Source organism: Streptomyces spongiicola (assembly GCF_003122365.1).
Classification (GTDB): Bacteria; Actinomycetota; Actinomycetes; order Streptomycetales; family Streptomycetaceae; genus Streptomyces; species Streptomyces spongiicola.
Genome location: NZ_CP029254.1, coordinates 57672 through 173014 on the forward strand (window position 1 = coordinate 57672; position 115343 = coordinate 173014).

At 74.2% G+C, this 115343-nt stretch carries 75 protein-coding genes and 4 pseudogenes (1 of these 79 only partly in view); 55 read left to right on the plus strand and 24 right to left on the minus strand.

The window, feature by feature from the left end; genetic code table 11:
- The 3 genes from DDQ41_RS00235 to DDQ41_RS00245 all read left to right on the plus strand — a co-directional run.
- Positions 1-667 carry the 3' portion of a sensor histidine kinase gene (locus DDQ41_RS00235; RefSeq protein ID WP_262508307.1) on the plus strand. 524 nt of this gene lie to the left of the window's left edge, so 667 of the gene's 1191 nt are visible here — the last part of the coding sequence; its start codon lies off the left edge, out of view; it ends in the stop codon at positions 665-667.
- 22 nt (positions 668-689) lie between these two features.
- Positions 690-1349, plus strand: coding sequence for a response regulator (locus DDQ41_RS00240; RefSeq protein WP_109292614.1), 660 nt, complete (start codon positions 690-692; stop codon positions 1347-1349).
- 710 nt (positions 1350-2059) lie between these two features.
- A complete protein-coding gene (locus DDQ41_RS00245; RefSeq protein ID WP_109292615.1) occupies positions 2060-4009 on the plus strand; it encodes an ABC transporter ATP-binding protein in 1950 nt (649 codons plus the stop codon).
- Positions 4010-4135: 126 nt separating this feature from the next.
- On the opposite strand, the gene DDQ41_RS00250 is transcribed toward DDQ41_RS00245, so the two are convergent.
- Together DDQ41_RS00250 and DDQ41_RS00255 are read right to left on the minus strand one after the other, a co-directional pair.
- On the minus strand, positions 4136-4567 hold the full coding sequence (locus tag DDQ41_RS00250; RefSeq protein ID WP_109292616.1) for a hypothetical protein: 432 nt from the start codon (positions 4565-4567) through the stop codon (positions 4136-4138).
- Between the two features lie 236 nt (positions 4568-4803).
- Positions 4804-5967, minus strand: coding sequence for an NAD-dependent formate dehydrogenase (locus DDQ41_RS00255; protein WP_109292617.1), 1164 nt, complete (start codon positions 5965-5967; stop codon positions 4804-4806).
- Positions 5968-6126: 159 nt separating this feature from the next.
- Here DDQ41_RS00255 and DDQ41_RS00260 point away from each other — a divergent pair, with 159 nt between their 5' ends.
- The 5 genes from DDQ41_RS00260 to fmdA all read left to right on the plus strand — a co-directional run bounded on the left by DDQ41_RS00260 (position 6127) and on the right by fmdA (position 9485).
- On the plus strand, positions 6127-6591 hold the full coding sequence (locus tag DDQ41_RS00260) for a fluoride efflux transporter FluC (RefSeq protein WP_245991397.1): 465 nt from the start codon (positions 6127-6129) through the stop codon (positions 6589-6591).
- Complete coding sequence (gene crcB / locus DDQ41_RS00265; protein WP_109292619.1) at positions 6588-6956, plus strand: fluoride efflux transporter CrcB; 369 nt, start codon at positions 6588-6590, stop codon at positions 6954-6956. The genes DDQ41_RS00260 and crcB overlap by 4 nt, the downstream gene beginning before the upstream one ends.
- A 256-nt stretch (positions 6957-7212) precedes the next feature.
- Positions 7213-7491, plus strand: a complete 279-nt coding sequence (locus DDQ41_RS00270) for an FmdB family zinc ribbon protein (RefSeq protein ID WP_109292620.1) — start codon at positions 7213-7215, stop codon at positions 7489-7491.
- Positions 7492-7572: 81 nt separating this feature from the next.
- On the plus strand, positions 7573-8196 hold the full coding sequence (locus DDQ41_RS00275; protein ID WP_109292621.1) for an AmiS/UreI family transporter: 624 nt from the start codon (positions 7573-7575) through the stop codon (positions 8194-8196).
- 38 nt (positions 8197-8234) lie between these two features.
- The gene (fmdA, locus tag DDQ41_RS00280; protein WP_109292622.1) at positions 8235-9485 is read left to right on the plus strand and encodes a formamidase; all 1251 of its coding nucleotides are present in this window, start codon (positions 8235-8237) and stop codon (positions 9483-9485) included.
- 297 nt (positions 9486-9782) lie between these two features.
- Here the strand turns inward: fmdA and DDQ41_RS00285 are convergent, their stop codons facing one another.
- A complete protein-coding gene (locus tag DDQ41_RS00285; RefSeq protein WP_245991396.1) occupies positions 9783-10844 on the minus strand; it encodes an alpha/beta hydrolase family protein in 1062 nt (353 codons plus the stop codon).
- A 117-nt stretch (positions 10845-10961) separates the two neighbouring features.
- Between DDQ41_RS00285 and DDQ41_RS00290 the strand changes: the two genes are divergently transcribed.
- Together DDQ41_RS00290 and DDQ41_RS00295 are read left to right on the plus strand one after the other, a co-directional pair.
- A complete protein-coding gene (locus DDQ41_RS00290) occupies positions 10962-11618 on the plus strand; it encodes a GNAT family N-acetyltransferase (protein ID WP_109292624.1) in 657 nt (218 codons plus the stop codon).
- Entirely contained in the window at positions 11615-12514 is a 900-nt protein-coding gene (locus DDQ41_RS00295; RefSeq protein ID WP_109292625.1) for a PaaX family transcriptional regulator C-terminal domain-containing protein, read from the plus strand. The genes DDQ41_RS00290 and DDQ41_RS00295 overlap by 4 nt, the downstream gene beginning before the upstream one ends.
- A 207-nt stretch (positions 12515-12721) precedes the next feature.
- Here DDQ41_RS00295 and DDQ41_RS00300 read toward each other — a convergent pair.
- The 7 genes and pseudogenes from DDQ41_RS00300 to DDQ41_RS00330 form a co-directional block, all read right to left on the minus strand.
- A pseudogene (locus DDQ41_RS00300) lies at positions 12722-13113 on the minus strand (RbsD/FucU domain-containing protein).
- Positions 13110-14012 (minus strand): ribokinase, encoded by a 903-nt coding sequence (locus DDQ41_RS00305; protein WP_109292626.1) that lies wholly within the window; start codon positions 14010-14012, stop codon positions 13110-13112. Before DDQ41_RS00305 ends, DDQ41_RS00300 begins: the two are co-directional and overlap by 4 nt.
- A gap of 173 nt (positions 14013-14185) precedes the next feature.
- Positions 14186-16171 carry an ABC transporter permease/substrate-binding protein gene (locus DDQ41_RS00310; protein WP_109292627.1) on the minus strand — a complete coding sequence of 662 codons (1986 nt, stop codon included), beginning with the start codon at positions 16169-16171 and terminating at the stop codon, positions 14186-14188.
- The gene (locus DDQ41_RS00315) at positions 16161-17681 is read right to left on the minus strand and encodes a sugar ABC transporter ATP-binding protein (protein WP_109292628.1); all 1521 of its coding nucleotides are present in this window, start codon (positions 17679-17681) and stop codon (positions 16161-16163) included. The genes DDQ41_RS00310 and DDQ41_RS00315 overlap by 11 nt, the downstream gene beginning before the upstream one ends.
- Positions 17678-18715, minus strand: coding sequence for a LacI family DNA-binding transcriptional regulator (locus DDQ41_RS00320; RefSeq protein WP_109292629.1), 1038 nt, complete (start codon positions 18713-18715; stop codon positions 17678-17680). Before DDQ41_RS00320 ends, DDQ41_RS00315 begins: the two co-directional genes overlap by 4 nt.
- Before the next feature lie 683 nt (positions 18716-19398).
- Positions 19399-20634: a cytochrome P450 gene (locus DDQ41_RS00325; RefSeq protein ID WP_109292630.1), complete on the minus strand. Its 1236-nt coding sequence runs from the start codon at positions 20632-20634 to the stop codon at positions 19399-19401.
- 423 nt (positions 20635-21057) lie between these two features.
- Positions 21058-22578, minus strand: coding sequence for a ricin-type beta-trefoil lectin domain protein (locus DDQ41_RS00330; protein ID WP_109292631.1), 1521 nt, complete (start codon positions 22576-22578; stop codon positions 21058-21060).
- Positions 22579-23287: 709 nt separating this feature from the next.
- On the opposite strand from DDQ41_RS00330, the gene DDQ41_RS00335 reads away from it, so the two are divergent.
- Complete coding sequence (locus tag DDQ41_RS00335) at positions 23288-24841, plus strand: MFS transporter (protein WP_109297462.1); 1554 nt, start codon at positions 23288-23290, stop codon at positions 24839-24841.
- A 144-nt stretch (positions 24842-24985) separates the two neighbouring features.
- Here the strand turns inward: DDQ41_RS00335 and DDQ41_RS00340 are convergent, their stop codons facing one another.
- The gene (locus DDQ41_RS00340) at positions 24986-25408 is read right to left on the minus strand and encodes a hypothetical protein (protein WP_109292632.1); all 423 of its coding nucleotides are present in this window, start codon (positions 25406-25408) and stop codon (positions 24986-24988) included.
- 447 nt (positions 25409-25855) lie between these two features.
- Entirely contained in the window at positions 25856-27361 is a 1506-nt protein-coding gene (locus tag DDQ41_RS00345; protein ID WP_109292633.1) for a SulP family inorganic anion transporter, read from the minus strand.
- A gap of 478 nt (positions 27362-27839) precedes the next feature.
- On the opposite strand from DDQ41_RS00345, the gene DDQ41_RS00355 reads away from it, so the two are divergent.
- The 5 genes from DDQ41_RS00355 (at position 27840) to DDQ41_RS00380 (ending at position 36066) form a co-directional block, all read left to right on the plus strand.
- Positions 27840-28232, plus strand: coding sequence for a MerR family transcriptional regulator (locus DDQ41_RS00355; protein WP_109297463.1), 393 nt, complete (start codon positions 27840-27842; stop codon positions 28230-28232).
- Between the two features lie 858 nt (positions 28233-29090).
- The gene (lanKC, locus tag DDQ41_RS00360; protein ID WP_109292634.1) at positions 29091-31685 is read left to right on the plus strand and encodes a class III lanthionine synthetase LanKC; all 2595 of its coding nucleotides are present in this window, start codon (positions 29091-29093) and stop codon (positions 31683-31685) included.
- A gap of 57 nt (positions 31686-31742) precedes the next feature.
- The gene (locus DDQ41_RS00365; protein WP_109292635.1) at positions 31743-31874 is read left to right on the plus strand and encodes a SapB/AmfS family lanthipeptide; all 132 of its coding nucleotides are present in this window, start codon (positions 31743-31745) and stop codon (positions 31872-31874) included.
- Between the two features lie 230 nt (positions 31875-32104).
- The gene (locus tag DDQ41_RS00375; RefSeq protein WP_262508308.1) at positions 32105-34111 is read left to right on the plus strand and encodes an ABC transporter ATP-binding protein; all 2007 of its coding nucleotides are present in this window, start codon (positions 32105-32107) and stop codon (positions 34109-34111) included.
- A 134-nt stretch (positions 34112-34245) separates the two neighbouring features.
- Entirely contained in the window at positions 34246-36066 is a 1821-nt protein-coding gene (locus DDQ41_RS00380; protein WP_262508309.1) for an ATP-binding cassette domain-containing protein, read from the plus strand.
- 841 nt (positions 36067-36907) lie between these two features.
- On the opposite strand, the gene DDQ41_RS00390 is transcribed toward DDQ41_RS00380, so the two are convergent.
- A complete protein-coding gene (locus DDQ41_RS00390) occupies positions 36908-37513 on the minus strand; it encodes a response regulator transcription factor (RefSeq protein WP_109292637.1) in 606 nt (201 codons plus the stop codon).
- Between the two features lie 339 nt (positions 37514-37852).
- Positions 37853-38263 (minus strand): Fur family transcriptional regulator, encoded by a 411-nt coding sequence (locus tag DDQ41_RS00395; RefSeq protein WP_109292638.1) that lies wholly within the window; start codon positions 38261-38263, stop codon positions 37853-37855.
- Positions 38264-38781: 518 nt separating this feature from the next.
- Between DDQ41_RS00395 and katG the strand changes: the two genes are divergently transcribed.
- From katG to DDQ41_RS00505, 18 genes and pseudogenes are all read left to right on the plus strand, one after another.
- Positions 38782-41013, plus strand: coding sequence for a catalase/peroxidase HPI (gene katG, locus DDQ41_RS00400; protein WP_109292639.1), 2232 nt, complete (start codon positions 38782-38784; stop codon positions 41011-41013).
- 811 nt (positions 41014-41824) lie between these two features.
- The gene (locus DDQ41_RS00410; protein ID WP_109297465.1) at positions 41825-45199 is read left to right on the plus strand and encodes a pyruvate carboxylase; all 3375 of its coding nucleotides are present in this window, start codon (positions 41825-41827) and stop codon (positions 45197-45199) included.
- Positions 45200-45766: 567 nt separating this feature from the next.
- Positions 45767-46348: a fasciclin domain-containing protein gene (locus tag DDQ41_RS00415; protein WP_109292641.1), complete on the plus strand. Its 582-nt coding sequence runs from the start codon at positions 45767-45769 to the stop codon at positions 46346-46348.
- A 336-nt stretch (positions 46349-46684) separates the two neighbouring features.
- Positions 46685-47269: a tellurite resistance TerB family protein gene (locus DDQ41_RS00420; protein WP_109292642.1), complete on the plus strand. Its 585-nt coding sequence runs from the start codon at positions 46685-46687 to the stop codon at positions 47267-47269.
- Between the two features lie 1072 nt (positions 47270-48341).
- Positions 48342-50039, plus strand: coding sequence for an IS1634 family transposase (locus DDQ41_RS00430; RefSeq protein WP_109297466.1), 1698 nt, complete (start codon positions 48342-48344; stop codon positions 50037-50039).
- Positions 50040-50239: 200 nt separating this feature from the next.
- Positions 50240-50920 (plus strand): adenosylcobinamide amidohydrolase, encoded by a 681-nt coding sequence (locus DDQ41_RS00435; protein WP_109292643.1) that lies wholly within the window; start codon positions 50240-50242, stop codon positions 50918-50920.
- A 541-nt stretch (positions 50921-51461) separates the two neighbouring features.
- Positions 51462-52465: pseudogene (locus DDQ41_RS00440) on the plus strand (aminoglycoside phosphotransferase family protein).
- Positions 52466-53539: 1074 nt separating this feature from the next.
- Positions 53540-54043, plus strand: a complete 504-nt coding sequence (locus DDQ41_RS00450) for an NUDIX domain-containing protein (RefSeq protein WP_109297467.1) — start codon at positions 53540-53542, stop codon at positions 54041-54043.
- A 150-nt stretch (positions 54044-54193) separates the two neighbouring features.
- The gene (locus tag DDQ41_RS00455; RefSeq protein ID WP_172607780.1) at positions 54194-54430 is read left to right on the plus strand and encodes a chaplin; all 237 of its coding nucleotides are present in this window, start codon (positions 54194-54196) and stop codon (positions 54428-54430) included.
- 393 nt (positions 54431-54823) lie between these two features.
- On the plus strand, positions 54824-55294 hold the full coding sequence (locus DDQ41_RS00460; protein WP_262508310.1) for a GNAT family N-acetyltransferase: 471 nt from the start codon (positions 54824-54826) through the stop codon (positions 55292-55294).
- Positions 55295-56293: 999 nt separating this feature from the next.
- On the plus strand, positions 56294-64213 hold the full coding sequence (locus tag DDQ41_RS00465) for a type I polyketide synthase (protein WP_109292645.1): 7920 nt from the start codon (positions 56294-56296) through the stop codon (positions 64211-64213).
- Between the two features lies 1 nt (position 64214).
- Positions 64215-69518, plus strand: coding sequence for a type I polyketide synthase (locus tag DDQ41_RS00470; protein ID WP_109292646.1), 5304 nt, complete (start codon positions 64215-64217; stop codon positions 69516-69518).
- A complete protein-coding gene (locus DDQ41_RS00475; RefSeq protein ID WP_109292647.1) occupies positions 69515-69838 on the plus strand; it encodes an acyl carrier protein in 324 nt (107 codons plus the stop codon). The genes DDQ41_RS00470 and DDQ41_RS00475 overlap by 4 nt, the downstream gene beginning before the upstream one ends.
- Positions 69839-69841: 3 nt before the next feature.
- Entirely contained in the window at positions 69842-70735 is an 894-nt protein-coding gene (locus DDQ41_RS00480; RefSeq protein WP_109292648.1) for an alpha/beta fold hydrolase, read from the plus strand.
- Positions 70732-72090, plus strand: a complete 1359-nt coding sequence (locus DDQ41_RS00485; RefSeq protein ID WP_262508311.1) for a glycosyltransferase — start codon at positions 70732-70734, stop codon at positions 72088-72090. Before DDQ41_RS00480 ends, DDQ41_RS00485 begins: the two co-directional genes overlap by 4 nt.
- Positions 72087-73169 carry a class I SAM-dependent methyltransferase gene (locus tag DDQ41_RS00490; RefSeq protein WP_394342112.1) on the plus strand — a complete coding sequence of 361 codons (1083 nt, stop codon included), beginning with the start codon at positions 72087-72089 and terminating at the stop codon, positions 73167-73169. Before DDQ41_RS00485 ends, DDQ41_RS00490 begins: the two co-directional genes overlap by 4 nt.
- Before the next feature lie 644 nt (positions 73170-73813).
- A complete protein-coding gene (locus DDQ41_RS00500) occupies positions 73814-74932 on the plus strand; it encodes a PP2C family protein-serine/threonine phosphatase (protein WP_109292651.1) in 1119 nt (372 codons plus the stop codon).
- 53 nt (positions 74933-74985) lie between these two features.
- Positions 74986-75945, plus strand: a complete 960-nt coding sequence (locus DDQ41_RS00505; RefSeq protein ID WP_109292652.1) for a GNAT family N-acetyltransferase — start codon at positions 74986-74988, stop codon at positions 75943-75945.
- Between the two features lie 240 nt (positions 75946-76185).
- On the opposite strand, the gene DDQ41_RS00510 is transcribed toward DDQ41_RS00505, so the two are convergent.
- Both DDQ41_RS00510 and DDQ41_RS00515 read right to left on the minus strand, forming a co-directional pair.
- On the minus strand, positions 76186-76431 hold the full coding sequence (locus DDQ41_RS00510; protein ID WP_109292653.1) for a hypothetical protein: 246 nt from the start codon (positions 76429-76431) through the stop codon (positions 76186-76188).
- A 255-nt stretch (positions 76432-76686) separates the two neighbouring features.
- Positions 76687-77994 (minus strand): RCC1 domain-containing protein, encoded by a 1308-nt coding sequence (locus tag DDQ41_RS00515; protein ID WP_109292654.1) that lies wholly within the window; start codon positions 77992-77994, stop codon positions 76687-76689.
- Positions 77995-78558: 564 nt separating this feature from the next.
- Between DDQ41_RS00515 and DDQ41_RS00520 the strand changes: the two genes are divergently transcribed.
- From DDQ41_RS00520 to DDQ41_RS00540, 5 genes are all read left to right on the plus strand, one after another.
- On the plus strand, positions 78559-78792 hold the full coding sequence (locus tag DDQ41_RS00520) for a hypothetical protein (RefSeq protein ID WP_109292655.1): 234 nt from the start codon (positions 78559-78561) through the stop codon (positions 78790-78792).
- Positions 78793-79072: 280 nt separating this feature from the next.
- Positions 79073-79666 carry a dihydrofolate reductase family protein gene (locus DDQ41_RS00525; RefSeq protein WP_109292656.1) on the plus strand — a complete coding sequence of 198 codons (594 nt, stop codon included), beginning with the start codon at positions 79073-79075 and terminating at the stop codon, positions 79664-79666.
- 294 nt (positions 79667-79960) lie between these two features.
- The gene (locus DDQ41_RS00530) at positions 79961-81514 is read left to right on the plus strand and encodes a hypothetical protein (protein ID WP_109292657.1); all 1554 of its coding nucleotides are present in this window, start codon (positions 79961-79963) and stop codon (positions 81512-81514) included.
- Positions 81515-81872: 358 nt separating this feature from the next.
- A complete protein-coding gene (locus DDQ41_RS00535) occupies positions 81873-82349 on the plus strand; it encodes a hypothetical protein (protein ID WP_262508312.1) in 477 nt (158 codons plus the stop codon).
- A gap of 586 nt (positions 82350-82935) precedes the next feature.
- A complete protein-coding gene (locus DDQ41_RS00540; protein ID WP_109292658.1) occupies positions 82936-83157 on the plus strand; it encodes a hypothetical protein in 222 nt (73 codons plus the stop codon).
- Positions 83158-83660: 503 nt separating this feature from the next.
- Here the strand turns inward: DDQ41_RS00540 and DDQ41_RS00545 are convergent.
- Entirely contained in the window at positions 83661-84251 is a 591-nt protein-coding gene (locus DDQ41_RS00545) for a TetR/AcrR family transcriptional regulator (protein ID WP_109292659.1), read from the minus strand.
- Positions 84252-84350: 99 nt separating this feature from the next.
- Between DDQ41_RS00545 and DDQ41_RS00550 the strand changes: the two genes are divergently transcribed.
- A complete protein-coding gene (locus DDQ41_RS00550) occupies positions 84351-85265 on the plus strand; it encodes an alpha/beta hydrolase family protein (protein WP_109292660.1) in 915 nt (304 codons plus the stop codon).
- A 244-nt stretch (positions 85266-85509) separates the two neighbouring features.
- On the plus strand, positions 85510-86862 hold the full coding sequence (locus DDQ41_RS31150; protein WP_162602605.1) for a DUF2255 family protein: 1353 nt from the start codon (positions 85510-85512) through the stop codon (positions 86860-86862).
- 323 nt (positions 86863-87185) lie between these two features.
- On the opposite strand, the gene DDQ41_RS00560 is transcribed toward DDQ41_RS31150, so the two are convergent.
- On the minus strand, positions 87186-88106 hold the full coding sequence (locus DDQ41_RS00560) for a S1 family peptidase (protein WP_109292661.1): 921 nt from the start codon (positions 88104-88106) through the stop codon (positions 87186-87188).
- A 911-nt stretch (positions 88107-89017) separates the two neighbouring features.
- Positions 89018-89875, minus strand: a complete 858-nt coding sequence (locus DDQ41_RS00565) for a universal stress protein (RefSeq protein ID WP_109292662.1) — start codon at positions 89873-89875, stop codon at positions 89018-89020.
- 700 nt (positions 89876-90575) lie between these two features.
- Here DDQ41_RS00565 and DDQ41_RS00570 point away from each other — a divergent pair.
- From DDQ41_RS00570 to DDQ41_RS00620, 10 genes are all read left to right on the plus strand, one after another.
- Positions 90576-92285 carry an alpha/beta hydrolase gene (locus DDQ41_RS00570; RefSeq protein ID WP_262508313.1) on the plus strand — a complete coding sequence of 570 codons (1710 nt, stop codon included), beginning with the start codon at positions 90576-90578 and terminating at the stop codon, positions 92283-92285.
- Positions 92286-92740: 455 nt separating this feature from the next.
- On the plus strand, positions 92741-94219 hold the full coding sequence (locus DDQ41_RS00575; RefSeq protein WP_109292663.1) for a glutamate-cysteine ligase family protein: 1479 nt from the start codon (positions 92741-92743) through the stop codon (positions 94217-94219).
- Positions 94220-94522: 303 nt separating this feature from the next.
- Positions 94523-95002 (plus strand): (2Fe-2S)-binding protein, encoded by a 480-nt coding sequence (locus tag DDQ41_RS00580; RefSeq protein WP_109292664.1) that lies wholly within the window; start codon positions 94523-94525, stop codon positions 95000-95002.
- Complete coding sequence (locus DDQ41_RS00585) at positions 94999-97524, plus strand: xanthine dehydrogenase family protein molybdopterin-binding subunit (RefSeq protein ID WP_109292665.1); 2526 nt, start codon at positions 94999-95001, stop codon at positions 97522-97524. Before DDQ41_RS00580 ends, DDQ41_RS00585 begins: the two co-directional genes overlap by 4 nt.
- Positions 97521-98375 carry an FAD binding domain-containing protein gene (locus tag DDQ41_RS00590; RefSeq protein ID WP_109292666.1) on the plus strand — a complete coding sequence of 285 codons (855 nt, stop codon included), beginning with the start codon at positions 97521-97523 and terminating at the stop codon, positions 98373-98375. The genes DDQ41_RS00585 and DDQ41_RS00590 overlap by 4 nt, the downstream gene beginning before the upstream one ends.
- 368 nt (positions 98376-98743) lie before the next feature.
- Positions 98744-99607 carry an AAA family ATPase gene (locus DDQ41_RS00600; protein WP_109292668.1) on the plus strand — a complete coding sequence of 288 codons (864 nt, stop codon included), beginning with the start codon at positions 98744-98746 and terminating at the stop codon, positions 99605-99607.
- Between the two features lie 5 nt (positions 99608-99612).
- Complete coding sequence (locus tag DDQ41_RS00605) at positions 99613-100755, plus strand: vWA domain-containing protein (protein ID WP_109292669.1); 1143 nt, start codon at positions 99613-99615, stop codon at positions 100753-100755.
- A complete protein-coding gene (locus DDQ41_RS00610) occupies positions 100748-101968 on the plus strand; it encodes an XdhC family protein (protein ID WP_109292670.1) in 1221 nt (406 codons plus the stop codon). Before DDQ41_RS00605 ends, DDQ41_RS00610 begins: the two co-directional genes overlap by 8 nt.
- 18 nt (positions 101969-101986) lie before the next feature.
- Positions 101987-102859 carry an SRPBCC family protein gene (locus DDQ41_RS00615; RefSeq protein ID WP_109292671.1) on the plus strand — a complete coding sequence of 291 codons (873 nt, stop codon included), beginning with the start codon at positions 101987-101989 and terminating at the stop codon, positions 102857-102859.
- A gap of 227 nt (positions 102860-103086) precedes the next feature.
- Positions 103087-103680, plus strand: coding sequence for a helix-turn-helix domain-containing protein (locus DDQ41_RS00620; RefSeq protein WP_109292672.1), 594 nt, complete (start codon positions 103087-103089; stop codon positions 103678-103680).
- 184 nt (positions 103681-103864) lie between these two features.
- On the opposite strand, the gene DDQ41_RS00625 is transcribed toward DDQ41_RS00620, so the two are convergent.
- Positions 103865-104584 (minus strand): 5-formyltetrahydrofolate cyclo-ligase, encoded by a 720-nt coding sequence (locus DDQ41_RS00625; RefSeq protein WP_217364419.1) that lies wholly within the window; start codon positions 104582-104584, stop codon positions 103865-103867.
- Here DDQ41_RS00625 and DDQ41_RS00630 point away from each other — a divergent pair.
- Positions 104574-105080, plus strand: coding sequence for a hypothetical protein (locus DDQ41_RS00630; protein ID WP_162602606.1), 507 nt, complete (start codon positions 104574-104576; stop codon positions 105078-105080). The two genes, DDQ41_RS00625 and DDQ41_RS00630, sit on opposite strands and share 11 nt — an antisense overlap.
- A 159-nt stretch (positions 105081-105239) precedes the next feature.
- Here the strand turns inward: DDQ41_RS00630 and DDQ41_RS00635 are convergent.
- Positions 105240-105437: pseudogene (locus tag DDQ41_RS00635) on the minus strand (transposase); the annotation flags it as partial.
- A 558-nt stretch (positions 105438-105995) separates the two neighbouring features.
- Positions 105996-107552 (minus strand): ATP-dependent DNA ligase, encoded by a 1557-nt coding sequence (locus tag DDQ41_RS00640; protein WP_109292674.1) that lies wholly within the window; start codon positions 107550-107552, stop codon positions 105996-105998.
- 623 nt (positions 107553-108175) lie between these two features.
- Between DDQ41_RS00640 and DDQ41_RS00650 the strand changes: the two genes are divergently transcribed.
- The gene (locus DDQ41_RS00650; protein ID WP_109292676.1) at positions 108176-109264 is read left to right on the plus strand and encodes a phosphatidylinositol-specific phospholipase C domain-containing protein; all 1089 of its coding nucleotides are present in this window, start codon (positions 108176-108178) and stop codon (positions 109262-109264) included.
- A gap of 430 nt (positions 109265-109694) precedes the next feature.
- Here DDQ41_RS00650 and DDQ41_RS00655 read toward each other — a convergent pair whose 3' ends face one another.
- Together DDQ41_RS00655 and DDQ41_RS00660 are read right to left on the minus strand one after the other, a co-directional pair.
- The gene (locus tag DDQ41_RS00655) at positions 109695-110108 is read right to left on the minus strand and encodes a roadblock/LC7 domain-containing protein (RefSeq protein ID WP_109292677.1); all 414 of its coding nucleotides are present in this window, start codon (positions 110106-110108) and stop codon (positions 109695-109697) included.
- Positions 110109-110531: 423 nt separating this feature from the next.
- Positions 110532-111137, minus strand: a complete 606-nt coding sequence (locus tag DDQ41_RS00660) for a GTP-binding protein (RefSeq protein WP_109292678.1) — start codon at positions 111135-111137, stop codon at positions 110532-110534.
- A gap of 483 nt (positions 111138-111620) precedes the next feature.
- Here DDQ41_RS00660 and DDQ41_RS00665 point away from each other — a divergent pair, with 483 nt between their 5' ends.
- A complete protein-coding gene (locus DDQ41_RS00665) occupies positions 111621-113045 on the plus strand; it encodes an NAD(P)/FAD-dependent oxidoreductase (protein ID WP_109297471.1) in 1425 nt (474 codons plus the stop codon).
- A 76-nt stretch (positions 113046-113121) separates the two neighbouring features.
- Positions 113122-115116, plus strand: a pseudogene (locus DDQ41_RS00670) (transketolase); the annotation flags it as partial.
- Positions 115117-115343 lie beyond the last annotated feature (227 nt).

A 115343-nucleotide genomic window follows, 5' to 3' on the forward strand; every position in this document is an offset into this window, starting at 1 on the left:
GCGGTACCGGGCGTACGCCCGCGCCCGGCAGTTCGAACAGGTCAAGCTGGTCGAGCGCGAGCAGCTGGCCCGCGATCTGCACGACACGGTCGCGCACCACGTGTCGGCCATCGCGATCCGGGCCCAGGCGGGGCTGGCCGTCTCGGCGGCCGACCCCGCGGCCGCCGGGGAGGCGCTGCGGGTGATCGAGACGGAGGCGTCACGCACCCTGGCCGAGATGCGCTCCATGGTCCGCGTCCTGCGCCGCGCCGACGAGCGCGCCGGACTGGCCCCGCTGCCGCTGGCCACCGACCTGGACGACCTCCGGCGCGCCGGCGCGGGCCCCGCGGTCGACGTCGAGATCACCGGTGATGTCGCCGGTCTCGCTCCCGCGCTGTCGACGGCGGTCTACCGGCTCGTCCAGGAGTCGGTCACCAACGCACGCCGGCACGCACGCCACGCCTCACGCATAGCGGTGCGGGTCGCGGCCGACGAGCGCTCGGTGCACCTGCGGGTGAGCGACGACGGCGACGCCGTTCACCCGCGGACGGGCGGGTCGCCCGGCTATGGTCTCCTCGGGATGGCGGAACGGGCGGGCCTGCTGGGCGGTTCGCTCAGCGCCGGCCCGGACCCCGGCCGCGGATGGACCGTGACCGCCGTGCTTCCGAGGAACGGATCGGCATCGTGAGCGTGCGTGTGGTGTCGGCATCGTGAGCGTGCGTGTGGTGGTCGCCGACGATCAGGAGATCGTGCGGACCGGGCTCACCATGATCCTGAACGCGCAGCCCGGCATCACGGTCGTCGGCCAGGCCGCCGACGGCCACCGCGCCGTGGAACTCGCCCGCTCCCTGCGCCCCGACGTCTGCCTCTTCGACATCCGGATGCCCGGGATCGACGGCATCGAGGCGACCCGGCGGCTCACCGGTGCGGGCGCCGCCGACCCGCCCGCGGTCGTGGTGATCACCACCTTCGATCTCGACGAGTACGTGCACGCCGCCCTCAAGGCGGGCGCCCGCGGCTTCCTCCTCAAGGACGCCGGACCCGGCATGCTCGCGCAGGCCGTTCACGCGGCGGCGCGCGGCGATGCGCTGATCGCCCCGAGTGTCACGGCGCGTCTGCTCGCGGCGTTCGCGCACACCGGTGCGGCCCCGGCGGCACCACCGCAGCCGGTCGAGGCGCTGACCCACCGCGAGGAGGCGGTCCTCGCCGCGGTGGCCCGGGGGCGGACCAACGCCGAGATCGCCGCCGAACTGCACATCAGCCTCAGTACGGTCAAGAGCCATGTCGCCCGGCTGATGGACAAGCTCGGCGCACGCAATCGCGTCGAGATCGCGATGTGGGCCTACGAGACCGACCGCGCCGGGAGTTGAGGCGCCACGCGGCGTCCGGACAGTCGGCAGCGGCCGGCAGCGATCGGCAGCGGCCGGCCGTCCGCGGCGGTGGTGCAGGCGCAGGGTGGGTGCCGCGGCAGCGCTCGACGCGGGCGTAGAGCGGTGCGGCGAGTCCGGCGTCCGCCCCCGCCGGGGCGGCCGGCAGCGGCCCGTCCGGCAACACCGGCGCCCGCGGGGCCGCTCCGGTGCCGGGGACGCGCGCCTCGGTGCCGTCGCGGGCAGGGCCGCCCATGACGAGTGACGCTCGGGCGGGACGGGGCGCGGGGGCGTCCGGGAAGGCCGGAGAGGCGGCGAAGGCGGGGGAAGGCGGGACGGCCGGAACGGCGGGAAGGCCGGAACGGCGGGAAGGCCGGACCGCCGGGAAGGCCGGGACGGGAGCCGCCCGAGGCCGGACCGCCGGGAGCGGGCCCGGCCGAAGGGCGACGCCTCCGGTGAGGCCACCGATGAGGCCGCCGGTGAGGCCGCCGCAGCGGGCAGGGAGTCCGCGGGGGAGCCGCGAGGTACGTCGCCTTCCACTCCGCCGGGACGGCGGCCGCAGATGAGCCGGAGCGGCGCCCCCGCACCGCCGATGACAGCCGGTACCGACTTCGATGCGATGTGTCATGCGGCACAAGTCGGGAACGAAAGGCGCAAAACCGGACACGTTACCCTTGAAGGACCGACCCGCTACCAAGGCCCGTGACCGAGCCATGCCCACCGCAGACTCCCTCAGGACCCTGGCCCCCCGTCCACCCGCCGCCCGCACGCCCAGAACCGCCCCGCCCGGCCCCACCGAGCGGCCCCGTGAACTCCGCCGCGTCCTGGGTCTCTTCCGGCCCTACCGAGGGCGTGTCGCCCTCGTCGGCCTCCTGGTCGGAGCCTCCTCGCTGGTGGCCGTCGCCTCCCCCTTCCTGCTGCGGGAGATCCTGGACACCGCGATCCCCCAGGGGCGCACCGGGCTGCTCGGCCTCCTGGCCATGGGCATGATCGTGATCGCCCTGGTGTCGGGCGTCTTCGACGTGCTGCAGACACTGCTGTCCACCACGGTCGGCCAGCGGGTCATGCACGATCTGCGGACTTCCGTCTACGGGCACCTGCAGAAGGTGCCCCTGACCTTCTTCACCCGGACCCGCGGCGGCGAGGTGCAGTCCCGAATCGCCAACGACATCGGGGCGATGCAGGCCACCGTGTCGTCCACAGCCACGTCCCTGGTCTCCAACCTCACCGCGGTGGTGGCCACGGTCGTGGCGATGCTGGCACTCGACTGGCGGCTGACCGCCCTGTCCCTGCTGCTGCTCCCCTTCTTCTCCTGGATCAGCTTCCGGGTGGGCCGGGAACGCAAGAAGATCACCGCCCGCCGCCAGAAGCAGATGGCCTCCATGACGGCTGTCGTCGCGGACTCCCTCTCCATCGGAGGCATCCTGCTGGGCCGGACCATGGGGCGGTCCGCATCGCTGGCCGAAGCCTTCACTGAGGAATCCGGGAAGGTCGCTCGCCTGCAGGTCAGTTCGAGCATGGCGGGACGCTGGCGGATGGCGTCCATCAGCGTCGCCATGGCGGCCATGCCCGCCCTCGTCTACTGGGCCGCGGGACTCGCCCTGCACAGCGGTGTGGCCACCCTGTCGCTCGGCACGCTGGTGGCGTTCGTGACGTTGCAGCAGGGGCTGTTCCGTCCCGTGGTGAAACTGCTGTCGACGGGTGTGAAGATCCAGGCCTCGCTGGCCCTCTTCGCGCGGGTCTTCGAGTATCTGGACCTTCCGGCGACCGTGACCGAGCGGAAGCACCCCGTCCAGCTGGCCCGGCCGCGGGGCGAAGTGCGGTTCGAAGGGGTCGACTTCGCCTACGACCCGGGTGACGGGCCGATTCTCCGGGACATCGACCTCAGCGTCCCGGCCGGGACGTCACTCGCGGTGGTGGGCGCCACGGGCTCGGGCAAGAGCACGCTCGGACACCTGGTGCCCCGCCTCTACGACGTCACCGCGGGCCGGGTGACCCTCGACGGCGTCGACGTACGCGACCTCGGTTTCGAGACCCTGTCCCGGACCGTGGGCGTGGTCTCCCAGGAGACGCACCTCTTCCACGCCTCCGTTGAGGAGAACCTCCGCTTCGCGGCACCGGAGGCGACGCACGAGCAACTCGTCGAGGCCGCGCGAGCCGCCCGGATCCACGACCACATCGCGTCCCTCCCCGACGGCTACGACACGGTCGTCGGAGAACGCGGCCACCGCTTCTCGGGCGGCGAGAAACAGCGGCTGGCCCTGGCACGCACCATGCTGCGCAATCCGCGCGTCCTCATCCTCGACGAGGCCACCAGCGCACTTGACACCCGCACCGAACGCGCGGTGCAGCAGGCCGTCGACGCGCTGTCGGCCGGGCGCACCACCATCACCATCGCGCACAGGCTGTCGACCGTGCGGGACGCCGACCGGATCGTTGTCCTGGACGGCGGACGCATCGTCGAGCAGGGCACCCACGAGGAACTCGTGGAGCGTGGCGACAGGTACGCGGAGCTGGTACGTCGCGACACCGAACCGCTTCCGGCCGCTCGGGACACCGAACGGGTTCCCACCGCTCGCGACACCGAACCGCTTCCGGCCGCTCGGGACACCGGTCGGATTCCCGCCGCTCGCGACACCGAACGGGTTCCCGCCGCGGTGTGAGACGGCGGCGGAACGGCCCGGGCGGGATCCGTGCGGCGACCGCGCCGACCCGCGGCCTTCACCGCGGAGGCGACCCCGCCCCGCGTCCTCGCTCACGGCGACGGCCGGTCCGGGACCGTGAGCGGGTCAGAGCGGCCCGCCGACCTCACAGGCCCGGCACGGCGGCCGGCCGCAGATGCACTGCATGATCGCGTCGAGGACGTCCCGGTCGTGGTAGAGGCACTCGTCCTTGCAGGTGTGGCGCGGAATGAACCCCGCGGGGATCTCGCCGGGCCACGGCTCGTGGCCGTCCCGGCAGCGGGCGAACCGCTCGGGATCGCTGGAGTGCAGTTCGTGCATGCGCGAACGGGCCTGGTCCTCCAGCTCCCGCACCCGCTCCACCAGGGTCCTGAGTTCGGTGGCGAGTCCGGCGTAGTGGTCGGCGCCCGTCCTCACGTGTGCGGCGCGCAGTGCCATCGCCGCATTGCCGAGAAATCTGCCGGCATCCTGGAGATCGGTCACGTGATGCAGCTGAATGCCGTTCACGCCCCGTACCCACACGGCGTCCGTGCTGCTCACTGATCCACCTTCCCGGAGTTCCTTCGCCTTCTTTTCCTGCGAAACGGTATGCGCGGCGCCGGCGCCTGCGCACATAACGGAAAAACACGCTGTTCAAGGACGCTAAATCCCTTTCCCGCACCCGTCCAGTGAATTCGGCGTGAGTCCGCTCACAGCAGGAACAGGGAAATCGCGGCAGGCGTGCGGGGATACCCCGCGGAATCTGCCGCCGATTCTCCGTCCTCGGCTTTTGTTTCCTATCCGGTGACCGTGTAGGAGCGCGCACCGGTCCCGGCCAGACCCCCGCCGTCCACGATCAGGTACTCCGGGCGGATGGGGCGCCCGTCGAACCAGCACTCCAGGATCTCCCGGGTGCCGGCCGCGTAGCGCGCCTGCGCCGAGAGGGTCGAGCCGGACACGTGCGGCGTCATCGCCTCGTGCGGCATGGTGCGCCACGGGTGGTCGGGGGGCGGCGGCTGCGGGTACCACACGTCACCCGCGTAGCCGGCCAGCCGGCCGCTGTCCAGGGCCCGCACCACGGCGTCCCGGTCGACGATCAGCCCGCGTGCCGTGTTGACGATGTACGCGCCGCGCCGCATGGTCCCGAGCAGTTCGTCGTCGAACAGGTTCTGCGTCTTCGGGTGCAGGGGGGTGTGGATCGACAGCACGTCGACCGAGGAGGCCAGCGAGCGGGCGTCGGGGTGGTACGTCAGCCCCAGTTCGTCCTCGACCTCCTCGGGCAGCCGGTGCACATCGCTGTAGTGCAGCCTGACGTCGAACGGCTTGAGGCGGCGCAGCACCGCCTGCCCGATGCGGCCGGAGCCGAGGACGCCGACGTCCATGCCCTCGAGGTCGTAGTTGCGCGACACCGCGTCGGCGATGTTCCAGCCCTTCTTCGCGGTCACCCACTCGTGGGCGGACATGTAGTCGTGCACCAGGGTGAGAATCTGCATCACGGCGTGCTCGGACACACTGATGCTGTTGCTGTAGGTGACCTCCGCCACCGTCATGCCGTGCGAGATGGCGCTCGGCAGGTCGACGTGGTCCGACCCGATCCCCGCCGTGATCGCGAGTCTGAGCCGGGGAGCAGCGGCGATCCGCTCGGGGGTGAGATAGGCCGGCCAGAACGGCTGCGAGACCACCACGTCGGTGTCGGGCAGCTCGCGGTCGAGCGTGGAGTCACCGCCTTCCTTGTCGGAGGTGACGACGAAGGTGTGGCCGCGTTCCTCCAGGAAGCGGCGCAGTCCCAGTTCCCCGGAGACACAGCCGAGGAGCTGCCCCGGGGTGAAGTCGACGGCGTGCGGGGTCGGCGCGGTCTGACCGCCCGGGTAGCCGGTGATGGTGGGGATCCCGTCGCGGGCGTAGTCGGGTGGGTAACCGCCCACGGGATCCGGATAGAGCACCGCAAGGATCTTTGCCATGGCCGTCCTCCATCGGTGTGGCCACTGCCGGTGAACCGGTCGGGGCGCCCGAAACCGGTCTGCACCGATGATCTTGAATTTTAGTCGAGTGGACATCGGCGCTGCAATCCCGTGGATAATGAGGCGCGTGTGGCGGTGGACAGAGATGCGGACGTTTCGTTGACGACTGAACGCGAGCCGTTCCGGTCCCGCGTGCACGGGCGTGTCCTGGCTGCTGTCGCACTGGGCGGACTGCTGGGCGGTACGGCCCGCTACGGCCTCGCGCTGGCGTTTCCCACACCTGCGGGGTCGTTTCCGCTGACGACGTTCGCCGTCAACGTGTCCGGTGCGTTCCTGCTGGCGCTGCTGCTGGTGTACCTGGTGGAGGTCCGGCAGCGGGCCGGGTACGCACGGCCGTTCGCCGCGGTCGGGTTCCTCGGCTCGTACACCACGTACTCGACCTGGATGTTCGACACCGACCGCCTCCTGGGCGGCGGCGACCACACCCTCGCGCTGCTCAACGTGCTGGGCAGTCTGCTCGCCGGCCTGGCCGCCACCGTGCTGGGCCTGGCCGTCGGCCGGAGGGTGACCGCCCGGCCCGGCGGCCCCCACCGGTTCCGGAGCCGGTTCCGGAGGATGCCGTGATCACCCTGCTCGGCGTCGGGGCGGCGGCGGCTCTCGGGGCGGTCGCGCGCTATGTGCTCGACCAGTACGTGCAGTACCTCAGGCCCGGCGCGTTCCCGCGGGGTACCTGGCTGATCAACATCACGGGGTCGTTCGTCCTGGGGCTCGCGGTGGGCCTGGCGGCGCGGCACGGGCTGCCGGAGCAGGTCCTGACGATCGTCGGCGCGGGTTTCTGCGGCGCCTACACGACGTTCTCCACCTTCAGTTACGAGCTGGTCCGCCTGTGTGAGCGGGGCCGGGCGGGAACGTCGCTGCTGTACGGCGCGTCGAGCCTCGCGGCGGGCCTCGCGGCGGTCGTCGCCGGGTTCGCCGTCGGAACACTCTGAGACCGCATCCGGAATCGTCTCCGGATACGCACCCGGACTCGGGTCCGGATGTGCGGCCGGACTCGGGTCGGAATGTGCGCCGGACGGCCCGGAGGACGTCGCCCGTGGGGCGGAGCGGCCGGGACGTCCGGAACTTGACACCGGGTTTCGCGAGTCGTCTCCTTGAAGGTGAGGACACACCGTGGCAGACGCTGATCAGAGCGACAGCCACGCCCCATCTGGTTTGCCAGAGCCCACCGGCACCCGGAGGCCGCTGATGGCAACCTATGAATACCTGTGCGGCCGTTGCGGGCCCTTCGACGTCAGGCTGGCGATCGGGACCGCGCCCGCCGATCACGGCTGCCCCGTCTGCACGGGCCCCGCCCGACGTGTGTACTCCCCGCCCGGCCTCACGCTGACCCCGCACACCGTCGCCTCCCTCCACGAACGGGACGAACGCTCCCGCGAGGCGCCGGCAGTGGTGTCCGAAGTGCCGCCGGGCAAGGGCGTACCGCGGCGCCCGCACCCCGCGCTCCCGCGGTTGCCCCGTTCCTGAGGGCGGTGGTCGACACGGCAGAACCTCTCGGACCGGTCTCGGCAAATCCGTCCCCACGCGGCCTGAGGAGGTGCGTCCCCGGTGGGCAATGTGGGACTGCTCTTCGTCGGTGCGGTGCTCTTCATCAACGGCCTGCTGCTCCTCGGAAAGGTTGACGCCAAGGCAGGAGCGGTGTTCAACCTCTTCATCGGAGCACTGCAGGTACTGACGCCGACCTACCTCATCTTCACCGCCGGCGACGACCCCATGAGGATCCTGGCGGCGTCCGGCATCTACCTGTTCGGCTTCACCTACCTGTACGTAGGCATCGGCCTGCTCACCGGGCTCGACAGCTCCGGTGTCGGCTACTACTCGCTGTTCGTGGCCATCGCGGCCCTGGGATACGCGTTCGTCAACTTCCGGCTCTTCGAGGACCAGGCCTTCGGGGTCATCTGGCTCTACTGGGCCTTCCTGTGGTTCCTGTTCTTCCTGCTGCTCGGTCTCAAGAAGGACGCCCTCAGGGAGTACACGGGCTGGGTCACGGCCATCCAGGGCTGGGTCACCGGAGTGATCCCGGCCGGGCTGCTGCTCTCCGGCTACTGGAAGCACCCCACCGAGATCGCCATCGCCCTGGCGGTGTTCGGCGTCGTGGTGTTCGCGGCGCTGTGGCCGCTCACCCGGAGTTCGCGGCAGCCCGTCCCGGCGCCTCCCGGGCCGGGAACGTGAGCACGGCAACGTGACCTGATCGGAAATAAGGAGTCGTCATGCCCGAAGTGGTATTCAGTGTGGACCAGAGCAAGTCGATGCGCGACCAGGACGTGCCCGGACACAACAGGTGGCACCCGGACGTCCCCACCGTCGCCATGGTGAAGCCGGGAGCGGAGTTCCGCGTGGAGTGCCGCGACTGGACCGACTGCCAGGTCGGCAACAACGACTCCGCCAACGACGTACGCGACATCGACCTGACCATCCCCCATATGCTCAGCGGCCCGATAGGCGTGGAGGGCGCCGAGCCCGGCGACCTGCTCGTCGTCGACATCCTCGACCTCGGCCCCGTGCCGCAGCAGACCGGCGACATGGCGGGCCAGAGCTGGGGCTACACCGGCATCTTCGCCAAGGCCAACGGCGGCGGCTTCCTGACGGACTACTTCCCGGACGCCTACAAGGCGGTATGGGACTTCCACGGGCAGCAGGCCGTGTCCCGTCATCTGCCCGGGGTCCGTTTCACCGGGATCACCCACCCCGGGCTGTTCGGAACGGCGCCCTCGGCCGAGATGCTCGCCCGCTGGAACACCCGTGAGCAGGCGCTGATCGACACGGACCCGAACCGGGTCCCGCCGCTCGCCGTACCGCCGGACAGCACCAACGCCCTCGCCGGCACGGCGAGCGGTGACCTCGCCAAGCGGATCGGGGCGGAGGGCGCGCGCACGGTGCCGGCCCGCGAGAACGGAGGCAACCACGACATCAAGAACTTCACCCGCGGTTCACGGGTCTACTACCCCGTACACGTCAAGGACGCCAAACTCTCCGGCGGCGACCTGCACTTCAGTCAGGGCGACGGAGAGATCACGTTCTGCGGAGCCATCGAGATGGGCGGCTTCATCGACTTCCACGTCGACCTGATCAAGGGCGGCATGGAGACGTACGGCATCTCCACCAACCCCGTGTTCGTCCCGGGCAATGTCGAGCCAAGGTACACGGAGTTCCTCACCTTCATCGGGATCTCCGTCGACCACGACACCGACACGAACTTCTATCTGGACGCGACGCTCGCCTACCGGCGGGCCTGCCTCAACGCCGTCGAGTACCTGAAGAAGTTCGGCTACAGCGGAGAGCAGGCCTATCTGCTCATCGGTTCCGCTCCCATCGAGGGGCGCATCAGCGGCATCGTCGACATCCCCAACGCCTGCTGCTCGCTGTACGTCCCCACCGCCATATTCGACTTCGACGTCCGGCCCACCGCCGAAGGCCCGGCGAAGGCCGACCGCGGCACCTGCGCCATGAGCAGCGCCTGACCGGACCGGACGACCAGACGACCGGACGACCGGACGACCGGACGACCGGACGGCGACACGGTCCCGCAGCCGGAAGGACTGCGGGACCGTTCGGTGCGGGGCCCGGCCTGCCGGGCCCCCGTCACCGGCCGGGCACGGCGGGCCCGGCTCACGTGGCCGCCGCGCCCGCCGCGCCCGCCGCGCCCGCGGAGGAGTTCACGGGGTGGCGCGCACGGGACGGGATCCACGAGGTGGGATTCAAGGGGGGCATTCAGGAGGTGGAATTCACGAGTACGAGGCGGGGTTCACGGACGGGGCTCACGGTGTCCCCGGGCCGACGGGGCGCTGCGAGACGAACCGGGCCTGGTCCGCGAGGAACCCCTCGGTGTACAGCTTCCGGGGCCCGAAGACGGCGGCCAGTGTCAACCGCCACCGCGAGCGCTCCAGATCGCGGTCGACCAGGGAGTGGGTGGCGCCGGGATAGTGCGCGACGGTCAGGGACGCCGCCGGCAGCACCCCGCGGTAGACGGCCTCGGTCTCGGCGACGTCCACGTTGACGTCGTGGCCGGCGGTCACCAGCAGGACGGGGGTGCCGCGCATCGCCCTCAGGTCCGCGGTGGCGTCCGAGCGGTGGTTGCGGACGGCGAACCCCCACCGCGCGCGCGTCATGCGGCCCGGGCCGGCGATCGCTGCCCGGTACTCGGCGAAGGACGCCCCCCGCTCCAGCAGGCGCAGGGTGGCCTCCCGGCGGCGCAGTGCCGCGTCCCTCCGCTCGGCTCCCGCGCCGTCCCGGCGCAGCTCGGCGAGGAGGTTGTAGCGGCCCTGGCGCTTCCAGTTGACGGCCGGGGAGACGGCGATGACGAACTGCAGCCGCCGGTCCTCCGCGGCGGCCGCGGGCAGGACCCAGCCGGCCTGGCTCGCGCCCCACAGCCCGACGCGGCGGCCGTCGATGTCGGGCCGGTCACGGGCCCATCGCACGGCGGCGAGCGCCTCGTCGGCCCGGTCCGCCATGCTCTGGTCCAGCCAGTCGCCCTCCGAGCCGGCGACGCCGGGCTTGCTGAACGACAGCGAGGCGTAACCGGCTCGGGCGAAGGACTCCCACATCGGCCGGTAGAACGTCTCGTGCGTCGCGTCCGTGGGCCCGTCGCCGTGGACGAAGACGACCAGGCCGAACGGCCCCTCCCCTCGTTCGGGCCGGGCCAGCACCCCGTCGAGCAGCCTGCCCCGGTGCCGCAGGGACACCTTCTCCTCGCGCAGCGCGTAGGTGTGCTGCCACGCCACCACTCCCCCGAGCCCCGCGGCCGCCAGCAGCGCGCCCACCAGCGCCCAGACCACCGGGCGCCGTGTGCGCCGCTTCGGCACTCCCCGCGTACGGAACACACCGGCCTCCGAAAAGTTCGCATCCCGAAAAAGTTCACTTCCAAAACGGTCGTACTGATGATGAACGTATTACCATCGAGCGCACAAGAGGGTTCGGTGGACGGACGAGGAGGCGGCATGGAGACGGCGGCGGACGGGGCCCGGGAATCCGAGGGCGGCGGCCCGGTGGTACGCAGAGGCGTCCCCGAGGGCAGCGCAGCCCGGGTGGCGGCGCTGTACTGGGAGGCGTTCGGCCGGAAGCTCGGCCCGGCGCTCAACCCACCGGACACGGGGCGGGCGTTCATCGCGGCCCATCTGCACCACGACCGGGGTGTCGTCGCGCTGTCCGGCGGCCGGGTGGTGGGGGTGGCCGGCTACCGGCTGGGCCGCCGCGCCCTCACCGGCGGCGGTGTGCGGGAGGTCCTGTCCGCCTACGGCATGCTCCGCGGCCTGCCGCGACTGGCGGTCCTGGCCCTGCTCGAACGCACTCCCGACGCGGGGGAACTGGTCATGGACGGCATCGCCGTCGACGCGGCACACCGCGGCAAGGGCACCGGCGGCCTCCTCCTTCGCGAGATCGCCGCCGTCGCCGCCGAGAACCGCTGCCACCGCGTCCGCCTGGACGTCATCGACACCAACCCCCGCGCCAGGGCGCTGTACGAGCGGCACGGATTCACCGCCCACCGCACCGAGCAGACCCCGTACCTGCGCGGGCTGATGGGCTTCGGCGCGGTCACGACCATGCACCGCCCGGTCACCGCAGCGGACGTGACGAGCCGGCGGAAGACACCGTGAGGAGCGGCCCCGCCCGCACCGAGGGCGGCGCGGACAGGCCGGGCATCCCGACCCGGCTGGTCGTGCAGGCACTGGTCCGCGAGGACGGCACCGTGGACGCGGGCGACTTGTACGCCGTCGCCGGCCTGCTCGGCATGAGCGGCCAGCAGATCAGGCTCTGCGTCAGACGCCTGGTCGACGAAGGCCGGTTCACCCAGGAGGGCCGGGGCCGCAAGGCGACCCTGCACGCCGTGGCCGATGCCACCGGATCCCTGGCACCCGACGCCGCCTTCGTGCGCCACGCGTACCGTCAGGACGCCGGACTGGCACCCTGGGACGGCACCTGGCACCTCTTCGCCTTCGCCGTTCCCGAGTCCCGGCGGACCGCCCGCGACACCCTGCGCGAGCACCTCCTCCGGCTCGGGGCCGCATCCGTCCACAGCGGTCTGTACGTCACCGCCAACCCCGTCGCCGAACTCGTCGAAGCCCGGGCGGAGCAGCTCGGCGTCCTCGCCACGCTGACCCGCCTCACCACCACCGACCTGCGGATCGGCGAGCTGACCGACCCCCGTGCACTGGCCGCCGCGCTGTGGCCGCTCGGCGAGATCGCCCGCCGGCACGAAGAGCTCGCCGCCTTCGCCCGCGCCGGCCTGGCCCGCCTCGACGACGGCCCCGAGCCGTCGGACGCCGAGCGCCTCACCGCGGCCGTCGAACTCGCCGCCCGATTCACCGCGGCGATGGAGCCCGACCCGCTCCTGCCGCCGCAGCTCCTGCCCGAGCCCTGGCCCGGGACGGGCGCCCGCCGCCTGGCCGCGGACTGCTGGGCGCGACTGCGCGGAACGCCGCGGGCGGACGGCACCCCCGCCCTCCGCCTGTTCGCGCTCTACGCCGACGCGTTGCGCCCGGCCGGGAGCTGACCGCACCCGCACCCACCCAGGGAAGGCGGCCGCACCCGCCCGCACCCCCGGATCCGGCGGGCCGGCGGGACGGCGGGCCGGCGCAGCCGTCGACCTCCCCGCCCGCGGAGCCCCGCCGGCCGGCGTCCTCGGGCGTCCGGGCCGACGGGGCGGCGGGATCGGCCGCGCCCCTGCCCGAAGGTACGGGCCTCAGAAAAGGCACGGGCCTCAGAAGAAGACCCCGCGGCGCGGCAGCACGTTCGCGTACGGCGGCGCCTCCCCGGTGCCCACGACGAGCCGGGCGGCGCCTCCCGGGAGCCTCTTCAGCCGCTCGCGCGGTACGAGACGGAGCGCGGGGAGGCGACCCCCAGCAGCGCGGCCGCCGCAGGGTCGGCCCGCCGGGTCTCCTTCGCCGCGGTCGCGCCCTCCGCGACCAGTTCGGCCGGCAGCCCGTCGAGCGAATCGGCGAACGACGGCACCCCGGCCCGGAAGGCAGGGTCGACGACGCGGGGCCCGCCCGGGACCGGCATCCCGGCGTCACACACCAGCGCGGGGTCACCCTGCCCCGGCTCCGCCAGTGCCCCGGCGAGACGGCGGTTGAGGATCCCGGCGCTCCTCACAGCGCGGCGACTTCCTCCGGGGTCGGGTACGCCTCCTGCGCCCCCGCCTTCGTCACCGCCGCGGCCCCGACCCTCGACGCGTACGCCGCCGCGTCCGCAAGCGCGTCGCCCTGCCCCAGCCGCCAGGCCAGCGCCGCGGTGAAGGCGTCGCCCGCGCCGGTGGTGTCGACGGCGTCCACCAGCACAGCGGGCACCAGGGCCACGCCCTGCGCCGACGCCACCAGTGCCCCCTGCGCACCGAGCGTCACCACCACCGAACGCGGGCCGCGGGCGAGCAGGATCCGCGCCCAGTCCGCGGGCCCGTCGCCGAGCGGTGCGTCGCCGAGGATCGCCCTCGCCTCGTGCTCGTTCACGATCAGCGGGTCGCAGGCCGCGAGCACCTCCGGCGGCAGGGGACGGGGCGGCGACGGGTTCAGTACGAAGCGGGTGCCCGGCGCCAGGTTCCTCACCGCCTCCACGACCGTCTCGAGCGGAATCTCCAGCTGCGCCGACACCACCCGGGAGGCGTGGAAGAGGCTTCCCGCCGCCCGGACGTCCCCGGGGGTGAGCTTCCCGTTCGCGCCGGGCGACACCACGATGCTGTTGTCGCCGGACGGGTCCACGGTGATCAGCGCGACGCCGGTCGGCGCGCCGCCGACCAGCACGCCCACCGTGTCGACGCCGGCCGCCCGCTGCGCGTCGAGCAGCAGACGTCCGTGCGCGTCGTCGCCGACCCGGGCCAGCAGCGCCGTGCGGGCTCCCAGCCGGGCGGCCGCGACGGCCTGGTTGGCGCCCTTGCCGCCCGGATGGACGGCCAGGTCGGAGCCGAGCACCGTCTCCCCGGGGCCCGGCCGCCGATCGACCCCGATCACCAGGTCGGCGTTGGCCGATCCGATGACCAGGAGGTCGTAGTCGTACATGAATGGTCTCCCCTGATACCCCGTCTACGGCAGGTGGCCGGAGCCGAGGCACCGGCCACCTGATGTCAGGTGACAGTATTCGTCAGATGTCATCTGTCAGATGTCAGTCGTCACCTGTCAGTCGTCACCTGTCGGACGTCGCCTGTCGGACGTCATTCGTCACCTCTCGGACGTCAGCCGCCGAAACCGGCCACGTTCTCCCCGGTGACCACCTTGACCGGTACCTTCACCGTCGCACTCACCTTCTCGCCCGCGGCGGCCCGCAGGGCGTTGCCCACGGCGATCCGGCCGAGTTCCCTCGGCTGCTGGGCCACCGACGCGTACAGTGTCCCGTCCTCGACCGCCTTCAGCCCGTCCGGAGTGCCGTCGAAGCCGACCACCTGGACCGACGTACCGGCCTTCGAGCCCAGTGCCCTGGCCGCGCCGAGCGCCATCTCGTCGTTCTCCGCGAAGACGCCGTCGATGTCGGGGTGCGCCTGGAGGAGGTTCGTCATCACGTCGAGGCCCTTGGTGCGGTCGAAGTCGGCGGGTTGCCGGGCGACCACCCTGATTCCCGGGTAGGCCTTCAGTCCCTCGGCGAAGCCCGCGCCGCGCTCCCGGCTGGCGGAGGTGCCGGCCTGGCCCTGCAGGATGACGATCGTGCCCTCGCCGCCGAGCTTCTCGGCGAGTGCCCGGGCGCCCAGCCTGCCGCCCTCGACGTTGTCGGAGGAGACCAGTGCCGCCGTCTTCGCGTTGCTGACGCCCCGGTCGACGCCGACGACGGGTATGCCTGCCCGGTTGGCGGCCTGGACCGCCGGGCCGGCCGCGTCCGAGTCCACCGGGTTGACGACGATCGACGCCAGTCCCCCGCTGGTGAAGTTCTGGAGCTGGTTGGCCTGCTGCGATGCGTCGTTCTGCGCGTCGGTGACGGTGAGGTCGACTCCGAGCCTCTTCGCCTCGGCCTCCGCGCCCGCCCTGATCTGCACGAAGAAGGGGTTGTTGAGCGTGGACAGCGACAGCCCGATCCGCTGCTGTGCGGCCGTCTGCGGGCCGCCGTGCAGCAGCGAGGTGGCCCCCACGACCGCGGTGGCGACCACGGCGGCGAGGAGGTAGGTGGCCGCCTGCCTGCCCCTGCCCCTGCCCCTGCCGGGGCCGCCGCCGGCACCGGCACCGGCACCGGCGACCACCGGAGTCGCCCCCGCCTTGCGCCGCGCGGTGTCGAGCAGCACGGCCAGCGCGATCACCACACCGATGACCACCTGCTGCCAGAAGGCGGACACGGACAGGAGGTTGAGGCCGTTGCGGAGCACCGCGAGTATCAGCGCACCGATCAGTGTCCCGGACGCCTTGCCGGTACCGCCCGCGAGCGAGGCACCGCCGATGACGACGGCCGCGATGGCGTCGAGTTCGTAGCCCTGGGCGGCCTGCGGTTGCGCGGATGACAGCCGGGAGGCGAGCACGATGCCCGCGGCGGCGGCGAACAGCCCGGACAGGGCGTAGACGGCGATCTTCTGCTTGCCGACCCGCAGCCCCGAGAGCCGGGCCGCCTCCTCGTTGCCGCCGATCGCGTACATGGACCGCCCGAGGTAGGTGCGTCTCAGTACGAACGCCGTGATCAGCCCCAGGGCGACCATCACCAGGACGGGTACCGGCAGCCAGCCGCCGATGGTGTCGCCGAGGCGTGAGACCGGTTCCGGGAAGGCGATGGGCGAGCCCTGGGAGATGACGAGGGAGAGCCCGCGCGCCACGGACAGCATGGCGAGTGTCGCGATGAACGGCGGGAGTCTGCCGTACGAGACGAGGAGGCCGTTGACCAGGCCGCAGGCCGTTCCGGTGGCCACGGCCAGGACCACCGCCAGGGCGACCGGTACGCCCTCGCTGGTGGCGCTCCAGGCGAGGACGGTGGCGGACAGGGCGGCGACCGAGCCGACCGACAGGTCGATGCCCGCCGAGACGATGACGAAGGTGACGCCGAAGGCGAGGATCGCGGTGACGGCCGCCTGGACGCCGATGTTGAGCAGGTTGTCCGCTGTCAGGAAGTCGCCGGACAGTGCCGACAGCGCGACGACGAGGACGATGAGCGCGGTGAGCGCCCCGTTGTCGAGCAGCAGCCGGCGCAGCCCGCCGGGGCCGGCGGAGCCGCCCGTGCCCGCGGGGCTCTTGAGGGTGTCAGTGGCCACGGGAGGCCTCCGTTCCGGTAGTGGGGTTGCTGACGGCGAGCGCCATCACGGCGTCCTGGGTCGCTTCGCCTGCGGGGAGTTCGCCGGCGATCCGCCCGTGCGCCATCACCAGCACCCGGTCGCTCATGCCGAGCACCTCGGGCAGGTCGCTGGAGATCATCAGGACGGCGGCGCCGGCTGCCGTCAGCTCGTTGACGAGCTGGTAGATCTCGACCTTGGCTCCGACGTCGATGCCGCGCGTCGGCTCGTCGAGGATCAGCACCCTGGTGTCGGCGAGCAGCCACTTGCCGATGACGATCTTCTGCTGGTTGCCGCCGGACAGGGTGCGCGCCTGCTGGCCGGGGCCGGCCATCCGTATGCCGAGCCGGTCCGCGATCCGCGCGGCGGCCTCGCGCTGACCGCCGAGGTCGACGAGCCCGGCGCGGGTGGCCCGCCGCAGGGTGACGAGCCCGAGGTTCTCCTCCACGGAGGCGTCGAGGAGGAGCCCCTGGCCTTTTCGGTCCTCGGGTACCAGGCCGATCCCGGCGGCCATGGCGGCGCCGACGTCGTGGCGTCTGACCGCCGTGCCGCCCGCCTTCACGGTGCCTTCGTCGTAGGGGTCGGCGCCGAAGACGGCCCGTACGACCTCCGTACGGCCGGCCCCGACGAGTCCGGCGATGCCCACGACCTCGCCGGCCCGCACCTCGAAGCTCACGTCGTGGAAGGCGCCGTCCCGGGTGAGTCCCTCGACGGTCAGCAGGGCGGCTCCGGCTTCGGCCGGCTGCCGCGGGTACTGCTGCTCGATCGGCCGTCCCACCATGAGGCGGACGAGTTCGTCCTGGCCGGTGGAGGCGGGGACCTGCCCGGCGGTCCTCCCGTCGCGGATGACGGTCACCCGGTCCCCGAGGGCGGCGATCTCCTCCAGGTGGTGCGTGATGAACACGACTCCGACCCCGTCGGCCCGCAGCTGCCGCACGATGGCGAACAGTCTGTCGGTCTCCTCGGTGGTCAGCACGGCGGTCGGCTCGTCCATGACGAGCACGCGCGCGTCGAGGCTGAGTGCCTTGGCGATCTCGACCATCTGCCGCCGGGCGATGCCGAGTTCGCGCACCAGGGCGCTTGGGGACACGTTCACGCCCACGCGGGCGAGCAGTTCCCCGGCGTCGGCCTCCATCCGCTTGCGGTCGACCATCCCGAAGCGCCGGGGCTGGCGTCCGAGGAAGATGTTCTCGGCGACGGACAGATCGGGTACGAGTACGAACTCCTGGTAGATGGTGGCGATTCCGAGGCGTTCGGAGTCCTGGGCTCCCCTGATGCGCACCTCCTCGCCGGCGACCAGGATCCGCCCGGCGTCGGGTGTGGCGGCACCGGAGAGCATTTTGATGAGGGTGCTCTTGCCGGCCCCGTTCTCGCCGAGCAGTACGTGCACCTCGCCGCGGCGGAGATCGAAGTCGACGCCGTCGAGCGCGACCACGCCGGGGTAGGTCTTGCGGATGCCCTCGACACGCAGCAGCTCGTCGGGGTCGCTCACGGCTTGCTCCTTCGTACGGGGGGCGGGGAGGGTGAGGTCGAGGAGGGTTCGCCGCACGAGCGGCGGATGACGAGGCGGGCGGGCAGGGTGAGTGACTCGCCGGGCCGGCCCTCGATCCGGGCGATCAGCGCGCGCACGGCTGCGCGCCCCAGGTCGCCGGTGGGTTGGGCGATGGCGGTGACCGGCGGGTCGGTGTGCACGAACCACGGGACGTCGTCGAAGGCGGCGAGCGCGATGTCGCCGGGGACGCGCATGCCCCGGGCGCGCAGGGCGTCCAGCGCTCCGAGGGCCATCAGGTTGTCGGCCGCGAAGACGACCTCGGGGGGGTCGGGCAGGTCGAGGAAGCGCTCGGTGACCCGGCGGCCGCTCCGCGCCTGGAAGTCGCCCTGGCCGACGTAGGCGTCGGGGAGGTCGAGGCCGTGCGCGCGGAGTGCCTCCCTGAAGACGTCCACGCGCTCCCGGCCGGTGGTGGTCGCGGCGGGTCCTGCGATGATCGCGAGGCGCCGGTGCCCGAGGCGGTGCAGGTGCTCGACCAGGTCCCGTACGGCGGCCCGCCCGTCGGAGCGGACCACGGGCACGTCCACGCCCGGGATCCACCGGTCGACGAACACCATCGGGGTCCCCGCGTGTGCGGCGTCGAGCATCAGCGGCGAGCCGCCGTCGGTGGGGGAGACGAGGAGGCCGTCGATGCGGCGGTCCAGCAGGTTCCTTATGTGGTGGTCCTGGAGGTCGGGCCGTTCGTCGGCGTTCCCGATGATGACGCTGTAGCCGAGCGCTCGGGCCTCCTCCTCGACGGAGCGGGCCAGCTCGGTGAAGTAGGGGTTGAGCACGTCGCTGATGACCAGGCCGAGGGTGTGGGTCTGGTCGGTGCGCAGGGAGCGGGCGACGGCGTTGGGGCGGTAGCCGAGCGTCGCGACGGCGGCCAGTACGCGGGTGCGGGCGTCGGCGCTGACCGACGGATGGTCGTTCAGGACGCGCGAGACCGTGGCGGCGGAGACTCCCGCCTCGGCGGCGACGTCCTTGATGCTCGCCATCGCTGGTCCACCTCCTCGGGGAACACATCGTGGAATCGATTACACAAAGGGGCGCAGGAAGGATTGGAATCGATTACACGCGTGGCCCGCAAGGGGTGGGCTGACTGGTGAGATCCGATCGTGACCTCGGGGCGGGTTCCCGGGTCGGGTCCGGCCCGTGTCCGGCCCGTGTCCGCCACGCCGGGAAGCGCGGCCCGCCGCCGCGGTCCCCCGTACGGTTCCCGCGGGCGGGGTCACCGCGGGAACCGTACGGGGGCGGGTGTCCCTCGCCCGGTGGACGTACGGCCGGGGTCATGCGCCCGCCGGACGTACCCCCGGGGACAAGCGCCCGGTGGACGTACCGCCGGGGTCATGCGCCCGGTGGACGGCCCCGCCTCCCATGTCGATCGGAACCGAACACGGGAGGCGGGCCGTGGAGCGGGAGGGGCGGGCCGCAGCGGGCCGGGGGGCGGGCCCGGGGAGCGGGTCCGGGGACGGGTCCGGGGAGCGGGTCCGGGGAGCGGGTCCGGGGGTCCGTGGGTGGGCCCGGGGAGCGGGTCCGGGGACGGGTCGGACGGGTCCGTGGGTGGGCCCGGGGAGCGGGTCCGGGGACGGGTCGGACGGGTCCGTGGGTGGGCCCGGGGAGCGGGTCCGGGGACGGGTCGGACGGGTCCGTGGGTGGGCCCGGGGAGCGGGTCCGGGGGTCAGGGCCGGATGTCGTCGCAGCCGATGTACAGGTGCCGGGGGCCGCGCAGGACCGCGTTGCGGCGGTAGGGCGGGGGGTCCTCCAGCAGCCGGGGACCGTGCAGCCTGCGCGCCAGATGGCTCAGGGCGAGCTCCGTCTCCTGCCGGGCGAGCGGGGCGCCGAAGCAGATGTGGATTCCGCTGCCGAACCCCAGGTGCTCGATGTCCTCGCGGTCGGGGTCGAACCGCTCGGGGTCGGCGAAGCGCAGCGGGTCCCGGTTGCCGGATCCGGGCACCAGCCAGAGGGCGGCTCCGCTGGGGATGGTGGCGCCGGCGATGTCGATGTCCGCGACGGCGGTCCGGTTGGGGATGAGCTGCACCGGCGGCTCGTAGCGGAGCAGTTCCTCCACGATGCGCGGGGCGGTCCGGGGGTCGTCGCCGAGCCGCTTGAGGACCTCGGGATTGCGCAGCAGGGTGAGCATCCCGTTGGTGATCAGGTTGACGGTGGTCTCGTGGCCGGCGATCAGCAGCAGGGCCGCTGTGGTGATGGCCTCGATCGTCGACAGCTCACCGTTCTCCCCTGTGCCGGCTGCCAGCTCGGAGAGCATGTCGTCACCCGGGTGGGCGCGGCGCTTCTCGATGAGTTCGGCGAGGTATCCGCCGAGTTGCAGCTGGGCGTCGCGGGTGCGCCGGTTGCGCTCGGTCGGGTCCTCCCCGGGCATGGGGTCCAGGCTGGCGGCGAGGGTGTCCGCCCAGGTGTGGAAGCGCGGTTCGTCCTCGCGGGGGACGCCCAGCAGGCGGCAGATCGCGGTCACGGGGAAGGGGTACGAGAACTGCTCGACGAGGTCGATCCGGCCGGAGTCCTCGATGCCGTCGATGAGGCCGGAGACGACCGCTTCGAGTTCGTCGCGCATCCCCAGGACGCGGCGGGGCGAATGGGGCGGCCCGAACGAGCGGTTGGTGACCGTGCGCAGCCTGTCGTGCTCCGGGGGGTCCAGGCGGAGGAAGGGCGGCGGCAGGGCCGAGCCCTCGTCCCCGTCCTGGGTGAGGCCGTAGATGTCCTGCACGGTGCGCTTGCGCCGGTCGGAGCTGACCCGGGGGTCGTGGAGGAGGCTGAGGATCTCCCAGTAGGTGCTGACGACATAGGTGCCGTGACCGTCGTGGAGCACGGGCGTCTCGCGGAGCTCGGCGTACAGGGGGTAGGGGTCCGCGCGGTTGTCGTAGTCGAGGATCTGCCGGATCAGGGGTTGGGTCATGGCGTTTCCTTGGGGGGTCCCTTGTGGCCGGTGCCGGGCGCCGGGCCCTTCCGTCCACCGTACGGAGGGGCCGGTAAGGCGGTCGTAACGGTTCGCGGCCGCGGGGTGTGCGGTGTACCCGCCTGGTGGCTCGCGGCCCGGGGTGCCCCGCGGGCGCCGTGGCTGCTCTGCCGGTTCCGGCTGCTGGCCCGGGGGGCCGCGGTCCGCCCGGCGCGGCGGGGCGGCCGGCCCCCACCCGTGCCGGGCGGTGTTCGACGAGGAGAGCCGGGACGGCCGTCCGCCGGTTCCCTCACCAGCATGGCGCCCCGTGGCCGACTGTGCGAACCGGCACGAGGTGGAACCGGTCGCGGGGGTGGGAGCGGGCCTTCTCCGCCCCCACCCCGCCGGGCCCGCGTGTGGTGCCGGGCGCGGGGTCGCGCGGACTCAGGCGAAGCGCTGCCGTGCCGAGCCGTCGCAGGGAAGCAGGGTCGGCTCGTCCCGGGCGGAGGCGAGCGTCAGGCAGAGGTGCTGTGCCGACACGGGGCTGATGGTCTCGTCCTTGAGGACGAACCGCTGGTTGGCGCCGCCGTGGCAGTTCCACAGGTGCGGGGAAGCTCCGGGCGTGTAGTCGCCGCGGGGCACGTCCAGGCAGCGGTCGTGGGTGAGTGCGCTGTGCAGCGAGCCGCGTTCCTGGTCGTACCACCATTCCTGGTTGCGGCCGCCGTGGCAGTCCCAGCCGCCCACGTCCGAGCCGTTGGCGGTCTTCGAGCCGCCGACGTCGACGCAGGTGCCGGTGGCGCGGTTGCGCAGCGGGCGGAACATGTCGTCCCAGGCGCCCTCGTGGAGCACGGGGCGCGAGGTGCTCGCGGGGTCGGCGCAGCTCGCCTCGCGCCAGTCGACGGCGTGGAGCTGGGTCAGGCAGGACGCGAACGCGGCGTGCCCGCTCTTGTTCGGGTGGAAGGACTGCCGCAGGGAGTTGGAGTCGGGCGGGAAGGGGTTGAACAGGTCGATGTAGAGACCTCGCGCCCACGCGTCGTCCATGCACACCTCGTGCCCGTGGAAGAGGCGGGAGTTGTCGAGGTAGACCGCGCCGGTGTTGCGGGCCGCTTCGCGTATTCCGCGCTCGAAGGCGGGTACGGCGTGGTTGCGGCCCCAGGCGGCGTCCGAGTCGTAGCCGGTGCAGCCGCCCAGCAGTTTGCCCTTGAACCGCGGGTTGTCGTACACGTCGGGGCCGATGGGGCTCGGGTAGCCCATGACGACGAGCTTGTAGTCGGTGTCCGCGTATCCGGCGTCGCGCATCACGGTCCGCAGGTCGCGTGCGGCCTGCTCGACCTTGGGCCGAAGTCCGTCGATCCGTGCCTGCCAGCCGGGGGCGTAGCCGGGCTCGCAGGCGCCCTTGAACAGGAACCAGCGTGTGACGCAGTCGGTCATGACGGACCCGAAGCGGAGGTCGTCGTTGGCTCCGGCGACCAGCAGCACCATTTTCACGTTGGTGTTGCGGGCCTTGATGGCGAGATGGTCGCTCTGTACGAGTTCGTCGGCGTGCTGCTTGGTGCCGCCGATCACGATGTGGCCGGTGCGGGCTCCGGAGCAGGCGAGGTTGTAGGTGGTGTCGGTGCCGATGGCGGTGCGGTGGATCGCCGCGTCGGGTGAGCGGTGGCACCAGTTGTCGGGCCCGTTGGTGCCGGGCTCGTACGTGCCGACGCCCTCTCCGGAGATCTCGCTGTCGCCGAGCGAGACGATGGACGTCTTGCGGTCGGTGAGGGGGCGTTCGGCGGGGCTGCCGTACAGCGCGGTGGCCTGTGCGGCGCGGATCTGCTCCAACTCGGCCGGCAGGGGCGCCGAGACGGTCGCCCTCGGGGCGGCCGCGGCGGCCGGTGCCGTGGCCTGCAGGCCGCCGAGGGCGGCGGCCGAGGCGACGAGGGCCGCGAGGGTGAGTCTGAGCCCGCGTGTGGTGCGGTGCATGGGCGTCCTCCTGTCCGCGGAACTGGTTACCGCCGGTTTCTACTGGCGGGTACAGCGGATGGGAACGCCGTGAACGAGACAAAGGAGGGCCGGTTCCGGTCGCGCGGCGCGGCCGGATCCCACCGGCCCGGTCCGGCCCGGCCGTTCGGCCCCGGACGGTTCACGGGCCCTCGGGTGTCCGGGTGTTCGGGTCCTCGCACGTCCGGGTCCTCGGGCACCTGGTGCGTCCGGAACATCGGATCCTCGCACGTCCGGGTCCTCGGGCAGTGTCCGGGCCCTCGAACGTCCGGGACTTCGGGCTCTCGCGCGTCCGGGTCCTCGGGTACCTGGTGAGCGGACGTAACCGGCGGCGCCTCGGGCGGCCCTGCGGCCGCCGCTTCGCCGGTCGCCCGGGGCGGCTCCGCACCGGGAGGCCGCCGTCCGGCGGGCGCACTCCCCGGTGCACGCCGTACCGTCCGCCCGTACCCGCGGGCCGCCCATGACGAGCCGGAGTCAGAGGTGCGCGACCCGTGGCACGGACGATGGCCCGCGGCGCACCGCGGCCGGCGCGTCCGTGCGCTTGGTCCTCGCGGCACGATGGCGCGGCGGCGCCGGAAACATGTCCCGCTCATCTATGGTGCTGGTGCCGCCGCAGCCGGGGACTCGGTCCGGCATCCGCACCGGTGACAGGCACAGCCGGCGGGTGGGCGCCGGCGGGTGGAGGCAGGGCATGGCAGGTCCGACCGGACTCCCGAGCGGGAGCCACCACGAGCGCCGCTGGCAGGCCCTCACCGGTATCTGCCTCGCCGCCGCCGTGGTGTGGCTGACCTTCGCCGACTTCGCCGTGGTCATTCCGACCGTCGCCGCGGAGTTCCCCGTCACACTTCCGCAGCTCCAGCTGGCCAACAACGCCTTCGGGCTGACGACCGGGGTGCTCGTCCTCGCGGCCGGACGCCTGTGCGACGCGTACGGGCGCCGTCGGCTGCTGGAACTCGGCCTCCTCGGGATGGGGGCCTTCTCCCTGCTCGTGGTGCTGGTACCGGGGTATCCGGGCCTGCTGCTGAGCCGCGCGCTGATGGGTTGCGCCGCGGCCTTCGTGCTCCCCGCCACGCTCGCCCTGATTCCCGCGATGTTCCCTCCGCACGAGCAGGCGCGGGCGTTCGGCGCGTGGATGGGCACCACCTGGATCGGCCAGGCGGCGGGTCCCGCGGTGGGCGGGGTGCTCACCCCCCTCCTCGGCTGGCGCTCCGTCTTCTGGGTGGCGCTGCCCCTGGGGCTCGCGGCGCTGTGGCTGGTCCGCAGGAGTGTGCTCGTCGAATCGCGTGATCCCGACGCCTCCCGGCATGTGGACGTCCCCGGGCTGCTGACCAGCGGAGCGTCCTTCTTCTGCCTGATCTACGGCTGCACGCTGGGGCAGGAGCGCGGGTTCGCCGATCCGGTGACCCTGGGGTTGCTGGGCGCCGCGGTGCTCCTCGGCACGGCCTTCGTGCTCCTTCAGCGGCGCGCGGCCGAACCGCTGCTCGATCTCGTCCTGTTCTCCTATCCGTCCTTCCGCGGGGCCCTCCTGGCCAACACCGTGATGAACGCCGTGTTCGGCGGCGTCGTGTTCCTGCTCGCCGTCTACCTCCAGGACGTGCAGGGGTTCTCCGTCTTCGCCGCCGGAATCCTGCTGCTGCCGGCCAGCCTGACCGTCCTGGCGTTCATTCCGGTCGGCGGGCGGTTCGAGTCCCGCCGGGGTCCGCGGTTGCCCGTGATGACCGGTCTGGCGTTCCTGGGGGTGGGCGCGCTGATCGCCGGTGCGATCGGGCGCGGTGCCGGGTATCCCGTCGTCGTCACGGGCCAGGTGGTGGCCGGGATCGGGCTGGGCCTGATGTCCATCCCGATGTCGCGTGCGCTGGTCGCGGGACCGCCGCTCAGGCTGGCCGGCACCGCGTCGGGGGTGTTCAAGGAGAGCAGCATGCTCGGCGGCGCCTTCGGCGTGGCCGTGTTCTCCGCGGCTCAGCGCTACTTCGAGGACGACATCGCGGTGGACGTCGCCCGGGCGGAAGGCGTGTCGCAGGACGACGCCGGCATGTTGGCCAACGCGGTGACCGACTCCACCCTGACCGACCGGTTGCTGTCGGGTGTGGCGCCCGCGACCAAGGAGGTCATCAAGGCGGTCCTCCGCGACGCGCAGGAAACCGGCACCGGGCAGGCGATCTGGCTGGCGGCTCTGGTGGCGGTGGCGTCCGCCCTGGCCCTGCCGCTGTTCTGGCGCCCGTACCGCGCACGCGCGGCGAGGTGACCGCCGGTCGGCCCGCTCGCCCATCCTCCACCGGTACGGGTGACCACCGGTCCTCCACCGGTACGGGTGACCGCAGGTCGACCGGTGGACTGGTCAACTGGTCGACCCGTGCCGGAATCCCCGGGCTCCGGGCCGGGGAGCACGTCAACCGGCCAGCGGTGACACCGCGATGCAGCCGCCGGCCACCACGGTTCCGGAGTCCTTCGACTCCTTGAGGACCTTGCCCTTGTAGGTGATCGAGCAGCTCACCTCGGCGTCGGCGGCGTCCACCGCGGTGGGCATGACGGCCGGCGGCATGATGCCCTTCAGCGTGACCGTCTTCCTCCACGGGAGAGCGGGCTGCCGCACCGTCTCGATCTCCGGTTCCATCGCCGTGCCGCCGCCGGCGTGGAAGTCGATCGAGTCGACGCCCTTGCCGGTGACCTCGTACGTCACCTCGTAGGTGTCGGTGACGGCCCTGTCGACCTGGTCGACGGCCTTGTCCGCGGCCTCGGTGCAGGCGGTGAGGCCGAGTACGAGGCCGGCGGCGGCGAGTGCGCCGGCGGCGGTACGGACGGTGTGGAGCATGGGGGTCCCCCTGGATCACGGGTGCAACCGGCAGGCAATCCCAGAGGTGAGGCAAAGTCAAATCACGGACCGCGGACGGTGGTTCACGGCAGGGACCGCGCCGACGCCCCGCGTACCCGTGGACCGGGCCGTCCCCGCCCCGCCCCGCCCCCACCTCGACTCGCCTCGCCTCGCCTCGCCTCGCAGGAAGAACGTACGCCGGTGCTCCCGGGCGGGCGGTCGCCGGCGGAGCGGCCCCCGCCCGCGGGAATGACGTGCCGGGCGGCGCCGGGAGAGGAGACCGGCGGGGCGCGGCGGAGCGGCCCGGTGCCGGGCACCGGGCGCCGCCGGGACTACGGCCCTGAAGGGCCCGCCGCGCCGAGCAGGGTGCCGCCGGACGGGTGCCGCCGGACGCCACCGGGGCGGCGGACGGCCGGCGGACGACAGCCGACAGCCGCCCCGCTCGCGTCAGTGGCTGCCGGTCAGCTCGCCGCTGAGCTTCTCGTGGATCCGGGCGCTGGGCAGGTTGAGGCCGACGATCTCGATGCTCTTCCCGCGCTGGGCGTACTTCGTCTCGATGGCGTCGAGCGCGGCGACCGAGGAGGCGTCCCAGATGTGGGCGCCACTCAGGTCGACGACGACCCTGTCCGGATCGGCGGCGTAGTCGAACTGGCCGACGAGGTCGTTGGAGGAGGCGAAGAACAGCTCGCCGGTGACGGAGTACACGACGCTGCTGCCGTCGGGGTCGGTGACCGAGGTGACGTTGGCCAGGTGGGCGACGCGCTTGGCGAAGACGACCATCGCGGTGAGGGTGCCGACGACGACACCGACGGCGAGGTTGTGGGTGGCGACCACGCAGACGACGGTGACCGCCATCACGGTGATCTCCCCGGCGGGCATCCGCCGGAGGGTCCTCGGGGCGACGGAGTGCCAGTCGAAGGTCGCGAAGGACACCATCACCATCACGGCGACGAGCGCGGCCATGGGGATGTCCGAGACCACGGGGCCGAAGGCGATGCACAGCACCATCAGGAAGGCACCGGCGAGGAAGGTCGACAGACGGGTGCGGGCACGGGACACCCGTACGTTGATCATGGTCTGGCCGATCATGGCGCAGCCGCCCATACCGCCGAAGAGGCCGGTGACGATGTTGGCTATGCCCTGGCCGATGGACTCACGGGTCTTGGAGGAGTGGGTGTCGGTGATGTCGTCCACCAGCTTGGCCGTCATGAGGGACTCCATCAGGCCGACCAGCGCCATGGCGAACGCGTACGGCGCGACGGTGGTCAGCGTGTCCAGGGTGAACGGGACCTCGGGCAGGCCGGGCACGGGCAGGGAAGAGGGCAGTTCGCCCTTGTCGCCGACGGTCGGCACGGCGATCCCGGCCGCGACCGTGATGACGGTGAGGACCACGATCGAGACCAGCGGCGCCGGGACCACCCTGGTGACCTTCGGGAAGAACACCATGAGGGCCAGCCCGCCGACGACGAGCGGGTAGACCGCCCAGGGCACCCCTGCCAGCTCGGGCACCTGGGCCATGAAGATCAGGATGGCGAGCGAGTTGACGAAGCCGACCATGACCGAGCGGGGCACGAACCGCATCAGCCTCGCGACGCCGAGCGCGCCGAGGACGATCTGGAAGACACCGGCCAGGATGACCGCGGCGATCAGGTAGCCGAGGCCGTGCTCACGGTTGAGCGGGGCGATGACCAGGGCGATCGCGCCGGTCGCCGCGGAGATCATCGCGCGTCGGCCGCCGACGACGGCGATGGTCACGGCCATCGTGAAGGAGGCGAACAGCCCGATCGCCGGGTCGACCCCCGCGATGATCGAGAAGGAGATCGCCTCGGGGATCAGGGCGAGGGCGACGACCAGGCCGGCCAGGATCTCGGTGCGCCAGACCCGCGGGTCGGACAGCCAGTCGGGCTTCAGGCCGCGCAGCCGCGCGGCAGGGGACAGTGCGGAGGAAGACAACGGAGGCAGGACCTGTCGTGCTCGGGCACGCCCGGCATCCGCCTGGGGCGCGCAGGAGGGGCGCGGGAGGCCGGGCGGCCTTCCGCGGGGTCCGCCGGCGGCGGACTCAAGGGCAGGGGGTGGCGGCGGCCACCGGTCCTGGGGGCCCGGACGCCGCCCAGGGGTGAAGGATCACGGCGGGCAGGCGGCGGCGCTCGGCACCATGGGCATGGGCACGCGCTCTCCCGCGGGCTCGGTATCGACCGGGGGCGTCGTCGGCCCCGGCACGGTGGAGGAGTGCGGGAGGATGTCCCCCGCACCATGGCAGGGGGCCGGCTCGCGGCCGGCCCCGGCACGGCAACTCTACCCTAACGTTACGGTAGGGATGGAAGCCGACCTTCGAGAGGGCGGCCGGGACGAGGAAGGCGGGCGGGTGCGAGGTCACGACCCCATCGGAGAGTGCCGCGGCGAGGACGGTCCTCCCGTCGGCGGCGGGCGCATGCAGATCGGCGAGGTCGCCGCGCGGACCGGGCTGTCGCTGCGCACGATCCGGCACTACGAGGAGACCGGCCTGGTCAGCCCGTCCGCCCGTTCCCAGGGCGGGTTCCGCCTCTACACCGAGACCGATGTCGCCCGCCTGATGGTGATCCGCCGCATGAAGCCGCTGGGCTTCACCCTGGACCAGATGCGCGAACTGCTCGCCGCGACCGACCGCCTCGACTCCCGCGAGGGACTGCCCGCCGCGGAGCGCGCGGAACTGCTCGGGCGGATCCGCTCCTTCGAGCAGGCCGCGCAGCAGGCCGTGGCGGATCTGCGCACCCGGCTCGCCCGGGCCGAGGAGTTCGCCGCCACCCTGCGCGAACGGCTGCCGCAGGACGCGGCCGCCCCCTGACCGTGTGGGTGTGCGGGGGCGCGGGCTCCTGGCGCGGGGCGAAAGATGCGCTCGAGGGGACCGTGTGGGTGTGCGGGGGCGCGGGTGGGCGGCCTTCCCCGGGACCCCGAGCGTCGCCTCCTGCGCGGGGGCACGCGGGCGCGGGCTGGTCAATCAACCGGGACGGCTCGGCGGAACACGCGGGTGCGGGGGCGACCGGACGCGGAGGCGAGTGGTCGGCCAAGTCCTTGAACCGCGGGGAGAAGCACGCGGGCGAGCGGACGCGGAGGCGACCGGACGCGGAGGCGACCGGACGCGGAGGCGAGCGGTCGGCCAAGTCCTTGAACCGCGGGGAGACGCACGCGGGCGAGCGGACGCGGAGGCGAGCTTGATGCGGGCGGTCTGCCGGTCCTGTACGTGTGCGGGGGCGCGGGTGTGCGAGACGGGCGGATCAGCGATCGCCTGCAAGATCGCCTGCAAGATCGAACGCGGGCGGGCCGCCGTTCACCGGACGGGCTGCCGTTCGTCGGGGTGCACCCGGCCCGGCGCCGCGCGGCACCGTCCTCCACGCGGGCGCCCGCGTGGAGGACGGCGGTTCCGCCGCCGGGTGGAGGGTGCCCGCGGCGATCCGCCGCGTGGCCGCGACCGGCCGCGATGCGCTCCACGGGCACCGGCACGGGGTCGGCCCCGCTCGCCCGCCGCGGTGGTGAGCGGGGCCGGCGCACCGCGTGGCGCGGGGCCGCGCATCCATCACGGACAGCGGCCGGACGGTCGCTACTCGTGAGTTCCTCACGGTCCCTTGGTGACGGCTGCGACTGTCGGCGGCCTTCGCGGCCATGACAGCCTCTGGGGCGTCACACCGGCCACAGGGGGGACGAGATGAACAAGGGGTACGCCGTCTTCTGCGACGCCGACCGGCGGTTCTACGACGCTCCCCACCTCCTCGCCGAGGACGGCGACGGGCCGGGGAGGCTGTACGAGGCGGCGCGGCGCGAGGCCCCGGCGGGCTGGCAGCGCCACCGCGCCGGGGACTGGCTCGCCTACCGCCCGCTCGACGGCGGCCTGCCGGCGCAGGGCTGGAAGATCCACGTCGCGGCCCGCCTCGACAACGCCGAGAAGGTGCTCGCCCAGGTGTGGGACTACTGCGTACCGCGCGACATCGCCTTCAAGTTCGTACCGAGCCGCTATCTGCTGCACAACCGCAACGCCAAGTACGCGGACCGGGCGGCGAGCGGCAAGTTCATCACGGTGTATCCCGCCTGCGACGACCAGTGCCGCACCGTGGCCGAGGACCTCGGCGCGCTCCTGGCCGGGGAGGACGGCCCGTACATCCTCAGCGACCTGCGGTGGGGAGCGGGGCCGGTGTTCGTCCGCTACGGCAGCTTCACCGAGCGGCACTGCCGCGACGAGCAGGGGGAGCTGCGGCCCGCGGTCGAGGATCCCTCGGGCCGGCTCGTCCCGGACGTCCGCGGCCCCGCCTTCCACCTGCCGGACTGGGTCGCGCTGCCGGACTTCCTCCGTCCGCACGCGGAGGCCAGGGCGGCCGTCACCACGGACGGCATCCCCTACACCGTCGAGCGCGCCCTGCACTTCTCCAACGGCGGCGGCGTCTACGTCGGCCGGGACGAGCGCACGGGCAGGCGCGTGGTGCTCAAGGAGGGGCGGCCCCATGCCGGGCTGGCCGCCGACGGTGCGGACGCGGTGACCCGGCTGGAGCGGGAGAGAGACGCGCTGCAACGGCTGTCCGGACTCCCGTGCACGCCCGAGGTGCTGGACTGGTTCACGCTGGCGGACCATCGCTTCCTGGTCCTGGAGTACATCGAGGGGCGTCCGCTCAACTCCTTCTTCGCCAGGCGCCATCCGCTGATCGAGGAGGACCCCGGCGAGGAGGCGCTCGCCGCCTACACCCGGTGGGCGCTCCGCGTCCACCGGCTCGTCGAGGAGGCGGTGGCGCAGGTCCATGCGCGGGGAGTGGTCTTCAACGATCTGCACCTGTTCAACATCATGGTGGGCGAGGACGAGTCCTCCGTGGTGCTGCTGGACTTCGAGGCCGCGGCGCCGGCCTCGGAGGGCAGACGGCAGGTCATCGCCAACCCCGGTTTCGTGGCCCCGGCCGACCGGAGGGGCGCCGACGTCGACCGGTACGCCCTCGCCTGCCTGCGTCTGGCCCTGTTCCTCCCGCTGACCAGCCTGTTCGCGGTGGACCGGGCGAAGGCCGCCCATCTGGCGGACATCGTCGCCGAGAACTTCCCCGTGGACCGCGCGTTCCTCGACGAGGCGGTCGCGGAGATCACCCGGGACCTGCCCGCCACGGGGGCCGCCCCCGCGCACCGGCCGCGCTACCTGCCGGTCGAACCGGGCGACTGGCCGCACAGCCGCGACTCGATGGCGGACGCGATCCGGGCCTCGGCCCGGTTCGGCCGGGACGACCGGTGCGTGCCCGGTGACATCGCCCAGTTCGCGACTCCCGTCGGCGGCGCCTGCTTCGCGCACGGGGCCGCCGGTGTCCTGTACGCGCTGGCCGAAACCGGCTGCGGCAGGTGGCCCGAGGCCGAGGAGTGGCTGCTGCGGTCCGTCCGCCGGCCCGCGTCCGGCAGCCCGCTCGGTTTCTACGACGGGCTCGCGGGCACCGCCTGGACGCTGGACCGCCTCGGGCACCGGAAGGCGGCCCTGGACCTGGTGGACGTCGTCCTCGGCGAGGACTGGAGTGGTATGGGCCCGGACCTGTACGGCGGCCTGGCGGGTATCGGCCTCGCCCTGGACTCACTGGCCGAGTCCACCGGGGAGAGCGCCCTGCGGGACGCCGCGGTGCGCTGCGGCCGCCTCGTCGCCGGTGCGGCGGAGCCGGCCGGCGGGCCGGGCCGGCGGGCCGGTCTGCTGCACGGCGCCTCCGGGGCGGCCCTGCTGCATCTGCGCCTGTACGAGAGGACCGGCGACCCGGCCCTGCTCCGCCTCGCCTCCGACGCGCTGCACCGCGATCTGGACCGGTGCGTACGCGGGGCGGGCGGCGCGCTCCAGGTCGACGAGGGCTGGCGCACCATGCCGTACCTCGGTGCGGGAAGCGCCGGTATCGGCATGGTCCTCGACGACTGGCTCGTCCACGGCGACGACGAGCGCTTCGCCCGGGCGAGGCAGGAGATCGTGCGGGCGGCGCAGGCGAAGTTCTACGCGCAGCCCGGCCTCTTCAGGGGTGCGGCGGGCATGGTGCTGCACCTGAGCCGGACGGCGGCGACCGGCCCGGGTACCTCGTCCGCCGATCTCGCCCGGCAGATCGGCGTCCTGTCCTGGCACGCCCTGCCCTACGAGGGCCGGCTCGCCTTCCCCGGCGAGCAGATGATGCGGCTCTCCATGGACCTCGCCACGGGCACGGCGGGCTGTCTGCTGGCGCTCGGCGCCGCACTGCACGGCACCCCGGTGCAGTTGCCGTTCCTGCCGCCCGTCCCTCCCGGCCGTTCTTCCGGCCCCCAGAGCTGACCTCCGGTCACCGGAGGTCATGGCAAGGCACATCCGTCCTCGAGAAAGGAAACGATCATGTCGCTCCTCGACCTGCAGACCATGGAGACCCCGAAGGACGAGCTCACGGACGAGTTCGGCACCGGCGGCAGCCGCGCGAGCCTGCTGCTGTGCGGGGACAGCAGCCTGAGCATCACCACCTGCAACTGACCGGCCCGCCGCGGCGGCACTGCGCGCGGCGGCGGTGACATCGCACCGGCGGTCCCGGGCGTCCCAGGCGCCCGGGACCGCCCGGTCCGTTGCCGCCGGGACGGCCGGCCGCCTGGTACTGCCGGGACCGCCCGGCCTGTCACTTCCAGGACCGCCCGGCCTGTCACTTCCAGGACCGCCCGGCCTGTCACTTCCGGGACCGCCCGGTCCGTCACCTCAAGGAGCGCCCGTTGAGTCCCCATGGTCCGGAGGTCGCGGACGGCGACCGCGGCGCGTCCGCACCGCCGGCGGCCCGCGCCGCCCGGTCGCTGCTGGCCGACGCGGTACGGGCGTCTGCCGGGCGGACCGCCGTCCTCGTCGCGACGGGCCTGCTGTCGGCGGCCGCCGCCTTGGCGCTGCCGGCCCTGCTCGGCCGCTCGCTGGACCTCGTGCTCGCGGGCAGCGCGCACGCCGGACCGTGGTTGGCGCTCTGCGCGGCCCTCGTGGTCGCGGACCTCCTGTGCGACGCGGTCTCCGCCCACCTCACCGGCACACTCACCGCACGATCCGCGGCGCGTACCCGGCGCCGGGCCCTGGGCCGGGTGCTCGCCGCGGGGCCGCGGGCGGCGCAGCGGTTCACCCCCGGCGACCTGGTGACCCGGCTGACGGCCAACGTGACGGAGGCCGCCGCGGCGCCGGCGACCGCCGCCGCGGCCGTACCGGCCATCCTGCTGCCGGTCGGCGGACTTGTCGCGCTCGCCGTGACCGACCTGTGGACGGCCGCGGTCTTCGCGGCCGGAGCGCCGCTGCTGGTGCTGCTCCTCCGCGCGTTCACCCGCGACACCCGATCCGGGGTGGCCGACTACCAGCGCGTCCAGGGGGACATCGCGGCCCGTCTGGTCGAGGCGCTCCAGGGAGCCCGCACCGTCGCCGCGGCCGGCACGGCCGAACGGGAACGCTCCCGGATCCTGGCGCCGCTGCCCGAACTCGCCGCCACCGGGCGGCGCATGTGGCATGTCTACGGCCGCGCCGTCGCCCGGGGGGCGGTGCTGCTGCCGCTGCTGGAGACCGGCGTGCTCGCCGTCGGCGGGCTGCGGGTGGCGGCGGGGCACATGAGCGTCGGTGAACTGCTGGCCGCGGTCCGCTACGCGGCTCTGGCCGCGGGCCTGGGAGCCGTCGTCGCGCAGTTGGCGGGGCTGCTGCGCAGCCGGGCCGCGGCGGGGCGCGCCGCCGAGGCCATGGCCGCGCCGGCCGTGGCGTACGGCAGGCGCAGCCTCCCGGCCGGAGGTCCCGGACGGCTGGAGTTCCGCGGGGTGTCGGTGGTGCGCGACGGCAGGCCCGTGCTCCACGGCATCGACCTGGTCGTGCCCGGCGGCGCCACCCTGGCCCTGGTGGGCCGCTCCGGCTCGGGCAAGACGGTACTGGCGGGGCTGCCCGGGCGGCTGGCCGACGCCGACGCCGGCACCGTCCACCTGGACGGCGTCCCGGTGCCCGAGATCGAACCGGGCGTCCTGCGACGGGAGGTGACGTACGCCTTCGAACGGCCCGCGCTGTTCGGCACGACCGTGGCGGACTCCATCGCCTTCGGGCCGTACGCCCCTCCCCCGGACGAGGTGATCGCCGCCGCCCGGGCCGCGGACGCCGACGGCTTCGTCCGGCGGCTGCCGGAGGGCTACGACACCCGGCTGGACCGCGCGCCGCTGTCCGGCGGGGAGGCGCAGCGGCTGGGCCTGGCACGGGCCTTCGCGCACGCCGGACGGCTGCTCGTGCTGGACGACGCCACATCGAGCCTGGACAGCGTCACCGAACGCCGGGTAGCCCGGGCCCTGCTGAACCAGGTCAGGCCCGGTACCCGTCTCGTCGTCGCCCACCGGATCTCGTCCGCGGCCCGGGCCGACCTCGTGGCGTGGCTCGAGGGGGGACGTGTCCGGGCGGTCGGCCCGCATGCCGCGCTGTGGGCGCTGCCCGGGTACCGTGCCGTGTTCGCCGCGCCGGACGGCGACGAGGGCCGCGAACCGCACGGCTCGCCGGAGAGCCGGCCGGGGGGCGAGGGGTACCGAGGCGATCCGGACGGCGTCGATCCGTGCAGCGTCGATCCGGACCGAGGCGATCCGGACCGAGGCGACGAGCGCACGGCGGGCAGCGCCGCGACAGCGGGCACACACGCAGCCGGCCGCCTCGGCAGCGCGGCGGGGTCCGGCCCCGCGGAGGGAGGCTCCGCGGCCGGGGGCGGTCCGGCGGCGGAGGGCGTACGTTGACGGCCGGGCGGCGTCCGTTGACGGCCGGGGGGCGGATGCCCGCGGCCACGGGTGCGGCCGGGCACGGGGAGAAGGCCCCCGTCCCGCCCGACCGCCGCCCCGCCGCGCCCGATGGGACCGGCCCTGTCCGGGGGTTGCTGCGCCGGACGCTGCCGTACGCGGTCCCGTTCCTCGGCCGGCGGCGGGGCGCGGTCGTGCGCCTCGGCTGCTGGTCGCTGCTGGAGTCCGTGCAGACCTTCCTCGGTGGGTACGGCGTGGCCGCGGCACTGGACCGCGGCTTCCTCGCGGGGCGGCCGTGGGTGGGGCTGGGTTGGCTGGCCGTGGCCGCCGCCGCGGTGGTGGTCGGCGGAGCGGCCACGAACAGGGTGTTCCACCATCTCGCCGGCCTGGTGGAGCCGCTGCGCGACGGCCTGGTCCGCCGGGTCGTGGACTCCGCCCTGTCCGCCGCTGTCGCGGGGCGGGACGCGTCCGGCGGCCGGACGGCGGTCTCCCGGCTGACGCACCAGACGGAGGCGGCGCGGGACGCGTTCGCGGGAGTGGTCATGGTGACCAGATCCTTCGTCTTCACGGTCGCCGGAGTCGTGGCGGGCCTCGCGGCGCTTGCCCCGGAGCTGCTGGTCGTCCTCCTGCCGCCACTGGCCGCCGGGCTCGCGCTCTTCGCCGCCGCGCTGCGGCCCACGGCGGCACGGCAGCGGGACTATCTGCACGCCGACGAGGAACTCGCCGCACGGATCGGCACCGCCGTCTCCGGTCTGCGCGACATCGCCGCCTGCGGCGCGCAGGGCCGCACCGCGGACGCGGCGGGCGAACTGATCGACGCTCAGACGCGGGCGGCACGGGCGCTCGCGCGGTGGGCCGCGGTCCGGACACTCACCCTCCAACTGGCCGGGCAGGCCCCCGTCGTCCTCCTGCTGGCCGCCGCGCCGTGGCTGCTGGAGCGCGGAGTCACCGCGGGAGAACTACTGGGCGCGCTCACCTATCTGACGCAGGCCCTGCTGCCGGCCCTGAACACCCTGATGACCGGCCTGGGCGCGGCCGGAACCCGGCTGCTGGTGATCCTCGACCGCCTCACCAGCCAGGACGACCGGCCGCCTCCCTCCGGCACCGCGCCTCGGGCGGAGGTGGCGGGTGGCGGCGCGGCGGGAGCGGCGCCCCGCCGTACGGCGTCCCCTCCGGCCGCGGCCCGCCCGCGCACGGCACCGCCCGCTGCGCCGCACGGCGGGGTACCGGTCCTGGAGCTGCGGTCCCTGTCCTTCTCCTACGGCCCCGGCGCCGTCCCCGTGATCGACCGCCTGGACCTGCGGGTGGAGCCGGGAGAGCACCTGGCCGTGGTGGGTCCGAGCGGCATCGGCAAGTCCACCCTGTTCGCCCTCGCCGCCGGACTGCTCGCTCCCGCCCACGGCCGGGTGCTGATCGGGGGAGTGCCCGTCCGACCTCCCGACCGGGACCCCTTCGCCGCACGGCGGGCCCTGATCCCCCAGCAGGCCTACGTGTTCGGAGGCACTCTCCGGGACAACCTGCTCTACCTGCGGTCCGGCGGAGCGCCGACCGCCGCCGTCGACGCCGCGGTACGCGCCGTGGGCCTCGAGGAGTTGGCGCACCGGCTGGGCGGACTCGACTCGCCGGTCCGGCCCTCCGCCCTCTCCCAGGGGGAGCGCCAGCTCGTCGCCCTCGCACGGGCCTATCTCGCCCCCGCCCGGCTCACCCTGCTCGACGAAGCGACCTGCCATCTCGATCCGGCAGCGGAGGCCCGCGCCGAGCACGCCTTCGCCGAGCGGCCGGGAACCCTGCTGGTGATCGCCCATCGGCTCTCCTCGGCCCGGCGCGCCGACCGCGTACTGGTGCTGGACGGTACGAGGGCCGTCGCCGGACGGCACGGAGAACTCCTGCGGCGGTCGGAGACCTACCGGGACCTGGTCGGTCACTGGGCGCCCCGGCAGCCGCACGACCGGTGATCGCCCATCGGCCCTCCTCGGCCCGGCACGCCGACCGCGTACCGGTGCTGGACGGCACGAAGGCCGTCGCCCGACGACACGGAGAACTCCTGCGGCGGTCGGAGACCTACCGGAACCTGGTCGGTCACCGGGCACCCCGGCAGCCGCACGACCGGCAGCCGCACGACCGGTGATCGCCCATCGGCCCTCCTCGGCCCGGCACGCCGACCGCGTACCGGTGCTGGACGGCACGAAGGCCGTCGCCCGACGACACGGAGAACTCCTGCGGCGGTCGGAGACCTACCGGAACCTGGTCGGTCACCGGGCACCCCGGCAGCCGCACGACCGGCAGCCGCACGACCGGTGATCGCCCATCGGCCCTCCTCGGCCCGGCACGCCGACCGCGTACCGGTGCTGGACGGCACGAAGGCCGTCGCCCGACGACACGGAGAACTCCTGCGGCGGTCGGAGACCTACCGGAACCTGGTCGGTCACCGGGCACCCCGGCAGCCGCACGACCGGCAGCCGCACGACCGGAGGCGGGGGCGCTCCGGAGGCGGGGGCGACGGCGTCCCGCCGGGCGGTGCAGGCGGCCAAGGCGGCGGAGTCCGCGGGGGCCGGCGGTGAAGCGTCCCGCCGGAGCGGGCCGGACGTCCGGCCCGCTCCGGCGGGACGCCCGGCGGGTCGACGTCTCCACGGAGATCGCCGTGGGCCTCTGTGGGCCTCCGTGGGCCGCCGTTTGCCTCGAACCGGAACGCGGAGCGCTTGATCGCCCGCACCGCTTCGCGGGGCACGACCGCGGGGGCGGCCGGCCGGCGGTCGCCCACCGGCGCGGCAGCCCGCCCGCGGGTGTGCCCGCCGCTCAGACCCACCCCGCATGCTGGGACTTCCGTATCGCGTCGACCCGGTTGCGGGCTCCGGTCTTACGGGTGATCGCGGACATGTAGTTGCGTACGGTCCCGAGCGACAGATGCAGTTGGCGTGCTATCTCGGCGAGCGTCGAGCCTTCCGCGGCCATCCGCAGCACGCTGAGTTCGCGGGGCGTCAGAGGCATCTCCGCGGCCTGGAGGAATCCGAAGGCGAGCGACTCGTCGACGAACCGCTCGCCTTCGGCGACCTGCCTTATGGCCTCCAGTAGTCGCCGGGGTCCCGCGTCCTTGCTGACGTAGCCGAGGGCGCCCGCGTCGAAGGCGCGGCGCAGCGCCCCGGGCCTGGCGGCCGTGGCCAGCGCGAGCAGTGCGGGGGCGGGTCCGGTCACGCCCCGGGCCTGGGCCGTCAGAGCCGCCGGTCTGACCGCGCCCGGGCAGTCGACGTCCACGACGCAGACGTGCGGCCGGACGGAGAGCGCCCGCGTGACGGCCGCCGCCCACGAGGAGCCGCTCACCTGGAGGTCTCTTTCCCTTCCCAGTAACGCCGTCAGCGCCGATCTCATCAGGTAGGCGTCGTGCACCAGTAGCACCCTGATCACGTTTGCTCCCCCTCAACTGCCTCGCAGCCTCATGTGACCGGCCGAATTCGGTGGTGGTACGTACAGCCAGTGCCCGCCGATCGGCCACGTAGTCGACGCCGGGGAGGCACGGGAGCGCTCACCTCCAGGAGAGTGCGCTTCCGGTGCGCCCGGCGCATGGAAGCGCAGCGGGTAGCGCACCGGTGGCGATCCCACGGGTGCCGCGGACGGGGCGGCCTGGCACGGGCGGGTTCGACCCGCCGCCCGCGGCCGCCCCGGGAACCGGGAACCGGGCCGGTGCCCGGGGCGGCAGGTGGTGCGAGGCGGAGGCGGGGGCCGGGTCCCCGCCCGGGCGGGGCTTCAGGCGCAGGACGGGCACAGCCCGCGGTAGACGACCTCCGCCCCGGACACCGTGAATCCGAACCGCTGATCGGCCGGGAGGCGGTCCAGTGGATCGCCGGTCGGGCGGACGTCGCGGATGGCGCCGCAGCCGGAGCACACGAGGTGCTGGTGCGGGTGGTGCGCGTTGGGGTCGTACCGCTTGGCGCGGCCGTCCGTGGAGACCTCCGCGACCTCGCCGAGAGCGACGAGTTCGCCCAGCGTGTTGTAGACGGTCGCCCGGGAGATCTCGGGCAGTCGCCGCGCGGCGCGGGTGTGCACCTCGTCCGCCGTGAGGTGCACGTGGTCGCCGTCGAGGACCTCAGCCACGACGCGCCGCTGGGCGGTCACCCGCCAGCCACGCCCGCGCAGCCGCTCCAGCAGGTCGCTCATGTCGGTTCACCCAATTCGCGCTCGACGGGACGGCCGAAGTCTATCCGTGGATGTCCGGAATCTGATCGGATACGGATCAGGCGAGCTTCTTGACCTGGACTGCGTCCATCGTAGGATCGGTTCCGGTGACAGCCAAGGGCGCAGAGGGCTCCAGCACGGCAGGAGACGAGGACATGACGGGAACACCGCCGCCGATCCGCACCGTGCCGGCCGGCGGATGACGGCCACCGGCGAGATGCCGTCCGGGACCGCGGTGGGCAGGACCCGCCGCCGTGCCGGGGCGGGCGGTTCCCGGGCGCGCGCCCGTCTCGGCGCCCGCCTGTCCGGGCTCCGTGCGGGGCCCTCGGCGCGTGCCCCCGCCGGGCCGTGCCGCCGTCGCACCGGCCGGCGCACCGGCCGCCCGGCCGCGCCGCCGGGAAGGCCGCCCACCGGGGCCCGCGCCGGCAGTTCGACCGCCCGCAGTTCGACCGCCCGCAGTTCCTGAGCACACGCGATCCGCCCAGTCCGGAAGGATTCCCATGTCCGAGAACCATGACGCAATCGTCGCCGACGCCAAGACCGAGGGCTCGGGAGGCTGCCCGGTCGCGCACGGGCGCGCGCCGCACCCGACGCAGGGCGGAGGCAACCGCCAGTGGTGGCCGGAGCGGCTCAATCTGAAGATCCTCGCCAAGAACCCGGCCGTGGCCAACCCGCTCGGCGGCGGGTTCGACTACGCCGCGGCGTTCGGGAGCCTGGACCTGCCGGCCGTGAAGCGGGACATCGCCGAGGTGCTGACGACCTCCCAGGACTGGTGGCCGGCCGACTTCGGCCACTACGGACCGTTCATGATCCGTATGGCGTGGCACAGCGCGGGCACCTACCGCATCAGCGACGGCCGCGGCGGCGCCGGGGCGGGCCAGCAGCGGTTCGCCCCGCTCAACAGCTGGCCGGACAACGGCAACCTCGACAAGGCCCGCCGGCTGCTGTGGCCCGTGAAGAAGAAGTACGGCCAGAGCCTGTCCTGGGCGGACCTCATGATCCTCGCGGGCAACGTCGCCCTCGAGTCGATGGGCTTCGAGACCTTCGGCTTCGCGGGCGGCCGTGAGGACGTCTGGGAGCCCGACGAGGACGTCTACTGGGGTCCGGAGACCACCTGGCTCGGCGACGAGCGCTACACCGGCGACCGCGAGCTGGAGAACCCGCTCGGCGCGGTCCAGATGGGCCTCATCTACGTCAATCCCGAGGGCCCCAACGGCAACCCGGACCCCCTGGCCGCCGCCCGCGACATCCGCGAGACGTTCCGCCGGATGGCGATGAACGACGAGGAGACGGTCGCCCTCATCGCCGGCGGCCACACCTTCGGCAAGACCCACGGCGCCGGCCCGGCGGACGCCGTCGGCCCGGACCCCGAGGCCGCCCCGATCGAGCAGCAGGGCTTCGGCTGGAAGAACAGCCACGGCACGGGCAAGGGCGCCGACGCCATCACCAGCGGTCTCGAGGGCATCTGGACCGACACCCCGATCACCTGGGACAACAGCTTCTTCGAGATCCTGTTCCGCTACGAGTGGGAGCTGTTCGAGAGCCCCGCGGGCGCTCACCAGTGGCGGCCGAAGGACGGTGCCGGCTCGGGTACCGTCCCCGACGCCCACGACGCGTCGAGGACCCACGCCCCGACGATGCTCACCACCGACCTCTCGCTGCGCTTCGACCCGGTGTACGAGCAGATCTCGCGGCGCTTCCTGGAGGACCCCGGCGCCTTCGCGGACGCCTTCGCCCGGGCCTGGTACAAGCTGACGCACCGTGACATGGGCCCGATCCAGCGGTACCTCGGTCCCGAGGTGCCGTCCGAGGTGCTGCTGTGGCAGGACCCGCTGCCCGAGGTGGCGCACCAGCTCGTGGACGCCGGGGACGTCGCCGCGCTGAAGGCGCAGATCCTCGACTCGGGCCTGCCGGTGCCCGAGCTGGTGTCCACGGCATGGGCGTCGGCCTCGTCCTTCCGCGGCAGCGACAAGCGCGGCGGTGCCAACGGTGCCCGTATCCGCCTGCAACCGCAGAGCGGCTGGGAGGTCAACGACCCCGACCGGCTGGCGGGCGTGCTGCGCACCCTCGAGGGGATCCGGCAGTCCTTCAACTCCGCCCAGAGCGGTGGCAAGCGGATCTCGCTCGCCGACCTGATCGTCCTCGCCGGCGGCGCCGCCGTGGAGAAGGCCGCCGCGGACGCCGGCGTCGAGATCGGCGTCCCCTTCGCACCGGGCCGGGTGGACGCGTCGCAGGACCAGACGGACACCGAGTCGTTCGCCGCGCTCGAGCCGGCCGCCGACGGCTTCCGCAACTACCTCGGCAAGGGCAACCGGCTGCCGGCCGAGTACCTGCTGATCGACCGGGCGAACCTGCTGACATTGAGCGCGCCCGAGATGACGGTCCTGGTCGGCGGACTGCGCGTGCTCGGCGCGAACCACGGGCAGTCGCGGCTCGGGGTGCTCACGGCGACCCCGGGCAGGCTGACCAACGACTTCTTCGTCAACCTGCTCGACCTCGGGACGACATGGCAGGCGACGGCCGGGGACGCCAGCACCTTCGAGGGCCGTGACGGCGCCACCGGCGAGGTCAAGTGGACCGGGACCCGGGCCGACCTGGTCTTCGGCTCCAACTCCGAGCTGCGTGCTCTGGCGGAGGTGTACGCGAGCGACGACGCCAACGAGAAGTTCGTCAGGGACTTCGTCGCGGCATGGGACAAGGTCATGAACCTGGACCGGTTCGACCTCGCCTGATTCGTAAATAGAACGCGTCCAAGGTCGAGAAGACCCGTTCGCCTTCGATTTACAGGCCAACAGGGTGGGGCTCGGCCTCCGGACTACTGATCCCGGTGCCCCCACCCGCCGGACCCGCCGGTGTCGGCGGGTCCGGCAGGTCCGGCAGGTCCGGCAGGTCCGGCAGGTCCCGCAGGTCCGGCAGGTCCGGCAGGTCCGGCAGGTCCGGCAGGTCCGGCGGGTCCGGCGGGTCCGGCAGGTCTGGGAGCCCCCGCCGCAGCGGACGGCGCACCCTGCGGGACACGGGGTGCGCCGTCCGTACCGTCCGTGCCGCCGTGCGGTTGCGGAAGCCCGGCCCGCCGCACCCGTGCCGGCCACGGCTCCCGGTGCGGCGGGCCCGTCGCCGTCGTAGTGCCCGGGCGCTGGCGCACGGCCCCGCACGGCTGCCGCGAGGGCCCCGTCCCCGCCCGGCGCGGGCGCGGCCCTCGCGGCCGCCGCGGCCCGCACGGGAACGCCGCTCGCGGTCCCCGACCGCCCGGCCGCATATCCGCCGGGCCGGACAAGCCACCCGTCCACGTGCCACCCGTCCACGTGCCACCCGTCCCCGTGCCGTCCGGTTGCCGGAGACCCGGCCGGTTGCGGGAGACCCTGCCGGGTTCGGCGGACCGGGCGGGTTCGGCGGACCGGGCGGGTTCGGCGGACCGGGCGACGTGACCAACGCAACGCCGCGCGGGTGCGCCGACCACCACGGGACTCTTGACGCTACCGCCGGGTAGGGACTGGGGTGGCTGAGACCATGGGGTATGTCGCCACCAGGCTGAAGGGATCCAGGATGTTCCGCAAGGTGCTGGTCGCCAACCGCGGCGAGATTGCGATTCGCGCATTCCGCGCCGGCTACGAACTGGGGGCGCGCACCGTCGCCGTCTTCCCCTACGAGGACCGCAACTCGCTGCACCGGTTGAAGGCCGACGAAGCCTACGAGATCGGCGAGCAGGGGCACCCGGTGCGGGCCTACCTCTCCGTCGAGGAGGTCGTGGCCGCCGCCCGCCGGGCGGGGGCGGACGCCGTCTACCCGGGTTACGGGTTCCTGTCCGAGAACCCGGAACTGGCCCGCGCCTGCGAGGAGGCGGGCATCACCTTCGTCGGGCCGGACGCGGACACCCTCGAACTCACCGGGAACAAGGCCCGCGCCGTGGCCGCCGCGCGCGCCGCCGGGGTGCCGGTGCTCGGCTCGTCCGAGCCCTCCACCGACGTGGGCGAACTCGTCCGGGCCGCGCAGGACATCGGTTTCCCGGTGTTCGTCAAGGCGGTCGCCGGCGGCGGGGGGCGCGGCATGCGCCGTGTGGAGGACCCGTCCGCGCTGCGGGAGTCGATCGAGGCGGCGTCCCGCGAGGCGGCGTCGGCGTTCGGCGACCCCACGGTCTTCCTGGAGAAGGCGGTCGTCGATCCGCGCCATATCGAGGTGCAGATCCTCGCCGACGGCAGCGGGAACGTCATCCACCTCTTCGAGCGGGACTGCTCGCTCCAGCGCCGGCACCAGAAGGTGATCGAGCTGGCACCCGCGCCGAACCTCGACCCGGCGCTGCGGGACCGGATCTGCGCGGACGCGGTGCGCTTCGCCCGGGAGATCGGCTACCGCAACGCCGGCACGGTGGAGTTCCTGCTCGACCGCGACGGCAACCACGTCTTCATCGAGATGAACCCGCGCATCCAGGTCGAGCACACGGTGACCGAGGAGGTCACCGACGTCGACCTGGTCCAGGCGCAGCTGCGTATCGCCGCCGGTGAGACGCTCGCGGACCTCGGGCTCGCTCAGGAGACCGTCACGCTGCGCGGTGCCGCTCTGCAGTGCCGTATCACCACCGAGGACCCGGCGAACGGGTTCCGCCCGGACACGGGCCGGATCAGCGCCTACCGCTCACCGGGAGGCTCCGGCATCCGCCTCGACGGCGGCACGACCCACGCGGGCACCGAGATCAGCGCCCACTTCGACTCGATGCTGGTCAAGCTCACCTGCCGGGGCCGGGACTTCGGGGCCGCGATCGGCCGGGCCCGGCGTGCGGTGGCCGAGTTCCGCATCCGCGGCGTGGCCACGAACATCCCGTTCCTCCAGGCCGTACTGGACGACCCGGACTTCCAGGCCGGGCGGGTCACCACGTCGTTCATCGAGGAGCGGCCGTATCTGCTCACCGCGCGCCACTCCGCCGACCGCGGCACGAAGCTGCTCACGTACCTGGCGGACGTGACGGTGAACAGACCCCACGGTGAACGGCCGGCCCTGGCCGACCCGGTCGCCAAGCTGCCCCCGCTGCCCGCCGGGGAGCCGCCCGCCGGGTCCCGGCAGCGGCTGGTGGAACTCGGACCGGAGGGCTTCGCCCGGTGGCTGCGGGGATCGCCGACCATCGGCGTCACCGACACCACCTTCCGCGACGCCCACCAGTCGCTGCTCGCCACCCGCGTCCGCACCAGGGACCTGCTCGCCGTCGCCCCGACGGTCGCGCGGACACTGCCGCGGCTGCTGTCGCTGGAGTGCTGGGGCGGTGCCACCTACGACGTGGCCCTGCGCTTCCTCGCCGAGGACCCCTGGGAGCGGCTGGCCGCACTGCGTGAGGCCGTCCCCAACATCTGCCTCCAGATGCTGCTGCGCGGGCGGAACACCGTGGGCTACACGCCGTACCCGACGGAGGTGACCGACTCCTTCGTCCAGGAGGCGGCGGCCACCGGCGTCGACATCTTCCGGATCTTCGACGCGCTCAACGACGTGGGGCAGATGCGGCCCGCGATCGAGGCGGTACGGGAGACCGGTACGGCCGTGGCGGAGGTCGCCCTCTGCTACACCTCCGACCTGTCCGACCCCTCGGAGCGGCTCTACACGCTGGACTACTACCTCCGCCTCGCCGAGGAGATCGTCGCCGCGGGCGCCCATGTCCTGGCCGTGAAGGACATGGCCGGGCTGCTGCGCGCCCCGGCGGCGGCCACACTCGTCTCGGCGCTGCGCCGCGAGTTCGACCTGCCGGTGCACCTGCACACCCACGACACCGCGGGCGGCCAGCTCGCCACCTACCTGGCGGCGATCCAGGCGGGGGCGGACGCGGTGGACGGCGCGGTCGCGTCGATGGCGGGCACGACGTCGCAGCCGTCGCTGTCGGCCATCGTGGCGGCGACCGACCACACCCCGCGCCCCACCGGGCTGGATCTGCAGGCCGTCGGCGACCTGGAGCCCTACTGGGAGGGCGTGCGCCGGATCTACGCGCCGTTCGAGGCCGGACTGGCCTCGCCGACCGGACGCGTCTACCACCACGAGATCCCGGGCGGGCAGCTGTCCAATCTGCGCGCCCAGGCGGTCGCCCTGGGTCTGGGGGACCGCTTCGAGGACATCGAGGCGATGTACGCCGCCGCCGACCGGATCCTCGGCAGGCTGGTGAAGGTCACCCCGTCCTCGAAGGTGGTCGGCGACCTCGCCCTGCATCTGGTCGGAGCCGGGGTGTCGCCTCGGGAGTTCGAGGCCACGCCCGAGAGGTTCGACATCCCGGACTCCGTCGTCGGGTTCCTGCGCGGCGAACTCGGCACCCCGCCGGGAGGCTGGCCGGAGCCCTTCCGCAGCAAGGCGCTGCAGGGCCGGGCCGGCGCCAAGCCGGTGCGGGAGCTGACCGCCGAGGACCGGGCGGGTCTCGAGAAGAGCCGCCGGGCCACGCTCAACCGGCTGCTGTTCCCCGGCCCGACGGGCGAGTTCGACACGCACCGGCAGGCCTACGGCGACACCAGCGTGCTGGACAGCAAGGACTTCTTCTACGGACTGCGGCCGTCGAAGGAGTACGGGGTCGACCTCGAGCCCGGCGTGCGGCTCCTCATCGAGCTGCAGGCCGTCGGTGAGGCCGACGAACGCGGCATGCGGACCGTTATGGCCACGCTGAACGGCCAGCTGCGGCCGATCCAGGTGCGCGACAGGTCGGCGGCCTCGGACGTCCCGGTCACCGAGAAGGCCGACCGTTCGGATCCGGGTCATGTCGCCGCGCCGTTCGCCGGTGTGGTGACGCTCGCCCTGTCCGAGGGGGACGAGGTGGAGGCGGGCGCCACGGTGGCGACCATCGAGGCGATGAAGATGGAAGCCACCATCACCGCCCCGAAGGCGGGCCGGGTCGCGCGGCTGGCCATCAACCGGATCCAGCAGGTGGAAGGCGGCGACCTCCTCATGGAGATCGCGTGACGGGTTGCCGCACTCCGCGGGGGGCCGGCGGTGAGGCGTCCCGCCGGAGCGGGCGGGGCGTCCGGCCCGGTTCGGCGGGACGCTCAGCGGATCGCCGTCTCCACGGAGTGCGGCAGCACCCCGTGACGGGTTGCCGCACCCCGTGACGGGTTGCCGCACCGCGTGACGGACGCTGCGCGCCGCCGGGCGGGCCGTCGGAACCACCACCCCTCGCCGCCCCTCGCCGCCGGCCCGCCACGAGCGGGCGAGGGAGGGGAGGGAGGGGAGGGAGGAGGTGGCCTCCGCGGTCCCGGCGGCCCTGCGGGCGGGGCCGCCGGGACCGGGGTCGCGCGGTGGCGCGCCGGGGTGGGCGCGCGGAGCTGTGGACGCGGGAGGTCGGGAGAGGTCGCGAGAGGTCGCGAGAGGGCAGGGCGCGGGCTGGGCGCGGGCGGGGCCGTGCACCGGCGATCATCCGGACGGTGAAAACGCCCGCCGGTGTCATCCGGAAGGCGGGGTTCCCGCGAAGAGTGAGATGTGGCGGACAGCACGAGGGAGTCCGCCGCACCCCTCCCAGCAAAGGTGAAACTCATGACCACCGATCGCCTCAGGGGCGCCGCTCTCGCCGCAGCCGGTGCGCTCCTCGTACCGCTTCCGCTCCTCGCAGCCGCTCCCACGGCCCAGGCGGGCCCCGCGCTGGAACCCTTCGGACCCGGTTGCTCCGCGCTGCCGACGAGTGGTGCGGGCAGCCCGGCGGCGATGGCCGACCAGCCGGTGGCCACCGCCGCCGCGGAGCAGCCCGACCTGTCCACGCTGGTCAGCGCAGTGAAGAAGGCCGGGCTCGTGGACACGCTGAACAACGCCGACGGGATCACGGTCTTCGCACCCACCAACGACGCCTTCGCGAAGATCCCTGAAGCCCAGCTCAACGAGATCCTGAACGACCAGGAGCAGCTGAAGAAGATCCTGACGTACCACGTCGTCGGGTCGGAGGTCACCGTCGACCAGCTGCCCGACGGCCGGTTCAAGACCCTCGAGGGAGCCGAGCTGACCACGTCCGGGTCGGGTGACTCCTTCAAGGTGAACGACTCGGCGACCATCCTCTGCGGCGACGTGGCCACGAGCAACGCCGTCGTCCACATCATCGACCAGGTACTCCTGCCCCCGTCCTGATCGAGGCGGTGCGCCCATGGGCCGCGCACCCCACGCACTCCACGCGCCCCGGGAGCGCGGCACCGTGGCACCGTGGCGCCGGCATTCCGCCACACGAGTCGGCCCTGCCGTATGTACCGGACATCCGGTATGTACGGCGCGGCCGCCTCCGCCCCGGGCGGCCGCCCTCTCGCGCGGCCGCCTCCTCGCATGCCGCCTCCCCGGCGATCCTCCCCCTCGTTCGCTCCGTCCTGCGGGAACCTGGAGCCGGCCGCCCGGCGTTGACCGGGTACGGCACGCAGTGAAGCGCGGCCGACGACCGGCAGCGGACGGACAGCAGAAGCCGAGGTGGCACCAGTGGCGATGTGGGACCGGCTCAAGGAGCAGGCCAAGAACCTCCAGCAGCCCCGGAACTCCCCGGGAGGCGGCGGGCACGGACAGGGGTACGGCCCCGTGGGGCAGGTACAGCACGGCGGTCGCGGACACGGTTCGTCCGGTGGTTCCAAAGCCCAGTTGATCGGGCTGTTCAAGTCCCAGCTCGCAGCGGTGAAGACCGAACTCAAGAGCGGCGCCTACCGGGACGCCAGCATGGCGATGTGCGCTCTGGTGGCCGCGGCCGACGGGCATGTCGACCCGACGGAGCGTCAGCGCGTCGAGGAACTCATCGTGTCGAACGAGGTCCTGCAGAACTTCCCGGCGGACCAGCTCCGCCAGCGATTCCACCAGCATGTGGACCGGCTCACGGCGAACTTCGAGCAGGGGAGGGCGGAGGCGCTGAAGGAGATCGCCAAGGCCGCCAAGAAGCCGCAGGAGGCCCGCGCGGTCGTCCAGACCGGCATGGTCGTCGCGGGCGCCGACGGCTACGTCGAGCCCTCCGAGCAGCAGGCGGTCCGGGACGCCTGCGCCGCGCTCGGCATCTCACCGGCGGAGTTCGGCGTCTGAGTGGCACCGCGGCCGCCGGCTCCCGCCACACGCGGAACCGGCGGCCGCGGAGGCCGACGCGGCCACGGAGGTACGGGAGCACGCGGCCACGGAGGTACGGGGCCACGGGGGTACGGGGCCACGGGGGTACGGGAGCACGGGAATACCGGCGGGGGCCCATCGCCCTCGGGGCGGTTTCGCGCTCACGCGGTCGACGCCGGCACGCACCACCCGTCGGCTGCGGCTGCGGCGCGCAGTGGCCCTGCGGTAGCCGAAGGGACCGGGAGGTCCACGGAGGTCGCGCGCCGGTCTGTCGACGGGCAACTGCCCTTGACGGCATCGCCCTTGGCGAGCGCGATGGACATGGGCCCGCGGTTGACGTCGAGCCGGACACCGGGGAGGTATCCGGAACCTCTCGCGGAAGGTCTCGGGCACGGTCGCTCCTTTCGCCGCCCGCCCGTCCTCCCCCGGTCGTCGTCCCCCGCCCGTCTTCCCCCCGGTCGCCGTCCCTCCGCGGCGCGGTGTCCGCGGCGCCCGTGCCCTGCCCAACAGCCCTCCCTCCCGCACAGCCCCGATCCCGGCGGCACGGCCCTCACTCCCACACGGCCCTTCCTCCCGCACAGCCCTTCCTCCCGCACAGCCCTGAGCCCGGCGGCACGGAAACCCGCAACGGACCCGTTCACCGGCGGCCCGAGGCGGGCGACTTGGGGCCGGCGGCGGTCGGGCGCCGCGGCCAGGACGGCGGCCTGCGGCAAGCCGGGGCGTGCCCGGGAGCGGGCGGTCCGGGCGGTCGCCCCCGCGCACGGCAGCACGGTCCGGCGGGGCGGTCGCCCGCGCGCACGGCAGCACGGTCCGGCGGGGCGGTCCCGCGACCGCCGTCCCCGATCGGGCAGCCACCGGCACGGCGAGTCCCGGCACCGCTGACGCCGGCACCGTAACCTGAGTTCCGCAGTTCGTAGGCACATACGGGTCTGTCGATCAGTGTCTGCGCAGGTCACGGTGTTTCGGTGCATGCGCGTCGCGTGAATCGCGTGGGCACACGCCTAGTCCATGAGGTATTGATCTTCTTGCTGTGATCGTTGATGCTGTGGGCATGTACTTGCGGACCACCCAGCGGAAGAACAAGAACGGCACGACGGTTCGCTATGTTCAGCTCGCGCACAACCGGCGGGTGGGCGGCACTACGCAGGCCGAGGTGGTGCACAATTTCGGCCGCGAGGACCAGCTCGACACCGACGGCCTGCGCCGTCTGGTCGCCTCGATCAACCGCTACCTGGGCGAGGACGGCGCTGACGCGGCCGCTCCGGCGGCCGGCGGCGGCCTGCAGGTGACCGGCTCGCGCCCGCTCGGGGCGGTCTGGCTTCTGCAGGGCCTGTGGCGGCAGTTGGAGATCGACGCCGCCCTGAAGAAGATCCTCGGCGCGCGCCGGTTCCGCACCGACGTCGAGCGCGTGCTGTTCGCACTGGCCGCCAACCGTGCCATCGCCCCGGCCTCCAAGCTGTCGGCGGCCGAGTGGGCCGGCCGCGACGCGGTGATACCCGGCCTGGAGGCCATGGACGAGAACCAGGCATACCGGGCCATGGACCTGCTGGTGGAGGCCGACGCCCAGGCTGAAGTGCAGGAAGCGGTGTTCTTCGCGGTCGCCAACCTCCTCAACCTCGAAGTCGACCTGCTGTTCTTCGACACCACCAATACCTACTTCGAACGCGACGAACCCGACGAGGGCGAGACCCCGTTCCGCGCCTACGGCAAGAGCAAGGACCACCGCGACGACCTGCCGCAGATCACCATCGGACTGGCTGTCACCAAAGAGGGCGTCCCGGTCCGGTGTTGGTGCTGGCCCGGCGGCACCAGCGACCAGGCGATCCTGCCGCAGGTCAAGGACGACATGCGCGACTGGAAGCTGGGCCGCGTGATCACCGTGGTCGACCGCGGCTTCTCCTCCGCGGACAATCTCGCCTACCTCACCCGCGCCGGCGGCCACTACATCGCCGGGATGCGCATGCGTGACGGAGGCGACCTGGCCGAGGCCGCGCTCGCCCGGCAGGGCCGCTACCAGAGCGTCCGCGACAACCTGCGCGTCAAGGAAGTCAAGCTCGACCAGGCCCCGGGCCGGCGCTTCGTCATCTGCCACAACCCTGCCCAGGAGGAACGCGACCGTCGCCATCGCGAGGAGGCCATCAAGCGGATCGAGGCCGAACTGGAGCGGATCCGGTCCCAGCGTGAACGTGACGCCAAGCGCGCGACCACAGCCAAGGCGCGGGAGCGGGCGGAGGCCGCCCACGTGCGCGCCGAGTGCGCGCTGATCGAACACCCCACCCTGAAGCGGTGGTTGAGAACGTCGAAGAACGGACGGCTGGCCATCGACCGCGCCAAGGTCAAGGCCGAGGAGCGTCTCGACGGCAAGTACCTGCTGACCAGCTCCGATCCGCACCTGAGTGCCGAGGAGATCGCGGTCGGCTACAAGGCTCTCCTGGAAGCCGAGCGCGGATTTCGTGATCTGAAAACGGTGCTGGAACTACGACCGGTCTTTCACCGTCTCGAACACCGCATCCGCGCCCACGTGCTGCTGTGCTGGCTCGCACTGCTGCTGATCCGCGTCGCCGAACGCCGCACCGGACAGACCTGGAACCGGATCAGCACCGAACTCGGCCGCGTGCACGAGGTCACCCTCACCGGCGACGCCGGACAGATCACCCAGACCACCCCGCTCACCAGCCAGCAGGCCGCCCTCTACCGCGCCTGCGGCATCAAACCGCCGCCACGGATCACCGCCGCAGACCCGGCCTGACCAGCCACAACGTGCCCACGTGGGCACACGCCCGCACGGGCGCCATCCCGACGTTTCCGCAGCTCAATCTCTGTTTTCGACTCATCCGCATGCCTACCAACTGCGGAACTCAGGCGTAAGACCGCGTCGCGAACCCCGGCACCGCTGACGCCGGCACCGCGTACGATCGACCGGTCGCCCCCAGCAGGAAGCCGTGCCCGTTGACCGCCCTCGTACCTCCGCCCCGGACCGCCCCGGGTCTGCTGCCCGCCCGGTGCCTCGTCCGCACCGAGGGGGGCGAGCGGCTGCCCGCCCTGCTGTGGGCGGCCGGACCGGGGTGGCGCATGATCAGCAACGCCGTGCTCGGCGGAGGCATCGGCGAACGGGCCTGGGTCCTCAACGCCCAGGTCGCCCACGGCTACCGCCGTCGGGACCCGGACCGCCATCTCGCACGACTGGCCGCCGGCTTCGGCACGGTCGGTCCGGGCGTGGGGCTGATGACCGCCGCCGACGTCTCCCGCAACGGGCAGTCCCGCGACGGCGGCGCGGAGGCCCTCGCGACGGTGGGCCTCACGGTCCGCGGCTGGGCCGCCGCCGCTGACGAGGGCGGCGTCGCGCTCGCGCCACCGGGTACCGTCAACGTCGTCGCGGCACTTCCGGTGGCGCTCACCGACGCCGCGCTGGTGAACGCGGTGGCGACGGCCACCGAGGCAAAGGTCCAGGCCCTGCTCGACGCCGGGTACGACTGCTCGGGCACGCCCACGGACGCCGTGTGCGTTGCCGCGCGCGTCCCGCGTCCCGGCGAGGAGGTGCACCCTTTCGCCGGTCCTCGGTCCCGGTGGGGCGCCCGGCTGGCCCGTGCCGTCCATCGCGCGGTCGCCGCCGCGACACCCGCGCCGTGACCCGGCCACCCGGCCGGTGGGGCATGCGACCCGGTGCACGGGGTCCGGGCGGTGCGGGGCCGTGCCGCCCGGGCGCCGGGGACGTCAGTCGCCGTGCCCGGCCAGGCTGTGGAGGAGTACGAGCAACGCCACTGCCATGACCGTCATGTGCAGCCATGCGGGGGCGGCCGCGGCATCCGCCGCGGCCGTCACGATCGGGGTCATCCTGTCCTCCCGGTGTCGGGGTCGCGGGGAACGGCGCTCCCCGCGTCGGGGCGCCTGACCCGCCGGGCTCGTGGCGGGCGGCGGCGCTGATCGCCGGTGGGCCGCCCCGCCCTGGGGACGGAGCAGTGCGGGGTCGGTCACCCGCGTCTGCCCGGCGTCTGCCCCGTGTCGCCGGATCGACGCACGGCCGCGGCCCGTACCGGCACGGCCTGCTCCCTCCTCGGGTGGGTGTGGTGACCGTCCGCTGCCGGCGGGGCGCGCCCCCGGGTGGCCCGCGCCACGGGCCGGCGGGGAAATCCGGTGGTACCCGCCCCGGTTCCGGTGCTGGGATGGCCCGATGGGCGAGGTGTCGGTGCGCGTGGACCGCGGGCAGTACCCGGACGCGGAGAGTCCGTGGGAGCAGGAGGCGTGGCGGGGCGCTGCCCTGGACTGGGTGGCGCAGGTGCCGGCAGCAGAGGGCCTGCGGGTGGCCGGCCCATGGGCCGTGCGGCTTCGTCCCTGGTCGGTCCTGGTACGGATCCCGGTCGAGGGGCGCGGCTCCGTCTGGTTCAAGGCCAATCCGCCGGCCAGCGCCTTCGAAGGCGCGCTGAGCACGGCGCCGGCCCGGTGGGTGCCGGAGCACGTGCTGGAACCGCCGGCCGTGGACACCGGGCGCGGGTGGTCGCTGCTGCCCGACGGGGTGAACTCTTCAGGAACGCACTCGACCGGGGGGCGGTCCGGCCCGGTGCCTGGGAAGAGGCGCTGCGCCAGTACGCCCGGATGCAGCGGGTGCTTGTCGCGCATGCCGGGGAGATGGAGGAGCTGGGTGTCCCGAGCGCCCGTACCGCCGCGCTGCCGGACGTCTTCGACAGGCTGGTCGCGCAGAACACCGCGCCGCGGTCGCTCGAGCGCCGGTGCCTCAAGGGCCTCCGGCCGATCGTCGCGGACTTGTGTGCCGAACTCGCGGCCGTGGGCGTCTCCGACTCCCTGGACCACTCCGATCTGCAAGACGCCCGGTTGTTCGTCCGGGAGCCGGGCCGGTTCACGTTCTTCGACTGGGGCGACGCGGCCGTCTCCCACCCCTTCTGCAGCCTGCTGGTCCCCGCCCGCAGGGCCGGTGAGCTCCATGGTCACGACGTCCTGCCCCGGCTGCGCGACGCGTACCTGGAGCCGTGGACGGGCGGCGGTCGGACCGCGGCGCAGCTGCGTCGGGCCGTGAGCCTCGCCTGGCGTCTGAACGCTCTCGGCCGTGCCTGTTCGTGGGGTCGGCTGTTTCCGGCCGCGTCCGGTGGGGCGGCCGCCGAAGGAGCCGTTGAGCGCGTGCGGTGGCTGATGGCACTGCGCGACGATCCGCCCCTCTGAGGGCTCTTCCGGACCGTGGTGGCGCGTACTCGAGCTGAAGTGATCGGGTGGCCGCAGAGGATGCACGTGCTCGGAGGTAGCCCGCGCCGATGACGGCCCCCTGCTGCGGCATGTCGGGCATCGGAATGCAGCGGGTGCGGATCGGGCCGCCCGGCACGTTGCGGGCGAGGGTGTGTTCATCAGCGAGCGGGACGGTGGCGACGCCGGGCTGCTCGGCGTCTGCTCCACCCGCGCCAGGGCCGAGGAGCGGTTCCGCCGGGCGCGGCTCCTGCCGGGCTTCGCCGACGAGCCGGAGTGCTTCGTCGGCGACGACTTCGTGCCTCGACGAGGATGCGTGGACGGACGGCTTCGAGTCCGCGTTCCCCTCTGTCCGTGCCGCTCCCCCCGCCGAGTTCAGCTCGCCGGCCGCATGAGGACGCCCGCGATGTGCGGGCCGGCCGCGGCACCGGCCTGTTCGCGCGGCGGCCGGCCGCCGCGGCCCCGCGGGTGCCGCCAGGTCCGGGAGTTCCGCCGACCGGTTCCGGTGGGCGCGAGCCGTGCCACTCGAGGGACACGGGCGCGGCGTTTCGGCCATCCGGCCCCGCGACCTGATCCTCCCCCGGGTGGGAAGGCCGCGGGCGGCGTGCACCGGCACCACCCCGCCCTGCCGGTGGCGGGACGGCGGGGCCGGGCATCCCGCGTCCTCCCCCGCGCCCATGCGCACCCGCGTGGATTCCGTCCGAAACCGGCCGTCCCGGCGGCCGCCGTCCCTCGTTGGTCCCGGCGGGCGGGCCCAGGACCGCGCCAGGTACGTCCGGGGCTCCGGTCGCGCCGGGCGAAGGTCCGGACCAGCCCTTGACGTTCCGTTCGACGACCCGAGTCGGTGTCGCCCCGCCGCCGCCCCGTGGGCCGGCGCCGTGAGAAAGGCCCAACCGTGACCACTCCCCGTGCCACCGCAGGCGTCTGCGGAATCGCCGATCCGGCGGCCGAGGTGCTCCCTTCCGGCCCGTCCCGGTGTACGGCTCCCGTACGCGTGAGCGGCACCGGGCGGATCCCGGCGGCCCGGCGGCCGGGACTCCGCGGTGGCGGGGCGTCGTGAGCACGACGTGGCTGCCACCGGAGCAGTACGCCGAGACGTTGATGAAGGCGACCGCCTTCGCCTGCCTGTTCTTCACCGACGAGGACGACCGGCCGCTGCAGTTGCGGGCGGTGTACTCACGGGAGCACCCGTGGCAGTGGCCGGGCGGGACCATGGATCCGGGCGAGCGTCCGTGGGAGACGGCGGTGCGGGAGTGCCGGGAGGAGACCGGGATGACCGTCGAGGGGCCCACCCGGCTGCTGGCCGCCGTGTACGGCCTGCCGGGCGCGGCGTGGCCGTTCAGCACGATCGGGTTCGTCTTCGACGGCGGCCGGCTCACCGCCGACCGGATCGCCGGTATCACCCTGGATCCGGCAGAGCACGACGAGGCGCGCGTCCTGTCGCCGGAGGAGTGGCGGGCGCACATGCCGGAGCGGGACTTCGCGCGGCTGGGGGCGGTGCTGGAGGCCCGCCGGACGGGTGTGACGGCGTACTTCGACACCTGGGACTGGGATGCCTGAGCCGGGCCGTGCACGAGGTCCGGAGCCGGCCGGGGTGTCGGACGAGGTCTTTCCGACACGCCCCCGAGCCGCCGAATGCCCGGGGGCGGCTGCGCGGGTCCGGTGTGATCGTGCCCGACTCGTTTCGTCGAGACCCCTCTAGGAGAGATCATGCGCATGCGAATCGCGTCCACCGTGGCCGCCCTCGCCGTGACCGGTGTGCTCGCCGGCGCCGGCAGCGCCGTGGCGGACAGTGGGGCGTCGGCCACGGCGTTCGGCAGCCCGGGTGTGCTGTCGGGCAACGTCATCCAGATCCCCGTGCACGTTCCGCTGAACGTGTGCGGCAACTCGATCGGTGTCGTCAGCCTGCTCAACCCGGCCGTCGGCAACGTCTGCATCAACGGCTGAGCGCGCCCCGCCGCCCTCTGCCCGGGTGCGGCCGGGGCCCGGACGGCTCGCCCGTCGGCCGGTCTGCCGGTGCCCGGGGGCCGGATCCTCCTACCGCGGGTCCGGCCCCCGGGCGTCCCCGGACGGGGCCGGGGTGCCGACGGCGCGCCCCCGCCCGAGCCCAGGCCCGCGGCCCGGGCCGCGGGTTCCCGGCGTCAGCGGCGGGCGGTGCCGCCTCCGCCCGGGGACCGCCCGGCGCGGGTATCCTCCGCTCCGGACCGCCGGGCACTCGCCGCGAGTACGTCCGGCCGGCTTCCCGGAGGCCGTCTACACGGCGGTTCTCGCCGCCCGGTGGCGGCTCGTCAGGTCGGTCCGGACGGCTCGGCCGCCGGAGGCAGGAAGGTGTGCGGTGGCATGAAGTCCCCGGGTGTGCAGCTACGGGAGATCACCGACGACAACCGGGACGCCGTTCGCTCCCTTCGGGTCCGGCGGAACCAGAAGCAGTTCGTCGCCTCCGTGTCCAAGTCGCTGAAGGAGGCGGCGAAGACGCCCGGGGCGCACCCGTGGTACCGGGCCGTCTACCGCGGTGACGAGCCGGTCGGGTTCGTGATGCTGGCGTGGAAACCGCCCACCGGTCCCTTCCGGGGACGGCACTTCCTCTGGCGCCTCCTCGTCGACAAGAGGTACCAGCGGCTGGGCATCGGCCGCGAGGTCCTCGCCCAGGTGGCCGCGCTGGTCCGTGCCGACGGCGCCACCGAACTGCTGACCAGCTATGAGCCCGGCGACGGTGAACCGTGGCCGTTCTACCGGAAGTTGGGGTTCCGACCCACCGGCGAGATCGACGACGGGGAGATCGTGCTGCGGCTCACCTTCCCTGCCGGATGAGCCCCCGCGGGTCAGCGCACCGGACCCGCGCTACCGGACCCGCGCCGACGAATGAGCCCCACGGTGTGAGCCCCACCGAGCGAAACCCCGCGGGTCAGCGCACCGGACCAGCGCCACCGTGTGGGCACCACCGTGTGAGCACCACCGAGCGGGACCCTCAGCGTGTGGGCACAAGCGACGGACTCGACGCCGTATCGGGTGGGCCGTACGCCGCCGGTCGCCCACGGGTCGCCGTGCCGACCGCTGGTCGCCGGGCCGGGCCGGGCCGCGGCGGGCCGGTCGGCGGGACCGCGTCCGCCGCCGGTGTGCGGGTGGCAGCGGGCAGCGTCACGCGGTGCCGGAGCACGCCGGGCGGGGCGGCAGCCACGCTCGGCCCCTCGCGTCCGTCCCCGGGTTCTCCGCCGGTCGGACCGCCCCCGCACCCCCGAGCCCCCGAACCGGCGGCATCGGCGCGATTCGGCCGGACGCATTCATTCCGCAATGGGCTCTCCGGGGCGCCCGGGCGTTCGCTCCGGGGAGCATCGCCAGGTGAACGCGCAGAAGGCGCCCGCCCGTTCGGAAGGGCACGGACGGCGGGCGTCGCCAATCAGCCAACGCCGGCCATCGAACGGGCGGAGAATCCCGGCGATCACGTTGACACCGCATGACCGAGACGCCAGGATGACGGGCCGCGCCGCCGGAATCCCCCACCTCTTCCCCCGCGCCTCCCGCTCCTCCCCCTCGCGAAATTCCGTGGCGCCCCCGGGCTGCCGGGCCTCCGGCCCGCTGCCCCATTTCGTCATGCCCGCGCTTTTCCACCCTCTCTTCGCGACTGTCCCGGCAGGCCAGGGACCACCATTGACCGATGGTTGACCCTTGAGTAACTTGCCGCTATCTTTCGAACCGCCGCGCGAATGAACTGAATTGATTTCCGCGAGTATTGCGAGATCCCGCACGCCCCGCACCGCCGATCAGCCGACATTTAACCTCCGGGCAACACCAAAGCCTTTTCGGGGAATGATGAATTCGGTAGAGCGCAATGTGGACCTGGTCATCGGAATCACCCCCTTCGGTGAACCTGACGCCCGCCTCGCCACCGCGGTGAGCCGCGCCGGTGGGCTCGGAGTGCTCGACCTGGGGCAGGGCGACCGGAGGGCGAGAGATGCCCTGGCGGCGGTGCGCCGATGGGCACCCGGGCGCTACGGCGTGCGGATCGGCCCCCGCTGCCGGCCCGGCCCCGGGGAACTCCTCCCGGAACTCGGCTCCCCGGGCGGTCCGGACACGGTGGTGCTCGCGCCGGACTCCTCCTGGGGTCCGTCCGCGGTCCCGCCGGACATCCGGCTCCGCGTACTGGTGGAGGTGACCGGGCCGGAGTCGGCCCGCCGTGCCGTGGACTCCGGGGCCGACGGCCTGATCGCACGCGGCAGCGAGTGCGGGGGCCCCGTCGGCGAGCTGAGCACCTTCGTACTGCTCCAGCAGCTCCTCTCGGCGGACGGGCCGGGGGTTCCGGTGTGGGCCTGCGGCGGGATCGCACCGCGCACCGCGGCGGCCGCCGTGGTGGGCGGGGCCGCCGGGGTGGTGCTGGACACCCAGCTTGCCCTGCTGGCCGAGTCGCAGCTGCCCGGGGAGGCCGCGGCGCTCCTGCGGACGGCCGACGGCTCGCAGACCGTGGTGTCCGGCGGCCGCCGTACGCTGCGCCGGCGCGGCCCCGCCGGGCGGTCCGCGGGCACCGGCGACGCGTCCGACCAGCCCCCCGGCCTGCCCGCGGGGCAGGACGCCGGCCTCGCGGCCCTGTTCGCCGAGCGCTGGGGGGACGCCGGCCGCGCGGTCCGCGCGGTGGCCGGTGCCGTGCGGGACGCCGTGACCGACGGCGCGGGCGACGGCGCCGCGGTCCGGGCCCTGGGGCCGGACTCGCCGATGAGCCGGGCCCTCGGGACCCGGCTGCCGGTCGCCCAGGGCCCGATGACCCGGGTGAGCGACGGCGCCGATTTCGCCGCCGCCGTCGCCGGCGACGGGGCTCTGCCCTTCATCGCCCTCGCGCTCGCGGGTGCGGAGCGCTCGACGGCGATGCTGGAGCAGGCACGGCAGGTCCTGCACGGCAGGCCCTGGGGGGTCGGCATCCTGGGTTTCGCGCCCGAGGAGACGAGGGCCGCCCAGCTGGCCGCGGTCCGGGCGGCCGGTCCCACCCACGCGATCGTGGCGGGCGGCCGGCCGTCCCAGGCCCGGATGCTGGAGGAGGCCGGGATCAAGGCGTTCCTCCACGTGCCCTCGCCGGGCCTGCTGCGGCAGTTCCTCGACGCCGGTGCCCGCCGGTTCGTCTTCGAGGGCGCCGAGTGCGGCGGCCATGTCGGCCCCCGCAACAGCTTCCCCCTCTGGGAGGCCCAGCTGGCGGTGCTGGAGGACTTCCTCGACGGGCTCGCCCGGCAGGGGGACGAGCAGGCGCGGGCCACCGCCGGGCGGATCGAGGTCTTCCTCGCGGGCGGCATCCACGACGAGCGCTCCGCCGCGATGGCGGCCGCGCTCGCCGCCCCGCTGACCGCGCGCGGCTGCGCGGTGGGCACCCTGATGGGCACGGCGTACCTGTTCACCGAGGAGGCGGTCGCCCACGGCGCCGTCCGGCCGCTCTTCCAGCGCCGGGTGCTGGAGGCTGAACGCACCTCGCTCCTGGAGACGGCGCCCGGCCATGCCACCCGCTGTGTGCCGAGCCCGTTCAGCGAGTCGTTCGGCGCCCTGTCGGTCCGCATGCGCGAGGAGGGACTCGCCGAACGGGAGGTCTGGGAGCGGCTGGAGCGGCTGAACGTCGGCAGGCTGCGGATCGCGGCCAAGGGCGTGGAGCGCACCGCCGAAGGCGGCCTCGGGACGGTCGGCGAGGAACGCCAGCTCGCGGAGGGAATGTTCATGGCCGGCGAGGTGGCGGTGCTGAGGTCGGCCACCACCACCCTCGCGGGGCTGCACTCCGCCGTCACCGAGGGCGCGGCGCGCTTCCTCACCGACCGGGCATCCGCACTGGCGTCCGGCACCGGGCTCGGCGGGCGGGCGGAAGCCCGGACCCGACCGGAGCCGCCGCGCCCGTTGGACGTCGCGGTGGTCGGCATGGCCTGCATGTTCCCGGGTGCACCCGACCTGGCGTCGTTCTGGGCCAACGTCCTCGACGGGGTCGACTCGGTCGGGGAAGTGCCCCGCGACCGCTGGGATCCCGATGTGCACGGCGTCGAGGCGGGCGGTGCGGTCATCTCCCGCTGGGGCGGGTTCCTGCCTCCGATCCCCTTCGACGCACTGCGCTACGGCATCCCTCCCGCCTCTCTGGGCAGCATCGAGCCCGTGCAGCTGCTGGCCCTCGAGGCCGCGCGGCGGGCGCTGGACGACGCGGGGCTGGGTGACGGCGGCAGGACCTTCGACCGCACGCGGACGGGTGTGGTGTTCGGCGCCGAGCCGGGCAGCGACCTGTCCCACGCGACCACGCTGCGCGCGGTGCTCCCCTCGTACCTCGGCGAGGTGCCGAAGGGCCTGGAGGAGCAGTTGCCGCCGCTGACCGAGGACTCGTTCCCCGGGATGCTCGCCAATGTGATCTCCGGGCGGATAGCGAACCGGCTCGACCTGGGCGGGCCGAACTTCACCGTCGACGCGGCCTGCGCCTCCTCCCTCGCGGCGGTGGACGTCGCCTGCAAGGAACTGGTCGCGGGCACCAGCGACATCATGCTGTGCGGAGGCGCCGACCTGCACAACGGCATCAACGACTATCTGCTGTTCTCCTCGGTGCACGCCCTCTCCCCCACGGGCCGCTGCCGGGCCTTCGACGGCTCGGCCGACGGGATCACCCTCGGGGAGGGCGTGGCGTGCGTGGTGCTGAAGCGGCTGGCCGACGCGGAGCGGGACGGCGACCGCGTGTACGGGGTGGTCAAGGGCATCGGCAGCTCCAGTGACGGCCGGTCCCTGGGGCTGACGGCGCCGCGCCCCGAGGGGCAGCGCAGGGCCCTGGAGCGGGCGCACCGCAACGCGGGGACATCGCCCGCCGAGGTGGGGCTGGTGGAGGCCCACGGGACGGGCACCGTCGTCGGCGACAGAACCGAACTGGGCGTCCTCACCGAGGTGTTCGAGGAGGCGGGCGCCGCCCCGGGCGGCTGTGTCCTGGGGTCGGTCAAGTCCCAGATCGGGCACACCAAGTGCGCTGCGGGCCTGGCCGGGCTGATCAAGACGGTGATGGCCCTGCACACCGGCGTACGGCCGCCCACCCTGCACCTGGAGCGGCCCAACGCCGCCTGGGAGGAGGACCGCGGCCCGTTCGTCTTCCACCGCGAGGCGCTGCCGTGGGCCGCGCCACCCGAGCGGCGGATGGCGGGCCTGAGCGCGTTCGGCTTCGGAGGCACCAACTTCCATGTGGTGCTCGGCGCTCACGGCGGCGGGGCGCCGCCCCCGCACGGGCGTGCCGCGTGGCCCGCGGAGCTGTTCCTGTTCCGCGGGGCGGACGCGGCGGCCGCCCGCCGGGCCGCGGAGTGGCTGCTGCAGACGGCTTCGCCGGCCGGGGACGGGACCGGCGGGTGGCGGCTGCGGGATCTGGCGCTCGCCGCGTCGCGGCGCGCCGAGACGGACCGGGGCCCGGTGCGGATCGCCGTCGTGGCGGAGGATCCCGAGGGGCTGCGCCTGCGGTTGCGGCGCGCCCTGGACGGTGAACACGATCCGGCTGCCGGTGTCCACCTCGCCGATGACGAGGCGCCGGCCGCGGGCGCCCCCGGCACGGCGGACGCAGTGGGCGCAGTGGGCGCAGTGGGCGCAGTGGGCGCAGTGGGCGCAGTGGGCGCAGTGGGCGCAGTGGGCGCAGTGCGTACGGTTGGCGCGGCGAAAACGGCCGGCACAGCGGAAACGGCGGGAACGGCCGGCGCGGCGGACGATGGGCCCCGGAGCGGGCGCGGCGTGGGCAGGGTCGCCTTCCTCTTCCCCGGGCAGGGCAGCCAGCGTACGGGCATGTTCGCCGGCCTCTTCGGTGCCTTCCCCGAGTTGCAGCACCTGCTGGCGCTCGACGGCGGCACGTCGTCCGCGCTGTATCCCCCGGCCGCCTTCACGGAGGCGGCGAGCGGGCGCCGCACCGCCGCCCTCACCGACACCCGGGCAGCGCAGCCGGCGCTCGGCATGGCGGGCCTCGCCGCTTACACGCTGCTGAACCGGGCCGGGGTCGTCCCCGACATGGCGGCGGGCCACAGCTACGGGGAACTGGTCGCCCTGAGCGCCGCCGGGGTGGTGGATCCCGAGACCCTGCTGACGCTCAGCTCGGAACGGGCCGCCGCGATCCTCGCGGCGGCCGGGGACGACCCGGGGGCCATGGCGGCGGTGGCCGCCTCCCCGGCTGACGTCGAGCGGATCCTGGGCACCACCGGCAGCCGCGGCGAGGGCCGCGGCGGACACGGCGGCGACGGCGCGCCCGGCGGACTCCCGGACGGCGGACTCCCGGACGGCGGACTCCCGGACGGCGGACTCCCGGACGGCGGACTCCCGGACGGCGGGCTCCTGGGCGGCGGGCTCGTCGTGGCCAACCGCAACACACCGCGGCAGACGGTGGTCTCCGGTCCCACCGCCGCGGTCGACACCGCGCTGCGGCTGCTGCGCGACGCCGGACTCGGGGCGAAGCGCCTGCCGGTGGCGTGCGCTTTCCACAGCCCGCTGGTCGCGGCGGCGGGTGAGCGGTTCGCCCGGACGCTGAGTGAACACCCGCTGCGGGCACCGGAGTTCCCGGTGTGGTCGAACCGTACCGCGGCGCCCTACCCGGCCTCCCCCGGCGGGATCCGCGCGGAACTGGCCGCGCAGATCGGTGCGCCCGTGCGGTTCGCCGAGCAGGTCGAGGCGATGTACGCGGCAGGAGCCCGGGTCTTCGTCGAGTGCGGCCCGGGAAGAGCGCTGACCGGGCTGGTGGCCGACATCCTCGGGGACCGGCCGCATCTGACCGTCGCCTGCGCTCCCCGGCCGGGGAGCGGACTGCCGGACCTCCTCGACGCGCTGGCCCGGCTCGCGGTGGCCGGGCTGCCGGTCGCCACCGGATGGATGTTCCGCGGACGCGACGCGGTGGACCCGAGCCGGGCCGGGCGCGAGCGGCCCGCCGGATGGACGGTCGACGGACACCTCGTCCGTGCCGCGTCCGGTGAACTCCTGCCCGGTGCGCTGGCACCGGCCCGACGTGTCGCGGAGGCGACTGTGACGAGTCAACACGGGGGCTGGGCGGGCGAGGACGCCGCGACCGGCCGGGACGCGCTGGTCTCGGAGTTCCTGCGGACGAGCAGGGAGATGGTGGCGGCGCAACGCGACGTCCTGCTGACGTACTTCGGCGGCCGGGCGTCCGGCGACCCGCTTCCCGCCCCGGCGGCCGACCCCTCCGCGTCCGCCACGCCCGCGCGCAGCCCGTATACACGGGACAGCGGCACCACCACCGGGAGGATTCCGGGGCCGCAGCCGGGGACGCCGGGTACTGCGGAGACGGCGGGAACGGCGGAGACGGCGGGAACGGCCGCCTCCGGCGGCGACGCGGAGGCGGCCGTGCCGCGGTCCGGCGCCGACGTGCTGCACATGATCGTGGACATCATCAGTGAGCGCACGGGCTATCCGGCCGACATGGTCGAGCCCGGTCTCGACCTGGAAGCGGATCTGAGCATCGACTCGATCAAGCGGACCGAGATCGTCGGAGAGCTGGCCGGACGGCTGGCCGCGGCCGGGGCGATGCCGGCGGACAGCGGTCCGCTGGACGACACCGCGATGGAGGAGCTGTCCCGGGCGAGGACCGCCGAGACCCTCGCTGCGAGGATCCGCGCCCTGCTGCCGGATGCCGGGGAGGAGGCGTGCGACGGGCCCGCGGCCCCCGTGGCCCTGCGGTCACCGCTGCCTGCCGCAGTGCCTGCCGCCACCGGGGACGTGGACGCCGACGGGCCGGTTCCGGCGGCCGTCCCGTTCCCGTTCCCGGCCCCGGCGGGGCCGGGAGAGCGACCGCATCCCTCGGACCTCTCCCGTGCCGCGGACGCCGCGGACGCCATAAACCCCGCAGACGCCATAAACCCCGCAGACGCCATCAGCCCCGGGAACCCCGGGGACGCCTGGAACGCCGAACAGACCGGGGTGTTCAAGGACGCCCGGAGCACCGGGAACGCAGGAAGCATCGGGAACGCCGGGAACGCCGGGGACACCCCGGACGCAGGGGACTTCAGGGGCCTCTCGGACCCCGCGGGCACCGCCGGCCCCTCGAAGACCGCAGGCACCCCGGGCACCGCCGACCCGTCGGAGACCGCAAGCCCCGCGGGCACCGCCGACCCGTCGGAGACCGCAAGCCCCGCAGGCACCGCCGACCCGTCGGAGACCGCGGGCAGCGGGAACACCGCGGACTCCGTCGGCACCGGGGCGACCGGAGCGGCGCAGGCCCCCCCGGCCGCGGCGGTCCCCCCGGTCGCGGCGCCGAGACGCCTCCGGGCGCGGAAGGTGCCCCTGGCCGGCGGTCCGGGGGCGACGGCGCCCGCGGCCCTGCGGGGAAGGCGGTTCGCACTGCTCGGCGACGGGGACGGCGCGCTCGCCGGGACCGCGGGTGCGCTCGCGGCGGAGCTGGAGCGGCACGGGGCCCTGCCCGTCGTCCTCGGCACCGGGCGGGAGCCGCTGCCGCCGGAGGGCCTCGACCCGTTCGACGGCATCGTCCTCCTCGACCCGCTGGCGGTGTCCGGACCGCCGGTCCTGCCGGCCGCCTTCCAGTCCGTGAAGGCCGCGCTGGCCTGCCGTCCCGCACGGCTGGTGGCCGTACGGCTGGCCGAGGAGGGCCGGGCGGCCGGGCGTTCGGCGGGGCTGCGCGGGCTCTTCCGCACCATCGCCCGGGAGTACCCGGACACCGAGGCGACGGTGCTCGACCTCGACCCGGGCGGCGGGGCCGGTCGGCTGCGCACGCCGGACGGCGCCGCCGCCGCGGTCGTCGAGGAGCTGGGTGCCGCCGGCGGCACGCCGGTCGTCGTGCGTGACGCCGACGGCCGTCACGGGTGGGAGCTGGCCGAGGCACCCTTGGGGCTGACGGCGCTGACCGGCGCGGGACCGGCCGGGGAGGGGGCGGCCGAAGCGGCGGCGCTGGGCCTCGACGAGGACTCCGTCGTCCTGTTCACCGGCGGGGCCCGGGGCATCACGGCGGCCTGCGCCGTCGCGCTGGCACGCGCCTCCCGTTGCCGCGTCGAACTGCTCGGCAGGACTCCCGCTCCCACCGGACCGGAGGACCCGCTGACGGCGGCGGCCCGCGACCGGTCGGCCCTGCGCAGCGTGCTCGCCGCACAGGGCGGCTACGGCTCCCCCGCCGACGTCGACCGGGCGGCCGGACTGCTCCTCGCACAGCGGGAGATATCCGCGACCCTGACCGCGCTCGAGGCCGCCGGGAGCCGGGTCCGCTACCGCGGTGCCGACTGCCGCGACTCCGCGGCCGTACTCCAGGCGGTGAAGGAGATCCACGCCGACCACGGGCGCCTCGACGGGGTCGTCCACGCGGCGGGGGTCATCGAGGACCGGCTCATCGCCGACAAGTCCGCCGAGTCCTTCGAGCGGGTCTACCGCACCAAGGCCGACGGGGCCGCCGCGCTGCTCTCGGCCCTCGACGAACTCCCCGACGGCGGGCCCTCGTTCGTGGTGCTGTTCGGCAGCATCTCCGCGGTGCTCGGCAACCGGGGCCAGGCGGACTACGCGGCGGCCAACGACGCCCTGGAGACCCTCGGCGACCAGTGGGGAGCCCGTACCGGACGGCGGGCGCTGACGGTCCACTGGGGCCCATGGGCCCCCGGCGGCCTCCACACCGGGATGGTCCAGCCGGAACTCGCCCGGGCCTACGCCGAGCGCGGGATCACCCTCATCGACCCCGAGGAGGGGCCACTCGCACTGCTACGGGAACTCGCCTGGGGCGGCCCGGAGACCGGGGCGGTCGTCCACACCGCCTCGGAGTGGTGACATGGCCGAGGGAGGGGCGCGTGCCGGTGCGGACCGGGCCGCGGGCGGCGGGCGCGCCGAGCCGGCCCGCGGCGGCGGCCGCGGTGTCCCCGTCGCCATCACGGGAATGGCCGTTCTGCTGCCGGGAGCCGGCGATCTGACGGCGTACTGGCGCAACCTGGCCGCCGGGGCCGACGCCATCGGCGAGGTGCCCGAGGGCCGCTGGGACGCCGCGTACTACCGTCCCGGAGAGGCGGCCGGGCCTGCCGCGGCGGACCGGGTGTACTGCCGGCGCGGCGGCTTCGTGGACGGGCTGGCGGACGTGGACGTGGCCCGCTTCGGCATCATGCCCAGCTCGGTGTCCGGTACCGAACCCGACCAGCTGATAGCGCTCCAGGTGGCCGCCTCCGCCATCGCCGACGCGGGTGGCGGGGACCGGTTGCCGGCCCGTGAGCGGGTCGGCGTCGTACTGGGCCGGGGCGGCTATCTGACGCCGGGGCTGGTCCGCCTCGACCAGCGGGTGCGCACCGCGGCCCAACTGGTGCGCACGCTCGGGGAACTGCTCCCGGACCTCGCACCCGAGCAGCTCGCCCGGGTGCGGGAGGCGTTCACCGAGCGCCTGGGTCCCGACCGGCCGGAGAACGCCATCGGCCTGGTCCCCAATCTGGCGGCCTCCCGGCTGGCCAACCGGCTCGACCTGCGCGGGCCCGCCTACACGGTGGACGCCGCCTGCGCCTCCTCGCTCGTCGCCGTGGACCAGGCGGTGGGCGAGCTGGCGTCCGGACGGTGCGACGTGGTCCTCGCGGGCGGTGTGCACCACTGCCACGACATCACGCTGTGGAGCGTCTTCTCGCAACTGCGCGCGCTGTCGCCGAGTCAGCGCATCCGCCCCTTCCACCGGGACGCGGACGGCATCCTCATCGGCGAGGGCACGGGCGTGGTCGTGCTGAAGCGGCTGGCGGACGCCGAGCGGGACGGGGACCGGATCTACGCGGTCGTCACGGGCACCGCGGTCGGCAGCGACGGGCGTACGGCCGGTCTGGCCAGCCCCGATCCGCGCGGCCAGGTCCGCGCCGTGCGGCAGGCGTGGGAGGCGGCCGGGCTGGACCCCGCCGCGCCGGGGTCGGTCGGCCTGCTGGAGGCGCACGGCACGGCCACCCCCGCCGGCGACACGGCCGAACTGCACACGCTGAGGGAGGTGTTCGGGCCGCCGGACGGGCGGGACGGCCGCAGCGGCGAGGGCGGCGAAGGCGGCCGGACGGCCGTGATCGGCTCGGTGAAGTCGATGATCGGCCACGCGATGCCGGCCGCGGGGGTCGCCGGCCTGGTCAAGGCGGCTCTCGCCGTGCACCACGCGACACTGCTGCCGACCCTGCACTGCGACGATCCGCATCCCGCGCTCGCCGGCACCCGGTTCCGTCCGCTCGCCGAGGCTGCGCCCTGGGAGCCGGGCCCCGGGGGCACTCCGCGCCGGGCGGCGGTGAACGCCTTCGGGTTCGGCGGGATCAACGCCCATGTCGTCCTCGAACAGGCACCGGAGGTACGGCCGTTCACGGCCGCGCCGGGAGGGCGGGCCGCGTTCCCGGCGGCCGCCGGCGGGGTGCCGGGCGGTCCGGGCCGGGCACCGGCGGTCACCGCCGTGGCGGAGCCGGAGCGCGTGCTGCTGCTGGACGCCGGTACACCGGAAGGCCTCGCCGCGCGGCTGGACGCAGACGACTCCACCGTGCTGGCGTCGGTGCCCGGCCCCGCGGAACGACCCGCAGAACGACCCGCAGAACGGCCAGCAGAACGACCCGCCGGGCGGCCCGTCGGGCGGACGCGACTGGGGATCGTCGACCCGACGCCGAAGCGGCTGGCACTCGCCCGCCGGGTGGCCGCCAAGGGCCGGGCGTGGCACGGCCGCGGTGATGTGTGGTTCTCCCCGTACCCGCTGCTCGGCGGCGAGCGGCCGGGCCGGATCGCCTTCGTCTTCCCCGGACTGGAGGCCGAGTTCGAGCCCCGCGTCGACGATGTCGCCGAGCGCTTCGGGCCCACCGGATCGGGTCCGCGGAGCGGCGCGGCGGCAGCCCGGGTCGGCGACGTCGGCCGGCACGGGCTGGGCGTGGTCGCGGTGGGCAGGCTGCTGGACACGGCGCTGCGCCGGATGGGCGTGGTGCCGGAGGCGGTGGCCGGGCACAGCATCGGCGAGTGGACGGCGATGGCGGCCGCGGGCCTGTACGCCGAGGGCGCCGTCGACGACTTCATGGCCTCGCTCGACCCGGACTCGGTGAAGGTGCCGGACCTCGCCTTCGCCGCGGTGGGCGCCTCGGCCGACCGGGTCCTGGCGGGTCTGGCGGCCCTCGGGCTGCCGGTGACCCTGTCCCACGACAACGCGCCGAGCCAGTCGATGGTCTGCGGACCGCCGGACGCGGTCGGGGAGTTCGTGCGCGCCTTCCGCGCGCAGGGCGTGCTGTGCCGCGTGCTGCCGTTCCGCTCGGGATTCCACACGCCCATGCTGAGGCCCTCGCTGGGGCCGTTCCGCGCCGCGGCCGGGCGCTTCGCACTGCACCCGCCGACCGTGCCGGTCTGGTCGGGTACGACGGCGTCCCCCTTCCCCGGTGACGAGGCCGCGATCCGCGAGCTGTTCGTCCGCCATCTGCTGGAGCCGGTGCGCTTCCGCCAGTTGACGGAGGCGCTGTACGCGGCGGGGTTCCGCGTCTTCGTCCAGGTCGGTACGGGGGCTCTGGCGTCGCTCGTCGGGGACACGCTGGCGGGCCGGGACCATCTCGCCGTCGCCGCCAACTCGCCGCACCGCCCGGGCCTGGCCCAGCTGAGACGTGTCGCGGTGGCCCTTTGGACGGCGGGCGCGCCGGTCGACCCCGGCGTGGTCGACCGGCGCGGCACCGGATCGGCCGGGGCGCCGGAGCGCCGGGCCCGCGGCACCCTCCCCGATGCCGGGTTCACGCCCGCCGGGCCCGCCTCCGCGCCGGCCGGTGGCGCTGGCGCGGCGGGTGCCGCCGCGCCGCGGCTTACGGTACGTCTGGACCTGGGCGGCGGGCTGGTCTCGCTGGATCCGGTGGTGCTCGCCGGGCTGCGGTTGTCGATGCGGGCCGGGCGCGGGGAGGCGGCCGGGGCCGGACCGGCCGTGACCGGTCCCGCCGCTCCGGCGCCGGCCGGCACGGCCGCGCTGGGACCGGTCACGGCCGGCGCAGACACGGCGGGACACTCCGGCGCCGCGGCCGCAGCGCTGTCCGCTGTCGGCGGCGGACAGCGGGCGGAGGGCACCGGAGGCGGGGACGGCACCGGAGGCGGGGCCAGGGCCGGGACCGTGACCGGAAGCGAGGCCGTGACCGGAAGCGAGGCCGTGACCGGGACCAGAGCCGGCAGCAGAACCGGGACCGTGACCGGGAACGGAACCGGACCCGAAACCGAACCCGGAACCGGGAACGGAACCGGGGCCTGGCGCCCGGCGGACCGCTTCCCCGCGCTGGCGGAACTGGACGCGCTGATGCGGGAGACGGCGGCCACCGCCGCCGAGCTCATCGAGGCGGCCGGCCGCCGTCCCGCGCCGGTTCCCCGGCCCGGCGGCCCGGCGCACGCCCGCGCCGCCGTTCCCTCCCCCCGGTCTCCCGGGGCCCGCCCGGTCCGCCCGTCCCCGGGCCCCGGTCCGGCCGCGCCCGCGGACGCGCTCCCGGGCGGGGCGGCCCCAGAGGTGCCCGGAAACCCGTCGGAGTACCCGGTCCGGGTGGGCACCGCGGCGATGCCGTACCTGCTCGACCACTGCTTCTTCCGGCAGCGGGCGGACTGGCCGGAGGTGGCCGACCGATGGCCCGTCGTCCCGGCCACGACGATCGTCCACCATCTGATGGAGGCGGCGGAGCGCGGTGCGCCGGGCAGGCGCGCGGTCGCCGTGCACGAGGCCCGGTTCGACCGGTGGCTGTCCGCCGCCGAGCCCGCGGACGTGGCGGTCCGCACCGCCCCCGCGGGCCCGGGGCGGTTGGCCGTGTCCTTCGGGCCGCACGCCCGCGGTGTCGTGGAGGTCGCCGCGCGGTACCCCGCGCCCCCGCGTCCCTGGGACCCGGCGGGACTCGGCGGCGAACGCGCGCCGGACCACTCGGCCGCCCAGCTGTACGCCGAACGCTGGATGTTCCACGGCCCCGCCTACCAGGGGGTCACCACGCTGCGGGGCATCGGCCGGCGGCACGTCCGTGCGCTGCTGACGACGCCATCGGCGCCGGGCGCGCTGCTGGACAACGTCGGGCAGGTACTCGGCTACTGGATCATGGCGACCGGCACCGAGCGGACGGTGGTGTTCCCGGTGCGGATGAGGCAGATGCGGTTCTTCGGTCCCGCGCCGCGGCCCGGCAGCGCGGTGGAGTGCCTGGTCCGCGTCACCTCGCTCACGGCGGACCTCCTGGAGGCGGATGCGCAGCTGACCTCGGGCGGCCGTGTCTGGGCGGAGCTGACCGGCTGGCAGGACCGCCGGTTCGACAACGACCCGCACACGCGTCCGGTCGAGCGCTTCCCGGAGCGCCACACGCTGTCGGAGGCCCGTCCCGGCGGCTGGGTACTGGTGCACGAGCGCTGGCCGGACCTGGCGTCCCGCGACCTGATCATGCGCAACATGCTCGGGAGCGCCGAACGCGCCGCGTACGAACGGCATTCGCCGCGCGGCCGCCGGCAGTGGCTGCTCGGCCGGATCGCCGCCAAGGACGCCGTACGGCAGTGGCTGTGGCAGCGGGGCGAGGGCCCGGTCTTCCCCGCCGAGCTGAGCGTGGACAACGACGGGCGGGGACGCCCCCGGGTGACCGGGACGCACGGGCGGACCCTGCCGCCGCTGGCCGTCTCCCTCGCGCACCGGGCCGAGGCGGCCGCGGCGATCGTGCGCCCGTACCGGCAGCTCCCGGGCGGGGGCGCGGTCACCGGTCCGGGCATCGACATCGAGGAGGTCGCCGAGCCGTCCGGCGCCACGCTGGCCGCGGCCCTGACGCCCGGTGAGCGCGAGCTGCTGACGGTCTGCCGCACCCGGACCGGCCACGGTGGCGACGAGCGGTTGGGCGCTTCGGCCGCGCTGTGGTTCACCCGCTTCTGGGCGGCGAAGGAGGCGGCGGCGAAGGCGGAGGGGACCGGATTCGACGGCCGTCCCAGGGACTTCGCCGTCGTGGCGGCGTCCGGGGACCGGCTGGCGGTCGAGGTGCGGGGCGCACAGGGCGCACCGGTCCGGGCGTACCGGGTCAGGTGCGAAGAGGTGGCCAACCCTCCGGGGCTTCCCCCGCGCTCGTACGTCGTGGCGTGGACCGAGGGACCGGAACGGCAGCGGAACGGACACGAGGAGGAGGACAGGTGACCACGACTCATCCGGCGGGTCCGCAGGGGGCGGACGAGGACGCGATACTCGCCGACATCACGGTGATGATCGCGGAGGTTCTCGAGGACGACGGCCTCGACGGCACCGAGGTCGGGAAGCACACCCGGTTCGGCAGGGACCTGGAGTTCGAGAGCATCGACCTGGTCACCCTCGCCGGTCATCTGGAGGCCCGGTACGGGCGGGACGTCAACTTCGCCGAGTTCGTGTCCTCGATGGAACTCGACGACATCATCGAGCTGACCGTCGGCCGGCTGGTCGAATACGTGTCGAGCTGCCTGAAGAGCGCGGGAGCGGCCTGACCGATGGCGATCATCGAGACCGCCGGTGTCCGCCTGCACGTCCAGCGGCTCGGCCAGGCCGACGGCCGCGGGGGCGGCCGCGGGGGCGGGGGCGGGGGCGGGGAGACCGTCGTCCTGCTGCACGGGCTGCTCACCGACAGCCTGGCCAGCTACTACTTCACCGTGGCTCCCGCGTTCGCCGCGGCCGGGCTGGACGTCGTCATGTACGACCAGAGGGGACACGGCCGCAGCGGAAGGCCGGCCAGCGGCTACGGCCTCGGCAGGTTCACCGACGATCTCGGCGCACTGCTGGACCTGCTGGAGGTCCCCGGCCGGGTGCATCTCGTCGGCAACTCGTTCGGCGGCACGGTGTCCTTCGGCTACGCCCTGCGCCACCCGGACCGGGTCGCCAGTGTCTCGGTCGTCGAGTCCGAGCCCGCGACGGCCTCCTGGGCCCGCAAGATCGCCGGGCTGCTGGACCGGGTGCGGCACGAGATGACCGTCAACGAGAGCGAGGCGCTCGACTGGATCACCGCGCACCGGGGCCGCCGCACGGCCCGGCTCGCGAGGTCCGCGGGCAGGCTGGTACGGGACACCGCGATCGCCGAGGAACTCACCGTCTGCGACCCGGTCACCGAGGACGCGCTGCGCCTGCTGGACCGCCCGGTGCTCGCCGTGTACGGAGCCGACTCCGATCTGTGCGAACAGGCCCCGTGGCTGGGGTCCCTGCTGCCGCGCAGCAGGACGGTGCTGGTGCCGGGCCATGAGCACTCGGTGCTGGTGGAGGCCCCGGGCCGGGTACGCGACGAGGTCCTCGCGTGGATCGCGGAACACCCCGCGACCGGCGGCCCCGGCAGGCGGCGGCCCGGGGAGGGGCGCCTCGCGGTGGCCGTGCCGGCGGAGGTGAACGCCCCGTGAGCCGCTACCTGTTCGTCGTGCCTCCGCTCGTGGGGCACGTCAATCCCCTGGTGGGGGTCGCCGCGGAGCTGGCAGCCCGCGGCCATCCGGTGGCCTGGGCGGGGGTGCCCGAGCTGGTGCGCCGCCTCGCCGGGCCGGACGCGCGCGTCTTCCCCTCGCCGGCGTCCTGGGCGGAGGCGGACCGCCCCGTCAGGCCGGCGGACATCCGGGGCCCGGAGGCCCTGCGGTTCCTGTGGGAACGGTTCCTGGTGCCGCTCGCGGACGCGATGGCCGACGGCGTAAGGGAGGCGGTGCTGGCGTTCCGGCCCGATGTGGTCGTGGCGGACCAGCAGGCTCCGGCGGGGGCGCTGGTGGCGGAGCGGCTCGGAGTGCCGTGGGCGACGTCGGCGACGACGCCCGCCGAGTTCACGGACGCGCTGGCGGGCATGCCCAAGGCCGCCGCGTGGATCGACGGGCTGCTGAGGGAGCTGCGGTCGCGCATCGGGGACCCGGAGGGCGCGGCGGATCCGCGGTTCTCCCCGCGCCTGGTGCTGGCGTTCACCGTGCAGGAGCTGGCCGGGCCGCCCGCCCGGGGCGGTGACGCGATCCGCTGGGTGGGCCCTTCGCTGGGCGCCCGTCCCCCGCTCGCGGACTTCCCCTGGGAATGGCTGGACGCCGGGCGCGCGACGGTCCTGGTCACCCTCGGCACCGCGAACACCGGTGCCGGAGGGCGCTTCCTGACGGCGTGCGCCGAGGCCCTGCGGGCCCGTGCGGACCGGTTGCAGGCCGTCGTCGTCGACCCGGAGGGAGCCCTCCGGGGCCGTCCCGGCACCGCCGGGGCCTGCGGCAGCTCCCCGGAGGCGGCGGGGGCTCGTGGTGTCCGGCCGGACGGGGATCTGCTCGCCCTCCCCGCCGTGCCGCAGCTCGCGTTGCTGGAGCACGTCGACGCCGTGGTCTGCCATGCCGGTCACAACACGGTGGTCGAGGCCCTGGGGCACGGAGTCCCCCTTGTCGTGGCGCCGATCCGCGACGACCAGCCGGTCGTCGCCGCGCAGGTGTGCGCCGCGGGTGCCGGGGTCCGCGTCCGGTTCGGGCGGGCCACCGCGGCCCGTATCGGGTCCGCCGTGGACGCCGTGCTGTACGACCCCGGCCACCGGGCCGCCGCCCGCGCCGTGGGATCGGCCCTGCACGCGGCGGGCGGAGCCGCGGCCGCGGCCGACCATCTCGAACGAATGCCCGAGAAGCCCCGCACCCCGGAGAAGCACCGCACCCCTGAGGCCCCTGAGCGCCGTGAGCACCGCGAGCCCCCTGAGAACGGTGAGCACCGCGAGGACCGTGAGCACCGCGAGGACCCCAAGGGCCGGGAGGCCGGATGACGTCCCCAGAGCAGCACTCCCGAGGACACCGGGCCAGGCGGGAGACCGTGGCGGCACTGCGTGCGGAGTACGGGGCCGCGCTTTCCGGCGGGCATCGGGCGTTCTTCGAGCCGCTGCGCCACGGCTGCCCGTGGTGCGGCTCGGTCCGGATCGGCGGACACCTGCTGACCCGGGACCTGATCCAGCACAAGCCCGGAAGCTTCCGGGTCGACCGCTGCCGCTCCTGCGGCCATCTCTTCCAGAACCCGCGGCTCAACGCCCGGGGGCTCGACTTCTACTACCGCGACTTCTACGACCGGCTCGGCGAACAGCAGCTGGACGCGATGTTCGGCGGGCGCACCAGGTCCTACCGGCGGCGCGCGGAGGCCGTGCGGCCCCATCTCGACGGGGTGAAGCGGTGGCTCGACGTGGGGACCGGGCACGGGCACTTCTGCGAGACGGCCCGGACGCTCCTGCCCGAGGTGGCGTTCGACGGGCTCGACCGGTCCGAGGGGGTCGAGGTCGCCGAGCGCAGGGGCCGGGTGGTGCGGGGCCTGCGGGGCGGCCTGACGGAGCTGGCACCGGAGTTCGCCGGGGAGTACGACGCGGTGAGCCTGTTCCACTACCTGGAGCACTGCACGGAGCCCCTGCGGGAGCTGGAGGCGGCCCGCACGTCACTGCGCCCGGGCGGGCTTCTGGTCGTGGAGGTGCCGGACCCGGAGAGCCGGTACGCGCACCTGCTCGGCCGCTGGTGGCTGCCCTGGCTCCAGCCCCAGCACCTGCATCTCATGCCGGTGGGCAATCTGCGCGGCGCGCTGTCGGAACTGGGGTTCACGGTGCTGGCGGAACAGCACCGGACGGCGCACGAGCCGGTGGACCTGGTGGCCGCCGTGTGGCTGGCGCTGGAAGGGGCCGTGCCGCGGGACGACCTGCCGTGGCTTGTGCCCACCGGTCCGGCACGGCGTGCGCTGCGGGGCGCCGCGCTGCTGGCGGGCGTTCCGGCGCTGGCGGCCGCGGCCCTGCTGGATCACGCGGTCGCGCCCCTCGCCGGCCGCCTCGGACTGTACAACGCGTACCGCCTGGTGGCGCGGAGGGGCTGACACCGCGGCCGCCGGCGGCCCGGGGACCGGTACCGCGGGCAGCGCGGGCAGCGCGGGCAGCGCGGGCAGCGCGGGCAGCGCGGGCACCGACACCCCGAGCCGGTACGGCGCCCGCCGGTCCGGGCCCGGCGCCTCCAGGCCGAGCGGGTGCCCGGGGCGGGCCGGGCCGCGCGCCACCGAGTTGGCCGCGGGCCCGGAAGGGCCACCGGAGCCGACCACGGCGGGTCACCTCGGCGCGGGCCCGGGCGGGTCGACCGCAGCGGGCACGAGCGGTCGGTGCCCTGGCGCCCACCGGCCGGGGCGTTCCGCTCCGGCCCCGCGGAGCCGCCCCGGCCACGGACGGAATCCGCGCCGCGTCCCGGCCGTTCATCCGCCGCACCCGCCACCCGCCACAGCAACTCGCACTCGCACTCGCACTCGCACCGATCGAGGCGCATCCCGCGGCCCGTGGACCTCACTCCGCGCACCCCGCACCCCGCACCCCGTAAGCCCGCACCCCGTACCGGCCGGAGACGGCCCCCGTAAGCCCGCACCGGCCGGAGGCGGCCCCCGCCCGGTGCCCGGGTGCGGTCGGGATTCGTCGGCCGTCAGCTCAGCCGACAGGGCCCACCCCAACACCCCTTTGCCCGGATATGATGCATTTTGTGATCATGTTCGGTCGGCAGCGGCGCCCTCGTCGCCTCTACGGAGCCAGGTGGCAGGCTGCCCTGCTGTCGCCGGCGATCCTGACCGTCGTCATCACCTCGCTGGCGTTCTCCACACCGAGGGAGATCGCCTTCAGCAGGCTGCTGCCCGCCGCACCCGCGCTCGCCGCGGCCATGTGGCCCGTGCTCCCCACGCTCCTGCTGGGGGCGTTCTGCCTGGTGGTCATGGTCAGCCTGAGCTTCTTCTACACCGACCTGGGCATGCCCTACACCGGTGCGGCGATCATCCTGGTGACCCTGGCCGCGGGGTACGCGAGCCATGTCAGGATCCAGCGGGAGGAGGCTCTCTTCCACGTGCGGCTCGTCGCCGACGCCGCGCAGAAGGTCCTGCTGCGCCCGCTGCCGAGCCGTATCCACGACGTGGAGATCGAGTCGCTGTACCTGGCGGCCCAGGAGCAGGCCCGGATCGGAGGCGACTTCTACGAGGTGGCCGACACCCCCTACGGCGTACGGCTGCTCATCGGCGATGTCCGGGGCAAGGGCCTGTCGGCGGTCGGGGCCGCCTCGGCGGTGATCAACTGCTTCCGGGAGAACGCGTACGACCAGCCCGACCTCAGGGGGATCACCCGGCGGCTGGAGACCAGCATCACCCGCTACACCGCCGCGTTCCCCGCCCAGGACCTCCCCGAGCGCTTCGCCACCGCCCTGCTCGTCGAGATCCCGCGCTACGGCGGAGCCATCCGGATCCTCAACTGCGGCCACCCCCCGCCGATGCTCGTACACCGCGGTGAGATCCGCGTCCTGGAGCCGTCCACCCCGTCTCCGCCGCTGAATCTGGCGGCCCTCATCGGGGACTACTACCACGTCGACACCGTTCCCTTCCATCCGGGCGATCATCTGCTGCTGTACACGGACGGCGTGACGGAGACCCGGGACCGCGCCGGCGCGTTCTTCCCGCTGCCGGAGTGGATGCTGCGCAACGGCCCGGCGGCGCCGCGGGACCTGCTCGACCGGCTCCACCACGACCTGCTCCGCTACAGCGGCGGGCGGCTCGACGACGACATCGCCGCCCTCGCCGTGACCCGCCCCAACAGCCGGGGGCCGGGGAAGACGGCGTAGCCGCCGCGAAACTCCGTTGCGGTGCGGGCCCGGAGCGGCGGACAGTTGGCTCCATGACCACGCTCCCCTCCCCGCCGGCCGGTATCACCGTGCGTCCGGCGACGCTCGACGACGCGGCCGCGGTGTGCGCCCTCCTCAATGAGATCGACCTGCTGGAGATCGGCCGCGCCGACACCTCGCTGACGGAGGTCGAGGCCGATCTGAGGCATCCCGAGGTGGATCTGGGGCGCGACTCGTGGCTGCTCCTCGACGGCGGCCGGCTGGTCGGGTACGGGCTGCTCTGGGACGACTCGGGCCACGAGCGGATCGACATGGACCAGTACACACTCCCCGGCCGGGAGCAGGCCGCCGGCCACCTGTTCGACCTGATGGAGGCCCGGGCCGTGCAGCGGGCTGCGCTGAACGGCGCGCCGCGGGCGGTGGTGCACATGCACCTCAACACCACGCCCACCACGGACGTGGACGCCCTGCGCGGGCGGGGCTGGCACCCGGTCCGCCGCTACAACGTGCTGACCCGCCCGCTGTCACCCGCCGCCGACCCGGTGCCCGCGCCACCGCCCGGCGTGACGCTGCGGCCGTGCTCGGCGGAGGAGGACCGCAGGCGGGCCCACGCGGTGCTGCAGGCGTCGTTCGCCGACCACTTCGACTTCCAGCCGCGTACCTACGAGCAGTGGCTGGACGACGTCGACGCCGACCGGGCCGACTGGTCGCTCGTCTGGATCGCGCACGTCGACGGCATCGGGGACGCGGCCGCGGTGCGCACGCACGACAACCGCGCCTCCTCGGGCTGGATCGGCAACCTCGGCGTCGTCCGGGAGGCGCGGGGCCGGGGACTCGGGGGCCATCTGCTGCGCCACGCCTTCGGGCACTACGCGGCACTGGGGCGGGACCGCATGGGCCTCGGCGTCGACACCGACAACAGCAGCGGAGCCCTCGCCCTGTACGAGAGCCACGGCATGACGCTCGACTTCGCCGTCGACACCTGGGAGTTGACCCGGACCGCCGGCTCCTGAGGTCCGGCTGTACAACGGCCGCCCGGCACACCGGTGGTTCGTCCGTCCGGGGTACGCACACGATGTGCCCGGGCCCGGCGGTACGCCCGTGCCTCCCGGCAGCCGCGACCGGGACACACTCGTCCGGCTTCGGGCGCGGGCCGTCCGCCACGGGGGCGGCCCCGTGGCGGACGGCCCTCCGTACGTCTCCGGGCGCACCGCCTCCGGTGTTGCGGGCCCTCGGCTGCCAAGCCGGGGGTGCTACCGCCGGTGCGGGTAGTCGGGGTCCTCCTCGGCGCTCGGCAGATCCCGGTGCCCGTCGTTCCAGGGGTTCGTCCACCCGCACACCCCGCACGCGTACCGGCCGTTGATGCCGGACAGGCGGGTGCCGCAACGTTCGCAGTCGGTAGCGGTGATCTGGAGCGCTCCGTCGTGGGCGAGATAGGCGGCGGGCGGCAGTTCCTCGACCCTCGGGGGCCATGCACGACGACGGGGGCGGCTGCTCATGCGAGGGAGCGTACCTGCGAGGGGACGGTCGCCGCGGGCGGGGCCCCTGGCCCTGCCCCGGATGCGCCCGCGCCCGCGCCCGCGTCCCGACGAAGCGGGCACTCGGGGGCCGCCGACGGAACCGCCGCGGTCCGTACGTCGGCGACGACGGCGACGGAGGAGGAGGAGGCGACGGAGGCGAGGGGCACGAGAGCGGCGCGAGAAGCGGGCGAGGCGAGAGGGGACGGCGACGGCGAGGGGCACGGCGGCGGGGGCTCAGCCCGCCAGGCTGTGTCCACCGCCTGCCGCGATACGGGTGACCTTCCCGATGGCGGTCGTCACGCCCACGGGGATGCTGCTGTCGGCGGTGGTCGCGTCGCCGAGCTGCCCTTGGCCGTTCTCGCCCCAGGCCTTGACGACGGTGGTCCGGGGACCGGCCGGCCCGCCGCCGGGTAGGGACCGCCCGTTCACGGGGAGCCCGTAGGGCCGGTCGTCGCAGCCGCAGGACGCCGGGCCTTGGCCGCGGCAGTCACAGGAGGACGTCACAGCGAGGTTGTGCCCCTCGTCGCTGGCGACGGCGGTCACCCCGCTGAGGCCGAGCACCCGTACCGGGACGGTGCTGTCGGTCGTGGTGCCGTCGCCGAGCTGCCCCGAGGCGTTCTCGCCCCAGGCCCACACCGTGCCGTCGCCCGCCAGTGCGAGGCTGTGGCCGAGTCCCGCCGCGACGGCCTCGACCCCGGTGAGTGCCTGTACCTCCACCGGAGTCGTGCTGTTGATGTTGGTGCCGTTGCCCAGCTGGCCCGAGAAGTTGTCACCCCAGGCCAGCACCGTGCCGCCCCGCGCGACGGCGAGGCTGTGGTTGCCGCCGGCGGCCACCGCCCGGGCCCGGGTGATGCCCGGCGTCCGGACGGGGATGGCGCTGTCGGCGAGCCTGCCGTTGCCGAGCTGGCCGTGGTCGTTGTCACCCCACGCCCACACGGTGCCGTCCCGCAGCAGAGCGACGGCGTGGTTGTCGCCTCCGGCGACGGACTTCACCCCGGAGAGCCCGTGTACCTGCACGGGCAGCGAACTGTCGGCGCGCGTGCCGTCCCCCAGCTGGCCGTGGTCGTTGTCACCCCACGCCCGCACCGTGCCGTCCCGCAGCAGCGCCAGGCTGAAGTCGTCGCCCGCCGCGACGGCCTTCACACCGGTGAGGCCGAGGACCCGCACGGGGGTGCCGCTGTCGGCGAACCTGCCGTTGCCGAGCTGGCCGTGGTCGTTGCCGCCCCACGCCCACACGGTGCCGTCCCGCAGCAGCGCCAGACTGTGTCCGAGGCCTGCGGCGAGGTCCCTGATCCCGGTCAGGCCCGGCACGACTACGGGCACGGTGCTGCCGGTGCCGTCGCCGGTGCCGAGCTGGCCGTCGTCGTTGCCGCCCCACGCCTGCGCGAACGGCACTGCACCACCGCCGTCGCCGGACGGGCCGGCCGCGTGGGCGCCCGGCACCCAGACCAGCACCGCCGCCAGCACCGCCGCCAACGCGGCGGCCGGCACCCTGCCGGTACGGTCCGCGGCGCGGCGCGGCGACGGTTTCGGCTCACCCATGACACGTTCCCCTCTCGTCCGGTCCCGCCCCGCCGTTTCCCGGCGGTACGGGATCCGCTGAAATCGGTCACAGGCATACCAGTCGGCCCCTTCCAGCCCGGCGCGACACGTGCGGGCTCCTCTCACCGTGCCCGGGCGGGCCCACCGCCGGCGTGGTCGCGGACCCGCCGCGCCGACCGAATCCGGTCGGGGCGCCGGAATCCGGTCGGGGGCGCCGGCGCGGGGCGTTGGGCCCGGGCACCCGGTGCGCAAGCGGAGGCGGCGGGCCCGCACCGGGCACGGATGTGCCAACAGCGTCCGGGCACGGTGGGGGCCGGGCGGACGCGGAGCGGATGGCGGGAGGGTTCCCACCGCCCGCAGTGGGGCCGGGAGGGTGGCGCGTGCAGGCCCGTCGGCCCCGGTGGGGCCGGGAGGGTGGCGCGTGTAGGCCCGTCGGCCCCGGTGGGGCCGGGAGGGTGGCGCGTGTAGGCCCGTCGGCCGTGCGCTCGTCCGTGTCGGCGGGGTCCGCGAGCCGTCACTCGCTACCTTCCGGTCACCAACCCCCGGAGCGCGAAGGGCACAGCCATGGCCAGGTGCGAAGTCTGCGGCAACGACTACGAGATGTCGTTCGAGGTGCACGCCGCCGGGGCGGTTCACACGTTCGACAGTATCGAGTGCGCGGCCCAGCGAATGGCACCGATGTGCGAGAACTGCGGGTGCCGGATCCTGGGGCACGGGCTGCAGGCCGACGGGCAGTTCTTCTGCTGTGCGCACTGCGCCCGCCGGAAGGGCGTCCGGGAACTCGCCGACCACGCCTGACGGTGAGGGTGTGACGCGGTGACGCTCCTGGCGGAGCGCCCCCTCGCCGGACCGGCGTCCTGTCAGAGGCGGCCCCCGGGTCGTTCCGCCCGCGGCGCAGAGATCCGTTCCGCCGCGCCGGCCCGCGCGTCCCCGGTGCTCCGTCTCGGCCCGGGCCGCGCGGCGGGCCGGACCCCCGCACCCGGTTTCGGGGTGTTGGCGGAGGGCACGCGATGAACTTTCGCCCTCCGCGCCGTCTCACCTCACGTAGTCCACCGGAACAGAGCAGAGGAGCACTCCCATGCGCATCGTCATCATCGAGTTCATCAGCCTGGACGGGGTCGTACAGGCCCCCGGTGGTCCCGATGAGGACACCGAGGGCGGCTTCGCACACGGCGGCTGGTCACACCAGTTCTTCGACCCGGAGACGGTGGGCGGTGCGTTCGACGAGGCACTGAAGAAGGCGGAGGGGCTGCTGTTCGGGCGCCGCACCTGGCAGACGATGGCGGCCGCGTGGCCGGAGCGGGCGGGGGACCCCTTCGCCGACAGGATGAACGCGCTCCCGAAGTACGTCGTCTCGCAGACGCTGGGCGAGGACAGGCTGACCTGGCACAACACCAGGCGCATCCCCGGCGACGAGGCCGTCGCCCGGATCCGGGAGCTGCGCGGGACCGAGGGGGGCGACCTGGTCGTCATGGGCAGCCCGACCCTGGCGCGCACCCTCATCGGCGAGGGGCTGGCCGACGAACTCCGGCTGCTGGTCATGCCGGTGCTCCTCGGCGGCGGGAAGAGCGTCTTCCCCGACGACGGCGGCAAGCGCACCCTGGAGCTGGTCTCCGCGGTCACCAGCGGCACCGGTGTGCACGTGTGCGTCTACCGACCCGCCGCGGAGTAGCGGCCGTACGGGTCGGCCACGCCGCCGTCCGTCCCGGGCGGAGCAGGTGCCCCCGTGTCGGAAAGCCGACCGGTCTCGGGCGCACCGGGGCCGGTGCCGTGCGCCGCCCGCGGGAACCCGGGCACGGCGAAGCACGGCGTTCGGGGCCTCCCGGGTGACGAGCCCCACCCGTTCGGACGGGTGCCGTGGGCCGACTGCCCCGCCGGTGTGGTGGCGGCGCCGCGACGGGCGCAGCGTGACAGCACGGGACGGAGACACCAGGAGAGCCGTCCACGTTCTGCGACGGGGACGGGCATGGATCATTCGGGCTTGCTACCCGGCCACCGGGGCGGTGTGCCGGGCGGAGGCGGACCCGCGAGCGGCTGGGCGTCCCACCGGACCGGCCTGCTTCTGGCGCGCGCCCGCCGCTGGCCCTGGCCCCCGCTGGCCGTCTCCGCGGTCTTCGCGCTCACCCAGCTGATCGTCTCGGTACCGGGTGTGGGGCTCGGCTGGGACGAGACGGTGTACGTCAGCCAGGTGAGTCCCGAGGCGCCGGCGGCCTTCTTCAGCGCGCCACGCGCCCGGGGCATCTCGTACCTCGTCGCCCCCTTCACCGCCGTCACACCCTCCGTGGCGGCCCTGCGCGTGTGTCTGGCGCTGCTCTCCGGCTGCGCGCTGTTCGTGGCGCTGCGGGCGTGGCGCGGGCTGCTGCCCACCGTCGTGGTCGCCACCGGCGGAGCCCTGTTCGCCGGACTCTGGGTCACGGTGTTCTACGGGCCCCAGGTGATGCCGAACCTGTGGGTGGCATTCGGTGCGCTCGCCGCCGCGGGCTGCTTCCTGCGTGCTGCCCGGGACCCCGGTGACGGCCGGGCGCTCACCGGCCTCGGCGCCGCGGCGGCCTTCGTGGCGCTGATGCGGCCGGCCGACGCGGTGTGGCTGGTCCTGCCGCTCGCCGCCGCCGCACTGGTGCTGCGGCTACGCCACCGGATCGCCCTGATCGCGGTGCCGGCGGCCGGTGCCGCCCTGGGCGGCGCCGGGTGGATCGTCGAGGCGTACCTGCGGTACGGGGGACTCGGTGCACGGCTGCGGCGCGCGAGTGAGATCCAGGGCCACCTGGGCCTGCACTTCGCCGTCGACGACCATGTGCGCGCCCTGGGCGGCAGGACGCTGTGCCGCCCCTGCCACGTGGCCTGGGAGCACCCGACCGCGTCCCTGTGGTTCCTCGCGCTGCCCGTGGTCGTGGCGGCCGGCCTCCTCGCCGCCCGGCGGACGGCCTACCGCACGGAGATCGCGGTCGCGGCGGCGGTGGGGGTGTCCATGGCCCTGCCGTACCTCTTCACCGTCGACTACGCGGCCCCGCGGTTCCTGCTACCCGCCTACGCGCTGCTGGCCCTTCCGGCGGCCGTGGCGCTGACGGCGGCGTTCCGCGCGAGGGCGCACGGTCGGAACGTCCTCGTCGGTGTGCTGGCCGCGGCCCTCGCGGGCCACCTCTGGGTCCAGTACCGGCTGCTCGACGGGGTCGCGGACCGGGTGCGCACGGACACGGTGGCCTTCGGCCGCGTCGCCGCGGAGCTGCGGGCCCAGGGGATGCGGCCACCGTGCGTCGTCTCCGGCGAGGAGGCCGTGCGCGTCGCGTTCCGCACCGGATGCGCCTCCCGCCAGCCCTCCGGCCACGACGCGAGCATCACGCCCGCCGCTCTCGGCCGGGCGGCGATGGAGCGGCCGGTCGCGGTGCTCGTCTCCGGGGGGAAACCGCCTCCGGCGTTCGCCCGCGGCTGGCGCGAGCACCGCCTCCCCGACCTGCGTTCGCGGACCGGCCACCGGGCCTATCTCTCCCCCGCCGTGGTCCCGGGACGGCCCGCGCCGTGATCTGCGCGGGAACCGGCGCGGGAAGCATCATGGGAACCAGCGCGGGCGGGACGGCGGCGCGGGCGGGACGGCGGCGCGGGCGGGACGGCGGCGCCGCGGCCCGGAACGGCGAAGACGGAGGGCGCCGCCGGGTACCGCCGGAACCGGGACGGAGGGCGCCGTCGGGGAACCGCCGGAACCGGAGCCGGTGCCGCGGCGTCGGGATCGGCCGGCGCCCTCCCGGAAGCGGCATACGGCACGGGGAAACCGGTCAACCCCGCGTACAGCCTGCGGACATGACGGGATGACATAAACTCGGCCGGGGAGACCGAGGACGGGCGGCACTGAGCCCGAGAAGGCGGGGAAGGGCACGGTGGCCATGTCGACATCCTGGCCGCAATGGCGCCAGGACTCACCGGAGCTGTCCTCCGAGGGGCACCCCTTCCTGCTGGTCACGCTGCGCATGACCGTCCCCAGTGGCAGGAAGTGGCAGCAGTACCGCTTCGTCGAGAACCACGACCTGCGCTCCCGGCTCGTCCCCCTGCTCGGCACCCTGCCCCTGAGCCACTCGCTGCTGCAGGAGCCGCACGGCGGCCAGCCCTGCCGGTTCAGCGATCCGGCCGTGCGGCTCTGGCGGGACGACGACTCCGACCGCTGGCCCAACACCCTGTACCGGTCCTTCGCCGAAGCGGACGGGCCACGCCGCGGGCTCGGCGAGGTGACGGTGACGCTGCGGCTGCACAGCCGGAACGGCTTCGTACGCGAGGTCTCCCGCACCGTCAGCGAGTGCAACGTCCGGGCGGACGGGCAGTTGCTGCGCACCCAGGTGCCGAACGTCGTGCAGCCCGACGGCTGACGCGGCGGCGCTGCGGCGCGGGCCGGGCCGGACGGGCCGGGCCGGACGGGACCGGAACGGAACGCCGGACAGGGGTCCGGCCCCGGCGCACGGTCCACGGTGCGCGGCACCCGGCAGACGCCCGCCCACGGGTCCGGGCGAGGGCCGTCACACTCCTCACCCGGACACCTTCGAGCGTACGGCGCACTGCATACGGGACACGGGACACGGCGTAGGGGGCGGCCGGGGGCGGGCGCTACCCCGTGGTCCTTCGCCCCCTCGCCCCTTCTGCCCTACTGCCCTACTGCCCTTCTTTCCCTCCGTGCGGTGGGCAGCGGACCCCTGCGGGAACGCCTCTGCGGACTGCGGGGGCGGTGCGATGCGGTGCGGTGCGATGCGGGCAGGCGAGGGTCTCGTCGATGAGCCGCTCCACCCAGAGCCGCGCGCCGTCGGCCTCGACGTGCCCGCCCGTGACCGGCACCGCCTCCCCCGTGGTCGGGGCAGCGGGTGCCCGGTGCCAGGGCGTCGGCTGCTCCCGGCCACCGGGGCGATACCCGTCCGGGCGTGTCCGGATGCGTTCCGACCGGTCCGGACGGACCCTGGGATCATGGGCACGAATCCGCCTGTGATCGTTCATCCGATCGAGCCGAACGGGGGCAGACCGGTGACGATCCGAGGAGAGCCGGTCGGCACCGCGCACGACCTGTTCGACGTGCTGGAGTTCCTCCGCCGCGCGAATCTGCCGGAGACCGACACCGCGGTCGACGACCCGGCGCTGATCGAGTGGCGGGGCGGCGGCCCGCAGTCGTGGGCCGAGTCCCCTCCGTGACGGTGTGGATGGCCGTCCGGCGCCGCTTGCCCCGCCTCCGAGATCGGCCCCGTCCGGGATCAGCCCTGCCTCGGGGATCAGCCCCGCCTCCGGGATCAGCCCCGCCTCCGGGATCAGCGACGCCTCCGGGCCTGTTCGGCGATGGGAGTGCCGGTGACTCCTGATCGGGCTCCTTACTGCGCACCGGGCACCGCAGCCTTCGCAGGTCACATCGCGCACGATCCATGAGTCGCAGCATGAACGGACTGGGCGGCCTCCGGCCGGGCACGGGCGGCACGTCTACCGTGACCGATCTCCGCGACTCAGTCCGAAGGCCTGCCGGCCGTCACTCCAGCGGCCACGACCGACGCCGTGGTGGTCGGCCTGGGCTGCGGAGGTGTTTCGCCGTTTGTCGGCCGACGGCCGATCGGACGGGAAACCCGCAGGCGGGACGTGGTTCCGGCGAACTCGGCCGCTGTCGACCTGTTCGCCCGGGAGCGTGGGGGCGAGGCGGGTCTTCGTCGTCAGGCCGCCACGGGACCGTCCGGGGGCATGGTCGTCCGGCAGCCGGCAAGGAGCCGGGCGACCATGGCCCGCGCGTGCTCACGGTCGTATCCCGGGCCCAGGATGCACAGGTTGCCGACCGCTCGCATCAGTGTGTACGCGGTGACGTCCGGGTCGAACTCGCCCCGGGCCGTCCCGGCGTCGAGGAGCGAGGCGCAGGCCGGGACCAGTGTGTCGAGCATCAAGGAGTGCAGACTCTGCAGGCCGGGGTCCTCGGACTGGAGTGCCGCCCCCAGTCCGTGCTTCGTGACGAGGAACTCCACGAACGCGTCCATCCATCGCGACAGGGCCTCGCCCGGCCTCGGCGACCCGGCGAGATCGGCGGCGAGTCGCGCGCACTCGTCCACCTGGTGCCGGTAGACGGCTACGACCAGCTCCGCCCGGGTGGGGAAGTGGCGGTACACGGTGCCCAGGCCCACGCCGGCCCGGCCGGCGATGTCGCGGATGGGCGCCTGGACCCCCTGCTCGACGAACACCTGCGCCGCGGCCGCGAGCAGGGACTGGCGAGTGCGCTCGGCGCCCGCTGCTCTGGAGCCGGCTGATCGGGACAAGATCTCACCTCTGGTTCGCGGAACATTGTTCCGCTGCTGTGGGCGGAACGTCGTTCCGCCAAGTATGCGGCACGCGCCTTTCTCACAGGAAGTCCGCACATGTTCACTCCTGCGCAATCCCGGACGAAGACCGTCGCGATCAAGCCCATCACCGTTCCCACCGGTGACCGGGCGGTGCCCCCGCAGGTCAAGGTGACCGCACCGGCCGAGGGCCGCGGCCTTCCGGTCATCGTGTTCTCCCATGGCAACGCGTGGTCGATGGACGGCTACGGGCCGCTGGTCGACCGTTGGGCCGCCGCCGGCTTCGTCGTCGTGCAGCCGACCCACCTGGACTCGCGCCGCAACGCCATAGGGTTCGACGATCCGCGCTTCGGCACCATCTGGCGCGTGCGCATCGATGACCTCCGCGCGGTGCTGGACCACCTCGACGCCATCCTGGCCGAGGCAGGCGACCTGATCGACCGCGCCGACCGGACGAGCGTCGCCGTCGTCGGACACTCCTGGGGAGCCCAGACCGTCGGCACCCTGCTGGGCGCCCGCGTGTTCGACGCCCAGGGCACCGCGGGCGAGGACTTCTCCCACGGCGGAGCGAAGGCGGGCGTGCTCATCGCGGCGACCGGCTCGGGCGACTCGCTCACGCCGTTCGCCGTCGAGCACCTGCCCTTCATGAGGCCGGACTACTCCACCATGACCACGCCGGCGCTCGTCATCGCGGGCGACAAGGACCAATCGAAGATGTCCACGCGGGGACCGGACTGGTTCCTCGACGCCTTCGAACTCAGCCCCGCCCCCAAGCACCTCCTCGTCGTCCCCGGCGGAGAGCACACCCTGGGCGGCATCGCCGGTGAGGCCGTGAGCGAGACCACCGACACGGACGCCGACCGGGTCGCCCTCGTCGCCGACGCCGTCACCGCGTATCTCCTCGACGCCCTCGACCGCGACCCCGATGCGTGGTCCCGCTTCCGCGCCGACACCGAAGCCGTCGAGAAGGCGTCCTTCCAGCACAAGGACTGACCCGGCCCGGTACCGCCCCTTGACGGCCCGGTACCGCCCCTCCCGCCCCCTCCCGGCCCGTCGCGCGCCGCACGGCAGCGGCGGGCCGGGAGGCCTCTCGCACCCACCGCGCCGGTGACGCACCGAAGCCCGGCGGCCAAAGCCTGGCCAGAGCCAGAAGTCCGCGACGAGCCAAACCCTGATCAGCCGCTGGTCCCGTGCTCCGGAGCATCGCCCCTCAGGTTTCGCAGCCCCTGGAGATTCCATGACCGACCACATCGCCATCCCCGCCCGCGCGGGCGACGACCTGTCCGGACCGCTGGTTTCGGTCGCTCCGGTCGCCTTCCCCTCCCGCGACCGCCCGGCGGAACTGCAGGTACGACTGACCGCGCCGATGACGGACCGGGCGCCGCCCATCGTCGTCCTGTCGCACGGGCACGGTCCGTCCCAGTACGTCTCGTCGCTCTACGGCTACGCCCCGCTCGCCAACCATCTCGCGGCCAGCGGGTTCGCGGTCCTCCAGCCGACCCACCTGGACTCGGCCACCCTCGGCCTGCGGCACGCCGACAGCCCCGAAGCCCCCTTGTACCGGCGCTCCCGCGCAGGCGACGTGTCGTCGGTGCTGGACCACCTGGGTGTTCTCCAAGAGGTCGTCCCGGACGTAGCGGCCCGCATGGACACCGGCAGGATCGCCGTCGTCGGCCATTCGATGGGCGGCCACACGGCGAGCATGGTACTGGGCGCCCTGCCGCGCGACCCCGCCACGGGGCACAGGGTGAACGCGAGGGACGGGCGAGTGGGCGCCGGAGTGGTGATGGCCGCGCCGGGACGCGGAGGTGATGCCCTCAATCCCCGTGCCGCCCGTCACCACCCCGTCCTCAACGACACCGACTTCACCACCATGGCACCCCCGACCCTGGTCGTAGCGAGGGACCAGGACCACGCCCACCACCTGAACGTCGTCGGGGCCGCGTGGCAGACCGACGCCTTTCACCTGTCGCCCGGGCCCAAGTTCCTTCTCGACGTCCACGGCGGTGAGCACAGCCTCGGAGGAATATCCGGCTACGACTCCGCGGAGACGACGGACGGGAGCCTCACCCGCGCACTCCTGGTCCTGGAGACCACCGCGGCGTTCCTGCGCACCCGACTGGGCGTCGACGACCGGGCGTGGAGCGTGGCGACGGCACGGCTGGCCCGCGAACACGCCGCCTCCGCAACGGTGCACGAGAAGCGGAAGGACGTTCCCCGATGGACGGACGCACAGCTGCGCCGCGTCCAGCAGGGCGACGACTCCCACATCGCGCCGGATCGGGACGCCGACCGGACGCCCGGCCGATTCGTCTGGGTGTGGGCGGTGGCCCTCGGCGGCGACGTCTACACCAAGTCGGCGACGCGGAACTCGCGGTGGTTCCACTCCGCCGTGACATATGGGCGCGGTGCGGTCGCCGTCGCGGACGGGGAACCGCGGGTGGAGTTCTCCCGGGTCGACGACGAGGCGGCGAAGGACCGGGCCGACGAGGCGTTCCGCGCCAAGTACTCCAAGGATCCGTACTTCTCCGAGGACCTGCTCAAGAACTCGCGACACCAGATCGCCCGCATCCGCCCTCTCGGCCCCTGACGGGCCCGCACGGTCGTGTGACGTCCTGCGTACGACGGTACTCAGGACACCTGGATGCCACCGTCGCGGGAGAGGACGACTCCGGTGATGCGGGAGGCGCGGTCGCCGAGCAGCCGGACGACGGGGCGGGTACGGGGCGGGCACACTCCGGCGGATACGGGGCGGGTACGGGGGCACACTCGGGCGGGTCCGGTGGCGGTCCGGGGTCCCCGGTCGGTCAGCCAGAGCACGGAGGGGCCTGGGCCGTCGGGACGGCCGGACGAGGAGGCCGGCGGCCCGCTCGAGGCGGACCGCCGGCCGTTGTGCCCGGGGTGGCGAGGAGGTCAGAAGACGCTCACGCCGTAGGCGCTCAGCGCCTCGGTGACCGGCTGGAAGAACGTGGTGCCGCCGGACGAGCAGTTGCCGCTGCCGCCCGACGTCAGGCCGAGGGCCGTCGAGCCCGCGAACAGGGGGCCGCCGCTGTCGCCGGGCTCGGCGCAGACGTTGGTCTGGATCATGCCGTAGACGACGTCGCCGCCACCGTAGTTGACGGTGGCGTTGAGTCCGGTGACCGTGCCGCCGCGCAGGCCGGTGGTGCTGCCGCTGCGCTGGACGGACTGGCCGACGTACGCGTTTCCGGCGGATGTGATGTCGCGGTAGGAGCCGTTGTACAGGTACACACGGCCGTCCGCGGCCGAGGGGTTGGAGTGGCGGATGATGCCGTAGTCGTTGACCGGGAAGCTCGATCCGGTGCGGGTGCCGAGCAGGGTGGTCTGGGAGGAGTTGGTGTACCAGGTGCCGGCGATGTCGGTGCAGTGTCCGGCCGTCAGGGCGGAGTAGGTGCTGCCGCTGCGGACGTTGAAGCCGAGCGAGCAGCGGCCGCCGCCGCCGGCGTAGATGGCCTGCCCGCCCGCGATGAGCTTGCTGAAGGTGCCCGGGGTCCGCTGGATCTCGAGGGCCGAGGCACGGCTGCCGGCGGCCTCCCTGATCTCCGCCAGTTCGGCGGCGGAGACTGTGGAGTCCGCGGTCAGGACGAGCTTTCCGGACCTGGCGTCGGTGTACCAGGCCGTACCCGGGATGTCGGACTTCAGTACGGCGTCGCTGACCTGGGCGAGGGTGGCGGCGGTCGCCCGCGGCGCGGGGGCGGTGTCGGCTGCCGCGCTGGGAGCCGCAAGCGCGACTGCCGCCAGCAGGGCGGAGGCGACGGCGGTCAGCCGCGCGCCTCTCGCGAAGCGGCCGTGGGGGGTGAAGCGCCTGATGTTCACTGCATCCTCCAGTGGGGGTTGCCGAGGACCCGTTGGGTGGACGGGCCCCGGCACCGAGCAGGTGGGACGGAACGGGATCTCCGCCATGCCCCTGTCAATGCCGTCGGCTACGGATCCTGGCTTCCGTTTGCACCCTGGACAAGATCGCCTTTCGGTCGCTCTACGCGCGTCCAACGGGCCGGGCGAAGAGCAGACCGTTTGCCGGACTTGACCTCGCTGGGGTTCCGCTCGCGGAAACGGCCGGTTTCCGCGCGCCACACCGAACCGAGCGGAACCACCGCTTCATTTGCTCGCCGGGAAGAGCCGGGAACGGGGCTCCCCGCAGCGCCGGTGTCCGCACCGGCCCGCCTCCGCCCCGGCCCCGGGGAGCGGCTCCGGCCGGACCGCCATAGAGGCAGTTCAGAGTTCAACCGTGCCGGTTCCGGAGGGAACCGGCCCCCGCGGGCGGGCTGGCGAAGGCCGCACCCGGCCGCTCCGCCAAGGGCGGGCGGCCGCCATGACTTCCGCAACTCCGGGCACCGGCCCCGGCGGGGGCGCCGACCGGCCGCGAGCGGATCATGGCCGAATGCATGCCACACGGGATGGGGCCGCGACGGGGCGGCCCGTTCATGAGCCCCGCCCCCTTATGTGCGTCTCGGCCCCTTTCGGCGGACGCCCTCGTATGGCCGGATCTCATCCCGTCGAGGACTCAAGGAGGTGGTGCGCGCAGACGGACCTCGCCGCGCCCGTCCACGGCGCTCCGCACCGGAAGCCCGGGGCGACGTCATGGACCGCGAACCACGCGTCCCTCGCAACGGACAGGACAACGCAGACGGCGACCGGGTTTGCCCTCCCACTCCCCCCGGCTCGCCGTCGCCTCCGTCTCCCCCGGCTCCCCGCCTCCTCCGGGTCCCCCGGCTCCCCCGTCTGGTTCAGTGCGGGCGCGCGATGTGGACGATGGCCACCGGGCAGGCCGCGGTGTGCAGGACTTCGGAACTCACCGAGCCCAGCAGCAGTCTGCGCAGCCCGGAGCGGCCGCGGGAGCCGACGACCAGCAGAGCCGCCCCCCGTGAGGACTCCGCCAGGAGGGTCGCCGCGCGGAGCCGTTCCGCGTGCAGCCTCACGGGCACGCCGGGATGGCGGTCACGGCGCTTGTCCGCCTCCTCCCGGAGCGCCGACCGGACCGCCTCGTCGAGGACGTCGAAGTCCGGTGCGGCCATCCCCGGACCGGTCGGCGTCTCACCGAGATGGAAGCTCCCGTGGACGAGTTCGAGGCTCGCTCCGCGAAGCGCGGCCTCCGCGAAGGCCGTGTCGAGGGCGTGCGACGAGATGGGAGAGGTGTCGGCGACGTCGACGCCTGCCACGACGCGCTGCTCCGGGTCCGCAGGAGTGTCGCCGGGCCGGACCACGATGACGGGGTTCGCGGCGTGGGCCGCCACCTGCCAGCTCACCGAGCCCAGCGGAAGGCGGGAGAAGCCCCCGCTGCCCCGGTGGCCGACGACGGTCCAGGACGCCTGCCCGGACCGCTCCACCAGCACGGCGGGGGCCCGGCCTGCGACCGTCTCCGCCGTCACGGCCACGCCGGGGAACTCGGCGCGCACCAGCCGCTCGAGCGGTGCCACCGGCCCGTCCCCGGCAACCGGGGTCCCGTCGTGTCCGACGACATGCAGGAGGTGCAGCGGCACCCGGTGCAGAGCGGCCTGCCCGGCGGCGCAGCGCACCACGTACTCCTGACCGCCGCGGTCGACGCCGGCCAGCACCGGCCCCCTCGGCATCGCGTCGTCGTCCACCGTGGGTCTCCCTGCTCCGGGCTGCGCGGTCCTCGCTCCAGGGTGCGGCCGCACGATCGGTGGCGCAGCGCGGGCCCCTGCACGGCGCGGGGCGGTACGCGCACGGGTCGGTACCCGCACGGGCCCGTACGCGGCACGGGCCGGTACACGCACGAGCCCGTACACGGCACGGGCCGGTACACGCACGGCCGATGGCGGCCGCGGATCCCGCCGGCCGGTCCCGGGGACACACACCGCGCGGGAACTCCACCGCCCGGCCGCCCGCCGCACCGGCCCTGCCGCGCGCCACCCACGCTCCGCCGCCGACCGTGCGGCCGCACCCCGCGGCACCTGACCCCGCCGCATCCCGCGGTGCCGCGCCGCTTCCCGCCGCGCCGCTTCCCGCCGCGCCGCGCCCCGCCGGTCGGTACACGGCACGGCGGTCGGTCCGCGCCACGGCGGGTCCGCCCCGCCCCGGTCGCGTGGGGGCGTGGAGCGACCGCGCGGGGTCCCTCCGCCGACCAACCGAGGGCGCCGGCATGCGGCAGCGGCAGCCGCGCGTGCGGGGGCGGCCCCACCGGCCGGGCGGCGCCCGCTCCGCCCGACGGGTGACGGCCGTTCGGCCGCAGGCGGGTTGCGGCCCGGCCGGGGCCGAAGTGGTATCGGTGCGAAGGCTCATGACGGCAGACCACGCCCGGTGTCCCGGCGGCAAAGGACGAGCATGCACATACCCCGATCCCCCGCCGGCCGCGGGCGCCTCGCCGCGGCCGCCGTCGCCACCGTGATCTGCGTCTGCGTGATCGGCGGCCCCGCCCCCGCGCCGGTCCGCGCCCCGGCCCCCGCCCGTACCCCCGCCGCCGGACCGGCCGACGGACCGGCTCCGCCGGACGCCGCTCCTGCCCTCGACTGGAGCCCCTGCAAGGCGGCCCCCGGCTTCGACTGCGCGACCGCGAGCGCACCGCTGGACCACCGCCGACCCACCGGGCCCACGGTGGACCTCGCGGTCATCAGGCGCCCCGCGACGGGTCCGGGGCCGAGGCTCGGCACCCTGTTCTTCAACCCCGGAGGCCCCGGAGGACCGGGAACCGAGGCACTGCCGCAGTGGTACGAACTCTTCCCCGAGGAACTCCGGCAGCGTTTCGACATCGCCAGCTGGGACCCGCGGGGGGCCGGCGAGAGCACCTCGGTCCGCTGCTTCGCCACCACCGAAGCGGCGTACGGGTGGCTGGAGCGAATACCCTTCGGCTTCCCCGTCGGCGAGAGCGAGACCAAGGCCTGGGTCGACGCCTACGCCGACCTCGGCCGGCTCTGCGAGCAGCGCGACCCTCGGTTGCTGCGGCACGTCTCCACCGCCGACACGGCGCGCGACCTGGACCTGCTCCGGCAGGCCGTGGGCGACGAGCGGCTCAGCTTCCTCGGGGTGTCGTACGGATCGTTCCTGGGCGCCACGTACGCCAATCTCTTCCCCGAGAGGGTCCGGGCGATGGTGCTGGACGGCAACATCGACCCGAAGGCCTGGGTGGACGGGGGCCCCGATGCGCAGCCGCGGCTGTCGACGTTTCTGCGGGAGGGCGTCGACCTGGGATCGGCGGCGACCCTGCGCCAGTTCCTCGACCACTGCGGGCGCGCGGCCGCCGACCGCTGCGCGTTCTCCGCGGGAAGCCCCGAGGCGACCCGCGCGAAGTTCGACGGACTCATGCTGCGCCTGCAGGAACGCGCCCAGGGGTCGTGGACGTACGCCAGGACCGTCACCACGGTGCTCAGCGGCCTGTACTCGGTCGATCCCGGCTGGTACGCCCTGGCCTGGGCGCTGGAGGACCTGTGGGACCGGCGGCCCCCGCAGGAGCCCGCCGCGCCGGAAGGCCCGCTGCCCTACCCGGCGTTCGAGCAGATCGACGCGATCCGCTGCTCGGAGAGCCCCAACCCGCGCGATCCGCGGCGGTTCGCCGAACTGGCGGAGTTCGGCTTCGGCCGGGCCGGTGACCTCGGGCGGGCCGTCGCCTGGGCGAGCGAGCCGTGTGCCACCTGGCCGGCGACGGCCGCCTCCGCCTACCCGGGTCCCTGGAACCGCCCCACGGCGAACCCCGTGCTCGTGGTGAACACCCGGTACGACCCGGCGACCCCGTACCAGGGCGCGGTAGCGATGACCCGGCAGCTCGCCCGCGCCCGGCTGCTGACCGTCGAGGGGTACGGGCACTCGTCCATCGTCAACCCGAGTCTCTGCGTGGACGACTACGAACGCCGCTACCTCGTCGACGGCGTCCTCCCGCCGGAGGGAACCGTCTGCCGCCAGGACGTGCGTCCGTTCAGCGAGTCACGGCCCCGGGGCGGCGTCCGCACCGGCGGTGGGGGAACGGCGGACGGGGCGGGAGGAGCCGAGGAGGGAGTCACGGCAGGGGGCGGAAAACCCGCCGAGGGGCGGGGGAGATAGCCGCGCCCCGGGCCGCCCGCCGCGCCCCGCCGCCACCGCGTCCGCCGCTCCCTGCCGGTGCTCACCGGTACTCACCCCCGTCCGCCGGTGTTCACCCGCGGTCGCCGGCAGTCGCCGGCAGTCGCCGGCAGCGGCGAGACGGTGCCGGTGCCGGTGCCGCCGGGTGACACGACGGCACCGTCCGAGGCGCGGGATCGCAGCGGCACCGTCCGAGGCGCGGGATCGCAGCGGGACCGGGCCACTGCGGGACCGGGCGGCACCCTGCGGATTCCGGCTGCGGCGGTCCGGCTCGCTGGTCGGGCAGGGCGGGCGGTGGCACGCTTGTGAGGGGGCCGGGCCCACGGAGATCCGGAGGAGGCACGGGAAACCCGGGAGACCCGAGGCACCCCGGGAGCCACGGGAGGGCCGAGGAGACCCAGGAAACCCGGGAGGCCCGAGGAGATACGGGAGGCCCGATGGGACGAGACGTCCCGGCGCTGGTGTTCACCCGTGACGACCGCCGTCGGTACCGCGACAAGATGCAGGACTGCCTCGACGCCTTCGCGCTGATGCTGCGCGCGTCGCGTTTCGAGTCGGAGAGGCCCCAGGTCGGAATGGAGATCGAGCTGAACCTCGTCGACGGCGCCGCCGAACCGGCGATGCGCAGCACCGACGTGCTCGAGGCGATCGCCGATCCGGCCTGGTCCAGCGAGCTGGGCCGGTTCAACCTGGAGATCGACATCCCGCCCCGTCAGCTCACGGCCGGGGGGCCGGACGCCTGGGAGCAGGAGATCAGGGACGCGCTCAACCACGCCGAGGAGCGGGCCGCGCAGGTGGGCGCGCATCTCGCGATGGTGGGCATCCTGCCGACGCTGCGGCAGAAGGACGTGGGCGAGGCGGCCCTGTCGGAGAACCCGCGCTACCGGCTGCTGAACGAGCAGGTGTTCGCCGCCCGGGGCGAGGACCTGAGGATCGCCGTGGACGGCGTGGACCGGCTGCGGACCTACGCGGACACGATCACCCCGGAGGCCGCCTGCACCAGCACCCAGTTCCATCTTCAGGTCTCCCCCGAGGAGTTCGCGGGGTACTGGAACGCGGCACAGGCCGTCGCGGGGGTGCAGATCGCGCTGGCCGCGAACTCGCCCTTCCTGTTCGGCAGGGAACTGTGGCGCGAGACCCGCATCCCGCTCTTCGAGCAGGCGACCGACACCCGTCCCGAGGAGATCAGGGTGCAGGGAGTACGGCCCCGCGTGTGGTTCGGCGAACGCTGGATCAACAGCGTCTTCGACCTCTTCGAGGAGAACCTGCGCTACTTCCCCGCCCTGCTGCCGCTCTGCGACGAGCAGGACCCCGGGGAGACCCTGGAGGGCGGCGGCATCCCGGAACTCGCCGAACTCACCCTGCACAACGGGACGATCTACCGCTGGAACCGCCCGGTGTACGCGGTGGCCCGCGGCCGGCCCCATCTGCGGGTCGAGAACCGGGTGCTGCCGGCCGGGCCGACGGTCGCGGACGTGCTGGCCAACGGCGCGTTCTACTACGGGCTCACCCGCGCGCTGGTCGAGGAGGAGCGCCCGGTGTGGTCGCGCATGTCCTTCTCGGCCGCCGAGGACAATCTGCACACCGCCGCCCGGTACGGCATCGACGCCCTGCTGTACTGGCCCGGGATGGGCGAGGTGCCGGCCGCCGAGCTGGTGCTGCGGCGGCTGCTGCCGCTCGCCCATCGGGGGCTGGAGCGGTCGGGCATGGACGCGCGGTGGCGGGAGCCGCTGCTGGGGATCATCGAGCAGCGCTGTGTCACGGGCCGCAACGGGGCGGTGTGGCAGTCGGAGATGTTCCACCGCATCGACGCCACCGCCCGCGTGACCCGCCACGAGGCACTGCGGCGGATGACCCGGCAGTACATCGACTACATGCACCTCAACGCGCCCGCGCACACCTGGCCCGTCGACTGAGCGGGCACCGCGCCACCGGGGGCGGGCATGGGCGGGCACCGCGCCACCGGGGGCGGGCATGGGCGGGCACCGCGCCACCGGGGGCGGGCATGGGCGGGCACCGCGCCACCGGGGGCGGGGCGCGGGACATGGACGCGGCACGGGAGATGGACGCGGCGCCGCCCGGCCGCCAAGCAGCACGGCCGCCAAGCGGCACGGTCGCGGCGCCTGTTGCACCGACCTAGAGTGGGACGTACCAGACGAAACCGGCCGGTACTGCCCGGTACTGCCCGGTACTGCCTGCCCGGGCCTCTGGGAGGGCCGATGAACCGCATCTCGGTGACCGTGGACGGCGTCGCCTACCGGAACGATGTGGAGCCGCGGCTGCTGCTGGTCCACTATCTGCGGGACCGCCTCGGGCTGACCGGCACCCCGGTCGGCTGCGACACCGGAAGCTGCGGCGCGTGCACCGTCGAACTCGACGGCCGCAGCGTCAAGAGCTGCTCGGTGCTCGCGGTGCAGGCCGACGGCGGCGAGGTCACCACCGTGCAGGGGCTCTGCTCCCCGGGCGGCGGGCTCGACCCCCTCCAAAAGGCCTTCCACCAAAGGCACGCACTCCAGTGCGGCTACTGCACCCCCGGGATGATCATGGCGGCCCGGGACCTGCTCAGGGAGAACCCGGACCCCACTCCCGACGAGGTCCGCCACGGCCTGGAGGGCAACCTCTGCCGGTGCACCGGCTACCAGAACATCGTCCACGCCGTGCTCACGGCCGCGCGCGAGGGGCAGGAGGCCCGGACGTGACCGCCCGGCCCGCGGAACGGACGCGCGAGCGGGAGGTCGGACGCGCCCGGGCCCGCAAGGAGGACGCGCACCTGGTCACCGGCCAGACCCGGTGGACCGACAACATCAGCGTGCCCGGCATGCTGCACATGGCCGTGCTGCGCAGCCCCATGGCGCACGCCCGGATCGACCGGGTGGACGCGGCCCCGGCGCTGGAGCGGCCGGGCGTCGTCGCCGCGTTCACCGGACGCGACCTCGCCGGCGGTCTGGCCCCGCTGCCGTGCGTGTGGCCGGTGACCGACGACATCGTGATGCCCGACCATCCGCCGGTCGCCGTCGGCGAGGTGCGCTACGCGGGGGACCCGGTCGCCGTCGTGGTCGCCCGGGACCGCTACGCGGCGGCCGACGCCCTCGAGGCGGTGGACGTCGACTACACCCCGCTGGAGCCGGTGCTCGACCTGGAGGCGGCCCTCGCGGAGGGCGCACCGCTGGTGCACGCCGACAAGGGCACGAACCGGTGCTACGTCTGGCCGCTGACGACCGGTGAGGACTGGGAGCCGGTACGGGACCGGGCCGATGTGGTGGTCTCGCGGCGGTTCCGCCAGCAGCGGCTCGTCCCCAACGCGATGGAGCCGCGCGCCGTGGTCGTGACGCCGATCGCCGCGTCCGGGGAGTACACGCTGCACTCCGCCACCCAGATCCCCCACATCCTGCGGCTATTGCTGGCGAAGGTCACCGGCATCCCGGAGCAGAAGCTGCGGGTGATCGCCCCGGACGTGGGAGGCGGCTTCGGTTCGAAGCTCCAGGTGTACGGGGAGGAGGCCGTCGCGCTCGCCGTGGCGCGCGCCCTGGGCCGGCCGGTGAAGTGGACCGAGTCGCGCTCCGAGGGGTACCTCGCCACCCACCACGGTCGCGGGCAGATCCAGGACGTCCGGATCGCGGCGACCCGCGAGGGGAGGCTGCTGGGGCTGAAGGTCGACCTGCTCGCCGACATGGGCGCGTATCTGATGCTGATCACACCGGGCACCCCGCTGCTCGGGGCGTTCATGTACCCGGCGATCTACAAGATGGACGCCTATGCCTTCACCTGCACCGGCGTCTTCACCACGCGGACGCCCACCGACGCCTACCGGGGCGCGGGCCGCCCGGAGGCGACGTTCGCGATCGAGCGCGTCATGGACGAACTCGCCGCCGAACTGGGCATGGACCCGCTGGACCTGCGCCGCCGCAACTGGATCGGCCACGACGAGTTCCCGTACACCTCGATCGCCGGGCTCACCTACGACAGCGGCGACTACGAGGCGGCGACGGACAAGGCGCTGGCGCTGTTCGGCTACGAGGGGATGCGGGCCGAGCAGCAGGAGCGGGTGCGGCGCGGCGACCCGGTGCGCCTGGGCATCGGGATCTCGACGTACACGGAGATGTGCGGGGTCGCGCCGAGCCGGGTGCTGGGGGATCTGCGGTACGCGGCCGGCGGCTGGGAGGCGGCCGGCGTCCGCCTGCTGCCGACGGGCAAGGCCGAGGTGGTCACGGGCACCAGTCCGCACGGGCAGGGCCATGTGACGTGCTGGAGCCAGATCGCTGCCGACGTGCTGGGCGTGCCGTTCGAGGACGTCGAGGTGGTGCACGGCGACACCCGGGCCGCGCCCCAGGGGATGGACACCTACGGTTCGCGCTCCCTGGTGGTCGGCGGTACGGCGGTCCACGAGGCGGCGCGGAAGGTGGTGGAGAAGGCCCGGAGGATCGCGGCGCATCTGCTGGAGGCCGGCGAGGACGACCTCGACTTCGCGGAGGGCGTGTTCTCGGTGAAGGGCTCCCCGGAGGCGCGGCGGACCATCCAGGAGATCGCGTTCGACGCGTTCTCCTCGCACGACCTGCCCGAGGGCATGGAGCCGACGCTCCACGCCGGCCATGTCGTGGACCCGGACGAATTCTCCTACCCGCACGGCACGCATCTGTGCGCCGTGGACGTCGACACGGAGACGGGCCGCACCCGGATCCGCTCCTATGTGTGCGTCGACGACGTCGGACGGGTGGTCAACCCGGTGATCGTGGAGGGCCAGGTGCACGGCGGCCTCGCCCAGGGCATCGGGCAGGCACTCTACGAGGAGGCCGTCTACGACGCCGACGGCAATCTGACGTCCGGGACGATGGCGGACTACCTGGTGCCCTCCGCGGTGGACCTGCCGGAGTTCACGACCGAGCGCACCGAGACGCCCGCGACCACCAACCCGCTGGGGGTGAAGGGCGTCGGGGAGGCGGGGACGATCGCCTCGACACCGGCCGTCGTGAACGCCGTCGTGGACGCGCTGCGGCCGCTCGGGGTGACGGACGTGCCGATGCCGTGCACCCCGGAGCGGGTGTGGCGGGCCATCCGGCAGGCCCGGGGCGGGGAGGGCGGCCCGGCACAGACCGGGAACGGAGAAGACCGCCCGCCACAGACCGGGAACGGAGAAGGCGGCCCGCCACCGGCCGGGCGGCCGGAGGGTGCGGAGCCGACGGACGGCCGGGCGGCCGGCCCGGGCGGGGAGGGGCCGGCATGATCCCCGCGGCGTTCGACTACCGGCGTCCGGACTCGGTGGACGAGGCCGTGGCCGCGCTCGCCGAGTCCGGTGAGGAGGCGAAGGTCCTCGCCGGCGGCCAGAGCCTGCTCGCCATGTTGCGGCTGCGGCTCGTCTTCCCCGAACTCCTGGTCGACGTGGGCGCGATCGACGCTCTGCGCGGGATCCGCGAGGAGGGCGACACCCTCGTCGTCGGCGCCATGACCACGCATCGCGATGTGATGGCCGACCCCCTGGTGCGGAGGCACGCGGGGCTGCTCGCGGCGGCGACGGCGACGGTCGCCGACCCCGCCGTACGCAACCGGGGGACACTGGGCGGCTCGCTCGCCCACGCGGACCCGGCGGCGGACCTGCCCGCGGTCGTCCTCGCGCTCGACGGCGAGCTGGTCGCCGCCGGCCCCGCGGGCCTGCGGACCATCCCGGCCCGGGACTTCTTCACCGACTACCTCGAGTCCGCCCTGAGTTCCGACGAGTTGCTGGTCGAGGTGCGCATCCCGAAGGCCGGGGACTGGGGGTTCCGCTACGAGAAGTTCCACCGGGCGGCACAGGCGTGGGCGACGGTCGGTGTCGCGGCCCTCGTCCGCACCGACGGCGGGCGGATCGCCGAGGCCAGGATCGGGCTCACCAACATGGGGCCGACCCCGCTGCGGGCCGCCGCCACCGAGGCGGCGCTCGCGGGCGCGGCAGACGCCGGGGAGGTGGAGCGCGCCGCGCAGGCCGCGGCCGAGGGCACCAGGCCGGCATCGGACCTGTGGGGCTCGTCCGAGTACCGCGAGCACCTGGCACGGGTGCTCACCCGGCGGGCCGTGCTCGCCGCGGCCGGTCCCGCGTGACGGGGGCCGTGCCGATGGGCGGGACGGCGGCCGGGCGGGCCGGGGAAGCGGGCGGCGGTGGCGGGGCGCAGCGGACCGGAAAACCCGGCGACGGCGGCGAGGCACAACAGACCGGAAAACCCGGCGACGGCGGCGAGGCACAACAGACCGGAAAACCCGGCGACGGCGGCGAGGCACAACAGACCGGAAAACCCGGCGACGGCGGCGAGGCACAACAGACCGGAAAACCCGGCGACGGCGGCGAGGCACAACAGACCGGAAAACCCGGCGACGGCGGCGAGGCACAACAGACCGGAAAACCCGGCGACGGCGGCGAGGCACAACGGGCGGCCGGGCCGGCCGCCGGGCCTCCGCAGGGCCCGCAGGAGGTGCGGAGGCGGCTGGAGGACGTCGGCTATCTGGTGGACGAGGGCTTGGCGACCGCGTGCTTCCTGGCGTTGCGGCTGCACCGCCCGGTGTTCTGCGAGGGCGACGCCGGGGTGGGGAAGACCTCGCTCGCGGGCGCGCTGGCCGGGATGCTGGGCGCGCCGCTGATCCGGTTGCAGTGCTACGAGGGGATCGACGCCTCGCAGGCCCTGTACGACTGGGACTTCCCGCGGCAGCTGCTGCACCTGCGCGCGGCGGAGGCGGCCGGGGTGACCGACGTGGAGCGGCTGGAGGCGGAGCTGTACGACCGGCGCTTCCTCGTCGAGCGGCCGTTGCTGCGGGCGCTGCGGACACAGCCGTCGGTGCTGCTCGTCGACGAGGTGGACCGGGCTGACGACGAGTTCGAGGCGTTCCTGCTGGAGCTGCTGTCGGAGTACTCGGTCACCGTTCCCGAACTCGGCACCCTGCGGGCCGGCACCCCTCCCGTGGTGGTGCTGACGTCGAACCGTACGCGGGAGGTGCACGACGCCCTCAAACGGCGCTGCCTGTACCACTGGTTCGACCATCCCTCCTTCGCCCGGGAGCTGGCGATCGTCCGCGGCAGGCTGCCGGCCGTTTCGGCCAGGCTGGCCGAGCAGGTGACCGCTCTCGTCCAGGCCCTGCGCTCCGAGGAACTGGTGAAGCCGCCGGGAGTGGCCGAGACGATCGACTGGGCCGAGGCGCTGGACGCGCTCGGCGCCACGGAGCTGGACGCGGAGTTGGCCGTGGCGACGCTCGGATCGGCGCTGAAGTACCGGGAGGACACGGAGCGGGCCCGCTCCATGGACCTGTCCGCGGTCCTCGCCCGGCGGGCGGCGGGGGCGTGAGGCCGGTGGCGGCGGTCGGCGGCGGCACCGCGGTGCTGGTGGGTTTCGGGCGCGCGCTGCGCGCGGCGGGGCTGGAGGCGGGGCCGGACCGGGTGCAGACGTTCCTGCGGGCGCTCGACGTGCTCGGGCCGCATCGGCGGGCCGACGTGTACTGGGCCGGGAGGCTCACCCTGTGCGGCGGCCGGGACGACCTCGACCGCTACGACCGGGTGTTCGCCGGCTACTTCGGCCCGCGCGGCCGCGCTCCGGGACCGCTGGCCCGCCCGCTGCGGGCCGCTCCCCCGGCGCGGCCGGCCGTACGGGAGACGGACCGCGTGCCGGGATCCGGCGAGGACGACCGGCGGCCGGGCGCCGCCGCGGCCCTCGCCAGTCCGGCGGAGGTACTGCGCCATCGGGACGTCGCCGCGCTGACGGCCGCCGAACGCGAGCAGGTGCGGCGGCTGCTGGCCGCGTTCGCGCTGCGGGGCGAGCCGCGGCGCTCCGCGCGGCTGCGTCCGGCCCGGCGCGGTGCCGTCGATCCGCGGCGGACGGTGCGGGAGTGGCTGCGCCGAGGCGGGGAGCCGGCGCTGCTGCGCCGACGGGCGCGTGCCGAACGTCCCCGCCGGGTGGTGCTGCTGGTCGACGTGAGCGGATCGATGACGCCGTACGCGGACGCGCTGCTGCGGTTCGCGCACGCGGCGGCGCACCGCGGGCCCGCCGGGTCGCGGGCGGCGACGGAGGTGTTCACGATCGGCACCCGGCTGACCCGGGTGACCGCCGCGCTGGGGCACCGCGACCCGGAGGCCGCGCTGGCGGCGGTGGCCGCCGCCGTCCCGGACTGGCGCGGGGGCACCCGGCTCGGCGAGATGCTGCGGGCCTTCCTGGACCGGTGGGGGCAGCGCGGGATGGCGCGTGGTGCCGTCGTCGTGGTGCTGTCCGACGGCTGGGAGCGCGGTGATCCGTCACTCCTCGCGGCCCAGATGCGGCGGCTGCACCGGCTGGCCCACCGGGTCGTGTGGGCCAATCCGCGCAAGGGCCGGCCCGGCTACGCACCGCTGGCGGCCGGCATGGCGGCGGCCCTGCCCAGTGTCGACGCGTTCGTCGAGGGACACAGCGTGGCGGCGCTGGAGCACCTCGCCGCGGTGGTGAGAGGAGCCGGGGATGCGTGAGATTCTGCCTGCCCTGTGTCGCTGGTACGCCGGGGGCGAGCCGTTCGGGCTGGCCACGGTCGTGTCGGTGAGCCGCAGCGCGCCGCGCGGGCCGGGCGCGGCGATGGCCGTGGGGCCGGGCGAGGAGGTCGTAGGCAGCGTGTCGGGCGGTTGTGTGGAGGGCGCGGTCTTCGAGATGGCCCGGGAGGTCCTGGCCGACGGTGCGGCACGGCTGCACACCTTCGGGTACAGCGACGACGACGCGTTCGCGGTCGGGCTGACCTGCGGCGGTGAGATCACCGTGCTGGTCCGGGCCGTCTCCCCGGACACCGACGCGGTGTTCGGGGCGGTGGCCGACTCGGTCGCCGCACACCGCCCGGTGACGGTCGCGGCCGTCACCGACGGCCCGGCCCCGCGGGGCGCCACGCTGGCGGTCTGGGCGGACGAGGCGGCCGGATCGCTCGGCTCCGAGGGACTGGACGCGGCGGTCGCGGCGGACGCCCGCGGCGGCCTCGCCCAGGGATCGACCGGTATGCGGCACTACGGGCCGCGGGGCCAGCGCCGCGAGGACGATGTGTCGGTCTTCCTCCACGCGTTCGCGCCGCCGCCGAGGATGCTGGTGTTCGGGGCCATCGACTACGCGGCGGCCGTCGCCCGGATCGGCGACTTCCTCGGCTACCGGGTCACCGTGTGCGACGCGCGTCCGGCGTTCGCCACGCCCAGGCGGTTCCCGGAGGGTGCCGAGGTCGTCGTGGACTGGCCGCATCGCTATCTGGACCGTACGGAGACCGACGCGCGCACGGTCGTCTGCGTACTGACGCACGATCCGAAGTTCGACGTGCCGCTGCTGGAGCAGGCGCTGCGGCGGCCGGCGGCGTACATCGGCGCGATGGGCAGCCGCCGCACCCACGAGGACCGGGCCGACCGGCTGCGCGAGGCCGGGCTGGGCGAGGAGCAGCTGGCCCGGCTGCGTTCGCCGGTGGGCCTGGACCTCGGGGCCCGCACCCCCGAGGAGGTCGCCGTGTCGGTGGCTGCGGAGATCGTGGCACTCCGCTGGGGCGGAAGCGGGGCGCCGCTGACGGAGACAACCGGGGCGATCCATTCGGGAGGTTCGCATCCCGGCGGTTCGCATTCCGGCAGTTCGGATTCCGGCAGTTCGCATCCCGGCGGTTCGCATCCCGGCGGGCAGGCCCGCGGCGGCACCGGGACCCCGGCGGGGTCCGCCGGCGCATGAGGAGAAACGGAGCGGAGCATGGAACTGCGGCACGAGTTCACCGTCCCGGTGCCGGTCGAGGAGGCCTGGAGGGCGCTCCTCGACATCGAGCGGGTGGCGCCCTGCCTGCCCGGTACGACCGTTCAGGAGTTCGACGGCGAGAAGATCACCGGGACGGTGAAGGTCAAGGTGGGGCCGGTCACACTGACGTACCGGGGAACCGCCGTCTTCGAGGAGCGGGACACGGCGGCGCACCGGATGATCCTGAAGGCGAGCGGCAAGGAGGTGCGGGGGCAGGGCACGGCGCGGGCGACCGTCACGGCCGGGCTCAGCGCCTCCGGCGCGGGGACGACCGTGTCCGTGCTCACCGACTTCGCGGTGACCGGGCGGCCGGCCCAGATCGGGCGGGGTGTGCTGGCCGAGGTCGGCGGGAAGCTGGTGGACCGGTTCGCGGACTGCCTGTCCGGGCAGCTCGCCGGGGCGCCGGACGGCGGGGGCGCGGCAGCGGGGACGGGAGGACGGGGGGAACCGGGAGAGCCGAGCGGGGCCGCCGGAGGAGAGCCGAGCGGGGCCGCCGGAAAGGACGGGACGGGCACGGGCACGGGCACGGAGGCGGAGACGAAGACGGAGACGGAGACGGAGACGGAGACGTCCGCTGTAACGGGAACCGCGGGGTCGGCGGGAAGCACGTCGGGTCTGGCGGAGCCCCGGGCCCCGGCCGCACCCGCCGTATCCGCCGCGCGTGCGGAGCCCGGTCCGGCCGGGGCCGCGGAGCCCATCGACCTGCTGCGGACCGCGGGTCTGCCGGTCACCAGGCGGATCGTCCCGTGGGTGCTCGCCGCGGCAGCCGTCGGTGCCGTGGCGGCCGCGGCGGCCGCGGCGGCCGCGGCAGTTCGGCGCCTGCGGCGCTGACCGTCGGTGCGTCCCGGTCACAGGCGGGGATGGGAGCGGCGAGATCCCAGGTGGTGAGCCGCCTGCGGCCGGCACCGGCCCCAGGGGCTGCCGGGTCGCATCTGCACCCACCATGTCCGGGGTTTCCTGTCCCGACCCGGGCGCTGACGGCCCGTCCGGGCGATTCCCTGATTCCCTCCGGCAGCCCGGGTTTGACAAAACCGTTTGCCATGACGGCACATGGATCCATGACGGAAGACGATTTCGGCGAGGTGCTGACGGCCGTGGGGCCTCGGTTGCGGGCCCTGCGGCAGGCGCGCGGCAGCACGCTCGCCCAGATCGCCGAGACGACCGGGATCTCGCTGAGCACGCTGTCGCGGCTGGAGTCCGGCGGACGCAAGCCCACGCTCGAACTGCTGCTGCCACTGGCCCGGGCGTACGGCGTGCCGCTGGACGAACTGGTCGGCGCCCCGGCCGTCGGGGACGCCCGCATCCGGCAGCGCCCCTTCACCCGGAACGGGCAGACGTACGTACCGCTGACGCGGTACCTCGGGGGCATGCACGCCTACAAGCACATCGTGCCGCCGCGTACGAAGAACAAGGGCGTGCGTCCGGAGCAGAAGGTGCACGAGGGCTACGAATGGCTGTACGTCCTCACCGGGCGGCTGTGGGTGGCGCTCGGCGAACACGACCTGGTCCTGGGCGCGGGTGAGGCCGCGGAGTTCGACACCCGCACCCCGCACGGCTTCGCCAACGCCGGTGACCGGCCGGTGGAGTTCCTGTCCCTGTTCGGGCCCCAGGGCGAGCGGATGCACGTACGGGCACGCCCGTCCTCGGACTGACCGGCCCGCCCGGGAAGCCGCCCGCCCGGGGCGTCGCGGAGGCATCGCGTCCGCCTCGTCGGCAAACTGGCCAGGTACCCCCTGGGCACTGCCCAGCCTACCGGTCGGCACCCCTGTTGAGCAGGCAAAGTACTGCTACGGCCGCCCTCGATCGTTCGGCCCGCAGATGACCCTGGCGGACGTTCTACCGGGCGCGCTGCTGCGCTGCCAGTACCGGAATCGCCGCGATCTCCTCGGCCGTCAGGTCATCCCAGACCAAGCCGGGCGGACGCCTGCGGTTGGTACAGCGGATCACCTCGTCGGGCGTGACGATGTAGTCCACCGAGAAGTCGTGCTCCGTCTCCGGGATTTCATCCTCGAGCACCTGGAGCGCATGGACGGGCGCGACGATAACGGTCGACGCAGTGACAAGGCCGGCCTCGACAAGGAGCGCCACTTCAAGGTCGGAGTACCCAGCGCCCTTGCCGATGCGGGCTCCGGAACGGTTCACCGCGACGCTGCCGCAGACGACTGTGTCGATCGGGCGCATCGCCTCCACGCCGATCCGCCGGGCCACCTGAGCCGCCCCCTTCTTCTCGGCGGCTTCACCGGCAGGAACGGTCAGCGTCTCGGGGTCGAGCAGGAAGAACGGTTCGAGACCGGCCATCCTCGGCACCGCCGTGTAGAGGAGCCTTCCGTCTTCCAGGGCGCGCGTCCGGGTGGGGAGCTGCGCCCGGTCGGGGTCGGCCTTGATCCTGGTCGCCTGCTGCCACTCGTCCAGTCCAGCCAGACGCTCCGCAGTGGCCGGCGTTCCGTAGAAACCGGGGATCTTCCCGTACGAATCCGCAGGGGCACCACCGCCGTCGATGAGGCGACGCCACGCCCTCTCGCGCACAGCCTGCTTAGCCTGGTCGATGTCAGTCAAGCGCCACCCGTTCCAGATCGCCGCCATCAGGGCGAACAGCCGGTCGTCGATCTCCTGTGCCCACGGTTCCCGGTCGGCGGAGTTCGCCACCGCCCTCGACTACTACCGCGACGCCGGGAAGCAGTACGTCAAGCACGAGTGGCGATTGACGGTTGAAGCCCTCCGCCAGACCCTCGCGGCGCTCGTCGGCAGGAAGGCCGACGACGAAGACGAGGCAGCGGACGCAACAGCAGCGGCCGAGGCACTCCGCGAGGAGTCGATGAACACGGCTGTCGGCTACCCGGCGCGTGCCGAACAAGTACGGCTCGCCCTCAAGTTCATGTGCGATCTGGGCGCACCAGAGGTTGCCGGTACGGAGAAGTCCAACGCGTACTCAGCCCTCTTGATGGTCGGCGGCCTGTTGCACAGCCGGCAAGCGGTGAGGTCGCGGATACCGCCGCAGGCTTCCGCCGAGAAGACCGAGGCGACCCAGGCTGCGCCGGCCACGACGGCATGAACCCGCAGACCTACGACGCCCCGCAGCCGATGGTGACTGCGGGGGCGTTTCCGTGGACGGGCTGTGGCGGCATGAAGACGGTTCAGGCTGCGTAGACCTCGATGCATACCGCGCGATCACCGTGGTTGACGACGTACAGGATTGAGCTGAGATGGTGTCTCACGTGGTGAGTTTCGCGAGCTTCTTGTAGCAGGCGAGGGCGGCTGCGAGGCCGAGGAAAGCGAGGAAGTGGGAGCCCTTTCGCTCATACCGAACGGTGAGCCGGCGGTAGCCGAACAGCCAGGCGATCGACCGCTCGATCTTCCAGCGGCGCCGGCCAAGCCGCTCGCCGGACTCGATGCCCGGCCCTGCGATACGCGGGACGAGTCCTCACTCACGCAGCCAGGACAGGACTCGTCCGCCGACGGCGCCGCCCCGATCGCCGGCAGGGAGGTGACGGCCGCCGGAAGAGGTGGCGGCCGCTGGAGGAGGGGTGACGGCCGCCCATCCCGGCAGCGCCGCCGGCTTCCACCGCATCGGCCCGCGTGCCGGTCCGGCGGCCGACGGTCGCGGCACCCGGCACCCGGCACCCGGCACCCGGCGACCGCCCTCCGGCCGTCGGCCCGGCATCGGCTCCGGGGGCGGGGGCAGTGGCGGGGGCGGTGTTCGAGCCATACTCAAAGATGGTTTATCGTTCACCTAGGCGTGGCCGCAGACCGCACCACCGGTGACGGTGCGCCCGCCCGCGTACGGCCCCGGCCGGCTTCCCCCGGCCGGCCGGGGTCCACTCCCCTCCGCTCGCCGCCTACCCGGCCGCTCCCCGCGCCGCACGGCGGTCGTCTCCGCGGCCCACGCCCGGCCGTTCGCCGCGCGTCCGGCCGCTCCCGGCGGTTCCCCCCTCTCCCCCCTCTCCCCCCTCTTCCCGCGCTCCGCGCCTCACTCCCCCGACGGAGCCGCGACGGGCGTGGCGGCGAGGACGGTCTCGACCGTGTCGGCCTGCGCCGCCGGTTTGTCGGGACGGTGGCGCAGAACGCGGGCGAACCGCAGTGCGACACCGGCCGGGTAGCGCGAAGAGCGCTGCAGACCGTCGTAGGCGATCTCGACGACGAGTTCCGGCCGCACCCGCACCCGGAAGCCGTCGTCCTCCACGGCGAGCTCCCGCAGCCGCTCCGTCTGCCAGCGGAGCATCTCGTCGGTGAGGCCCTTGAAGGTCTTGCCGAGCATGGCGAACCCCCCGTCGGCGGCCCGCGCGCCCAGGTGGAGGTTGGACAGCGTTCCCGTACGGCGGCCGTGGCCCCACTCGGCGGCGAGTACGACCAGGTCGAGCGTGTGCACGGGCTTCACCTTGAGCCAGGAGCGGCCGCGGCGCCCCGCCGAGTACGGCGCGTCCAGGGCCTTGACCATCACCCCCTCGTGGCCGCGGCCGAGGGTGGCGGCCAGGAAGTCCTCGGCACCCGCGAGCCCGGCGGGGGACGCGGGGTCCTCGACGACGAACCTCCGCACCCGCATGGGCCGCGGAACCAGCGCGGCGAGTTCGGCGTGCCGCTCGCGCCCCGGCAGATCGAGCACGTCCCTCCCCTCGAGCGCGAGGATGTCGAAGAAGACCGGCGACAGCGGAACCGCCGCCGTGGCCGCGGCCACATCCGCCCGGGAGCCGACGCGTGCGGCGGTGTCCTGGAACGGCAGGGGCCGGCCCGCCGGATCGAGGGCGATCACCTCGCCGTCGAGGATGAAGCGGTCCGCCGGCAGTTCGCGCACCGCCTCGACCACGTCCGGCAGCCTGGCCGTGATGTCGTCGAGGGACCGCGTGTGGACACGGACGTCCTCGGCCGAGCGATGGACCTGAATGCGGACCCCGTCCAGCTTCTCCTCGACGGAGCAGGCGCCCAGGGCCCGTACCGCGTCGGCCACCGAGGCCGAGGTGCGGGCCAGCATGGGCTGCACGGGGCGGCCCACCCGCAGCCGGAAGGACGAGAGCGCCGCGGGGCCTTCCGCGAGGACCGCTTCCGCCACCCGGGGGAGTGAACCGTCGAGCATCACCGCCCTCCGGACCTCGGCGGACGGCGCACCCGCGGCCCTGGCTACGCCCTCGAGCGCCACGGCGTCCAGCGCGCCCTGGCGCACTTCGCCGGTCAGCAGACGCACCAGGAAATCCTGTTCGGGGCCGGTCGCGGCGGCCATCAGCCCGCCCACGAGCCTCCTGCGTTCGGCCTGGGCACCCGTCCCGCCGACCCGGGCGAGCGCCGTGAACGCAGCATCGGTCTCGGCGACGGTCAGGACGGGCGCCCCGGCCGGCTCGGGCCGGTGCCCGAGGACGTTCCGGCCGACGCCGAGCCGCCCCTGAGGGATCCGTCCGGCCAGATAGGAGATGACGAGCGCGGCCTCCTGCGGCCGGGCGTCTCGGAACAGGGACGCCAGCGCTTCGGTCTTCCGGGTGCGGGAAGGCTCGGCAGCGATCTGCCGGGACACATCGGCGAGGCGGGCCAGCAGCATGCGGCCATCGTGCCCGGCGGGGCCCCGTTCCGCACTCCGGTGCACCCGGCACCGGAGAGGGCGGCGGGACCGGCAGGGGGGGGCGGCCGGGGCGGCGCGACCAGCAGGGGACGGCCGGGCTTCTTCGGCGGCGGGTGCGGGGCTGACTATCCGTGTCCCGGCCGGCCACTACCCCGACGCCGCCCAGGCCCGCCCAGGCCCAGGCCCCCGACGCCGGCCCAGGCCCCCGACGCGGCGATCGGCCGTCGGCGGCAGGTGCGGGCACTGCCCGCTACTCGGCCTGGTACGACCGGGCTCGCCGGCTCCGTCCATCCGGTCGGCGGCACCGGCCATCCGGTCGCCGGCACCGGCCATCCGGTCGCCGGCACCGGCCATCCGGTCGGCGGCTCCGGCCGGACGCGCGGCAGCCGGCCCCGTACCGCAGCTCCCCTCGTCTGCCACCGCCCCGCCACAGCACCACCCGTACCGGAGGCATCAGCGGAACCACCCGCACCCGCAGCACCGCCGGAAGTGCTCCAAGGCCCCGGAAGCTCTTCGCGCGATTGCCCCAGAGTCTCCCCTTCTTCACTCAACTCCCTTACTCTGCCGTGGGTTTGCACCGCTCCCGACACAGGCAGGGGACCATGGGGAAGCTCTCGCGCACGGCTGCGGCATCAGTCTCCGCCGCCGCACTGGGTGTGGCGCTCGTACCGGCACAGGCGCCCGCGGTCGCCGCGCCCGGCAACGAGGCGGCGGCACCGGCGTACTCGTCGACGACCTCCGTCGGCGTCCACAACGCCTATGAGAAGGCCAAGTACCGCTACTTCGCGGACGCCCTGGACTCGGGTGCGGGAATGCTCGAGATCGACGTGTGGACCAATGTGTTCGGCAGATCCTTCCGGGTCGCCCACGACAACCCGGTGGGCAACGACAACAACTGCGTGAACGCCTCGACGGCCGCCGAGCTGCGCAACAAGCCCCGCGACCGGGATCTCGGCGGCTGCCTCTCCGACATCCGCGCCTGGCACGACGCGAACCCCGGGCACCGGCCCGTCCTCCTCAAGGTGGAGATGAAGGACGGGTTCCAGAGCAAGCACGCCCGGGGCCCCGCCGCGCTCGACGCACTGCTCACCGCCCGGCTCGGCGACGCGCTGTTCCGGCCCGCCGACCTGGCCGCCGGCCATCCGGACCTCGACACCGCGGTACGGGCCCGCGGGTGGCCTTCCCGCACAGACCTGGCGGGGAAGTTCATCGTCGAACTCATCCCGGGCACGGTCGAGCAGGGGAACCCGTTCGACACGCTGTGGACCGACCGGGAGTACGCGACCCACCTGCGCAACCTCGCCGCTGCCGGCCGGCTGCCGGAGGCGTCGGCGTTCCCCGCCGTACTGGGCGCGCAGTCCGGCGACCCGCGCGGCCGCTACCAGGACGCCTCCCTCCGCCCGTGGTTCGTCGTCTTCGACGGATCCGCCTCCCAGTACGCGGGCGGCTCGATCGACACCGCCTGGTACGACCGCAACCACTACCTCGTCCTGATGACGGGCGCCCACAGCGTGCCGCCCGCGATCGACGGCACCAGTCCTACGGAGGCACAGGCACGCGACCGCGTCGCGCTGCTGGCAGGCCGGCACGCGAGCGTGGTCTCGTCGGACTGGTACACGCTGCCCTCGGTCCTGTCGAGCGTGGTGCCCCGGGGAACCGCCGACGGCACAACCGCCCCGTCCCAGCGGTAGAACGGGACGGAGCTGTCTCCCGGCGCACCGGGCGGAGCACGACGCCGACCGGTGCGCTCCCCTGATGCCCCGTGTGCGCCGTCCGCCCGCGCAGGGCCCCGCCGGGTGTGGTGAGTTGTCAGCGTCCGCCCGGGACGCGCCGTCCGCCCGCGCAGGGCCCCGCCCGACCTGACGGCGCCCTGCGCGGGCGGGCCGTCACGAGTGCCCCGTCTCATGCCCGGCGAGCGGTTGGCCCGGGTCGCGGGGCGGGGCGGGGCGGAAGGTGCCGTTCGGCCCGGCCCCGGGCCCGGGGCGGGGCCGCCGCCCAGCCGGAAGCCGACGGCCGATGGCCGATGGCGAACGGCGAACGCCGAACGGCGAACGCCGAACAGTGAGACCGGGTGAGACCGGGAAGGCGTTGGAGACACGGCCCGACAGGGCGGTGGACGTCTCAGAAGTCGGAGACCGTGACCCGGCCCGGCTGCCGCGCGGCCACCGTCAGATGCTCCCCCATCCGGTTCACCAGCAGCGTCATCTCGTAGGCCACCTGGCCGACATCGGCCTCCGCGGCGCTGAGCACGCACAGGCAACTGCCGTCCCCCGCCGCCGTGACGAAGAGCATCGCCTCGTCGAACTCCACCATGATCTGCCTCGCCCTGCCCGCCCGGAAGCGCCTGCCCGAACCCCGGGCGAGACTGTGCAGTCCGGAGGAGACGGCGGCGAGGTGCTCCGCGTCCTCACGGGCGAGTCCGCTGCTCGCACCGGTCACCAGGCCGTCGTTGGACAGCACGAGGGCGTGCCGTATGTACGAGATCCTCTTGGTCAGGTCGTCCAGGAGCCATTCGAGCCCCTTGTCCGCTGCCATGACGTTCCTCCCCGTGCGCGTGTCTGTTCGCGTTCCCCCGTGTCGCGGGTAAGCCTTGCGCACCGTCCCCCTCCCGGCAAGGAGTCATGGCGGGCGCACGGCAGCGAGGAGTCGGCTCTCCCCCACCGCGGGTCGCGCCCCAGGTCGCACCCCCTGGCGGGAAGGCTGTCGCAGGGCGGGGCTCAGGACGGATCTCAGGACGGGTCTCAGGACGGATCTGGGACGAGTGGCGGGCCCTCCCGTCCGACGGCACCCGCACCGCGAACGCGTCGACGGTCCGGGCGCACGGCGCACGGCGGACGGCGGACGGCGGAGGCAGAGGCAGACATCAGACGTCGGAGGCAGACGGCGGACCGGTCGCCGCGCCTCGCCGGGTACCCGCTCGCCGCTCCGGGCGGCCCTCACCCCGTCCTCGTGCCGCCCTCATCCCACCGAGTCGAGGAGTCGGGCGGTGTGCATCCGCCCGGCGTACTCCACCAGCCGGACCAGCACCTCCTTCCCCGAGTCGCGGTCGCGAGCGTCGCACAGCACGACCGGGGTACCCCGGTCGAGGTCCAGCGCGCGGGAGACCTCGTGCGCGCCGTAGGTCCGCGCCCCGGGGAAGCAGTTGACGGCGACGACGAACGGAATGCGCCGGTGCTCGAAGTAGTCGACGGCGGGGAAACTGTCCTCCAGGCGCCGGGTGTCCGCGAGGACCACCGCGCCGAGCGCCCCCTGCGACAGTTCGTCCCACAGGAACCAGAAGCGGTCCTGCCCCGGCGTCCCGAAGAGGTAGAGGGAGAGCCCCGAGCGGATCGTGATGCGGCCGAAGTCCATGGCGACGGTGGTCGTCGCCTTCTGGTCGACTCCACCCGTGTCGTCGACGCCCTCGCCCGCCTCGCTGAGCCGTTCCTCCGTCCGCAGTGGCCGGATTTCGCTGACCGCTCCGACAAGGGTCGTCTTGCCCACGCCGAATCCGCCGGCGACCAGTATCTTCAGTGCGAGAGCGGCGGCGTCTCCGCCGGTACCGCCAGAGAGCTCGGTGGCCATCGATCACTTCTCTCCGTGGGTGTGCGCCGACTCCTGGCAGGAAGCGAACCAGGTCAGGGACGCCCCGGCCGTCCGGGGCAGACCGGTCACGAGGTCGGACGCCAGCACATCTGTTCTGTGAACGTGAGCAGTATGGCAATCGGAGCCACAGGCGGGGCGCCTGGATCGCTTTTTGCGCAATGTGACTGCTCCGGACTGAATAGGTGTCCGGATCTATTCGCTTTCCTGTGCTTTCCATTGGCCGCGACACTTCGACGGGGGGAGGCTGGATACACGGACGCGTGAGCGAAGACGATTCCCGGTGAGCGCCGGCACGGCGTTTGACCCCGCGCCGGCGGGGCACCCGGAGCGCCCAGTCCCTCGCATGCCCCGATTCCCCATGGGAGGCGATTCGCCGTGCAGGCCGACGACATCCGGACCCCGCATCCGCAGGCCCCGCTCACCACCCCCCGGGAGCCGCGGTCACGGCCGCGTCGGTACGCCGTGACCAGGATCGTCGTCGTGGGAGCCGGGTTCGCCGGCCACCGCACGGCACGGGCGCTCTCCCGGTCACTGGCCAGGGAGCGGGTCGAGATCGTGCTGCTGAACCCCACCGACTACTTTCTGTACCTCCCGCTGCTGCCCCAGGTGGCCGCCGGGCTCCTGGAACCGCGACGGGTGACCGTCTCCCTCGCACACACCCTGCCCAGGGTGCGGCTCGTGCTGGGCGAGGCGACGCGGGTCGACCTCGCCGGGCACCGTGTGCACTACACGGACCCGGAGGGCGCAAGCCGGGAGCTGGCGTACGACCGGCTCGTACTCGCCGTCGGCAGTGTCAACAAGCTGCTCCCCGTCCCCGGGGTGAACGAGCACGCGCACGGCTTCCGCGGGCTTCCCGAAGCGCTGTACCTGCGCGACCACGTCGTCCGGCAGGTGGAGATGGCGGGTGCGGCACCGCACGCCGACGAGTGCGGGTCACGCTCCACCTTCGTCGTGGTCGGCGCCGGCTACACCGGCACCGAGGTCGCCGCCCAGGGCAAGATCTTCACCGACGGGCTCCACGCCCAGATGTCCCGCCCGAAGGGCCCGTTCGGCCCGGCCTGGCACTCACCGGACACCCGGCCGCGCTGGCTGCTCCTCGACATCGCACCCCGTGTGCTGCCCGAACTCGACCGGCGGCTGTCCGAGACCGCCGACCGGGTGCTGCGCGCCCGGGGCGTGGAGGTGCGCACCGGTACCTCCATCAGGGAGGCGACGCCCGACGGGGTGCTGCTGGACGACGGCGAGTTCGTTCCGACCAGGACCCTGGTGTGGTGCGTGGGGGTGCGGCCGGATCCGCTCGTGGCCGACGTCGGGCTGCCCCTGGACCGCGGACGGCTGCGGGTGACCGCGGAACTCGATGTGCCGGGGCATCCCGACGTGTTCGCCTGCGGGGACGCCGCCGCCGTACCCGACCTGACGCGCCCGCTGCCGGGGGACGGCGACGGCGCAGGGGCCGGGAACGGGGCAGGTGCACGGGCCGGGAACGGTGCGGGGCACGGCGCCCGCTATGAACTGACCCCGATGACCGCGCAGCACGCCACCCGGCAGGGCGATGTCGCGGCGAACAACGTCGCGGCGTCGCTCGGGTACGGCACCGCGCGCGTCTACCGCCACCACGACCTCGGCTTCGCCGTGGACCTGGGCGGTGTCCAGGCGGCGGCGAACCCGCTGGGCGTGCCGCTGTCCGGACTGCTCGCGGGTGCGGTCACCCGCGGCTACCACCTGGCGGCGATGCCCGGCAACCGGGTGCGGGTGGCGGCCGACTGGCTGCTGGACGCGGCGCTGCCGCGCCAGGCCGTGCAACTCGGCCTCGTCAGCCCGTGGTCGGTGCCGCTCGACACCTCGTCGCCCGAGGTGGCCCGGCTGCCGGGCCGACCCCGGCCGTGACGGGACCCCGCCACGGTCCCGGCAGGGACCCGGCAGACCCGGCAGACCCGGCAGACCCGGCAGGGTCCCGGCAGACCCCGCAGACCCGGCAGACCCGGCAGACCCGGCAGGGTCCCGTAACGGACCCGCCAGAGACCCGCCAAACCCGCCAGGAACCCGCCGGGGGCTTTCACCGGCCACGGGAACGACGGACGACCGGACACCGGACGACCAGGAACGGAGCGACATGCGCTACGAAGAACTGACCGAACTGGCCCGGCAGTTGCGGGTGGACTCGGTACGGGCGGCCGACGCGGCGGGTTCGGGCCATCCGACGTCGTCGATGTCCGCGGCCGACCTCACCGCCGTACTCCTCGCCCACCACCTGCGCTACGACTTCTCCGACCCGGGGAACCCGGCCAACGACCGGCTGGTCTTCTCCAAGGGCCATGCCTCGCCGCTGCTGTACTCGCTCTACAAGGCGGCGGGTGCCATCGACGACGAGGAGCTGCTGACGTTCCGCAAGCGCGACAGCCGTCTGGAGGGCCACCCGACGCCGCTGCTGCCCTGGGTGGACGTCGCCACGGGCTCGCTCGGCCAGGGCCTGCCCGTCGGGGTGGGGATGGCCCTGGCCGGCAGGTACCTCGACCGTGTCCCCTACCGGATCTGGGTCCTCTCCGGGGACAGCGAGATGGCGGAGGGGTCCGTCTGGGAGGCCGTCGAGCACGCCGCGTTCGAGCAGTTGGGCAATCTGAAGCTGATCATCGACGTCAACCGGCTCGGGCAGCGCGGGCCGACCCGCCACCAGCACGACCTCGGTGCCTACGCCCGGCGGCTCCGGGCGTTCGGCTGGCACACCGTGGAGGTCGACGGCCATGACGTCGAGGCCGTCGACAAGGCCCTCGGCGAGGCGGTGCGGGTGGAAGGGCGGCCGACCGCCGTCATCGCGGCCACCCGCAAGGGGCGCGGCGTCGCCGCCGTGGAGGACCGGGAGGGCAGGCACGGCAAGCCGCTGCCCGACGCGGAGGCGGCCATCGAGGAACTGGGCGGACCGCGGTTCGTGCGGGTCGAGGTCGAGGCGCCCCCGGCGGCGCGCGTCCGGCGCGTCCGGGACCTGGCGCCGCTGGCGCTCCCCCGGTTCGAGCCCGGCACCCGGGAGGCGACCAGGACGGCGTACGGGCACGCCCTGGCCGCGCTGGGCTCGGCACGGGGCGACGTGGTCGCGCTCGACGCCGAGGTCGGCGACTCCACGCGCACGGAGTACTTCAAGGAGGAGCACCCGGACCGTTACCTGGAGTTCTACATCGCCGAGCAGCAACTGGTGGCCGCGGCGGTCGGCCTGCAGGCGCGCGGCTGGGTGCCGTACGCGTCGACCTTCGCCGCGTTCCTCACCCGGGCCCACGACTTCATCCGCATGGCCGCGGTGAGCCGGGCGGACATCAACCTCGTCGGATCGCACGCCGGCGTGGCGATCGGGGAGGACGGCCCCTCGCAGATGGGCCTCGAGGACCTGGCGATGCTGCGGTCCGTCCACGGGTCGACGGTGCTCTACCCGTGCGACGCCAACCAGACGGCGCGGCTGGTGGCGGCGATGGCGGAGCTGGACGGCGTCCGCTATCTGCGGACCAGCCGCGGCGAGACACCCGTCGTCTACGGTCCGGACGAGGATTTCCCGGTCGGCGGCAGCAAGGTGCTGCGCGGCGGCGACGGCGACAGGGCGGCGATCGTCGCCGCGGGGGTGACGGTCCACGAGGCCCTGCGCGCCGCGGACGCCCTCGCCGCGGACGGGATCCCGGTCCGGGTCGTCGACCTGTACTCGGTCAAGCCCGTGGACGTGGAGACCCTCGACGACGCCGCCCGGGAGACGGGGTGCATCCTCACGGTGGAGGACCACCGCCCGGAGGGCGGCATCGGCGACGCCGTGGCGGAGGCGTTCTCGGACGGGCGCCCCGCACCCAGGCTCGCGCGGCTCGCCGTAGGCGGTATGCCGGCCTCCGCCACACCGGACGAGCAGCTGCACGCCGCCGGGATCGACGCGGAGTCGATCGCCGCGGCCGTGAAGCTGCTCGTGGGGAGGGGCGTCGCCCCCTGAGCCGACCGGCCGCCGCAGCGGCCGCGCGCGGGCCGCGTCCGGCCGCACCTGTGCCCGCCCACCGCCGGTACGGGGTTACGGAGGCACGGGGTTACGGAGGCACGGGGTTACGGAGGCACGGGGTTACGGAGGCACGGGGTTACGGAGGTACGAGGGCGGCAGGCGGCAGGCGGCAGGCGGCAGGCGGCAGGCGGCAGGCGGCAGGCGACCGTGGCACCGGGACCGCG

Coding starts and splice junctions, on each gene's coding strand:
- DDQ41_RS00245 (WP_109292615.1), top strand. CDS start 2,060: ATGCCCACCGCAGACTCCCTCAGGACCCTGGCCCCCCGTCCACCCGCC.
- DDQ41_RS00255 (WP_109292617.1), bottom strand. CDS start 5,967: ATGGCAAAGATCCTTGCGGTGCTCTATCCGGATCCCGTGGGCGGTTAC.
- DDQ41_RS00270 (WP_109292620.1), top strand. CDS start 7,213: ATGGCAACCTATGAATACCTGTGCGGCCGTTGCGGGCCCTTCGACGTC.
- fmdA (WP_109292622.1), top strand. CDS start 8,235: ATGCCCGAAGTGGTATTCAGTGTGGACCAGAGCAAGTCGATGCGCGAC.
- DDQ41_RS00290 (WP_109292624.1), top strand. CDS start 10,962: ATGGAGACGGCGGCGGACGGGGCCCGGGAATCCGAGGGCGGCGGCCCG.
- DDQ41_RS00305 (WP_109292626.1), bottom strand. CDS start 14,012: ATGTACGACTACGACCTCCTGGTCATCGGATCGGCCAACGCCGACCTG.
- DDQ41_RS00320 (WP_109292629.1), bottom strand. CDS start 18,715: ATGGCGAGCATCAAGGACGTCGCCGCCGAGGCGGGAGTCTCCGCCGCC.
- DDQ41_RS00325 (WP_109292630.1), bottom strand. CDS start 20,634: ATGACCCAACCCCTGATCCGGCAGATCCTCGACTACGACAACCGCGCG.
- DDQ41_RS00330 (WP_109292631.1), bottom strand. CDS start 22,578: ATGCACCGCACCACACGCGGGCTCAGACTCACCCTCGCGGCCCTCGTC.
- DDQ41_RS00335 (WP_109297462.1), top strand. CDS start 23,288: ATGGCAGGTCCGACCGGACTCCCGAGCGGGAGCCACCACGAGCGCCGC.
- DDQ41_RS00340 (WP_109292632.1), bottom strand. CDS start 25,408: ATGCTCCACACCGTCCGTACCGCCGCCGGCGCACTCGCCGCCGCCGGC.
- DDQ41_RS00355 (WP_109297463.1), top strand. CDS start 27,840: ATGCAGATCGGCGAGGTCGCCGCGCGGACCGGGCTGTCGCTGCGCACG.
- lanKC (WP_109292634.1), top strand. CDS start 29,091: ATGAACAAGGGGTACGCCGTCTTCTGCGACGCCGACCGGCGGTTCTAC.
- DDQ41_RS00365 (WP_109292635.1), top strand. CDS start 31,743: ATGTCGCTCCTCGACCTGCAGACCATGGAGACCCCGAAGGACGAGCTC.
- DDQ41_RS00395 (WP_109292638.1), bottom strand. CDS start 38,263: ATGAGCGACCTGCTGGAGCGGCTGCGCGGGCGTGGCTGGCGGGTGACC.
- katG (WP_109292639.1), top strand. CDS start 38,782: ATGTCCGAGAACCATGACGCAATCGTCGCCGACGCCAAGACCGAGGGC.
- DDQ41_RS00410 (WP_109297465.1), top strand. CDS start 41,825: ATGTTCCGCAAGGTGCTGGTCGCCAACCGCGGCGAGATTGCGATTCGC.
- DDQ41_RS00415 (WP_109292641.1), top strand. CDS start 45,767: ATGACCACCGATCGCCTCAGGGGCGCCGCTCTCGCCGCAGCCGGTGCG.
- DDQ41_RS00430 (WP_109297466.1), top strand. CDS start 48,342: ATGTACTTGCGGACCACCCAGCGGAAGAACAAGAACGGCACGACGGTT.
- DDQ41_RS00455 (WP_172607780.1), top strand. CDS start 54,194: ATGCGCATGCGAATCGCGTCCACCGTGGCCGCCCTCGCCGTGACCGGT.
- DDQ41_RS00460 (WP_262508310.1), top strand. CDS start 54,824: ATGAAGTCCCCGGGTGTGCAGCTACGGGAGATCACCGACGACAACCGG.
- DDQ41_RS00465 (WP_109292645.1), top strand. CDS start 56,294: ATGAATTCGGTAGAGCGCAATGTGGACCTGGTCATCGGAATCACCCCC.
- DDQ41_RS00470 (WP_109292646.1), top strand. CDS start 64,215: ATGGCCGAGGGAGGGGCGCGTGCCGGTGCGGACCGGGCCGCGGGCGGC.
- DDQ41_RS00480 (WP_109292648.1), top strand. CDS start 69,842: ATGGCGATCATCGAGACCGCCGGTGTCCGCCTGCACGTCCAGCGGCTC.
- DDQ41_RS00490 (WP_394342112.1), top strand. CDS start 72,087: ATGACGTCCCCAGAGCAGCACTCCCGAGGACACCGGGCCAGGCGGGAG.
- DDQ41_RS00505 (WP_109292652.1), top strand. CDS start 74,986: ATGACCACGCTCCCCTCCCCGCCGGCCGGTATCACCGTGCGTCCGGCG.
- DDQ41_RS00510 (WP_109292653.1), bottom strand. CDS start 76,431: ATGAGCAGCCGCCCCCGTCGTCGTGCATGGCCCCCGAGGGTCGAGGAA.
- DDQ41_RS00515 (WP_109292654.1), bottom strand. CDS start 77,994: ATGGGTGAGCCGAAACCGTCGCCGCGCCGCGCCGCGGACCGTACCGGC.
- DDQ41_RS00520 (WP_109292655.1), top strand. CDS start 78,559: ATGGCCAGGTGCGAAGTCTGCGGCAACGACTACGAGATGTCGTTCGAG.
- DDQ41_RS00525 (WP_109292656.1), top strand. CDS start 79,073: ATGCGCATCGTCATCATCGAGTTCATCAGCCTGGACGGGGTCGTACAG.
- DDQ41_RS00530 (WP_109292657.1), top strand. CDS start 79,961: ATGGATCATTCGGGCTTGCTACCCGGCCACCGGGGCGGTGTGCCGGGC.
- DDQ41_RS00535 (WP_262508312.1), top strand. CDS start 81,873: ATGTCGACATCCTGGCCGCAATGGCGCCAGGACTCACCGGAGCTGTCC.
- DDQ41_RS00540 (WP_109292658.1), top strand. CDS start 82,936: ATGGGCACGAATCCGCCTGTGATCGTTCATCCGATCGAGCCGAACGGG.
- DDQ41_RS00550 (WP_109292660.1), top strand. CDS start 84,351: ATGTTCACTCCTGCGCAATCCCGGACGAAGACCGTCGCGATCAAGCCC.
- DDQ41_RS31150 (WP_162602605.1), top strand. CDS start 85,510: ATGACCGACCACATCGCCATCCCCGCCCGCGCGGGCGACGACCTGTCC.
- DDQ41_RS00570 (WP_262508313.1), top strand. CDS start 90,576: ATGCACATACCCCGATCCCCCGCCGGCCGCGGGCGCCTCGCCGCGGCC.
- DDQ41_RS00575 (WP_109292663.1), top strand. CDS start 92,741: ATGGGACGAGACGTCCCGGCGCTGGTGTTCACCCGTGACGACCGCCGT.
- DDQ41_RS00580 (WP_109292664.1), top strand. CDS start 94,523: ATGAACCGCATCTCGGTGACCGTGGACGGCGTCGCCTACCGGAACGAT.
- DDQ41_RS00590 (WP_109292666.1), top strand. CDS start 97,521: ATGATCCCCGCGGCGTTCGACTACCGGCGTCCGGACTCGGTGGACGAG.
- DDQ41_RS00610 (WP_109292670.1), top strand. CDS start 100,748: ATGCGTGAGATTCTGCCTGCCCTGTGTCGCTGGTACGCCGGGGGCGAG.
- DDQ41_RS00615 (WP_109292671.1), top strand. CDS start 101,987: ATGGAACTGCGGCACGAGTTCACCGTCCCGGTGCCGGTCGAGGAGGCC.
- DDQ41_RS00620 (WP_109292672.1), top strand. CDS start 103,087: ATGACGGAAGACGATTTCGGCGAGGTGCTGACGGCCGTGGGGCCTCGG.
- DDQ41_RS00630 (WP_162602606.1), top strand. CDS start 104,574: ATGTCAGTCAAGCGCCACCCGTTCCAGATCGCCGCCATCAGGGCGAAC.
- DDQ41_RS00640 (WP_109292674.1), bottom strand. CDS start 107,552: ATGCTGCTGGCCCGCCTCGCCGATGTGTCCCGGCAGATCGCTGCCGAG.
- DDQ41_RS00650 (WP_109292676.1), top strand. CDS start 108,176: ATGGGGAAGCTCTCGCGCACGGCTGCGGCATCAGTCTCCGCCGCCGCA.
- DDQ41_RS00655 (WP_109292677.1), bottom strand. CDS start 110,108: ATGGCAGCGGACAAGGGGCTCGAATGGCTCCTGGACGACCTGACCAAG.
- DDQ41_RS00660 (WP_109292678.1), bottom strand. CDS start 111,137: ATGGCCACCGAGCTCTCTGGCGGTACCGGCGGAGACGCCGCCGCTCTC.